At 65.7% G+C, this 96,921-nt stretch carries 95 protein-coding genes and 3 pseudogenes; 38 read left to right on the plus strand and 60 right to left on the minus strand.

What is annotated here, in order from left to right:
• Positions 1-258: 258 nt before the first annotated feature.
• The gene (locus AC5RVB_RS08350; RefSeq protein ID WP_227902367.1) at positions 259-750 is read left to right on the plus strand and encodes a YajQ family cyclic di-GMP-binding protein; all 492 of its coding nucleotides are present in this window, start codon (positions 259-261) and stop codon (positions 748-750) included.
• Positions 751-781: 31 nt separating this feature from the next.
• On the opposite strand, the gene AC5RVB_RS08355 is transcribed toward AC5RVB_RS08350, so the two are convergent.
• The 3 genes and pseudogenes from AC5RVB_RS08355 to AC5RVB_RS08365 all read right to left on the minus strand — a co-directional run bounded on the left by AC5RVB_RS08355 (position 782) and on the right by AC5RVB_RS08365 (position 2,439).
• Entirely contained in the window at positions 782-1,783 is a 1,002-nt protein-coding gene (locus AC5RVB_RS08355) for a tyrosine-type recombinase/integrase (RefSeq protein WP_494142502.1), read from the minus strand.
• Positions 1,784-1,831: 48 nt separating this feature from the next.
• Positions 1,832-1,903: pseudogene (locus AC5RVB_RS08360) on the minus strand (hypothetical protein); the annotation flags it as partial.
• The gene (locus tag AC5RVB_RS08365) at positions 1,903-2,439 is read right to left on the minus strand and encodes a helix-turn-helix domain-containing protein (protein ID WP_494142461.1); all 537 of its coding nucleotides are present in this window, start codon (positions 2,437-2,439) and stop codon (positions 1,903-1,905) included. The pseudogene AC5RVB_RS08360 and the gene AC5RVB_RS08365, both read right to left, overlap by 1 nt.
• A gap of 98 nt (positions 2,440-2,537) precedes the next feature.
• Between AC5RVB_RS08365 and AC5RVB_RS08370 the strand changes: the two genes are divergently transcribed.
• From AC5RVB_RS08370 to AC5RVB_RS08420, 11 genes are all read left to right on the plus strand, one after another.
• Complete coding sequence (locus AC5RVB_RS08370; protein ID WP_494142462.1) at positions 2,538-2,741, plus strand: helix-turn-helix transcriptional regulator; 204 nt, start codon at positions 2,538-2,540, stop codon at positions 2,739-2,741.
• A gap of 115 nt (positions 2,742-2,856) precedes the next feature.
• On the plus strand, positions 2,857-3,129 hold the full coding sequence (locus AC5RVB_RS08375; protein ID WP_494142463.1) for a hypothetical protein: 273 nt from the start codon (positions 2,857-2,859) through the stop codon (positions 3,127-3,129).
• Positions 3,116-4,264 carry an AAA family ATPase gene (locus AC5RVB_RS08380; RefSeq protein ID WP_494142464.1) on the plus strand — a complete coding sequence of 383 codons (1,149 nt, stop codon included), beginning with the start codon at positions 3,116-3,118 and terminating at the stop codon, positions 4,262-4,264. Before AC5RVB_RS08375 ends, AC5RVB_RS08380 begins: the two co-directional genes overlap by 14 nt.
• 484 nt (positions 4,265-4,748) lie before the next feature.
• Positions 4,749-6,209 (plus strand): terminase large subunit domain-containing protein, encoded by a 1,461-nt coding sequence (locus AC5RVB_RS08385; protein ID WP_494142465.1) that lies wholly within the window; start codon positions 4,749-4,751, stop codon positions 6,207-6,209.
• Positions 6,209-7,537 carry a phage portal protein gene (locus AC5RVB_RS08390; RefSeq protein WP_494142466.1) on the plus strand — a complete coding sequence of 443 codons (1,329 nt, stop codon included), beginning with the start codon at positions 6,209-6,211 and terminating at the stop codon, positions 7,535-7,537. The genes AC5RVB_RS08385 and AC5RVB_RS08390 overlap by 1 nt, the downstream gene beginning before the upstream one ends.
• Positions 7,534-8,067: a VG15 protein gene (locus AC5RVB_RS08395; protein WP_494142467.1), complete on the plus strand. Its 534-nt coding sequence runs from the start codon at positions 7,534-7,536 to the stop codon at positions 8,065-8,067. Before AC5RVB_RS08390 ends, AC5RVB_RS08395 begins: the two co-directional genes overlap by 4 nt.
• Before the next feature lie 3 nt (positions 8,068-8,070).
• A complete protein-coding gene (locus tag AC5RVB_RS08400; RefSeq protein ID WP_493991917.1) occupies positions 8,071-8,508 on the plus strand; it encodes a hypothetical protein in 438 nt (145 codons plus the stop codon).
• Between the two features lie 9 nt (positions 8,509-8,517).
• Positions 8,518-8,703 carry a hypothetical protein gene (locus AC5RVB_RS08405; RefSeq protein ID WP_493991916.1) on the plus strand — a complete coding sequence of 62 codons (186 nt, stop codon included), beginning with the start codon at positions 8,518-8,520 and terminating at the stop codon, positions 8,701-8,703.
• A gap of 118 nt (positions 8,704-8,821) precedes the next feature.
• Positions 8,822-9,697, plus strand: a complete 876-nt coding sequence (locus tag AC5RVB_RS08410) for a phage major capsid protein (RefSeq protein WP_494142468.1) — start codon at positions 8,822-8,824, stop codon at positions 9,695-9,697.
• Between the two features lie 67 nt (positions 9,698-9,764).
• Positions 9,765-10,382 (plus strand): hypothetical protein, encoded by a 618-nt coding sequence (locus AC5RVB_RS08415; protein WP_494142469.1) that lies wholly within the window; start codon positions 9,765-9,767, stop codon positions 10,380-10,382.
• Positions 10,379-10,699 (plus strand): hypothetical protein, encoded by a 321-nt coding sequence (locus AC5RVB_RS08420; RefSeq protein WP_493991913.1) that lies wholly within the window; start codon positions 10,379-10,381, stop codon positions 10,697-10,699. The genes AC5RVB_RS08415 and AC5RVB_RS08420 overlap by 4 nt, the downstream gene beginning before the upstream one ends.
• A 248-nt stretch (positions 10,700-10,947) precedes the next feature.
• On the opposite strand, the gene AC5RVB_RS08425 is transcribed toward AC5RVB_RS08420, so the two are convergent.
• The 3 genes from AC5RVB_RS08425 to AC5RVB_RS08435 form a co-directional block, all read right to left on the minus strand.
• On the minus strand, positions 10,948-11,625 hold the full coding sequence (locus AC5RVB_RS08425) for a histidine phosphatase family protein (RefSeq protein WP_494142470.1): 678 nt from the start codon (positions 11,623-11,625) through the stop codon (positions 10,948-10,950).
• A gap of 41 nt (positions 11,626-11,666) precedes the next feature.
• Positions 11,667-12,539: a zinc metalloprotease HtpX gene (gene htpX / locus AC5RVB_RS08430; protein WP_227902369.1), complete on the minus strand. Its 873-nt coding sequence runs from the start codon at positions 12,537-12,539 to the stop codon at positions 11,667-11,669.
• Between the two features lie 163 nt (positions 12,540-12,702).
• Positions 12,703-13,974, minus strand: coding sequence for an MFS transporter (locus AC5RVB_RS08435; protein WP_494142471.1), 1,272 nt, complete (start codon positions 13,972-13,974; stop codon positions 12,703-12,705).
• 134 nt (positions 13,975-14,108) lie between these two features.
• Between AC5RVB_RS08435 and AC5RVB_RS08440 the strand changes: the two genes are divergently transcribed.
• On the plus strand, positions 14,109-14,861 hold the full coding sequence (locus AC5RVB_RS08440; protein ID WP_356881133.1) for an MBL fold metallo-hydrolase: 753 nt from the start codon (positions 14,109-14,111) through the stop codon (positions 14,859-14,861).
• Positions 14,862-14,901: 40 nt separating this feature from the next.
• Here the strand turns inward: AC5RVB_RS08440 and AC5RVB_RS08445 are convergent, their stop codons facing one another.
• Both AC5RVB_RS08445 and AC5RVB_RS08450 read right to left on the minus strand, forming a co-directional pair.
• Positions 14,902-15,591, minus strand: a complete 690-nt coding sequence (locus AC5RVB_RS08445) for an esterase/lipase family protein (RefSeq protein WP_494142472.1) — start codon at positions 15,589-15,591, stop codon at positions 14,902-14,904.
• A 65-nt stretch (positions 15,592-15,656) separates the two neighbouring features.
• Positions 15,657-16,463, minus strand: a complete 807-nt coding sequence (locus AC5RVB_RS08450; RefSeq protein ID WP_227928719.1) for an alpha/beta fold hydrolase — start codon at positions 16,461-16,463, stop codon at positions 15,657-15,659.
• A gap of 141 nt (positions 16,464-16,604) precedes the next feature.
• Between AC5RVB_RS08450 and AC5RVB_RS08455 the strand changes: the two genes are divergently transcribed.
• Both AC5RVB_RS08455 and AC5RVB_RS08460 read left to right on the plus strand, forming a co-directional pair.
• Positions 16,605-17,060, plus strand: coding sequence for a Fur family transcriptional regulator (locus tag AC5RVB_RS08455; protein WP_227902374.1), 456 nt, complete (start codon positions 16,605-16,607; stop codon positions 17,058-17,060).
• A 53-nt stretch (positions 17,061-17,113) separates the two neighbouring features.
• Positions 17,114-18,604 carry a catalase gene (locus AC5RVB_RS08460; RefSeq protein ID WP_227902375.1) on the plus strand — a complete coding sequence of 497 codons (1,491 nt, stop codon included), beginning with the start codon at positions 17,114-17,116 and terminating at the stop codon, positions 18,602-18,604.
• Positions 18,605-18,726: 122 nt separating this feature from the next.
• Here the strand turns inward: AC5RVB_RS08460 and AC5RVB_RS08465 are convergent, their stop codons facing one another.
• Genes AC5RVB_RS08465 through AC5RVB_RS08490 form a run of 6 tightly spaced genes read right to left on the minus strand, consistent with a single transcriptional unit; the run spans position 18,727 to position 23,933 of the window.
• Positions 18,727-19,575: a prenyltransferase gene (locus tag AC5RVB_RS08465; RefSeq protein ID WP_231709953.1), complete on the minus strand. Its 849-nt coding sequence runs from the start codon at positions 19,573-19,575 to the stop codon at positions 18,727-18,729.
• A gap of 38 nt (positions 19,576-19,613) precedes the next feature.
• Entirely contained in the window at positions 19,614-19,979 is a 366-nt protein-coding gene (locus AC5RVB_RS08470; protein WP_227928712.1) for a lycopene cyclase domain-containing protein, read from the minus strand.
• Complete coding sequence (locus AC5RVB_RS08475) at positions 19,976-20,314, minus strand: lycopene cyclase domain-containing protein (protein WP_227902378.1); 339 nt, start codon at positions 20,312-20,314, stop codon at positions 19,976-19,978. The genes AC5RVB_RS08470 and AC5RVB_RS08475 overlap by 4 nt, the downstream gene beginning before the upstream one ends.
• Entirely contained in the window at positions 20,314-21,987 is a 1,674-nt protein-coding gene (gene crtI / locus AC5RVB_RS08480; protein WP_494142473.1) for a phytoene desaturase family protein, read from the minus strand. Before crtI ends, AC5RVB_RS08475 begins: the two co-directional genes overlap by 1 nt.
• Entirely contained in the window at positions 21,984-22,904 is a 921-nt protein-coding gene (locus AC5RVB_RS08485; protein WP_227928708.1) for a phytoene/squalene synthase family protein, read from the minus strand. The genes crtI and AC5RVB_RS08485 overlap by 4 nt, the downstream gene beginning before the upstream one ends.
• Before the next feature lie 3 nt (positions 22,905-22,907).
• Positions 22,908-23,933 carry a polyprenyl synthetase family protein gene (locus AC5RVB_RS08490; protein ID WP_494142474.1) on the minus strand — a complete coding sequence of 342 codons (1,026 nt, stop codon included), beginning with the start codon at positions 23,931-23,933 and terminating at the stop codon, positions 22,908-22,910.
• Between the two features lie 77 nt (positions 23,934-24,010).
• Between AC5RVB_RS08490 and idi the strand changes: the two genes are divergently transcribed.
• Complete coding sequence (idi, locus tag AC5RVB_RS08495; RefSeq protein WP_494142475.1) at positions 24,011-24,532, plus strand: isopentenyl-diphosphate Delta-isomerase; 522 nt, start codon at positions 24,011-24,013, stop codon at positions 24,530-24,532.
• Here the strand turns inward: idi and AC5RVB_RS08500 are convergent.
• On the minus strand, positions 24,523-25,308 hold the full coding sequence (locus AC5RVB_RS08500) for a glycosyltransferase family A protein (RefSeq protein ID WP_227902383.1): 786 nt from the start codon (positions 25,306-25,308) through the stop codon (positions 24,523-24,525). The genes idi and AC5RVB_RS08500 overlap by 10 nt on opposite strands.
• Positions 25,309-25,397: 89 nt before the next feature.
• Between AC5RVB_RS08500 and AC5RVB_RS08505 the strand changes: the two genes are divergently transcribed.
• Complete coding sequence (locus AC5RVB_RS08505; protein WP_227902384.1) at positions 25,398-26,039, plus strand: DUF2238 domain-containing protein; 642 nt, start codon at positions 25,398-25,400, stop codon at positions 26,037-26,039.
• 123 nt (positions 26,040-26,162) lie between these two features.
• Here the strand turns inward: AC5RVB_RS08505 and AC5RVB_RS08510 are convergent, their stop codons facing one another.
• The 7 genes from AC5RVB_RS08510 to adh all read right to left on the minus strand — a co-directional run bounded on the left by AC5RVB_RS08510 (position 26,163) and on the right by adh (position 32,281).
• Positions 26,163-27,353, minus strand: a complete 1,191-nt coding sequence (locus AC5RVB_RS08510) for a TerC family protein (RefSeq protein WP_494142476.1) — start codon at positions 27,351-27,353, stop codon at positions 26,163-26,165.
• 143 nt (positions 27,354-27,496) lie between these two features.
• The gene (locus tag AC5RVB_RS08515; protein WP_290244259.1) at positions 27,497-28,111 is read right to left on the minus strand and encodes a nucleotidyltransferase family protein; all 615 of its coding nucleotides are present in this window, start codon (positions 28,109-28,111) and stop codon (positions 27,497-27,499) included.
• A gap of 118 nt (positions 28,112-28,229) precedes the next feature.
• Positions 28,230-28,529 carry a DUF4193 domain-containing protein gene (locus AC5RVB_RS08520; protein WP_227902387.1) on the minus strand — a complete coding sequence of 100 codons (300 nt, stop codon included), beginning with the start codon at positions 28,527-28,529 and terminating at the stop codon, positions 28,230-28,232.
• A 289-nt stretch (positions 28,530-28,818) separates the two neighbouring features.
• A complete protein-coding gene (locus AC5RVB_RS08525) occupies positions 28,819-29,169 on the minus strand; it encodes a hypothetical protein (RefSeq protein ID WP_227902388.1) in 351 nt (116 codons plus the stop codon).
• A 96-nt stretch (positions 29,170-29,265) separates the two neighbouring features.
• On the minus strand, positions 29,266-29,679 hold the full coding sequence (locus AC5RVB_RS08530) for a DUF779 domain-containing protein (protein ID WP_227902389.1): 414 nt from the start codon (positions 29,677-29,679) through the stop codon (positions 29,266-29,268).
• Positions 29,679-30,689: an alcohol dehydrogenase AdhP gene (adhP, locus tag AC5RVB_RS08535; protein WP_494142477.1), complete on the minus strand. Its 1,011-nt coding sequence runs from the start codon at positions 30,687-30,689 to the stop codon at positions 29,679-29,681. Before adhP ends, AC5RVB_RS08530 begins: the two co-directional genes overlap by 1 nt.
• Before the next feature lie 68 nt (positions 30,690-30,757).
• On the minus strand, positions 30,758-32,281 hold the full coding sequence (gene adh / locus AC5RVB_RS08540; protein WP_227902391.1) for an aldehyde dehydrogenase: 1,524 nt from the start codon (positions 32,279-32,281) through the stop codon (positions 30,758-30,760).
• Between the two features lie 171 nt (positions 32,282-32,452).
• On the opposite strand from adh, the gene AC5RVB_RS08545 reads away from it, so the two are divergent.
• The gene (locus AC5RVB_RS08545; protein ID WP_227902392.1) at positions 32,453-34,123 is read left to right on the plus strand and encodes a DHA2 family efflux MFS transporter permease subunit; all 1,671 of its coding nucleotides are present in this window, start codon (positions 32,453-32,455) and stop codon (positions 34,121-34,123) included.
• A 41-nt stretch (positions 34,124-34,164) separates the two neighbouring features.
• Here the strand turns inward: AC5RVB_RS08545 and AC5RVB_RS08550 are convergent, their stop codons facing one another.
• Together AC5RVB_RS08550 and AC5RVB_RS08555 are read right to left on the minus strand one after the other, a co-directional pair.
• Complete coding sequence (locus AC5RVB_RS08550) at positions 34,165-35,646, minus strand: GAF domain-containing protein (RefSeq protein WP_494142478.1); 1,482 nt, start codon at positions 35,644-35,646, stop codon at positions 34,165-34,167.
• A 120-nt stretch (positions 35,647-35,766) separates the two neighbouring features.
• On the minus strand, positions 35,767-37,188 hold the full coding sequence (locus AC5RVB_RS08555; protein WP_227902393.1) for an FAD-dependent oxidoreductase: 1,422 nt from the start codon (positions 37,186-37,188) through the stop codon (positions 35,767-35,769).
• A gap of 216 nt (positions 37,189-37,404) precedes the next feature.
• Between AC5RVB_RS08555 and rarD the strand changes: the two genes are divergently transcribed.
• Together rarD and AC5RVB_RS08565 are read left to right on the plus strand one after the other, a co-directional pair.
• On the plus strand, positions 37,405-38,445 hold the full coding sequence (rarD, locus tag AC5RVB_RS08560; RefSeq protein ID WP_494142503.1) for an EamA family transporter RarD: 1,041 nt from the start codon (positions 37,405-37,407) through the stop codon (positions 38,443-38,445).
• A 157-nt stretch (positions 38,446-38,602) separates the two neighbouring features.
• The gene (locus AC5RVB_RS08565; RefSeq protein ID WP_494142479.1) at positions 38,603-40,417 is read left to right on the plus strand and encodes an HNH endonuclease signature motif containing protein; all 1,815 of its coding nucleotides are present in this window, start codon (positions 38,603-38,605) and stop codon (positions 40,415-40,417) included.
• A 135-nt stretch (positions 40,418-40,552) separates the two neighbouring features.
• On the opposite strand, the gene AC5RVB_RS08570 is transcribed toward AC5RVB_RS08565, so the two are convergent.
• The 3 genes from AC5RVB_RS08570 to AC5RVB_RS08580 form a co-directional block, all read right to left on the minus strand.
• Positions 40,553-42,238 carry a CAP domain-containing protein gene (locus AC5RVB_RS08570; RefSeq protein ID WP_494142480.1) on the minus strand — a complete coding sequence of 562 codons (1,686 nt, stop codon included), beginning with the start codon at positions 42,236-42,238 and terminating at the stop codon, positions 40,553-40,555.
• A gap of 179 nt (positions 42,239-42,417) precedes the next feature.
• The gene (gabT, locus tag AC5RVB_RS08575) at positions 42,418-43,773 is read right to left on the minus strand and encodes a 4-aminobutyrate--2-oxoglutarate transaminase (protein WP_494142481.1); all 1,356 of its coding nucleotides are present in this window, start codon (positions 43,771-43,773) and stop codon (positions 42,418-42,420) included.
• 48 nt (positions 43,774-43,821) lie between these two features.
• The gene (locus tag AC5RVB_RS08580) at positions 43,822-45,252 is read right to left on the minus strand and encodes a gamma-aminobutyraldehyde dehydrogenase (protein WP_227928690.1); all 1,431 of its coding nucleotides are present in this window, start codon (positions 45,250-45,252) and stop codon (positions 43,822-43,824) included.
• Between the two features lie 146 nt (positions 45,253-45,398).
• Between AC5RVB_RS08580 and AC5RVB_RS08585 the strand changes: the two genes are divergently transcribed.
• The 4 genes from AC5RVB_RS08585 (at position 45,399) to AC5RVB_RS08600 (ending at position 48,476) form a co-directional block, all read left to right on the plus strand.
• The gene (locus tag AC5RVB_RS08585) at positions 45,399-46,808 is read left to right on the plus strand and encodes a PucR family transcriptional regulator (protein WP_494142482.1); all 1,410 of its coding nucleotides are present in this window, start codon (positions 45,399-45,401) and stop codon (positions 46,806-46,808) included.
• Between the two features lie 22 nt (positions 46,809-46,830).
• Positions 46,831-47,460, plus strand: a complete 630-nt coding sequence (locus AC5RVB_RS08590; RefSeq protein ID WP_227928687.1) for a putative glycolipid-binding domain-containing protein — start codon at positions 46,831-46,833, stop codon at positions 47,458-47,460.
• Positions 47,461-47,554: 94 nt separating this feature from the next.
• Positions 47,555-47,983, plus strand: a complete 429-nt coding sequence (locus AC5RVB_RS08595; RefSeq protein ID WP_227902401.1) for a hypothetical protein — start codon at positions 47,555-47,557, stop codon at positions 47,981-47,983.
• 7 nt (positions 47,984-47,990) lie between these two features.
• Positions 47,991-48,476: an HIT family protein gene (locus AC5RVB_RS08600; protein WP_227902402.1), complete on the plus strand. Its 486-nt coding sequence runs from the start codon at positions 47,991-47,993 to the stop codon at positions 48,474-48,476.
• On the opposite strand, the gene AC5RVB_RS08605 is transcribed toward AC5RVB_RS08600, so the two are convergent.
• The 4 genes from AC5RVB_RS08605 to AC5RVB_RS08620 all read right to left on the minus strand — a co-directional run bounded on the left by AC5RVB_RS08605 (position 48,473) and on the right by AC5RVB_RS08620 (position 52,743).
• Positions 48,473-49,447 (minus strand): hypothetical protein, encoded by a 975-nt coding sequence (locus AC5RVB_RS08605; protein ID WP_494142483.1) that lies wholly within the window; start codon positions 49,445-49,447, stop codon positions 48,473-48,475. The two genes, AC5RVB_RS08600 and AC5RVB_RS08605, sit on opposite strands and share 4 nt — an antisense overlap.
• Positions 49,448-49,602: 155 nt before the next feature.
• On the minus strand, positions 49,603-50,658 hold the full coding sequence (locus AC5RVB_RS08610; protein WP_494142484.1) for a polyprenyl synthetase family protein: 1,056 nt from the start codon (positions 50,656-50,658) through the stop codon (positions 49,603-49,605).
• A 49-nt stretch (positions 50,659-50,707) separates the two neighbouring features.
• Positions 50,708-52,036, minus strand: coding sequence for a geranylgeranyl reductase family protein (locus AC5RVB_RS08615; RefSeq protein ID WP_227928683.1), 1,329 nt, complete (start codon positions 52,034-52,036; stop codon positions 50,708-50,710).
• A gap of 8 nt (positions 52,037-52,044) precedes the next feature.
• Positions 52,045-52,743 carry a demethylmenaquinone methyltransferase gene (locus AC5RVB_RS08620; protein ID WP_227902406.1) on the minus strand — a complete coding sequence of 233 codons (699 nt, stop codon included), beginning with the start codon at positions 52,741-52,743 and terminating at the stop codon, positions 52,045-52,047.
• 120 nt (positions 52,744-52,863) lie between these two features.
• On the opposite strand from AC5RVB_RS08620, the gene AC5RVB_RS08625 reads away from it, so the two are divergent.
• From AC5RVB_RS08625 to AC5RVB_RS08645, 5 genes are all read left to right on the plus strand, one after another.
• The gene (locus AC5RVB_RS08625) at positions 52,864-54,213 is read left to right on the plus strand and encodes an isochorismate synthase (RefSeq protein WP_227902407.1); all 1,350 of its coding nucleotides are present in this window, start codon (positions 52,864-52,866) and stop codon (positions 54,211-54,213) included.
• A 186-nt stretch (positions 54,214-54,399) separates the two neighbouring features.
• Positions 54,400-55,182, plus strand: coding sequence for a transporter substrate-binding domain-containing protein (locus AC5RVB_RS08630; protein WP_494142485.1), 783 nt, complete (start codon positions 54,400-54,402; stop codon positions 55,180-55,182).
• Between the two features lie 154 nt (positions 55,183-55,336).
• The gene (locus AC5RVB_RS08635) at positions 55,337-56,125 is read left to right on the plus strand and encodes a transporter substrate-binding domain-containing protein (protein ID WP_494142486.1); all 789 of its coding nucleotides are present in this window, start codon (positions 55,337-55,339) and stop codon (positions 56,123-56,125) included.
• Positions 56,126-56,197: 72 nt separating this feature from the next.
• Complete coding sequence (locus tag AC5RVB_RS08640; RefSeq protein WP_227928667.1) at positions 56,198-56,983, plus strand: amino acid ABC transporter permease; 786 nt, start codon at positions 56,198-56,200, stop codon at positions 56,981-56,983.
• Positions 56,984-56,988: 5 nt separating this feature from the next.
• A complete protein-coding gene (locus AC5RVB_RS08645; RefSeq protein WP_227902411.1) occupies positions 56,989-57,738 on the plus strand; it encodes an amino acid ABC transporter ATP-binding protein in 750 nt (249 codons plus the stop codon).
• Between the two features lie 64 nt (positions 57,739-57,802).
• Here AC5RVB_RS08645 and menD read toward each other — a convergent pair whose 3' ends face one another.
• The 3 genes from menD to AC5RVB_RS08660 all read right to left on the minus strand — a co-directional run bounded on the left by menD (position 57,803) and on the right by AC5RVB_RS08660 (position 62,492).
• A complete protein-coding gene (menD, locus tag AC5RVB_RS08650) occupies positions 57,803-59,473 on the minus strand; it encodes a 2-succinyl-5-enolpyruvyl-6-hydroxy-3-cyclohexene-1-carboxylic-acid synthase (RefSeq protein WP_494142487.1) in 1,671 nt (556 codons plus the stop codon).
• 64 nt (positions 59,474-59,537) lie between these two features.
• Positions 59,538-61,118, minus strand: a complete 1,581-nt coding sequence (locus AC5RVB_RS08655; protein ID WP_494142488.1) for a nucleobase:cation symporter-2 family protein — start codon at positions 61,116-61,118, stop codon at positions 59,538-59,540.
• Positions 61,119-61,154: 36 nt separating this feature from the next.
• A complete protein-coding gene (locus tag AC5RVB_RS08660; RefSeq protein WP_494142489.1) occupies positions 61,155-62,492 on the minus strand; it encodes an amidohydrolase family protein in 1,338 nt (445 codons plus the stop codon).
• 262 nt (positions 62,493-62,754) lie between these two features.
• On the opposite strand from AC5RVB_RS08660, the gene AC5RVB_RS08665 reads away from it, so the two are divergent.
• Positions 62,755-63,201 (plus strand): ACT domain-containing protein, encoded by a 447-nt coding sequence (locus AC5RVB_RS08665; RefSeq protein ID WP_227928661.1) that lies wholly within the window; start codon positions 62,755-62,757, stop codon positions 63,199-63,201.
• Between the two features lie 155 nt (positions 63,202-63,356).
• On the opposite strand, the gene AC5RVB_RS08670 is transcribed toward AC5RVB_RS08665, so the two are convergent.
• Positions 63,357-64,382, minus strand: coding sequence for an o-succinylbenzoate synthase (locus tag AC5RVB_RS08670; RefSeq protein ID WP_494142490.1), 1,026 nt, complete (start codon positions 64,380-64,382; stop codon positions 63,357-63,359).
• Between the two features lie 86 nt (positions 64,383-64,468).
• Here AC5RVB_RS08670 and AC5RVB_RS08675 point away from each other — a divergent pair, with 86 nt between their 5' ends.
• Positions 64,469-65,377 carry a phosphatase PAP2 family protein gene (locus AC5RVB_RS08675; RefSeq protein ID WP_227928658.1) on the plus strand — a complete coding sequence of 303 codons (909 nt, stop codon included), beginning with the start codon at positions 64,469-64,471 and terminating at the stop codon, positions 65,375-65,377.
• On the opposite strand, the gene AC5RVB_RS08680 is transcribed toward AC5RVB_RS08675, so the two are convergent.
• The 5 genes from AC5RVB_RS08680 to pdhA all read right to left on the minus strand — a co-directional run bounded on the left by AC5RVB_RS08680 (position 65,343) and on the right by pdhA (position 71,535).
• Positions 65,343-66,602, minus strand: a complete 1,260-nt coding sequence (locus tag AC5RVB_RS08680) for an MFS transporter (RefSeq protein WP_494142491.1) — start codon at positions 66,600-66,602, stop codon at positions 65,343-65,345. The genes AC5RVB_RS08675 and AC5RVB_RS08680 overlap by 35 nt on opposite strands.
• 41 nt (positions 66,603-66,643) lie before the next feature.
• The gene (locus tag AC5RVB_RS08685) at positions 66,644-67,504 is read right to left on the minus strand and encodes an MBL fold metallo-hydrolase (RefSeq protein ID WP_227902419.1); all 861 of its coding nucleotides are present in this window, start codon (positions 67,502-67,504) and stop codon (positions 66,644-66,646) included.
• A gap of 61 nt (positions 67,505-67,565) precedes the next feature.
• Positions 67,566-69,134: a dihydrolipoamide acetyltransferase family protein gene (locus AC5RVB_RS08690; RefSeq protein WP_494142504.1), complete on the minus strand. Its 1,569-nt coding sequence runs from the start codon at positions 69,132-69,134 to the stop codon at positions 67,566-67,568.
• Positions 69,135-69,136: 2 nt separating this feature from the next.
• Positions 69,137-70,339: an alpha-ketoacid dehydrogenase subunit beta gene (locus tag AC5RVB_RS08695; RefSeq protein WP_494142492.1), complete on the minus strand. Its 1,203-nt coding sequence runs from the start codon at positions 70,337-70,339 to the stop codon at positions 69,137-69,139.
• A 23-nt stretch (positions 70,340-70,362) separates the two neighbouring features.
• Complete coding sequence (pdhA, locus tag AC5RVB_RS08700) at positions 70,363-71,535, minus strand: pyruvate dehydrogenase (acetyl-transferring) E1 component subunit alpha (RefSeq protein WP_494142493.1); 1,173 nt, start codon at positions 71,533-71,535, stop codon at positions 70,363-70,365.
• Positions 71,536-71,723: 188 nt separating this feature from the next.
• Here pdhA and AC5RVB_RS08705 point away from each other — a divergent pair, with 188 nt between their 5' ends.
• The gene (locus AC5RVB_RS08705) at positions 71,724-72,173 is read left to right on the plus strand and encodes an Lrp/AsnC family transcriptional regulator (protein ID WP_227902423.1); all 450 of its coding nucleotides are present in this window, start codon (positions 71,724-71,726) and stop codon (positions 72,171-72,173) included.
• 6 nt (positions 72,174-72,179) lie between these two features.
• On the opposite strand, the gene AC5RVB_RS08710 is transcribed toward AC5RVB_RS08705, so the two are convergent.
• The 4 genes from AC5RVB_RS08710 to AC5RVB_RS08725 form a co-directional block, all read right to left on the minus strand.
• Positions 72,180-73,502, minus strand: coding sequence for a Dyp-type peroxidase (locus tag AC5RVB_RS08710; protein WP_494142494.1), 1,323 nt, complete (start codon positions 73,500-73,502; stop codon positions 72,180-72,182).
• Positions 73,499-74,053 carry a copper chaperone PCu(A)C gene (locus tag AC5RVB_RS08715; RefSeq protein ID WP_227928653.1) on the minus strand — a complete coding sequence of 185 codons (555 nt, stop codon included), beginning with the start codon at positions 74,051-74,053 and terminating at the stop codon, positions 73,499-73,501. The genes AC5RVB_RS08710 and AC5RVB_RS08715 overlap by 4 nt, the downstream gene beginning before the upstream one ends.
• Before the next feature lie 375 nt (positions 74,054-74,428).
• On the minus strand, positions 74,429-75,226 hold the full coding sequence (locus AC5RVB_RS08720; protein ID WP_227928645.1) for a copper resistance CopC family protein: 798 nt from the start codon (positions 75,224-75,226) through the stop codon (positions 74,429-74,431).
• Positions 75,227-75,335: 109 nt separating this feature from the next.
• On the minus strand, positions 75,336-75,998 hold the full coding sequence (locus tag AC5RVB_RS08725; RefSeq protein ID WP_227928643.1) for a hypothetical protein: 663 nt from the start codon (positions 75,996-75,998) through the stop codon (positions 75,336-75,338).
• A 137-nt stretch (positions 75,999-76,135) separates the two neighbouring features.
• Here AC5RVB_RS08725 and AC5RVB_RS08730 point away from each other — a divergent pair, with 137 nt between their 5' ends.
• On the plus strand, positions 76,136-76,954 hold the full coding sequence (locus tag AC5RVB_RS08730) for an SDR family oxidoreductase (RefSeq protein ID WP_227902424.1): 819 nt from the start codon (positions 76,136-76,138) through the stop codon (positions 76,952-76,954).
• A 90-nt stretch (positions 76,955-77,044) separates the two neighbouring features.
• Here AC5RVB_RS08730 and AC5RVB_RS08735 read toward each other — a convergent pair whose 3' ends face one another.
• The 7 genes from AC5RVB_RS08735 to paaA all read right to left on the minus strand — a co-directional run bounded on the left by AC5RVB_RS08735 (position 77,045) and on the right by paaA (position 81,995).
• Positions 77,045-77,293 (minus strand): DUF6480 family protein, encoded by a 249-nt coding sequence (locus AC5RVB_RS08735; RefSeq protein ID WP_227902425.1) that lies wholly within the window; start codon positions 77,291-77,293, stop codon positions 77,045-77,047.
• A gap of 154 nt (positions 77,294-77,447) precedes the next feature.
• Positions 77,448-78,215 carry an enoyl-CoA hydratase/isomerase family protein gene (locus AC5RVB_RS08740; protein ID WP_494142495.1) on the minus strand — a complete coding sequence of 256 codons (768 nt, stop codon included), beginning with the start codon at positions 78,213-78,215 and terminating at the stop codon, positions 77,448-77,450.
• Positions 78,216-78,224: 9 nt separating this feature from the next.
• Positions 78,225-79,355 carry a 1,2-phenylacetyl-CoA epoxidase subunit PaaE gene (gene paaE / locus AC5RVB_RS08745; protein ID WP_494142496.1) on the minus strand — a complete coding sequence of 377 codons (1,131 nt, stop codon included), beginning with the start codon at positions 79,353-79,355 and terminating at the stop codon, positions 78,225-78,227.
• Between the two features lie 3 nt (positions 79,356-79,358).
• Positions 79,359-79,862, minus strand: coding sequence for a 1,2-phenylacetyl-CoA epoxidase subunit PaaD (paaD, locus tag AC5RVB_RS08750; RefSeq protein WP_227928638.1), 504 nt, complete (start codon positions 79,860-79,862; stop codon positions 79,359-79,361).
• 5 nt (positions 79,863-79,867) lie between these two features.
• Positions 79,868-80,686: a 1,2-phenylacetyl-CoA epoxidase subunit PaaC gene (gene paaC, locus AC5RVB_RS08755; protein ID WP_290244204.1), complete on the minus strand. Its 819-nt coding sequence runs from the start codon at positions 80,684-80,686 to the stop codon at positions 79,868-79,870.
• A complete protein-coding gene (paaB, locus tag AC5RVB_RS08760; protein WP_494142505.1) occupies positions 80,683-80,979 on the minus strand; it encodes a 1,2-phenylacetyl-CoA epoxidase subunit PaaB in 297 nt (98 codons plus the stop codon). The genes paaC and paaB overlap by 4 nt, the downstream gene beginning before the upstream one ends.
• A gap of 86 nt (positions 80,980-81,065) precedes the next feature.
• Complete coding sequence (gene paaA, locus AC5RVB_RS08765) at positions 81,066-81,995, minus strand: 1,2-phenylacetyl-CoA epoxidase subunit PaaA (RefSeq protein WP_290244200.1); 930 nt, start codon at positions 81,993-81,995, stop codon at positions 81,066-81,068.
• Between the two features lie 147 nt (positions 81,996-82,142).
• Here paaA and AC5RVB_RS08770 point away from each other — a divergent pair, with 147 nt between their 5' ends.
• Positions 82,143-82,748 (plus strand): hypothetical protein, encoded by a 606-nt coding sequence (locus AC5RVB_RS08770; protein WP_227928633.1) that lies wholly within the window; start codon positions 82,143-82,145, stop codon positions 82,746-82,748.
• Between the two features lie 4 nt (positions 82,749-82,752).
• Here AC5RVB_RS08770 and AC5RVB_RS08775 read toward each other — a convergent pair whose 3' ends face one another.
• A complete protein-coding gene (locus AC5RVB_RS08775) occupies positions 82,753-82,956 on the minus strand; it encodes a helix-turn-helix transcriptional regulator (RefSeq protein ID WP_494142497.1) in 204 nt (67 codons plus the stop codon).
• A 2-nt stretch (positions 82,957-82,958) separates the two neighbouring features.
• On the minus strand, positions 82,959-83,333 hold the full coding sequence (locus AC5RVB_RS08780) for a hypothetical protein (protein ID WP_494142498.1): 375 nt from the start codon (positions 83,331-83,333) through the stop codon (positions 82,959-82,961).
• Between the two features lie 196 nt (positions 83,334-83,529).
• On the opposite strand from AC5RVB_RS08780, the gene AC5RVB_RS08785 reads away from it, so the two are divergent.
• Positions 83,530-85,707 (plus strand): S9 family peptidase, encoded by a 2,178-nt coding sequence (locus tag AC5RVB_RS08785; protein WP_494142499.1) that lies wholly within the window; start codon positions 83,530-83,532, stop codon positions 85,705-85,707.
• A gap of 82 nt (positions 85,708-85,789) precedes the next feature.
• Here AC5RVB_RS08785 and AC5RVB_RS08790 read toward each other — a convergent pair whose 3' ends face one another.
• The 6 genes and pseudogenes from AC5RVB_RS08790 to AC5RVB_RS08815 all read right to left on the minus strand — a co-directional run.
• Entirely contained in the window at positions 85,790-86,842 is a 1,053-nt protein-coding gene (locus AC5RVB_RS08790) for a LacI family DNA-binding transcriptional regulator (RefSeq protein WP_494142500.1), read from the minus strand.
• Positions 86,839-88,299: a GH1 family beta-glucosidase gene (locus AC5RVB_RS08795; RefSeq protein ID WP_227902436.1), complete on the minus strand. Its 1,461-nt coding sequence runs from the start codon at positions 88,297-88,299 to the stop codon at positions 86,839-86,841. Before AC5RVB_RS08795 ends, AC5RVB_RS08790 begins: the two co-directional genes overlap by 4 nt.
• Positions 88,296-89,243, minus strand: coding sequence for a carbohydrate ABC transporter permease (locus tag AC5RVB_RS08800; RefSeq protein ID WP_227902437.1), 948 nt, complete (start codon positions 89,241-89,243; stop codon positions 88,296-88,298). The genes AC5RVB_RS08795 and AC5RVB_RS08800 overlap by 4 nt, the downstream gene beginning before the upstream one ends.
• On the minus strand, positions 89,240-90,199 hold the full coding sequence (locus AC5RVB_RS08805; RefSeq protein ID WP_227902438.1) for a carbohydrate ABC transporter permease: 960 nt from the start codon (positions 90,197-90,199) through the stop codon (positions 89,240-89,242). The genes AC5RVB_RS08800 and AC5RVB_RS08805 overlap by 4 nt, the downstream gene beginning before the upstream one ends.
• Positions 90,200-90,307: 108 nt before the next feature.
• Positions 90,308-91,609 carry an extracellular solute-binding protein gene (locus AC5RVB_RS08810; protein WP_227928625.1) on the minus strand — a complete coding sequence of 434 codons (1,302 nt, stop codon included), beginning with the start codon at positions 91,607-91,609 and terminating at the stop codon, positions 90,308-90,310.
• Positions 91,610-92,635: 1,026 nt separating this feature from the next.
• Positions 92,636-93,316, minus strand: a pseudogene (locus AC5RVB_RS08815) (VTT domain-containing protein); the annotation flags it as partial.
• Between the two features lie 253 nt (positions 93,317-93,569).
• On the opposite strand from AC5RVB_RS08815, the gene AC5RVB_RS08820 reads away from it, so the two are divergent.
• Positions 93,570-94,202: a TetR/AcrR family transcriptional regulator gene (locus AC5RVB_RS08820; RefSeq protein WP_227928624.1), complete on the plus strand. Its 633-nt coding sequence runs from the start codon at positions 93,570-93,572 to the stop codon at positions 94,200-94,202.
• Positions 94,199-94,339 (plus strand): hypothetical protein, encoded by a 141-nt coding sequence (locus tag AC5RVB_RS08825; RefSeq protein ID WP_227902441.1) that lies wholly within the window; start codon positions 94,199-94,201, stop codon positions 94,337-94,339. The genes AC5RVB_RS08820 and AC5RVB_RS08825 overlap by 4 nt, the downstream gene beginning before the upstream one ends.
• 1 nt (position 94,340) lies before the next feature.
• Here the strand turns inward: AC5RVB_RS08825 and paaZ are convergent, their stop codons facing one another.
• Positions 94,341-96,413: a phenylacetic acid degradation bifunctional protein PaaZ gene (paaZ, locus tag AC5RVB_RS08830; RefSeq protein WP_494142501.1), complete on the minus strand. Its 2,073-nt coding sequence runs from the start codon at positions 96,411-96,413 to the stop codon at positions 94,341-94,343.
• A gap of 299 nt (positions 96,414-96,712) precedes the next feature.
• Between paaZ and AC5RVB_RS08835 the strand changes: the two are divergent.
• Positions 96,713-96,921 (plus strand): annotated as a pseudogene (locus tag AC5RVB_RS08835) (hypothetical protein); the annotation flags it as partial.

Here is a 96,921-nt window from a genome sequence, read left to right on the forward strand (position 1 = left end):
GCCGCGGCCCCCAGTCCGGCCGCAGAGGCTGCCGCAAGGAATGACCCGGCGGCGGCTGTGCGGAACCGCAGCGCGGCGGGACGGCGGGGTGAAGGGCGGGGAGTTGGTAACTGCTGGTTTTCCACCCCCTTAGCCTGTCCCATGTCCATGTGACATCACCGGGCGTTTACTGGATACAGGCTGGGAACCGGGCACATCCGTGCGGAGAACCTACTACGCTAAGTACCAGGAAAAGCCACCAACCCGAGGAGTCCAGAGATGGCCAGCGAGTCCACGTTCGACGTAGTCAGCAAGATCGACAAACAGGAAGTAGCCAACGCCCTGAACCAGGCGCAGAAGGAAATTGCCCAGCGGTATGACTTCAAGGGCGTTGGAGCCGAGGTGGACTTCAGCGGCGAGAAGATCCTGATGAAGGCCAACTCCGAGGACCGGGTCAAGGCGGTCCTGGACGTACTGCAGTCCAAGCTGGTCAAGCGCGGAATCTCGCTGAAGTCCCTGGATGCGGGCGAGCCTTTCGCTTCCGGCAAGGAATACCGGATCGAAGCCTCCATGAAGGAGGGCATCGCGCAGGACCAGGCGAAGAAGATCAACAAGCTGATCCGCGACGAAGGCCCCAAGGGCGTCAAGTCCCAGATCCAGGGCGATGAGCTGCGCGTCAGCTCCAAGTCCCGCGATGATCTGCAGGCCACCATGGCACTGCTGAAGGGTGCAGACCTGGAAGTGGACCTGCAGTTCATCAACTTCCGCTAGGCAGTATGTATACGGCCTAGTCAGACGCGAACTACTGGGCCTTAGTCCGCATAGAGTCCGCAGGATTACCGAGGACCGCAGCCATGAGACTATCGGCTGCGGTCCTTGTCTTGTCCTCAGCCGTCGGCCAGAGGTGGCTGTAAGTGTTCAGCGTGATCGTTGCCTGGGCATGGCCCAGCGCCCGCTGCACGGTCACGACGTCGCAACCAGAGGCGATCAGAGCTGACGCGTAGAAGTGCCGGAGGTCATGCAGGGTGAAGTCCTCCAGTCCGCAGGCCTCCCGGACCTCGCGCCAGTAGTACCCGGCCATCCCCCGGTTCCATAGGTGTCCACCGGTGGAGAACAGCCACCCCTCATCGCCATGGACGCCGACCTGCTCTACATGCCGCGCAATCATCTCCGTGAGGCGTGCCGGGATGTACACGACGCGCTCGGAGCCGTGCTTGGGTCCGACGACTTCTGCGTTCTTCCGATTCTCGCCCTGCACCTGCCTGTTGATCGTCAGGGTTCTGCGCAGGAAGTCGATATCCCCCACCTGCAGGCCAGCCGCTTCACCGAGCCTGAGGCCCGCGAAGGCGCAGACGCCAATGTAGGCCTCGAACCACTCCGGAGCTGCCTCGAGTGCGGCCGCGACCTGGGCAGTGCTCGGGATGGTCATGGCCGCTTCGCTGCGGCGCTCCCTGGGCAGCTTGATGTTGTCGGAGGGATCAAGAGGGATAACCCGGTCCGCCACAGCGGCCTTGAAAGCGGAGCGCACGAGGTTGTAGCGGACCTTCACGGTCGCAGGAGCGAGGCCGGACTTACGTGTCTCCGCCGGAAGCGTCATGGCCTTGACCCATGCCTGCAGGTGCGAAGGCATGATCCGCTTCATCTGAACGTCAGCGAACGTCGTGGACTGCAGCGCCTGGGCGGCTGACAACTTCGTCCCACGCGACCAGATCTGACGTTCTTCCCATTGGGTGAACCATTGGGCGAAGGTGATTGTCCCTGCTTTAGGGTCAACGTAGGTGCCCGTCACGACAGACGCCGTCACTTCATCGAGCCAGCGCTGAGCGTCGATCTTCCTGGGGAAGTGCTTGGCATGCTCCTTGCCTGCATCATCACGGTATCGGGCACGCCAGCGGCCATCAGGGCGCTTCTGAATGCTCGCCATCAGATCCGGAATTCCAAGTCCGCCTTATAGAGCTCCTGCAGTTCCTCCGGGGTCTTTTCCCGGAGCACCGAAAGCCAGTATTCAAGGCGGTCCTGCTGCATTTGCTCCTCTGCGCGCCGGCACGTATCGATGACTTCAGCGACGTGCTCGCCCAGCACCTTGCCGTTGTCCAGGTCAGTCTTCAGAAGTCGAAGCTCGGCATCCACCTGCCCCTTCCAGAACTCGAGGGTGTTGAGAAGGCGAGCCGCTTTCTTGCTCATATGTTCCACTGCATCCACGGCGTGTTCGAGGGCACCATCCCCCGCAATCGGCTCAACAACGAGGTCATTGAGGCTTGAGCCGAGCACCTGAGCAATAATCACCGCCTCATTCAAGCGGACGGGTCGCTCCCCTCGCTCCATTCGACCCACGGTCGTTGGATGAAAGTTGGAGAGTCCAGCAGCGGCAAGCTTCGCCGCAAACTCGGTCATCGACCAGCCCCGGTCTTCTCGCTGTGCCTGGACTTCAAGGCCAAATAGTTCATCAGAGGTTCGCATGCACCCAATACTCTCAACACAAGGTGTTTGACGTCAACACAGAGCGTGCTCTACAGTTACGTGCTGTAACGGCGAACACATCCTGAAAGGGTAGGGCAATGACCACTCCAACCATCCAGCACAAGCTCCTGACGATCCAAGAGGTCTCTGAAGCGACTCGCATCCCTGTGAACACTCTCCGTTTTTACCGCCACAAGGGAGCCGGCCCACGGTTCGCGAAGCTTGGCGGAAAACTCGTGGCACGACGTGAAGACGTCGATCGCTGGATCGAAGAAGCCTTCGAGACAGGCGAATCGGAATGAGCAGGAACAACACAATAGACACAAAAAACCCTCACCGGAACGGCAATTCCAGTGAGGGCAAAGACAACTACTTGGGAGCAGGTCTCAACATGAAGACTACAGGGCAGGGCCACAAATGATCCAGACCGTCCTTGAACTCGACCTAGCCGACTACCCCGGCGACCGTGCCGGCTGGTACGACGCCTACCAGTTCGAGCGCCACGAGTACTGTCAGATCGCCGAACTCGCCCCCGGAACCTACGTCCGGCTAAACATCCACCGCTACCGACCATTGTCCACTTCGGGTTTCTTCCGTAAGGACTTGATCTGGCAGGTCATCGGGAGGGACGCCCAGGCGCTCATGGAGTGGCGCAACCTTTTGGAGGGAGCCCCCGTTGCTGAACTCTGAAACCACTGTCCCGGACTACTTTGCCGCTGAGAGCTACAGCGATGTTCCTGTTCCTGCACCCCATGTGTCAGGAACGAGGAACACCAACATCCAGTACGGCGACGTCGCTGCCCTCCTCCGCGGAGACCTGCCCCCTGCTCCCGTTCCTGAAGTCCTCCAGAGGACCGATGGAATCGGTTTGTTCTACAGCGGCCAGGTGAACATCATCTTTGGTGAGCCTGAATCGGGCAAAACGTTTGTTGCTCTCGCCGGGATCGTGGAATGCCTGAGCGTCGGAGGCCGCGCCGTGTTCCTGGATATGGACCACAACGGGATGCAGTCGGTGATCGTGCGCCTACTGGATCTGGGAGCCGATGCCTCAGTACTGGCCGACACTGAGCGCTTCCGGTACAAGGAGCCTGAAGACCGCCAAGACCTCATGGAGACCATCTGGGATCTAAAACGCTGGAGGCCTGACATCGCTGTCCTGGACAGTATCGGAGAACTCATGCCAACCATGGGCCTCAGCTCCAACAGCCCGGATGATTTCACCCTGGCTCACACATCCGTGATGAAACCCCTAGCCATGGTGGGATCCGCCGTCGTGGCGATTGACCATGTAGCCAAGAACACTGATTCCAAGGCGCAAGGCCCAACAGGAACGGCTGCGAAATCCCGAGCCGTGGGCGGAACCATGCTGCGTGTGACGATCAAGGACGCTTTCACTCCTGGTCACGGCGGAGCCTGCTACCTAAACGTCAAGAAGGACCGGCACGGCGGTCTACGGGCCTCCTCGCCACGAGGGGACAAAGAACCTCTAGGCGGAACGTTCAAGCTGTTCCCGGACAACCACTTCTCCATCTACCCAGCAACCGACGGTGAACGCGCACCCGAAGCAGTCCCAGCAATCGACCTAGCCGAGCTGCAGCGACTTGCCCCTCCTCCTTCCAGTGTTCGAGATGTGAAAGACCGTCTCAAGTGGAGCAGCGACCGCGCCAGCGCAGCCCTGAGGGTATTCCGTCAGCAGGGATCGCCTGTTCCTGTTCCTGTTCCTCACACAGAGGGTGGAGGAACAGGAACAGCGCCAACGCGGCACATGGTCCCTGTTCCTGAACTGTTCCCGGAGTACGAGGAACGCACAGGACTGGCGTCATGATGAAGCCCTGCGAAGTATGCGACGAGCTGAGCGAGCAGTCGCGTTGCCCCGAGCATCGGCCGACGCCCAAGCCCAAACCCAAGGCCAAGGCCAACCAGGCAGCCTACGACTCCCAGTGGAACCGCATCAGCAAGCAGGCACGCAAGGAACAGCCCTTCTGCCTCTGGTGCAACGCCACCACAGACCTGCAGGCAGACCACACCCCCGAAGCATGGGAACGCCGCGCCAAAGGACTGGCAATCCGCCTACAGGATCTGCGCGTGCTTTGCGGCCCATGCAATAGAGCAGCAGGACAAGCACGCCCCGGACCCGGACAACGGACCTCAGAGGACCGTCCCGAGCCCGTACAGATTCGCGCCCGACCAACAGGCCGGCTGCTGCGCCCAGGGGGGAAGGGGTCAACCGCACAGTCTTTGATCCCCGGGGCAAGGCAAAGTTTAAGTAACTCTCCTGGCACGCCCGCTGACCCTGCTCTGAGCAGCACTTGGTAGCCGGTCCTAAGGCCTCTATTAAGGCTGAGCCCCTGGACTTCACGGACTATCCTGCGGACCCCGCAGAGCGCCGTATCCGGTTCATCCATGACTATCTGATCGTGCCCCGCGGTCATGGTCAGGGTGAGCCGGTAGAGCTGCAGGACTTCCAGCAGGAAATCATCCGGGGCAGCTTCGCACCCGGTATCCGTAACGCTCTTGCTTCCATGAGCAGGGGTAATGGAAAAACGTCCCTGGCGGCCATGCTGGCGGTGGCTGAGATGTTTGTTGGCCAGTTCTCCGCTGAGGTGCTGGTGGTGGCCTCAGATCAGCGTCAGGCGGCGGTGACGGTCAAGCAGGCTGAGCGCATGATCAAGCTGAACCCCCTGCTCAGTGAGCGTGTTCAGGTGTTCAGCGATCGGATCTATGTCCCGCATACGGACTCCACACTGACGCCCCTGCCGGCGGAACCGGACGCCCTGAACTCGTGGGACGCAACCCTGATCATCGTGGATGAGCTGCACGTGGTGACCCGCGCTGTCTGGGAAGCGATCACGTCCGCATCGGGCAAGCGTCCGCAGTCCCTGACCCTGGCTATCTCAACGCCGGGAACCTCTGAGGACAGCATCATGTGGGATCTGGTGAAGCTGGGCCGCTCAGGTGAGGATCCTGCTTTCTTCCTGATCGAGTTTGCCGCCCCTGAGGATGCCAGCAGCGACGACCGGGAAGCGTGGAAGCAGGCCAACCCTGCTATGACCTGCGCTAAGCCGTTCCTGAGCCCTGACGGGCTGCTGGCGGCGCGTAAGACGCTGCGCGAGCCGGCCTTTCGCCAGCTAAGAATGGGCCTGTGGGCCAAGCAGGTGGATTCCTGGTTGGAGTTTGGTCAGTTCGAGGCGCTGGCGGACCCTATGCGCTCGGTTCCTGACCGGATGAAAGTCACGCTCGGTTTCGACGGTTCCAGCTCCGGGGACTCCACAGCCCTCATTGCCTGCACCGTGGAGCCTGACCCGCACATCTTCGTGATCGGCATCTGGGAGAACCCCGGCACGCCCGGTTGGAGGGTGCCGCGGGAGGAAGTTACCGCCCACGTAGAGATGGCCTTCGACCAGTTCGACGTGGTGGACATGGCCTGCGATCCCTGGGGCTGGCGCTCCGAGATGGAGCAGTGGGCCAGTAAGCACGGCAGCAAACGGATCCTCGAGTGGGACACCAGCCGCCGGACACGTATGGCACCGGCAACTGACCGCCTCTATCAGTTGATTGCCTCCAAGCAGATCACCCATGACGGGGATCCGGCCCTGGTAAAGCACTTCTCGAATTGCGTGGCTCAGTCGACCCCTCAGGGGACCGTCGTGACCAAGGACAAGCGCATGAGCAAGAAGAAGATCGATGCCGCCGTGGCAACCATTGCCGCCGTGGACCGGGCACAGCACCACTCCAACACCTCAAAAAAGAAACGGGTAATGGCCTTCTAATGACTGAATCTAACCTGCACAAGCTGCATACCAAACTGACCGGGGAGCAGCCCCGCCTCAACCTCCTGGACTCCTATTGGAAGGGTGAGCAGGCTGCAGCCTTCCTGAGCCCCAAGTCCGCCCAGGCTATTGGTGGCCGGCTGCGGTCCCTTTGCGTGAACTATCCCCGCCTTGCCGTCACGTCCATCGTGGACCGGCTGCGGCTGACCGGCTTCATCCTGGACGGCGGCACGCAGGCAGACCCGGCGCTCTGGAAGCTCTGGCGCATGAACGGGATGCTCGAGGGGCAGAACGAGGCAATCAAGGACGCACTCGTTTACGGGCGCGGCTACGTGGTGGTTTGGGCCGGCCCCCGCGGCGTACAGATCACCGTGGAATCCCCCCGGCAGATGACCGTCCGCCGTGACCCGGCAACCCGTGAAATCGTGGACGGGATCAAGCGCTGGAAGGCTGACGGCTACGGCTGGTGCACCCTTTACACCGGCACGGAAATCACTACCTACCGCACCGCCAACAAGGTCACGGACGACTGGGAGAGCGTGGGCGCCGGGGACTGGCAGCAGCACGGCGAACCGCTCCCCAATCCTCTGGGAGTCCCGCCCATCGGGCAGATCCTGAACCGTGACCGGCTGCTCGACTTCGACGGCATCAGCGAAATGTCCGGCATCCTGGACCTGACCGACGCGCTGAACAAGATCCTTGCCGATGCAATGGTCACCAGTGAGGACTACGCCCGCCCGCGCCGCTGGGCCACTGGGCTGGAAATCATGGAGGACGAGGACGGGAATCCGGTGGATCCGTTCGGTGACGGCCCCCGGAAGGTTTGGACCAACGAGGCCACCGAGGGCAAGTTCGGTCAGTTCGCCCAGGCGGATATGTCCGGCTTCGAGACAATGGCAAACCTGATCATCTGCCAGATCGGCGCGATCAAGGGACTTCCTTCCCACTACATCGGACTGCAGACCGATCAGCCCCCGAGCGCTGACGCGATCCGCTCCGCTGAGGCCTCCTTGGTCAGCCACGCACACGCCCTGATCCGCATGTTCGGTGCTGACTTCGCATGGATCGCCGCCCTGGCAATCGCGGTCAGGGATGGAGTGGACCCCTACACCGTGGACATACAGAGTGTGTTCGCCAACCCGGAAACCCGCACCCAGGCGCAGGCATCGGACAGTGCCGCCAAGCTGGCCGGCATCGGCGTCCCGCTGGAATCCCTGCTGAGCGAGGAACTGGGATACGACCCGGACAAGGTCAAGGACATCATGGACAAGCGCCGCGCTGAGCAGCTCACCACGGCTGCAGCGGACCTGGGGCGGCTGGTGGCATGACCTACGAGGACAACGTCACGGCGCTGGCAGAGCAGACAGCCAGCGCCGTGGGAGCCCTGTTCGAGGCACTGGCCGCAGACCGGCTGGACGAGGACGACTTCAGCACCGCCGCATCCACCCTGATCAACACGGCCAAGGCCAAAGGCGTGACGTTGGCAGAGCTGACCTTGGGCGGCTATCTGGAAAAGGCTCTGGGATACGTGCCAGCCTTTGCAGGGATCGCCCCGGAAGATGCCGCGTCCCGGCTGGTTAAGGCGCTGGCCACCATCACGGCATCGGACCTGGATACCGGGATGCAGTTGGACCGGCTGGCCCGCTCGGAAGTCCTGGACGCTGCGGCCACCGGCTTCGAGGAAGCTGTCAGGCGCAGTCCGCACGTGGACAGGTACACCCGCGGACTGGAATCCAACGCGTGCGAGCTTTGCGTCTGGCTCTACAAAGACGGTTACGAATACCCCGCCACCAAACCTATGCACCGGCATCCCGGCTGCACCTGTCACCCCGTTCCCGTAGTCAATCGAAAGGTATAACCCATGACTGATCAGATCACCGAGCAGACCGAAGAAACCGCCCCGGAAAGCACTGAGGAAACCGCCCCCGCCGCTGAGGAAACGGAAGCCACGCCGGAACCTGCACCGGAGCCCAAGACCTATGACGAGAGCTACGTCAAAGCGCTGCGGAAGGAATCAGCCGGCTACCGGGAAAAGGCCAAGCGCGTGGACGAGTTGGGAGCCCGGTTGCACACTGCCCTGGTCAAGACGGACGGACGGCTGCAGGATCCCTCAGACCTGCCCTACGAGCTGGAACACCTGGACGATCCCGAAGCCCTCACAGCGGCCATTGACGCCCTGCTGGCAGCGAAGCCCCACCTTGCCAGCCGCCGCCCTTCCGGCTTCATCCATCAGGGAGCGACACCGGAGGCTGGCGCTACTGTTGGTCTTGCTGGGCTACTCAGGGCCCACGCGAGCTAAGGGGAACCAGTGGCAAGCTACGAGAAAATCTACGAAGTGCTGAACGGCGGTCCGAGTAGTTCGTGGATCGGTGAAAGGCTCGACGGATTGACTGTCGACCAAAGGATTGCCGCCGCGAACGTGATCGCACTGGCTGCCATCGCCGAGGAGCTGAGTTTGATCGCTCAGCACGGCATAGGCCAGTCAGAGCAGTAGTTGTGAACGTATACCCCTAGGGGTATCATGAAAGGGACGGGCCCGGTGCCTGTCCCTTTCGCTTGTCCCGGTGGCCAGCGTGAAAACCCAAACCCCTTTTCACGTTAGGAACACCCTCATGGCACTTGACTCCACTACCGACGCTGCGGAACTGACCCAGGAAACGGTCATCAAGCAGCTTGTCCAGCCGCTCTCGGCTTCCTCGCAGTTCCTCGCCGCCGGCCCCCGCATCATCGACACGTCCGGCCCCGTCCGCATCCCCAAGCTGGGAAGCTCCACAGTCTCCACCCCGTGGATCGCGCAGAACGAACTCATCCCCGACTCCGACATCGATTTCGATGAGATCCAGCTCCTGCCCTCCACAATGAAGTCCCTCAAGACGCTGACGAAGTTCAGCAACGAACTCAGCCGGCAGTCGGTGATCGCCCTGGATGCTGCCATTCAGCAGAAGCTGGTTTCCGACGTCGCTGCGGCGATGGATACCCAGCTCTTCTCCGCTTCGGGTGATGGCATCACGACTCCCAAGGGCCTCTTTGCCTACACGGGAACCCAGGCCCTCGCTGTCGGTGGAGCCCTCACGCTGGACCACCTCCTCGACGCCCAGGGCCTCTTCATGGGAGCCAACGCGAACGTGGACGCCGCCAAGTGGGTATTCACCTCGGGCGACTTCATCAAGCTGCGAAAACTGAAGGACACCCAGGGCCACTACCTCGTGCAGCCCGACGTCGCACGCGGCGCAGGCTTTACCCTCTTCGGAGTCCCGGTCATCATCTCCAACCGCGTCCCGAACACGACCGGAGCGACCCCGACCGGCCGCGCCGCGCTGGTGGACTTCTCACAGATCACCGTGGCCCGCGACGTCGCCCCGGCCGTGAAGCTCCTCGACCAGACGTTCGGGGACTACGACCAGCAGGCCATCCGAGTTGTCTACCGCCTGGACGCCGCCCCAGTGAACCCTGAGGCAATCGTCACGTTCTCCGGGATCAGCCGCTAGAGACCCGCCGCGGGAAGGGTCGCGTTTGAAACGCGACCCTTCCTCTGGTTCCGGGAAAGGGGACCATATGGAACTCATCATCAACACGCCGGCGACCCTCACCGCCGCCCAGGCTGCAGCAGCTCTAGGGAAAACAGGGACCGGCTACACCTTCGAAACGGCCTATGGCGACGTTCCTGAGATTCCGGGAATGTGGCTCACCTCTGAAATGCTCACCGGCACGCCGACGCAGGCCGGATCCTGGACGCTCCCCCTCGCAGACCGCTACGGCAACCCCGTCGACTTCCCCCTCACAGTGGTGGACCCGACGCCCGCCCCTGAACCGGAACCGCCCATGGAAGACCCCGCGCCGTCAGACCCTGCACCGGGCGACCTTCCGCCCACGGTCCTGGCCTTTATGGGAATCCCGGCAACACCGGAAACGCTCGCACTGGCACGGCAACACGTCCGCGTGGTGACCACATTTGTCCGGGCGTACACCAGAGGCAAGGGCTTCGATCTGGACGGGCTTCCCGGCGTGGATCTGGCGGACGTGATCGTTTCCGCTGCAGCCCGCTACCTCGTGAACCCGCAGCAGCTCACCCGGCAGACACTGGGAAACCAGTCCGTAAGCTACGCCGCACTGGAAGGCTTCACACTGGCCGAGAAAGCTGTCCTGAACCAGTACCGCAGGCGGGCATCATGATCGGGGCACCGTACCTGTTCGCAGAAACGATTACCCGCAAGGCCCGGAACGCTATGGACACGGACCAGACCATTCCGGGCTGCTCAATACAGCAGGGAGTCAGCACCGAGCCCACAGAGCCGGGACGCCCGCACCTGGTCATAACGGAAATGGTGGTCTTCGTGCCGGCCCAGTATGCGGACCAGCTCACCCCTGAGGACAAGCTGATCCTCCGCGGTCAGGAATACAGCATCGAGGGCCAGCCGATGCCGGAAACCAGTGTCCTCACCGGATCCCGAGCCATGACGCCCGTGGCCGTCCGCCGGGCTCAGGGATGATCCCCTAGTCCGCAGAAAGTCCGCAACAGGTCCACAAACACACCTATTCAGGCATGCACGGCCAACCATATGAAGCCCGGAAACTAGCGGTAAAACGACTCAGACAGTCACGCCCAATAATGGGCTAGAGGTTCATCAACTTCCGCTAAAGCGGGTTTTCCGGGGCGTTCCCAGTCCCGGGTCAACGACGACGGCGCCGCCTCCGGTTCACTGGAGACGGCGCCGTTCGAGTGTGAAGACCTGTGGTTTTACAGGGCGACGTTGTCCGCCGCCGGGCCGTCCTCACCGAAGTCCTGCAGTGCCTCCCCGCCCACGGGCTCGCCCATCCAGGTAAGCAGCTGCCACGGGCCCATTCCCCCGCCGGGCAGCTCCGGAGCCTCCATGACAGCCACCCCGGTGTTGCTCAGTGCGTTCTGCACAATAAAGTCCGCCCCCACGTTCTCCGCACGGGCGGTGGCCCAGGCCCGGATGATGGCGCCGTGGCTGAAGATCGCCGGCGTCTTCAGGCCGGCTCCGGCCAGTTCCCGGACCACCGCGTCGAAGCGGGCCAGCGTGGCAGCCCCGTCGGGACCGCCGGGCATCCTCGCACCGGTATCGCCCTGCACCCACCGGTACACCGTTTTCAGGTAGGTGATGATCGAGTCGCGGTCATTGCGCATTTCCAGCGTCCCGGCCGAGACTTCGCGCAGGCCGTCCCGGATCTGCACCGGCAGGCCCAGGGCAGCCGCCAGGGGCGCGGCGGTCAGCTGCGTGCGGGTCAGGTTGGAGGCGAAGATCCCGTCGATGGGTTCGGCGCCCAGGGCGTCAGGCAGGGCGGCTGCCTGCTCCAGTCCCAGTTCGGTCAGCCCGGGTCCCGGGACACCGGTGTCCAGGAAGTGCCCGATGTTTGACGGGGTCTGGCCGTGCCGGATGAGTAAAAGGCGCATTCCCGAAGCCTACTTCCTCCCCTGCATTCCGGCAGGCCGGCCTAGGAGCCCAGCGCCCGGCCGGCCATCCGCTCCAGCCGCTGGATGCGGTCAGCCATCGGCGGGTGGGTGGCCAGGAGGCCGCGCACGCCGGAGCGGAACGGGTTGGCAATCATCAGGTGGGCGGCATTGGCAAGCTTCTGGTCAGTGTCCGGCAGCGGTGCACGCTGGGTTCCGCTTTCCAGCTTTCGCAGGGCCGATGCCAGCGCCAGCGGATCGTCGGTGAGCCTGGCACCGTCTTCATCGGCGTCGTACTCACGCGTGCGGCCGATGGCCATCTGGATCAGCGACGCTGCCAGCGGGGCCAGGAGGGCCATGGCGATAGTGGCCAGCGGGTTGGAGTTCCGCCGGTCACCGCCGCCGAAGAACAGCAGGAACTGGCCCAGCGAGGTAATGACGCCGGCAATGGCAGCAGCCACCGAGGAGGTCAGGATGTCACGGTTGTACACGTGCATCAGCTCATGGCCGAGCACGCCGCGCAGTTCCCGCTCATTGAGCAGGGCAAGGATTCCCTGGGTGCAGCACACCGCTGCATGCTGCGGGTTGCGCCCGGTGGCGAAGGCATTGGGAGCCATGGTGGGAGAGACATACAGCCGCGGCATGGGCTGGCCGGCCTTGGCAGAGAGTTCCCGGACAATCCGGTACATTTCCGGAGCCTGCGCTTCCGTGACAGGCACCGCACGCATGGCGCGGATGGCGAGCTTGTCGCTGTTCCAGTAGCTGTACGCCGTGGTGGCCAGGCCGATGAGCAGGAAAATCCAGATATATGCGGGGCTGCCCGTTCCGCTGGAAAGGAGGGCGCCAATACCCAGCAGCACGGCGAAGAGCACACCGAACAGCGCCGCAGTCTTGAGGCCGTTGTAATGGTGATGCACGAGGGTCCTTTCAGGCAGGCCACACTGGGCCTGCATCAGTATGGTGAGTCCATACACTTCAACGTTCAACCCGGCCGGGGTGTTCCTGATGCGCCCGGGCCTCATTCCCTCAGGGTTCGGGACCTTGTTCGCTCGAGGCGCCCCCTCCCGGAGGCCCAGGGGCTCAGGGCTCGGGATGCAGTGCGTCGTAGCGGGCGAACCGCGGCTGGGTGCGGGCCAGCACGGCCACAAGTGCCAGGCAGATCAGCCCGCCGAGGATTGCGGCCCACCCCTCGCCCGCGAAGGAGGCATTCACGCCGGCAACCAGGTCTCCCAGCCGCGGTCCCCCTGCAACCACCACCACAAAAACGCCCTGCAGCCTGCCGCGCATGGCGTCCGGCGTAGCCGACTGCAAAATAGTGGAGCGGAACACCCCGCTAATCGAGTCGGCAATCCCCGCGCATGCCATCGCCACCGCCGCCGGCACCAGCCAGGCCGAGGGGACCTCGCCGTCGTTGTGCCCGGCCAGCACCACAACCACACCGAACGCCGTGACGGAAAGCGCCCAGGCCGCCACGGACCAGAGCACCGCCAGCCCCTGCCGGCGGACCAGGCCAAGGGGGCCGGAAAAGAGGCCCGCGAGGAACGCCCCCACAGCGGTGGCTGCCAGCAGCACCCCGACCGTGGTGGCGCCGCCTCCCAGCATCAGCGCACCGATGGCCGGCAGCAGTGCCCGCGGCTGGGAAAACACCATGGCGCACAGGTCCACCACAAACGTCATGCGGATATTCGGCCGGGTGCCCAGGAAGCGGAACCCCTCCAGCACCGAGCCCAGCCCCGCCTTCTGCATCTGGCCGACCGGGGGCATCGGGGGAAGCCGGTACAGCGCCCACATGGCGGCCGTGAACGTGACGACGTCGATCGTGTAGGTCCAGCCGTACCCCACGCGGGCCACCAGCACGCCTGCCAGCAGCGGGCCTGCGGTCATGGCCAGCCCGAAGGTCATCATGTTCAGCGCATTGGCGGCGGGCAGGAGCTCCGGGCGGACCAGCCGCGGGATGATGGCGCTGCGGGCCGGCTGGTTGAGGCCGCCCGCACCGGCATTCACCGCCACCAGCACGTAGAGCAGCCAGACGTTGCCCACGCCCGCCCACGCCTGCGCGGCAATACCAATGGTGCTGGCCCACAGCAGCACGGAGGAAAACAGTGCCACCTTGCGCCGGTCATAGGCATCCACAACGGAACCGCCATAGAGCCCTGCGAGCACCAGCGGCACCAGGCCCACCAGTCCGAGCAGCCCCACATAGAGGCTGGACTGCGTCAGTTCGTAGACCTCCAGGCTCACAGCCACGAGGGTGAGCTGGGTGCCGACTGCAGAGAGTGCCGTTCCCGTCCATAGCCGGCGATAGTCCGGGCTTTCGCGCAGCGGCGTGAGGTCGGCGAGCAGTCTTGGCACCCGAGCAGTCTAGGGCCGCGGACTGCCGGATTCGGGGCACCACGCGCGCAACGGAATCGGAAGCATGCTTAGGATGGGATGAACGGCCGGCTCTTCGCTGCCGTCCCGATCCGCACGCCGTTCCGCCTCAAGGAGTGATCACCGTGTTTACCCGCAACGTAGCCGATGGAATCCACCGCATTGAGCACGCCTACGTCAACGTCTATCTGGTGGAGGACGGCGACGGCGTGGCGGTGATCGATGCCGGCCTCCCCGGCATGTGGCCGCATTTGACCGGCGCCCTGGATGAACTGGGGTATGGCCCCGGGGATATCCGGGCGCTTGTGCTCACTCATGCCCACTTTGACCATGTGGGCACTGCTGCCCGGCTGCGCCAGGAGTACCGCACGCCCATCCTCGTCCACGATGCGGACCGCTACATTGCCGCGCATCCCTACCGCTACGAGCATGAGAACAACCGCTTCCTGTATCCGCTGCGGTACCCCAAGTCGATTCCGGTCCTGGGCACCATGACCGGGGCCGGGGCCCTGAACGTCCGCGGCGTGACGGACGTCCACAGCCTGACCACTGATTCCGGGGACGCCCTTCCCGGCAGGCCCCGGATCCTGCACACCCCCGGACACACTGCCGGGCATGTGGCCCTGCACTTCCCGGACCGGGGAGTGCTGATCTGCGGCGATTCACTGGTGACACTGAACCCCTACACCGGCACCACCGGGCCCCAGATCGTCTCCGGGGCAGCAACGGCCAACAGCCCCGAGGCGCTCGACTCGCTCTCTCTGTTGGCTGAAACAGCCGCGCCGCTGCTCCTCACCGGGCACGGCGAGCCGTGGCGGGACGGCGCAGCCGCCGCCGTGGAACAGGCACTGGCACGCGGAGCCTCCTGACCAGGCCCTCCCGACAAAAGCCTCCTCTGATGCCGGACAGCTACCCGTCGGCGTCCAGCAGCTCCTGTTCGAGTACCACCAGCAGCCGGGAGTCGCCGATGGGCCGGAAGTGTCCCATGGTTTCCAACTGGATGTTCCGTGCGCCGGCAAGGTGGCTGCCGGCGGGAATATGCGGATCAAAACTGCTGTAGACCGAGGTGATCCGGGCGTTGACGCCCTCATTGCGCAACAGCTGCTGCAGGAACAGGTTCCGGGGCGAGAACGCCCGGATGCTGGCCAGCGGAAACAGGTTGGCGTAGACGGAACCGGAAAACGGGGTGTTGACGGCGATCATCCGATCCACCCGGCTGCCGCCATCCGGCAGGGTCATCAGCTGCTTGCCAATCAGCCCTCCCTTGCTGTGCGCCACCACCACTACTCCGTGGAGATCCTTCTCCACCAGGTAGCGCTCCACCAGCACGGCTGCGTCGCCGATGCCGCCGCGGTTGTAGCCCAGCGGGGCCACGGTGTGGACCGGATGCCCGCGTTCAAACAGATAATCGGCCAGCGGGCGCAGGAACTGCCAGTTCTCATAAACACCGGGGATCAGTACCACCGGGGCCCGCTCCGGTTCCCCGGGATGCAGATAGACAGACGGGTCGCGGCGGAGGAAAAAGTTGCGCAGCTGCCAGTAGGCCACGTAGGCATAGTCCGAGGCCCAGGCGCCGGCTTCCCGGGCCCATCGGGACATCCGGCCGCTCCGCCGCGGGCGGACACCGGGCGGCGTTTCACGGACCCGGCTCTCCGGTTTCCGCGTCACCGTGCCGGAACCGCCGAGCGCAGCACGGCGGCGGTTTCCACGGGACGGGTATACATCATGACGTGCGGCTGGCCGGGCAGCTCCACCGTTTGGGTGCCCGGCCGGGCCGCTGCCAGACGGGTTACCCAGTCTGCACGGACCACCGGATCCCTGCCGCCGCGCACCAGCAGCACCGGGGCCTGCACGTCCCGGATTCGCTCCTCGATCGGGTGCCGGATCATGGTCGGAAGGGTGGAGAGATACCAGCGCGGCCCGGCCCGCAGGTAGTCCCTGACCAGCATGGCGTTAACCGCGGCCGGCTCGCCCAGGGAGTCCTGCAGCAGCCGCAAAGCCTGCAGCGGTGCTGAGCGTTCGGCATTGTTGATGGTGGGGGCCAGCAGCACCACGGAGGACACTGCCCCGGGAGCGGCGAGCGCCATTTCCACCACCACCTGGCAGCCCATGGAATGCCCTACCCATTGGGCGCCCTGGATGCCGGCCGACTCCAGGGCGCGCACGGCGATCCGTCCGAAATCCTGCATCTGCAGCTGCCTTGCCGGTTTCGGGGCGCTGCCGAAACCGGGCAGCTCAAGGGTGTGGACTGTGGAAGTGTGCACCAGTTCGCGGATCAGCCGGCCAAAGTACCGCTCCGATGCCCCGATTCCGTGCACCAGAACCACCTCTGATCCCGCATCGGGCCGCTCCGGCGTCCCGGCGTCGTCGTAGGTGCGCAGGTCCACCTGTGTATCCCCCACCGCCACGCGCTGGAATTGAGTTTGTGTAACTGCCGGCACTGCTTCCCTGCCTTCCCTGTGTTGCTTCATCGCTGTGCTGCTTCAACACCGTGCTGCCCTGCTGTCTCCCCGCGGCGGATCTTTCCCGGGACCAACGCCCAGCGTACCGGCACGGCAGGTAAGGCGAGACTTATTATGAGTAACTCAGATTAAGCATGTATGGTGGATGCCATGACCGGGACAACAGCAGCAACTGAGGAAACCACCGCCAGGTGGTCCGCTGAGCTGCGCACGCACGGCCGCCGGGTCACCAAGCAGCGCCTGGCCGTGCTTCGCGCCGTCGATACCGCACCGCACACGGTGGCGGACGACGTCGTGGCGGCCGTCCGGACGGACCTGCCGGACATCACCCTGCAGTCTGTCTACGTCATCCTCGCGGACCTGGTGGAAACCGGATTGGTGCGGAAGATTGAACCGCCCAACTCCCCTGCCCGGTATGAAACCCGCGTGAATGACAATCACCACCACGCGGTGTGCACCGGCTGCGGGCGGATCGAGGACGTGGACTGCGCCGTCGGCCACGCCCCGTGCCTCACCCCGGGCAACACCCACGGCATGACAATCCAGATTGCCGATGTGCTCTACCGCGGGCTCTGCACCGACTGCGCCGAAGCAGCAGCCTCCTAGCCCGCCCGAAGACTTTCCTCGACCCTTTTGTCAGCACCAGAGAAAGAACAAGTATGTCCAACTTCACCACCACGCAGACCGGTACCCCGGTTGCCAGCGACGCACACTCGCTGAGCGCCGGCGCCGACGGCGCCATTGCCCTTCACGACCGTTACCTGGTCGAGAAGCTGGCCCAGTTCAACCGGGAGCGGATTCCGGAGCGCATCGTGCACGCCAAGGGCGGCGGCGCATTCGGTGAGTTCGTAGTCACCGAGGATGTCTCCAAGTACACCCGTGCAGCCGTCTTCCAGCCCGGCGCCGTCACCGAGACCGTCCAGCGGTTCTCCTCCGTGGCCGGTGAAATGGGTTCCCCCGACACCTGGCGCGATGTCCGCGGTTTCGCTCTGCGTTTCTACACCACCGAGGGCAACTACGACATCGTCGGCAACAACACCCCGGTGTTCTTCATCCGCGACGGCATCAAGTTCCCTGACTTCATCCACTCGCAGAAGCGCCTGCCGGGCTCCGGCCTGCGCGATGCGGACATGCAGTGGGACTTCTGGACCAACTCCCCCGAGTCCGCCCACCAGGTCACCTACCTCATGGGCGACCGCGGCATCCCGCGCTCCTGGCGTGAAATGCCCGGCTTCGGCTCGCACACCTACCAGTGGATCAACGCCGCGGGCGAGCGCTTCTGGGTGAAGTACCACTTCACGTCCAACCAGGGCAACCACGAAATCACCGGTGCCGAGGCCGAACGCATTGCCGGTGCGGATGCGGACTACTACCGCCGCGACCTGTACGAGAACATTGCCGAGGGCAACTTCCCGTCCTGGGACCTGCACGTTCAGGTCATGCCGTACGAAGATGCCAAGACCTACCGGTTCAACCCGTTTGACCTGACCAAGGTCTGGCCGCACGCGGACTACCCGCTGATCAAGGTGGGTACCCACACCCTGAACCGCAACCCGGAGAACTTCTTCGCGCAGATCGAGCAGGTTGCCCTCTCCCCCGCGAACCTGGTTCCCGGCATTGATGCCAGCCCGGACAAGATGCTGATGGCCCGTATCTTCTCCTACCCGGACGCCCAGCGTTACCGCGTAGGCGCCAACTACAACCAGCTGCCGGTCAACGCACCGAAGGCTCCGGTGAACAACTACTCCCAGGACGGCGCCATGCGCTTCTCCTACAACTCCCCGGAGACCCCGGTCTACGCTCCGAACACGCTCGGCGGCCCTGTGGCCGACGCCGCGTTGGCCGGCGCAGGCAGCTGGGAGAGCGACGGTGCCCTGGTGCGTTCCGCGCAGACCCTGCACTCCGAGGACAGCGACTTCGTCCAGGCCGGTACCCTGTACCGCGAGGTCTACGACGACGCCGCCAAGGAGCGTTTCCTGGAGACCATCACCGGTGCCATCTCCGGTGTGCAGCGCCCGCACATCCGCGAAGCGGCGATCCAGTACTGGACCAACGTTGACGCGACCCTCGGCGAGAAGCTGCGCCTCTCCCTGGCCCAGGGCGAGACCACGGCCAACGAAAAGGCCGAGTTCGTGGGCGTTGCGGAGTAATTTCTCCGTTTACGCTGACGCCGGTTTCCGGTAGTTCCGCATAACAGCAGCGGCCGGCCCCTTCGGGGGTCGGCCGCTGCTGTTATATTCACGCTGCTGTTTATGCACGCTGCCCGCTGCAGCTATCGGTTGGGCCAGTAGGCAATGATCAGCAGTGTCACCAGGAAACCGGTGAGGAAGTTCAGTTTCAGGAACCGTTTCCAGCCGGCATTCGCAGCTCCGGACCCCGCGTCGGTAATCCGAAGGAACGGTACGAGGTTGAGGATGTAGGGCAGGGCCAGCAGCCCGCCCAGTGTTGCCGGCCACGGGGTCAGCAGCATCAGCAGGCCGCCGGCCAGGTACGCGGCTGCGGCCACCCACACCACCGTCCGGGCGCCGAGCACCGTAGCGATGGACCCGATGCCGCCCTCGCGGTCCGGCACCACGTCCTGCACCGCGCCGAAGGCCTGGCTTGCCATGCCCCACAGGAAGAACGCCCCCAGCACGGCCCACAGGCCCGGGGTGAACTCCGCGCCGGCGAGAACCAGCCCGTAAACGGCGGGACTGACAAAGTGCGTGCTGGACGTCATCGAATCCAGGAACGGACGCTCCTTGAACCGCAGTTTGGGTGCACTGTAGGCAATCACCGCAAAAACGCTCACGGCCAGCACCAGCACGGACAGAGCATTGCCCAGCGCCACCAGGACCACCAGGAAGGGAACGTTTGTCGCCAGCGCTGCCCACAGCGTGGTGCGGTGGAAGCTGCGGTCCAGGACGGCACCTTCCACACCACCCTTGCGCGGGTTGTGCAGGTCCGACTCATAGTCGAAGACGTCGTTGATGCCGTACATCGCCAGGTTGTAGGGAATCAGGAAGAACAGCGTTCCGATGACCCATGCGGCGTCGATCCGGCCGGCGGTCAGCAGGTACGCCGCTGCGAAGGGATAGGCGGTGTTGACCCAGGACAACGGACGGGATGAAACCAGCAGCATCCGCAGGGTGGTGCCGGCCGTACGGGTGGCGGTGCCGCTCACTGGTTCTCCTTGGTATTCGGTGTACTTTGTGCAGCCCGCCTGGCAGCAGCTGGTTCAGGCGCCCGACCGGGCAACAGCACCCAGAGCGCCGGCAGCAGCAGCACGGCGGCGACGGGATAGGCGAAATCCTCCAGCGGAGCCGTTCCGATGAAGGCTCCCGAAATGCGGTCCTCGTTGTACCAGAACAGGCCAACCCGGATCATCAGGTTGTCAAAAACGGCGGTGAGTCCGAGCAGGACCGCCGCGGTGACGGCGGCTGCGGATCGGAAGAACACGGGCGTGCGGCGCCGGGCCAGCAGCGCCGCTCCAAACACCAGCGCGGCCGGGACCAGGAAAAAGGCGTTGAGGGTCCAATAGGTCACTGCTTCACCCTGTCCCTTGCTGCAGCTTTCCCGGCCGCCAGGCGCACCAGCCCGAAGACCACCATCGTCAGATAGCAGAGGAAAGCAAGGAAGAAGATTTCCTCCACGGGCAGGTGCGGAGCCAGGGTCAGGCCGAGCATAAACGGGGTCTCACCTCGGTAGAAGATGTCCGCGCCGATCCCGCCGAGGTCCCAGCCGGTGAAGAACAGCACGCCGATCAGCAACACCAGGGCAGCCCGGCGGGCATCTGCGAAAAAGAACAGCCGAAACCTGTGGTCCAACAGGGCCATGCACCCCAGCGAGAGCAGCAGGAAAAGCAGATACAGCACGCCCATCAGGCGCCGTCCCCGGAGGAAGGCTCTGCGGGCAGGGGCTTCGCATCCCCGCCCGCGGCGCGGCCGGCACTTTCCGGCCGACTGTCCGCCGTGGCGGACCACGGGGCGGGTTCTGGCAGCGCCTCGGTGCCGGTGTCACCGCGCAGCCGCTTGAGTATCAGTTCGGCACTGATCAGGCACATGGGCAGGCCGATGCCAGGCAGCGTGGACCCGCCGGCGTACAGCAGGCCGTCCACCTTGCGGCTGGCGTTCGAGCCGCGGAAGAACGCGCTCTGCTTCAGGATATGTGCCGGGCCCAGCAGGGTACCGCGCCACGAATTGAGGTCGGTGACAAAATCCTGCGGACCGACAGTGCGGCGGATAATGATGCGCTCGGCCAGATCCGGGATACCGGCCCAGGACGAGATCTGGGCGATCACTGCATCCGCCATCTTCTCGATGCGCGGATCCCCGGCGCCGTCGATCCCGCCTGCACCCAGGGACGGATCTGAGGGCACGGGAACCAGCACAAAAAGGTTTTCATGGCCCTCCGGTGCAGCGTCCGGGTCCGTGGCGCTGGGCCGGCAGACATACAGCGACGCGGGATCCGGCACCGAAGTGTCCTTGCCGAAAATCTTCTCGAAGTTCGCTTTCCAGTCTTCGGTAAAGAGCAGGGTGTGGTGCTGCAGCTGCGGCAACGTCCCCTGTACGCCCAAGTGGAGCAACAGCCCGCCCGGACCCGGAACCCGTCGCTGCCAGTACTTTTCCGGATAGGTCTGCAGTTCCAGTGGCAGGAGCTCGGTTTCAGTGTGGTGCAGGTCCGCGGCGGAGACCACCAGGTCCGCATCCAGTGACTCCAGGGTGCCGTCCGGGCTGCGGTACTGCACACCGGTGGCCCGGGTTTTGCGGCCGGAGACCTCCGTACGGATCGAGGTGACTTCCGCGCCGGTAACCACCCGGGCGCCCTCGGCCTGCGCCAGGTCCCCGATCACGGAAACGATCCGATGGAAACCGCCCATGGGGTACAGCACACCGTCGGCGAGGTCCAGCCGGCTCATCAGGTGGTACATGCTGGGCGTAGTAAACGGCGAGGAGCCAAGGAATACCGCCGGATATCCCAGGATCTGCCGGATCCTTGGGTCAGTGAAGCGCTTGGCCACGAAGCTGCTCAGCGGTTCCAGCAGCAGGCGGGCCAGACGGGGTCCGCGCCGCAGCACGTCCGGACGCAGCAGCGGCAGGAAGGACGCGAAGGTCGAGTACAGGAACCGCTTCTTCGCCATGGCGTAGACCTCTTCTGAGGACTCCAGGTACTCCTCCAGGCGTTGCCCGGCACCGGGTTCCAGGGAGTCGAAGAGGGCTATGTTTTCCTCCCGGGTCGCGGCGATGTCCACGGGACCGGTCTGCCCTTCGAACAGCACCCGGTACCCCGGATCGAGTTTGACCAGCTGCAGCTGCTCAGCCGCGGAGGTCCCCAGCAGACGGAAGAAGTGGTCAAATACCTCGGGCATCAGGTACCAGGACGGACCGGTGTCAAAGCGGAACCCGCCGGTTTCCCAGCTGCCGGCGCGGCCGCCTGTTTCCGGCTGCTTCTCCAGCACCGTGACTTCCAGGCCTTCGCGGGCCAGCAGGGCCGCGGTGGCCAGTCCGGTAATCCCGCCCCCGATAACGACGGCGGTACGCGGCTGGGTGTTCATGGATGCGGTCCGTTCGGTTCGGTGTTGATGGGGGCTGCGGCCGGGACGGTGGCCCGCCTCGTCAAGACCGCGCGGGCAGCGATGCGGGCCTTGACTGGATTCGGGACACGGACGCGGGTGGTGCGCAGCCGGGCGGCAGGAGTAGCGCGCAGCCGGCGGGCCAATTCGGTAAAGAGCTCCTGGGCCAGGACGACGGCGGCACGGCATCCGGCCGGAAGCTCGGCCGCAGCAGCCCCCGAGACCAGCAGATCCGCGTCAATGCTGTCCAGGATCCTGTTTTTGTCCGTCTCCGTGAAGGCATCGACCGTGACGCCGGGGAAGTAGCTGCGGCCGAGGGTCTCAAAGTCCTGGGCAAGATCGCGCAGGAAATTGACCTTCTGGAACGCTGACCCCAGCCGCTGGGCGCCCTCGCGCAGCCGCTTGGACTGGTCTTCCGGGATGGCGAGATCCTGCAGGAAACACTGCAGGCACATCAGCCCCACCACTTCGGCTGATCCGTAGACGTACTCATTGAAACTGGCTTCGGTGTGTTCGGCCTGTTCCAGGTCCGCGCGCATGGATGCGAAGAAGGGCCGGGTCAGTTCAGGCCCGATGCCGGTGGCCCTGGCGGTCAGCGCAAACGCGTGCACCACGAGGTTCACGCTGTACCCGGTGCGCAGCGCGCGCTCCGTGTCCGCTTCCAGTTCGTCCAGGAGCGCGCCGATGTCCCCGCGCGGTATCTTTGCCGCAAGGGCCACGCCGTCCACGATCTCGTCGGCCAGCCGCACCAGTGCGTAGATGGTTTCGATTTGCCTGCGGGTCCGCGCCGGGAGCAGGCGTGAGGCCAGGCCGAAGGATGTGGAATAGGACCGGATCAGCACCGCTGAGGTCTCTCCGGCCACGGTGTTGTAGAGGGCGAGACCCTGTTCTGCCGCCATGTCTTAGCGTCCCCTGTTCACGGCGTCGTCGACCACCGCGGACAAGGCTGCCCGCAGGCCCGGCGTCACGGCAGGGCAGTCCAGGCGCTGGCGGGCACGGTCAGCATATTCGCGCACCAGTTCCCGGGCGTGGTCCCGCGCTCCGGAGGAAACCAGCAACTCCCGTGCCCGGGCCGCCCCACGGGCGGTGAGCGAGGGGCTGCCGATCAAATCCGAAAGTTCGACCCACTCGGGTTTGTCCGAGGCATAGGAAATCAGGACGGTGCGCTTGCCTTCGCGCAGGTCCGAGAACGTGGACTTGCCGGTGGCGGTTTCCGATCCGAAAACGCCCAACAGGTCATCAACCACCTGGTAGGCAATGCCGATATCCCGCCCGTAGAGGCCCAGGGTCGACACAACCTCGTCAGGCGCCCCGGCCAGCACGGCACCTGCCTGCAACGGGGCCTCAAAGGAGTAGACGGCTGTCTTCAGCCGTTCCATGTGCAGTATTTCGTCGATGGGCGGCGCCCCGGGGTGGAACGAGAAATCGACGTCAATAAGTTCCCCGCCGGCGGACGCAAACACTGCGTCGTCCAGGATTTCGGCAAGTCGCAACCGTGTCTCCGGGGATACGGGAGAGCGGTCAAGCAGGCGGAAAGCACCGGTGAGCGCCAGGTCGCCGGCGATAACGCCTGCTGAGAGTCCGCGGTGCCGGGCGGCACCGGTTTCGGCCCCGGCGGAGGAGGCCAGGTCACGGTACACGCCGGAGACGTTCTCCTGGCCGCGCCGGGTGAAATCCAGGTCGATAACGTCGTCATGGACAATCAGCGCCGTGTGCAGAAGTTCAAACGCGGCGCCGACGCCGGCCGCTGCAGCGGTATCGGTGCCCCCGAGATTCAAATAGGCGGTCAGCAGGATCCGCGGCCGCACCCTTTTGCCTCCGGCGGTGGAATCCTCGAGGGTCTGCCACAGGGACAGGTAGCTGGGTCCGAGCTTCGCGGCCCGGGCCTTGGCTCGTTCAAAGAACCGGTCGAGGACATCCTCAACCATGCCTTGGCCGGCAGATAGATCGAGCGGGGGGTGCGTCTCCATAGGTAAAGTAAACACGTATGCGACAAAGGGAAGAAATGACAGGCCGCCCGGAGCAGGTTGTTCTGGTTGACATCGATGGCAGCCCGCTGGGTACCCATGACAAAGCCACCGTGCACACCACCGACACGCCGCTGCATCTGGCGTTCTCCACGCACGTGTACAACCCCGACGGCCGCCTGCTGGTGACCCGACGGGCGCTGTCCAAACTGACCTGGCCTGGCGTCTGGACGAATTCCTTCTGCGGGCACCCCGGGCCCGGCGAGGCAACAGAGGACGCCGTCCGCCGCCGCGCACAGCGCGAGCTTGGGTCGGAGATCCGGGATCTGACGCTGCATCTTCCCGATTTCCGCTACCGCGCAGTAGATGCGTCCGGGATTGTCGAACACGAGATCTGCCCGGTCTATACGGCTGTAGCGGACGCCGACCCGGTGCCCGCCGCGGACGAGGTTATGGACTGGGAGTGGGCTGATCCGGCGCAACTGGTCCCCGCTGTGCGGCTGACGCCCTGGGCATTCAGCCCGTGGCTGGTCCTTCAACTGCCGCTGCTCTACCCCTGACCATCACCGACCGGGCGAAACCGCTGCTCCCATCGCCGCCACGGGTACTCCTGCGGCCAATGGCCGGCGAGGGTGTGGAAGGCCCGGCGGAAGCGCAGGCTTAGGCTGGCCCCGGTCTGCACCGCCCTCGGTGCCATTCCCACCACCAGCTCCCGGTCCAGCCGGCAGCGCCGCCGGGGACCGAGGTGAAAGCTTAGGCAAACGTCGTCGTGCATCTGCGCATCATCCCGGTGCACCTCGTTGCTGATGTCCTGCCAGGTGCCTGCCCGCATGGCCATATTCGAGCCGAAAACCGGCCAACGGGCCAGCGCGGAACCCATCGCCAGAAAGTAGGCGCCCAGGTACAGGCCCGCGAGCAGCCTGCCGGCCCATGGCGGCATCCCGTAGAACACTCCCGGACCGCTGAGGACCTCCAGCTGAGGATTAGCCGCGAAGTTTTCAGCTATGCGCGCAATCCAATCCGGCGGCAGGACACAGTCCGCGTCGCATCGGGCAATGATGAGATCCGCTGCGTCCGCGCCAAAGGCAACGGCATCGTAACCCGCGCCGGCCGCGGCGGGGATCCCGGGGACGGGTTCAAACACCACACGGGCACCGTAGCGGCGGGCAACGTCCGCGCTGGCATCGGTGCTGTTGTTGTCCACCACCACGATTTCCGCTGGTGGGACGCTCTGCTGCGCCAGGGACTGCAGGCAGGCCTCAAGCAGGGCGGCGTCGTCGCGGCACGGAATGACTACGGACACCGCAGGAAGCGCTGCGGTACGCGGTGATGGCATGGGCTGAGTTTAGCGTGGGAGGGCCGAAGGAGCCCCCGGGGTTTCCGCCGCCTCTCCTGCCCGCCGCCTTCCCGGGCTACCGTATGAGGATGATCGATGCACTGCTCCGCGCCCCGGAGAGCCGGAAGGAACTGCTCGCAGACGTCGTACGGGTGCTGGGCCTGCTGAGTATCCTGGCGGCGGTGGTACTGCTCGGGCCGGTGGAAACCTCGCTGTTCCTGCTGGTGATGCTGGGCATGCTGGTGGCCCGGGCCCTGACCGTGCTGCCGGGCTTTGATGCCGTCTACGGACTGGTGCTGCTGCTGGCGGCCTGGAGCAGCGTTGCGGACCTGTACGCCCGTATCTCCTGGTGGGACCTGGTGATCCACTGCGCCACAACCGGAGTCCTGGCCGTGATGACCTATTTCCTCCTGGTGCAATTCGGTGCGGTCCCCGGGGTCCGGCGCCCGCACCGCTCCTCCCGGTCCCTGCCGCTGGTGGTTCCGGTGTTGGTTCTGGCACTTGGCCTGGGCCTGAGTGTGTTGTGGGAAATGGCTGAATGGTGGGGCCACACCTTCGTGGACGCGACTATCAACGTGGGCTACGAAGACACCATGGCCGATTTGGCTGCGGGGGGACTTGGCGCCCTGGCCGCCGGGATATTCCTGGGCGCCGCGGTCCGGCGTTCCGGGGCAGGCGCGGACGGCCGGCTGGCACAGAAGTCTGATCCGCGGCAGAACACTGACCACTGATCCCGCGGCCGCTGACGGACCCGCGGACAGCGGGGAAAAAGCAAAGAGGCATCCCGGGCAGCTGCCCGGGATGCCTCTTTTTTAGGTACGTATCTTTAGGTACGTGAGTGCAGGTATTTGCCCCTAGAGGGAAAGGTAACGCTCGTGCTCGCTATGTGCGCGGGCCACGGTCTCACGGATCTCTTCGATGTCCTTGACCTTGTCGCGGTACTTGATGTCCATCTTCATGATGTCCTGCTCCTCGTCGCACAGAGCCTTGTAGACGCGCTCGCGCTCACCCGGGTCGGCCGTGTAGGACAGGTCCAGGTATGCGTCGGCGTGGCGGCGTGCGTTGTTGACGGCGGCCATGGCCTTGCCTGCGGGGCTGACCAGGGAAGCAATCACGGTGACCGCGAGGACGCCCACAATGACGGAGAGGGAAAGGCCGGTGCTGATTTCAAAGACCGGAACATGCTCACCGCCGTTGATGAACGGCAGGGTGTTTTCATGCAGGGCGTGCAGGACAAGCTTGACGCCGATGAAGGCCAGGATGGTGGCGAGGCCGTAGCTGAGGTAGATGAGGCGGTCCAGCAGCCCGTCGATCAGGAAGTAGAGCTGGCGCAGGCCCATCAGGGAGAAGGCCGTGGCCGTAAAGACGATGAAGACGTTCTGCGTCAGCCCGAAGATGGCGGGAATGGAGTCGAGGGCGAAGAGGATGTCGGTACCGCCAATGGCCACCATGACCAGCAGCATCGGGGTGAGAACGCGCTTGCCGTTCTCGATGGTGAACATCTTGTCGCCGTCGTACTTATCCGACGTGTGGAAGATCTTGCGTGCCAGGCGAATGACGAAGTTGTTCGCTTCGTCGTCGCCTTCGGTGCTCTCGGGCTTGAGCAGATTGCCGGCCGTGATCAGCAGGATCAGGCCGAAGAGGTAGAAGACCCAGGAGAAGGAGTTGATCAGCGCGGCGCCAAGAAGGATGAACCCGGTGCGGGCAATCAAGGCGAAGACAATGCCGAAAAGCAGTACCTTCTGCTGGTCCTCACGCGGTACCCGGAAGCTGGCCATGATGATCAGAAAGACAAACAGGTTGTCTACCGACAGGGCCTTCTCGGTGATGTAGCCGGCGAAGTATTCGGTGCCCATCTGGGTGCCGCCCAGAACCCAGACAACAACGCCGAACAGGATGGCCAGGCCCACGTAAATGGCGGACCAGATGGCCGCTTCCTTCAGGGTGGGGATGTGGGCCTTGCGGATATGGAAGAAGTAGTCGAAGGCCAGAAGGCCCAGAATGACAACAATGGTCACTCCCCAGACTAGGGGGGAAACAGTCATGAAGGTCTGCTTTCGTAGGGTACGCCAAAGGAGCATAGGTCTCTCCCGCCAGCAAAATGATGCTGGCCGCTGAACCCGGCGGAGCGTCGGTGCTCCACGTGTTGACGGATATCGGCGTTTCGGGATACTCCCCTACGAAGTTTTCAGTCTAACAGGACCAAATCCGCTTTTGTGTCCACGTCACGTCCGTCGGCGAGGTCGGAGCAGTCGGTCACGTCCACGAGCTCGGGGTGGGACGCCAGAAATGCCCGCGCGCCGGTGTCCTGCCCTCCCGTCACGCCGGATTCCAGGCTTCGGACGGCGAGCGATCTATCAAAGAGCACGGGATGGCCCCGCCGCAGCCTGCCATCACCGTCCCGGTATCCGGCGGCGTTAATCCGTCCGGACCGCCAGGACGATCGGAGCCGGGAAACCGCCGCCGCGGTCAGGCCGGGCTGGTCCACCAGTGCCACGAGCACCGCCGAGGGCCGCAGCTGAACGGCGGCAGCCATACCCTGCCGGTAGCTGGTGCCCATGCCGTGCTGCCAGTCCGGGTTCAGCACCGGACTGGCACCCGCCAGATCGGCTTCCGCCAGGATCCGGGTGCTGCCGGCCCCCAGCACCACCAGTACGTCCCTGCATCCCCCGGCCAGCAGGACCCTGATTTGGTGTTCCACCAAGGGCCGGCCATGGAAGGGCAGCAATGCCTTCGGCCCGCGGCCCAGGCGGGTGCCGGCCCCAGCAGCCAGCAGTACCGCCGTCGTCGCCGGCTCACCCATCGGCTTCCCTTTCCGTAGCCGCCCTCAGCGGCCGGACGGACCCGGGATTCCTACGCTTAAAACGCTGCAGCCGCCACGCAGGCTGGAGCGGGGCGGCTGCACGGTGCGGCAAGGCTGATCAGCCCTCGCAATCCTTGCAGTAAGCGACGCCGTCTTTTTCCACGGCCAGCTGGGAGCGGTGGCGGACGAGGAAGCAGGAGTTGCAGGTGAACTCGTCTTCCTGGGGCGGCACCACGCGTACGAGCAGTTCTTCGCCGGAGAGGTCGGCGCCGGGAAGTTCAAATCCTTCGGCTGCTTCGGCTTCATCGACGTCAACTACGGCAGACTGCTTGTCGCTGCGCCGGGCCTGGAGTTCCTCGATGGAGGCGGTGCCGGCTTCTTCCTCAGTCTTGCGCGGTGCGTCGTAATCTGTAGCCATGTTCTCGGCTCACACTCCAAATCCGTAGTTGTGTTCTTTCCGGGCACTCGATACTAGCCGAACATAACTGCTGTTCCGCTGCATGGTATTCCCATCATCTGCTCCGGCAGTCATTTTTCGTCAGGTTCCGCACGCAGGCCCCCAAAAATACCTCCGCCTTCCCAACGTGCCTGTACCCGTACAGGTTCCGTTGTTCACTGTTCCTTTTTGGCGCCTCATGCAGAAGGAGCGGACGGGCCGGGCCCGTCCGCTCCTTCTGCATGAATTTTTGCTGCGCAGTGCCGTGCGGTTATGACTCCGGCTGCGGCTCAGCGGGAGACATCTTGTGGTCTCCCCCGGAGGTGTAGCCGCCGGAGGCACCGGCGGAGCTTCCTGCAGCAGACGAGCCGGAGCCCGCCGTCGCCGAAGCTGAATCGGATCCTGAGGATGACCCGGTGACCTTGGAGGCAGCGTCCTTGGCTGCGCCGGTGACCTTGTCCTGCAGGCCCGGAGCCTTCTCCTTGGCCCAATCAGTGCCCTGGGACACCGTGTCCTGGACCTTCGGGTCCTTCCAGAGCTGCATCAGTTTTTCGCGGCCGCCCTTGGAGCCCACCAGGTAGCCCACGCCCATGCCGGCCAGAAATACAAACTTCTTTACCATGGTCTTCCTCTTCTCCTGCCCTCACAGGGCCTCGATAAGTTCCGTCCACTTGCACCCTACCGCCGGAACGGCAGGTTCAACAGCCAGCTTACTATTTCAGGACGGATCCGCATCTTGGCCAAACAGGCGGGAGCGGATCAGGAAGCGTTTGCCTTCGGGTGCCTCGACGGAAAACCCGCTTCCCCGTCCGGCTACAACATCCACGGTGAGATGGGTGTGTTTCCAGTAGGCAAACTGTTCCCGGGACATCCAGAATTCCAGGTCCTCGCCGTCCAGGTTGAACACCCCCAGCAGGACATCCGCGTCCCCGGTAAGGAACTCGCCTTTCGGATAGCACATGGGCGAGGAACCGTCGCAGCAGCCGCCGGACTGATGGAACATCAGCGGGCCGTGTTGCCTGACCAGGCTCCGCAGCAGTTCCTGCGCAGCGGGGCTGAGCGCCACCCGGGAGAAATCCTCCCCGGGCAGCGCCGCACCGGCGTCGAGCGTTGAAACAGGGGCAGTATCCATCAGTACCCGATCACCACCCGGCCGTCGACGTGGCCGCCGCGCAACTCATCCATCACCGTATTGATCTCCTCCAGGCTGCGGATACTCACATTGGGATGGATCAGGCCCCTATCGTAGAAATCGATCGCCTCAGCCAGATCCTGGCGGGTGCCCACAATGGAACCGCGGATGGTCAGGCCCTTGAGCACGATGTCAAAAATCGGGGCAGGGAAATCCCCCGGCGGCAGCCCGACAAAAACGATGGTTCCGCCGCGGCGGGCCATACCGATTGCCTGCCCGAAAGCGGCCGGATGCACCGCGGTGACCAACACCGCGTGTGCGCCGCCCACCTTTTCCTGGATTGCTTCCGCCGGATCCTCGGTGCTGGCGTTGACAGTCACCTCGGCTCCGTATTTCTTCGCAAGCTCCAGCTTGTCATCGCTGATATCGACGGCGGCCACGCGCAGGCCCATAGCTTTGGCATACTGCACTGCGACGTGGCCGAGGCCGCCGATCCCCGAAATGACCACCCATTGTCCGGGGCGCGCCTCGCTGACTTTTAATCCCTTGTAGACCGTGACACCGGCGCAGAGGACGGGTGCTATTTCCTGCGGGTCCGCCCCCTCCGGAATGCGCGCGGCGAACCGGGCATCCACCAGCATGTACTGGCCAAAGGACCCGTCCACCGAATAGCCGCTGTTCGTCTGGTCCTCGCAGAGCGTCTCCCAGCCCGTCCTGCAGTATTCGCAGACTCCGCAGGCGGAGGCCAGCCACGCGTTGCCGACCATGTCGCCGGGTTTCAGATCCGTGACCCCTTCGCCCACCTTCACCACTTCCCCCACGCCCTCATGCCCGGGAATGAACGGTGGTGTCGGTTTAACGGGCCAGTCTCCGTCCGCTGCGTGCAGATCGGTGTGGCACACACCGGTCGCAACGAGCTTGACCAGCGCCTGTCCCGGTCCGGGTTCAAGGACCGCCACATCCTCAACGGAAATCCCTTTGCCCAACTCGTTCACAACTGCTGCTTTCATGCCGGCCATTCGATCCTCAATTCGATCGGTGGTACGTGGTAGTCCAGCGTAGGCGCGTCCCTTGCTGCTTAGAAGAAGCCCTGTTTGTTTTCGGCGTAGCTGACCAGGAGGTTCTTGGTCTGCTGGTAGTGGTCCAGCATCATGGCGTGGTTCTCCCGCCCGATGCCGGAGGACTTGTACCCGCCGAACGCGGCGTGGGCCGGGTAGGCGTGGTAGTTATTCACCCAGACCCGGCCGGCCTGGATGTCACGGCCTGCCCGGTAGGCGGTGTTGCCGTCACGGGACCAGACACCGGCGCCCAAGCCGTACAGCGAGTCATTGGCGATGGCCAGGGCCTCGCCGTAGTCCGAGAATCGGGTCACGGAGACGACGGGTCCGAAGATTTCCTCCTGGAAGATGCGCATGTTGTTGCTGCCTTCGAAGACGGTCGGCTGCACGTAGAAGCCCTCCGACAGGTCGCCGTCGAGATGTGCGCGCTCACCGCCGGTGAGAACCTTGGCTCCCTCCTGCCGGCCGATGTCCAGGTAGGAGAGGATCTTCTCCAACTGGTCGTTGGAGGCCTGGGCACCGACCATGGTGTTGGTGTCCAGCGGGTTCCCCTGCACCATCTGTGCGGTGCGGGCCAGGGCATCGGACATAAAGGAGTCGTACATCGAGTCCTGTACCAGTGCCCGGGAGGGGCAGGTGCAGACTTCGCCCTGGTTCAGGGCGAACATATTAAAGCCTTCCAGCGCCTTGTCGTAGAACGCATCGTTTTCCCGGGCAACGTCAGCGAAGAAGATATTCGGGCTCTTGCCGCCCAGTTCCAGCGTGACCGGAATGAGGTTCTGGCTGGCGTACTGCATGATCAGCCGGCCGGTTGTGGTCTCTCCGGTGAATGCGATTTTGCGGATCCGGTTCGAGGATGCCAGAGGCTTACCTGCCTCCACGCCGAAGCCGTTGACCACGTTCAGGACGCCTGCCGGCAGCAGGTCCGCGATGAGTTCCATCAGCACCAGGATGGAGGCCGGGGTCTGTTCGGCGGGCTTGAGCACAATGGCGTTGCCGGCAGCCAGTGCGGGTGCCAGCTTCCAGGTGGCCATAAGGATGGGGAAGTTCCAGGGGATGATCTGCCCCACCACACCGAGCGGCTCGTGGAAATGGTAGGCCGTGGTGTTGTCGTCAATCTGGGAGAGGGATCCTTCCTGTGCGCGGATGGCTCCGGCGAAGTAGCGGAAGTGGTCCACCGCCAGGGGAAGGTCCGCTGCGAGGGTTTCGCGGATCGGCTTGCCGTTGTCCCAGGTTTCGGCGACGGCGAGCATCTCGAGGTTCTCCTCAATCCGGTCCGCGATGCGGTTGAGGATCAGTGCACGCTCGGCCACAGCTGTTTTACCCCAGGCGCCTGCAGCCTTATGCGCCGCGTCCAGTGCCAGGTCAATATCCTCGGAGGTTCCCCGGGCCACCTCGCAGAACACGCGGCCGGTGACGGGAGTGACGTTCTCGAAATACTGGCCCTTGACGGGGGCTACCCATTCGCCGCCAATCCAGTTCTCATAGCGTGGCTTGAAACTGACCTTGGATCCCTCGGTACCGGGCTGCGCGTAAACACTCATTTCCGCTCCTTCTGTGATCGACATCGGTGTCGGTGCTGATAGTGAGAGAGTAGGCAGCGCAACGTTGCATGTACGTTGCATCACACAGGCCCTACTATGGCCACGCGGGACAGTCGGATCCGGACGGCCCGCCCTCAGCCGCAGGCCGTGCGGCCCGGTGGAAGGACGTCCGTGGGCACACCCGAGCAGAGCCGCTATGTCAGGTATCGATGGTGGGGGCTGCTGGCGATCAGCCTTGGGGTAGCGACCATCATCATGGACGCCACGATTGTGTCCGTGGCCATTCCCTCCGTGGTGGGCGACCTGGGCATTTCCAGCACGCAGATTCAGTGGGTGCAGGAAATCTATACGCTCCTTTTTGCAGCCCTGTTGCTGACCTGGGGGCGGATTGCGGACCGGGTGGGACGGCGGCGCATCATGCTCCTCGGCGTCGTCATTTTCGTGGGCGCGAGCCTGATGTGTGCGCTCGCCGGTTCCGGCGGGCTGCTGATCCTGGGCCGTGCCCTGCAGGGCCTGGGCGGTTCCATGATCCTGCCCACCACGCTGGCGCTGCTGAATGCCAACTTCCAGGGACGTGAACGCGGCATCGCGTTCGCCGTATGGGGCTCCACCATCGGGGGCATGGCCGCGGTGGGACCGCTGCTGGGCGGCTGGCTGATTGAAAATGCCAGCTGGCGGTGGGCCTTCGGCATCAATCTGCCGGTCGGGGCACTGGTCATCGCGGGACTGCTGCTTTTTGTGGCTGAATCCTCGGAATCCACGGTCGGCCGTGACCAGCGGCTCGACGTCGGCGGGGCACTGCTTTCGATTCTGGGTTTCGGTGCCTTGGTGTTCGGCCTGATCGAAGGCCGCAGCTACGGCTGGTGGTCCCCCACCGAAGACGCGCCCTTCACGGTCGCCTCCCTCTCCCCTGTTCCGTGGGTGTTCCTGATCGCAGCACTCTCCCTTACCGCCTTTGTGCTCGCGCAGCGGCGGCGGACACTTGCCGGACAGGGAGTCATCCTTGACCTGTCCCTGTTCCGCATCCGGTCCTTTGCCAACGGAAACCTCACCGCGCTGATCGTCAGCTTCGGCGAGTTCGGGCTGATCCTCTCCCTGCCGCTGTGGTTCCAGAACGTCCTGGGCTATACCGCGTTCCAGGCCGGGCTGGCCCTCCTTCCCCTGGCGGCGGGCTCCTTCCTGGCCTCCGGTGCGGTTGCGGGACTCTCCCGGCGGTACAGCCCGATTATTGTGGTGCGCATCGGGCTAAGCCTGGAAGTGCTGGGCATTGCCGTGCTGGCGCTGCTGATCCGTCCCGACAGCACGGCATGGCTTACCTCACCGCTGCTCTTTGTGTACGGTCTTGGCGTGGGTCTTGCCACGGCCCAGCTGACTTCGGTGATCCTCGCCGAAGTGCCGGTCGAACGCAGCGGGCAGGGCTCAGCGACCCAAAGCACCGCCCGGCAGACCGGCTCCGCCCTGGGCATCGCCGTCCTTGGCACCGCGTTTTTCACCACCCTGCGCGACGGCACCCGGGACGGCACCGCCGACGCAGTGGCGGCCTCACCGGCTCTGGCCCCGGCAGTGGACTCCGTTGATGCCTCCTCCGGCGGCACCATCAGCGCGCTCGCAGAGAACCCGGCCACGGCATTCATTGCCGACGCCGCCCGCGACGCCATGACCAACGGAGCCTCGCTGGCCGGTTGGATTGCCGCCGGGGCGCTGGTTATCGGGCTGCTCACCAGCCTGAGGATCCATCCGGTTCCGGCCGAAGACGAGGGCGTTGGGAAGGACGATTCCGGGCACCCTGAGGCCCCGCCTGCCGCCGGTGGAACCGCTGCGGAGCCGGGCCGGAAACCGTAAACCACGCGTCGGCCGATTCAGCCGCAACCGGGCAGGGATCGTTAGGCGAGGTCCCGCTCGATCCGTTCCAGAGCAGTGACGACGGCGGAGCGGCGGGGCGAGCGCGGGGGCAGCAGACGCAGCGCAAGCTGCCAGGCCCCGACGTCATTCGCGGCCTCGGGCAGCTGCAGATACTGCAACAGGGTATCCGCACCGGCGTCCGAGAGCATCGCTTCGCGCAGCACCGCCGAGACCTCGGTGCGGAGTCCGACGGCGGCCGGGGATTCCGAGCGGGGAAGCACCGGGCCCCGGTACATCCGCAGGGCAACCCGGTACGCTCCCCGCTCCAGGAAGCGCAGAACCTGCGCAGCGTCCACCACCAGTGGGCGGGACAGCCGGTACGGACGCGAGAGCGGAACCAGCACGTCAGCGGCGGGCGTCGGTGCCAGGGACTCCATAAGATTGCGCAGGCGCAGTATTTCGGCACGGACTGTCCCCGCCGGACACCCTTCGGGGTACGCCAGCACCGCTAGGTCCCCGGCCGTCAACCCCTCGGGGTGCAGGGCCAGCACCGTCAGCAGCTCGCCGTGGCGGGAGCTGAGTTCCACGGAGCGGCCGCCGGTATGCAGGATGGCGTGATCCCGGCCCAGCACTTCCAAGGTGTCCGTAAAAAGGTGGTCCGCTCCGGTTCCCGCCGGCGGGCCGGATGCGGTGCGGCGTGAAGCGGTGCGATTGGGACCGTTTCGGCTTGGGGCGGTGCGGCTTGGGGCGGTGCGGTTGGGATCGGTTCCGTTCGGGGCGGTACCCGGTACGGGGGCCGTCCGGAGCGGGCCCTGCCGTAACTGCAGCCGCTGGATCTGAAGCTGCGCCTCAGCTGCGGCCACAGCTGCCCGCACCAGGGCCAGCGTCTGCGGCGCCACCGCGTCCGGCCCGCCCGTGATGTCCACGACGCCCAGCACCACTCCGGTGTCCGGGTCCCGGACAGGCACGGCGGTGCAGTTCCATGAGTGGGCCAGGCGGCTGAAGTGCTCCGGCCCGGCTATCTGCACGTCTGCGGCCGTGGCCAATGCCGTGCCAGGTGCGGAGGTACCCACTGTCCTTTCGGACCAGTCCGCTCCGGCGACGAACAGCATCCCCTCCGCCCGGCGGCGCAGGCCGGCGTCGCCGTCCACCCACATCAGCCGGCCCAGCTCATCGCCTACGGCCACCAAAAGTCCGGCATCCTGTCCCGGCTCCACCAGCAGGCGGCGGATCACCGGCATCACGGCAGCGAGCGGGTGGGCGGCACGGTAGCCAAGGAGGGCGTCGTCGTCGAACACCAATTCCGCACCGGAAACGTCGGGGTCCGGAATGTGCAGCAGGGACCGCTGCCAGGACTCACGGACCGAGGGCCTCAGCCGCTCCAGCCAGCCGGTTCCCGATCCGAGCGATTCATGGGCCCTGATGGCGTTGTGGCGCAGGGTATCCGCGGGCGTTGTCGGCAGGACACCGGAGTGCCTGGTGTCCTGCCTGCCCGGTTTCTCGTCTTGCGCTGCAATGCGCACGGCCCCCGCCTATCCACGCTGATAAACAGACACCGTCCATGACGGACGCTGTCAGGGAACACAACTCTTGGATGTCATGCTCCCATGCGCGGACGGGCGGGGGCCAGAGTAGCCGCGCCTTTACTCTCCCCGGGAAATCCGGGTCATTTCCTCACGGTCTACTACCTTCACGCGCTCACGTACGAGTTCACCGGTAGTCGGGTCCGGGTGGATGTAGGAGGCGCCGAGGCTGCGCTCGTAGGCGTCCAGCTTCAGCCAGCCTTCCCAGGTGGTGTAGGGAACGCCGCGTTCCTCCAGCAGTTCGATGATGGAGGAGGGATCCGGGTGCGAGGCCGCGGGCAGGTTCAACCGGTCCTCCAACAGGAACCCGATGGTCTCCAGGGCATCACCCTTGGTGTGCCCGATCAGGCCCACGGGGCCGCGCTTGATCCAGCCCGTGGTGTAGATGCCCGGTACCGGGGTGCCGTCTTCGTTGATCACGCGGCCGCCCTCGTTCGGGATCACGCCGCGGCGCTCGTCGTAGCCCACCTCGGGAAGTTCGGACCCGAAGTAGCCGATGGCCCGGTACACGGCCTGGACGGGGTAGTCCACGATTTCGCCGGTGCCGCGGACGTTGCCGGTGCCGTCGAGTTCGGTGCGCTCAAACTTCATGCCCGCGACCTTGCCCGGATGTTCGGCGTCGTCGTAAATCTCCACCGGGCTGTGCAGGAAGTGCAGGTGCAGGCGGCGGGAGGCACCGGTGTCCTGTTCTTCCACCAGCCAGTTGGTCAGCGTGTTGACCATGGTCTTGGTCTGGTTGTTGGTGCGGATCGCTTCGTCGGAGCCTTCGTCGAACTCGAAGTCCTCCGGGTAAAGCACAATGTCGACGTCGCGCGAATGCGAGAGCTCGCGCAGTTCCAGCGGAGTGAACTTCACCTGCGCCGGACCGCGGCGGCCGAAGATGTGCACGTCCGTGACCGGAGACTTCTTCAGGCCTTCGTAGACGTTGGCGGGGATTTCGGTGGTGAGCAGATCGTCTGCGTGCTTGGAGAGGATGCGGGCGACGTCGAGGGCCACGTTGCCGTTGCCGATCACCGCTACTTCCTTGGCGTCCAGCGGCCATTCGCGCGGGACGTCCGGGTGTCCGTCATACCAGGAGACGAAGTCCGCGCCGCCGAAGGAACCCTCCAGCTCTACGCCGGGTACGTTCAGCGGAGCGTCCTTGATGGCACCGGTGGCGAAGATGATGGCGTCGTAGAAGTGCCGGAAGTCCGTCAGCGTCAGGTCGCGGCCGTAATTGACGTTGCCAAGGAAGCGGATGTCACCGCGGTCCAGGACCTTGTGCAGGGCATTGACGATGCCCTTGATCCGCGGATGGTCGGGCGCGACACCGTACCGGATCAGGCCGTAGGGCGCCGGGTACTGGTCGAAGAGGTCGATGCTGACCTCGAAGTCCCGCTCGGCCTTGGTAAGGATGTCGGCGGCGTAAACACCGGCGGGGCCTGCACCGATAATGGCGACCCTCAAGGGACGCTGGGCGCTCTCCGCGGCTGGGTTAGTCACTGATAGTCCTTCTTCTCTTCGAAAGGTCCGTAGGTGCGCAATTAACACACAGTTATTTATTCTAAATGCCCGCTTCCCCGCCGTCTAAACGGTCCCGCGAACGGACGCGGGAATAGGGTCCGGGGATTGTGTGTTAACGAGCACGTGCCATTCTCAAAGCCTGTCCCCGCCCTCCGCGGCGTGCGTAATGCCGAGCCCGACGCCGCTGCCGCCCGCATGGGCGGCTCTGCCGGGTCCGGGGGTTCTGCCGGGCCCGGGGGTTCTGCCGGGCCCGGCGGGGGGACCGCCGGCTCCGCGGGTGCCGGGCCCGCGGGTGCCGGGTCTGCAGCTGCCCCGGCGACCGGCCGCGAGAACCTTCCCGGCATTCTGTTTGGTGTCGGCGCCTACGGCCTGTGGGGCATGATGCCCCTGTACTTCATGGTTCTGGAACCGGCCGGACCGGTGGAGATCGTGGCCAACCGGGTGGTGTGGTCCCTGGCGTTCTGCGCCATTCTCCTGACAGTCATGCGTGCTTGGAAGCCAATGCTCGCTGCCGGCCGCAATCCCCGCACAGTAGGTACCCTGACCGGGGCAGCCGTGCTGATTGCCCTGAACTGGCTCACCTATTCCTGGGCCGTCCTGAACGGGCACGCGGTGGAAGCGGCCCTTGGCTACTTCATCAATCCGCTCGTTTCCGTGCTGCTGGGTGTCCTTGTGCTCAAGGAGAAGCTGCGCCCTCTCCAGTGGGCCGCGATGGGCGTGGGATTCACAGCTGTTCTCGTCCTTGCCCTGGCCTACGGCAACATGCCCTGGATTGCCCTGGCGCTGGCGTTCAGCTTCGGCTTCTACGGACTGGTGAAGAAGGGTATCGGCTCCCGAGTCGACGCCGTGTCCAGCCTGACCATTGAAACCGCTGTACTGACTCCCATTGCCGCCGGTGTGATGATCTGGCTGTCGGTGACCGGCGCGGCCACGCTTACCTCCAACGGGCCCGGACACTTCTGGCTGCTCGCTGCCTCCGGTGTCATCACCGCCGTCCCGCTCATTTTCTTCGGTGCTGCGGCCCGCCGTCTTCCGCTCTCGACGGTGGGGTTGCTGCAGTACCTGGCACCCACGCTGCAGTTCATCATCGCCCTCGCCGTATTCAAGGAAGCCATGCCTCCCGAGCGCTGGGCCGGTTTCGGGCTGGTCTGGCTGGCACTGGTGCTCCTGACCGTCGACATGATCGGCGGACCACGGCGCAACCGCCGGCTGCGTGCCGCTGCTGCCGCTGCTTAGGTACAGACCGTTTTTCGGGGGCTCGACTGTCCAGGGACGAGGGATCCCGCCTCACTCTGCCTCCACAGCGGATAAATCTTCGCAGCGGCTCGCGGGTTATGCCCAGACTGGGTACATTCTCCTTCCGGCCTGAGCGGCTGCCGGGCAGACTGCTCCCATGACGGCAGACCTATTGGCCCAGGTGGAGCAGGTGAACCCCTGCGCGGCTCCAGCCGGAGCTGACGCGGTTGGCGATGTGGCCGCTCTGCTCGCTGCGGCACGGGGGCTTGCTGAGTCCATGTCCGGGGAATGGCGCCTTCTGAATCTTGCTGAGGCGGCCGAAGCAGCTTCCCTGGTCGAAGACCTGTCCCGTATCACCGGGTACCTGCAACTGCTTCTGGCGGGCGCTATTGAACGGCATCGCCCCGCAGAGACTCTGGGCACAACGCCCGCTCCGCCGGGCACCGCAGCCTCGGAACTCCGGGCCACGGATACGGATAGTCATTCCGGTGCCTCGGCTGCCGTAGGCGCAGCAGGCACCGCGTCGCGAGGCCGGTCCCGTGAGTTGCGGGAGTTTCGGAGCACGGCAGATTTTCTGCGGGCCCGCCTGCGGATATCCCGGGGCGAAGCAAAACGGCGTCTTGGCCTCGCCGCTGCCATCCTGCCGGGGAGCAGCATCACCGGCCATTCTCTGCCGCCGTCCTTTCCCCTGCTGGCGGATACGTGTTCCCGCGGTCTGCTGTCCATATCGGGGGCCGAGCTCATCGTCCAGTCCTTGGAGCAGGCAGAGCCGCGCCTGGAGGCTGATGCCCTGGAATCCATGGAGGAGCAGCTGGCTGCGGTGGGGGCCAGGCAGGACCATGATTTCCTGTTCCGTACCGCGCAGCACTGGCTCGCCCTTTTGGACCAGGAAACCCCTCCCGACGAAAAGGAGCTCACCCGATTCCAAGGGATTTTCCCCGGCCGCCGCAGGAACGGACTGAACCACCTGCATATTTATTGCACCGGCGAACAGCATGAGGCGCTCACAACGGCCATGAATAGCGGAGCAAATCCGCGTGCTGAGGCAGCCCGTATGATCCCCTCCAACGACGCCGCCGACTGCAGCAGAGGAAATCTCGCCACCTCTGATACCGGCCCGGCCGTGCCTGGACCACCGGAACCGCAGGGAGCACCGGATCCACAGGGAGCATCGGATCCGCAGGGAGCATCGGAAAACAACTCCAATCCAGCCGGGACTGTCCTGGGTTCCGCTTCAGCGCCGGTGTCGGGGCCAACCCGGCCGCAGCAACTGCTGAACGGCCTTCTCGGGGCAGTTCGTGCCGGTCTCGCTTCGGGCGGGGTACCCGCCGCGGGCGGTCTGCGCCCGCAGGTGATGGTGAATATCAGTCACGAGGCTCTACTCGCAGGAATCACCAACCAGGGTAGAGCCTCTGTAGAAGACACACCCGTCGCCGGCAACCGGGAGGGAAGCGGCGGGAAGTTGGAGGAACGCGGCGGGGTCCGGGCCGGGGACGGCGAGGTGGGTTTCCCCGGGACCCCAGAGGCACGGCCGGAGAGGCACTCTCAACGTCCGGGAACAGCCGCCTTCTCGGGACCTTTACCGGTTGAGGACATACGCAGACTGGCCTGCGATGCCGATCTGATTCCGGCAGTGCTGGGAACATCGGGACAGGTGTTGGAGATGGGAAGGTCTGCGCGGTTGTTTCCGCCGCATATTCGTAAGGCACTGTTCGCACGCGACCATGGCTGCACCTTTCCGGGCTGCACTATTCCGGGGCCATGGACGGAAGCGCACCACGTCACCTTCTGGGAACACGGAGGCGGAACCGGGATAGCGAATGGAGCACTGCTGTGCTCGTTCCACCATCATCTGGTGCATCAGGGGAACTGGCAGGTGACCATGCAGTCCGGCATTCCGTGGTTCCGGCCTCCGGATTATGTCGATCCTGACCGGCGGCTCCTGCGGAACACCTACTTCCAACCGGGCTAGGAGTCTGGAAGGTCCATATTTCGCGGCAGCCTAATGCGCATTCCGCGGCTGAGACACGAAATGCCCCACCCCGCCGAAGAAAACCGGAGGGTGGGGCATTCCAGGAGCCTAAGTTATTTAGGCCGGGCCTATGGCCTATGCCTGAACGGTCCGCCTGCGGACGGCCACGACGGCGGCGGTACCTGCCACGACGAGCAGCGCACCAAGCAGAGCCGTCATCAGCTGCCAGGAATTCAGGCCGGTGGCGGCCAGCTGGCCTTCTGCGTCGCCCGCGCCCGCGGCGGCAGCCGTGCCGTGCGGCTGACCCTGTGTATCCGCGGTGGCAGCCGTGGCGGCTGAACCCAGGACAGTAACAGGAGATTCAACGGAGAATGCCTGCCAGCCGGCGAACTCACCGTTGCTGGACAGGGCCACCCGGTGGTTACCGGCGGGGAGCTCGGCAGGAATCTCCAACGCAATCATGCCCTGGGAGTCCGCGGTCATCAGGCCCAGGTCCACGGGGGTGGAGTGTAGGACAACACGGTAGGAAGCGTTCGGGGTCAGGCCCTTGAGCGTCAACAGGCTTCCATGTGCCGCGGCGGCAAAGCTGCCGCGGGCAGAGTCGCTAAGCACTGCCGGGTCCATGGGATCGGCGGCCGGCGCTGCTTCCACAACCGGCTCCTTGCCGCTTTGCTCGACTTCGGGCTGCGTGGCAGCCGCGGGTTGATTATTGGCCGGAGACTCCGACGGTGCTGCAGGCGTTGTCGCAGGTACAGGCGAAGTAGCCTGCCGTTCCTTCTCTGCGGTGGCCTGCTCCGCGGCGACGCGGTCAGCCTCGGCTTTGGCCGCTGCTTTGTCTGCTGCGGCCTTCTCGGCGGCAACTCGCTCGGCCTTGTCCGCCGTGGCCTTCTCGGCGGCAATCCGCTCAGCCGCAGCCTTCTCGGCGGCAGCCTTCTCTGCTGCTGCCTTGTCTACCTCAGAATTCTGTGCAGCTTTGCCGGCCGCAGCTTTGTCTGCCGCAGCCTTCTCCGCCGCTGCCTTGTCCGCAGCAGCCTTGGCAACTCGGTCAGCCTCAGCCTTGGCAACTCGGTCAGCCTCAGCCTTGTCGGCCGCAGCCTTCTCCGCTGCTGCCTTGTCCGCAGCAGCCTTGGCAACTCGGTCAGCCTCCGCCTTGTCGGCCGCAGCCTTCTCTGCCGCAGCCTTGGCAACTCGGTCAGCCTCAGCCTTGTCAGCCGCAGCCTTGTCCGCTGCAGCTTTCGCAGCCTTCTCAGCAGCAGCCTTCTCGGCGGCAATCCGCTCAGCTTCTGCCTTTTCGGCATCGCTGACTATCGGCAGCCCGCCGCCGGAACCGGCCGGGTACGCTCCGAAGTCGGCGGTGATCAGGTAGGAACCGCTGTTAGGGCCGGCCGTCAGACGGACAGCGCCGATGCCAACATCTGTAAAGGAAGGATTCAGCATGTTGGCGTTGTGCGCCGGGGAACCAACCCACCAGGAAAATGCCTGGTCCACGTTATTGTTCCAGACGATGTTCTCTGACCAGCCCTGCGTACCCGCAGGATAGCCAGCAGGCAGCCTGCCATTGTGGTCGAAGGTGTACGCGCCGGCCAGCTCCGCAGTGACCGCGGATCCCGCAGTCCAGTCCTGCGCCACAGCGCTGATCTGCGGATTCCAGGCCAGCGGTGCCAGTCCCGAATCGGCACGGTGGCTGTTGATCAAGCTGTATATCCGGTTGGCCGCTTGTGTTTCCGTGGTCGCTGCCAATGCCGAGGGAAGCGCCACCAGGGCGCTCACTACGGCGATCAGGGCAACTGCCAGGGCACTGACAGATTTCCTTACACGCACTACGAGTCCTCTGAGTCCGGACCCGCAGGGTCCTGGTTAAGTACGCGGGGCCCTAACGGACGACCCGCGGAACACCCCTTCCGTTCCAAGGGGTGCCCAGCGAATCTACACCAGTCAGGCCTCACCAACAACACCAGCAACTCCTGTAACAGAAGCAGCCGAACGGATCCCCGCAGTTCTCAGGCGACGGTACGCACCGCTCCCGCCAACACGTCCAGGGCGTCCAGCAGCAGGTCCTCCCCAATAGTCAAAGGCGGCAGCAGCCGGATGACATTGCCGTAGGTGCCGCAGGTCAGCACAATGACGCCGGCCTGCAGACAGGCCGCCGCTATTGCTTTCGCTGCACCGGCGTCGGGCTCCTTGGAACCGGGCACCACAAGCTCCATGGCGAGCATCGCACCGCGCCCGCGGACATCCCCGATGATCCCGGTCTCTTCCGCCAGGCCGGCAAGTCGCGGAAGGACAAGGTCCTGGATCCGCCGTGCCCTGCCGGCAAGATCCTGGGACGCCATGGTGTCCATCGCGGCCAGGGCAGCGGCACATGCCACAGGGTTGCCGCCGTAGGTACCGCCAAGCCCTCCGGGATGCACGGCATCGAGCAGCTCGGCACGCCCGGTGACCGCCGAAAGAGGCAGCCCGCCGGCAATCCCCTTGGCCATGGTGATCAGGTCCGGCACCACCCCTTCATGCTGCACGGCGAACCATTCGCCCGTGCGGCAAAAGCCGGATTGCACTTCATCGGCAATAAACACCACGCCGTTGGCCCGAGCCCACTCTGCCAGCCGCGGCAGGAACCCTTCGGCAGGGACAATGAAGCCGCCTTCACCCTGAATAGGTTCAATCAGCAGTGCCGCCAGCCGGTCGGCTCCGATCTGCTTCTCGATGGCGAGGATGGCGCGGTCGGCAGCCTCTGTCCCGGTGATCTCCGGGTTTTCCTCGCGGTACGGATAACTCATGGGCATCCGGTAGATTTCCGGCGCAAACGGACCAAAACCGGTTTTGTAGGGCATGGCCTTGGCCGTCAGCCCCATGGTGAGGTTGGTCCGCCCGTGGTAGGCGTGGTCGAAAGCCACCACGGCGTCGCGGCCTGTGGCCGAACGGGCAATCTTCACCGCGTTCTCCACCGCTTCCGCGCCGGAGTTGAACAGCACGGTCCGCTTATCGAAGTCCCCCGGCGTCAGCGCCGCCAGACGCTCCGCGACAGCCACGTAACCTTCGTACGGAGTCACCATAAAGCAGGTGTGGGTGAAGTGCGCCGCCTGCTCCTGCACGGCGGAGACGACGGCGGGGTCCGAGGCGCCCACGCTGGTCACGGCAATGCCGGACCCCAGATCGATAAAGGCATTGCCGTCAACGTCGACAACAATCCCGCCGTCAGCGTCGGCAGCATAGACGGGAACGGTGGAAGCGACTCCCCGGGCCACGACGGCCGCACGGCGCGCCTCGAGCGCGGCGGATTTCGGACCCGGAAAGGAACCGCTGATCCGGCGCTTCTGCTCGATGCGGTAAGTCGGGGTGATGATGGGCGTGGTCATGGCGCGGCCTCTCAGGAAAGTGCTGTGAACATCAAAAGGGTGTGGGACTCAGGCATCCAGGGCGGTCATCACGTGCTTGATCCGGGTGTAGTCCTCCACGCCGTACATCGAGAGATCCTTGCCGTAGCCGGAATTCTTGAAACCTCCATGCGGCATCTCGGCGGTCAGGAGGATGTGCGTGTTGATCCAGACCGCTCCAAAGTCCAGGTCGCGGGACAGACGCATGGCCCTGCCGTGGTTAGTGGTCCAGACGCTGGAGGCCAGAGCGTATTCCACCCCGTTGGCCATCTCCACGGCTTCTTCCTCACTGCCGAACCTCTGCACGGTGATGACCGGCCCGAAGGTTTCCTTCTGCACAATGTCATCCTCCTGACGGGCACCGGTGATGACGGTTGGTTCGAAGAAGAAGCCCTTGGAACCGGCCCGCTTGCCGCCGGTTTCCACCGTGCAGTGCGCCGGGAGTGCTTCAATAACCGCATTGACGGCATTGAAGTGGTTGATGTTGTTCAACGGGCCGAAATAGTTGTCTTCGTCGTTGTCGCTTCCGGTCTTCAGCTCCCGCGCAGCAGCAACGAGCTTTTCCACCAGAGCATCATGGGCAGCGTCTTCCACCAGCACCCGGGTGATGGCGGTGCAGTCCTGGCCGGCGTTGAAGAACGCGAACTCGGCCACTGCCTGTGCGGTGCGGTCCAGGTCAGCATCGGCAAAGACCACGGCCGGAGCCTTGCCGCCCAGTTCCAGATGGGCACGCTTCAGCCCCTTGGCGGCACCGGAGGCAACGGCGATGCCGGCCCGCACCGACCCGGTGATGGAGACCAGCCCGGGTACGGGGTGCTCCACCATCAGCGCACCGGTCTCCCCGGTCCCCAGCACCACGTTAAGCACGCCGGCGGGGAAGATGTCCCCGGCCAGACGGGCAAGCACCAGCGTGGATTCGGGCGTTGTATCCGAAGGTTTGAGCACCACGGTGTTGCCCGCGGCGAGCGCCGGACCGATCTTCCAGACGGCCATCAGCAGCGGATAGTTCCACGGTGCAACCTGGGCGACGACGCCGATTGGCTCGCGACGGACAAAGGAGGTGTGCCCTTCAAGGTATTCGCCGGCGGACTTGCCCTCCAGCAGCCGGGCGGCACCGGCGAAGAACCGCAGCTGATCGGCACCAACGGCAACCTCCTCGGCAGCGATCACCGAACGGACCTGGCCCGTATTGCGATGCTGGGCCTCCACCAGCTCCTCCGAGTTGGCTTCCAAGGCGTCGGCCAGACGGAGCAGCATCAGCTGGCGCTCGCTGGGCGTTGTCCGCTTCCAGGCCGTGAACGCATCAGCGGCGGCGCTCATGGCGGCATCGACGTCGGCCTGGACGGACACCGGGGACACGGCCACAACTTCTCCGTTGGTCGGGTTGACGATGTCCACCACGTCCGTGCCCCGGGAGGGGACGAACTCGCCATTGATGAAGTTCTGCAGAGTCTGTGCCATGCCGGAGGTCCTTTCACACGCGGTCCGGGCGTGCCCCGGAGTATGCCCAACCTACTGTGCGGCTCAGGTCACATCCAGAGACATCCGCACAGGGGCATGGCGGCCATTCGGTGCAGTTGCCCAAACTTCACTCTTATAGTTGGGTTATGTCCATCACACTTCCGGATCTGCTGACTGCCGGTGGATTGCACCTGGTCCGCCACGGCTCGGCCCCGCTTCCCCGGGAGCCCATCCAATGGGTAGCAGTGACGGAGCTGGAGGATCCTTCTCCCTTCCTGAGTGGCGGTGAGGTGGTGCTGACTACGGGAGTGCGGCACACCAGCGGGAACGTCCAGCGCAGTTTCGTGCAGAACGTGGCGAAAGCAGGCGCGCTGGGCATTGGATTCGGCACCGGACTGGGCCACAGTGCGGTACCCGCCGGCCTGCTCCGGGAAGCGGACCGGCTGGGCATCCCCGTTTTCGAAGTCCCCTACAACACCCCGTTTATGGCACTGGGGAAGCTTGTCGCGGATTCCCTTTCCTCGGACCATGTGTCCCAGCTGCACCGGCTGCTTTCCGGGCACCAGGTCCTGGCCGGTGCATTGCTCAGCGGCAAGGGACTGTCCCGCCTGCTCGAGGAACTCGCGCTGCTGGTCTCCGCTGATGTGGCACTCTTCCAATACGGAGCGTGCGTTTTTGCCACCGCTGAGCCGGACGCCAGCTGGCGGCGTTTCCCCGTGGCCACCGGACGGCGGGACCGCTGCACCCTGGCCATAGCCGAGCCCTTTGTGCAGCCGGACATCGTGGAGTATGCCCGGAGCCTGGTCGGCGTGGAGCTGAATAACCGGGCGGTCCACCGCGCCAGCGAACGGGAAGTCACCGGCCGGCTTCTGAACGATGTAGTGGACGGCCGGCTGTCCGGACCTGACGCAGCGGCACGGCTGCGTCCGGCCGGCATTGATACCGACCGGCGGCACGCCGTGCTGCTGGTAGCCGTTGCATCGGGGCAGTTGCGCGAGCTTCCCGCCCTGCCGCTGCCTACCGGTTTCGAGGCCACCCCATCCGCCATTCATGACCAGCAGCTGGCCGTGGTGGTGCCGGCCGGGGAAACAGTGTCCCTGGCAGAGGCGCTGAGCACCTATCTTTTCGCCGCGGGACTGACGGCCACAGTGGGGATAGGCGGGGCCTATACGGGACCCGCCGGACTGCGCTGGAGTTACTACGAGGCCCGTGAGGCGCTGCAGCGCGGGGCCGCCGTCAACGAACCCGAACGCCTGAGCCTGACGTCCCTGCTGATGTCCAGCCGTGATGTTCCGCTGGCGGACCTGGCTGCCGAAGCCCTGGACCCGTTGGAAGCGTTTGACAGCACACACGGTGCACAGCTGATTCCCACTTTGGAGGCGTACCTGCTGCATAACGGCTCAGTGGCTGCCGTGGCGGCGGATCTGGGGCTGCACCGCAACACGGTCCGGTACCGGCTGTCACAGGTTGCCGAACTCACGGGGCATGACCCGGCGGTTACTGCGGACCGGGTCCATCTGTACCTTGCGCTGAACGTTCGCCGCCTCGGCAGTTGAGACTTGCCGTTAGCCTAAAGGAATGACGAGCACCGCACTGGCCAGGACCATCCGCTGGCAGGGACAGGATGATCCGGACCGAACGGACACTGCTGTCCTGTCTTTCCGCGACCGGGAGCTCGCCGCCGCGGGGACGTCCGTCAGCGCGGAGTACACAGCATCCTGGACGCTGTCCACCATTCCGGGCTGGGTCACCAGCCAGCTTTCCGTATCCGTCACCGGAGACGGCTGGTCCCGCACCCTGCGCCTCGAACGCAGCATTGAGGGACGCTGGTCAGCGGAGACAACACAGAACGGCACCGTCGATCTGCCGGCACCGGGCATCAGCGATCCACGCAGCCTCGATGAGGCGCAGGACTGCGACGTTGCACTGTGCCCCGCCACAAACACCATGCCCATCCTGCGGCTGGACCTGCTCAATGAGTCCGCTCCCCCGGACGAGACGCAGCTGACCATGGCGTGGGTGGAAATGCCCAGCCTGCGGGTGGTGCCGAGCCGCCAGGTCTACTCCCAGGTCCGGGCATATTCCCCCGAGGCCGGACACGCCGTCGTGCTCTACAGCTCGGAAAGCCACGGATTTACCGCCGAGCTGAAAGTCGACTCCGACGGCACCGTCATCGACTACCCGGGGATGGCGACCCGCCTGCCCTAGGCATCACCTCCGTGGCAGTGCAGTTTCGGCTCAGCTTGTCCCCCGGCACGGCTAGGATTGGAATACACCCACTCACCGCACGCTTGGAGACCACATGAGTGAAATTTTCCTGGATCGATTCCGCGCCTTGGTCCCCAAGTACCTTGAGGACAACTGGCGCGAGGAAGACGGCATCCCCGAGCCGGAGCTCGATGCGATGCTGGCTGAGCACGATTTCCGTATCCCGCTGGTCCTGCGTGAGTTCTACCTGGCGCTGGGCGGTTGCGAAGACCTGATGGAGGCCTTCCACTTCTTCTGGGATCCGGATGAGCTCGAAATTGAAGACGGCTACCTGCTTTTCCTCGAGGACGAGGATGAGAAGTTTGTCTGGGGTATCCGCGAGGACCAGCTGGATGTGCCGGATCCGATTGTGTGGCGCCGCAACAATGCCCGCGGCGACTGGCAAAGCGAGGAAGGCACGCTCAGCGAGTACGTGCTGGACATGTTCGAGTGGATTTTCGAAGAGGATGAGGACGAGGACTGAGCATTCGATGAGGGAAGCGAGTGAAACCGTCTGGAAGAGCCACGCTCCGCAGGGCTATGAATGCCCGTTCTGCGATCTCGCGTCCGGAGAGTTTCGCTTCGCCGGGAACCTCTGCGAGCCCGGAGACCTGATCTATTCGGATGACCTGGTGCTCGCCTTCATTGCATCCCACGGCTTCGATCCGGAGCCGGGCCACGTGCTGGTCACGCCGCGGGCCCACTATGAACTGCTCTACGAACTGCCCGACGACGTCGCCGCCCGGATCATGGTGGTGACGCGGGATATGGCAGTGGCGATCAAGAAGGCGTGGTCCCCCGATGGCGTAACCACCCGCCAGCACAACGAGCCGGCGGGCAGCCAGCATGTCTGGCACTACCACCAGCACATCCTGCCGCGCTGGACCGATGACGGGCTCTACTTCACGCCAAAACGGCCCATCGTGCCGCCGGCGGTGCGTGCCCGCAAGGCCGCTGAACTGCGCGCCGTCCTCTAACCGCGGGGCAGCCCGGGCTCCAGCTCCTTGCTCCAGGCATGTGCGTGGAGGCCGAGTACTGCTTCCTCCGTGGGGGAAATACCAAAGCGGTTGAGCAGCTGCCGGCTCTGGTACACGGCCAGGAACTGCGCACTGCGGCTGATCCGTGCCCTGTCCGCCCGGTACAAATAGGTATCGATGGCACGGGCCCACCGCTGGCGCCAGGCGTCCACGGACGGCTCCGAGGCGATCGCGGCCATCTGCCGGTGTGCCGGGACAATCCGGGGAACCGTCCGGGCCTTCAGAGCAATCCGTGCACGTTCCGCCAGGGGACCAAAGGACACGGTGCAGCTGTTCAGGTGGGTGGTCCAGTAGTAGCCCCAGCTCGGAGCCCGGCGGTCCGGCCACAGGGAGGACCGCGGTCCGTGCATCATGGCGTGCGCGGTGTCGAAAAGCAGCAGCGCGGCGAACGGTGAACGGGAATCTACAGTGGTAAAGCGGCCGAGCGCCCACGCACCAAGGTCGGAGGAAAGCTCCTCCACATCACAGGTCAGGGCGATGCCTTCCGGGCCGCCGAACAGTGCCAGCGCCTCTTCGACGGCAGGCGACGCCGGTTCGGCCCGGCGGGGCGGATACGCACCGGCATTCTGCTCCGAGATCCGCACCTCGCCCAGCTCCGGTGCGCACTGCGCGGCAAGCGCCTGGGCGAAGGGCTTCAGCCGGCCGGCAACGCCGTTACGGACCAGGAAATGCACCTGGACGTGCGGGGAGACATTGTCGAGGCACCGGTAGAAGCAGCGTTCCGCCCCCCACACCCGGGCCTGGCCGATCAGCGGCGTGACGATCTGCCGCACCACGGCATCGCAGATCTCCGGACGAACCGGCTGCACCGTGAGCACCCACCACAGGGTATGTTCCGTACCGGTTGGCACGGCCGCGCCGCCCGTATGTCCGTTCGATGCTTTCCGGTGCGTCGACATAATCTGGGACATTTTGTTCCCCCTCCGGATTTCAGCCACGCCTCCCATAGGTGCCGAGAATCGCACGGAACGCGGAAAACCAGCCATTGCGGCGGAAAAATACCCCCTAACCGGGGATAACGGTTGCCAGAAACTGCTGGAGGGACTAAGCGGCAGACGCCGGGAAGCTACACCTCGCGGTTAACTACGGCCCGTGCGAAGGATGCCAGGGCTTCCTTCACCACGGAGTCAGGCAGCGGGGCGAGAGCCTGCACGGCTTCCTCAGACCAGCCCCGGGCAACGGCCCAGGCTTCGTCCGTGACCGGACTGGCCCGCAGCGCAGCAACGGCTTCGGCCAGCGCCTCATCCGAGGACAGGTCCCGTTCCACCAGTTCCAGCACGGCGGCGGCGTCCGCGTCCCCGCCCGCAGCCGAGCGGCGCAGCAGCAGGACCGGCAACGTCGGTACCCCTTCGCGCAGGTCGGTACCGGGCGTCTTGCCGGACTTTTCCTGCAGCCCGGTCACGTCAATAACGTCGTCCGCGAGCTGGAAGGCAATACCTACCTTCTCGCCGTATTCGACCATGATGTCGATGACGTCCTGACCGGCTCCGGAGAACAGGGCACCAAACTGGCCCGAGGCGGCAATCAGCGAACCGGTTTTGTCTGCGATGACGGAGAGGTAGTGCTCCAACGGGTCCTGGCCCTCGGCCGGACCCACGGTTTCATGCAGCTGGCCCAGGCACAGCCGCTCGAAGGTGCGTGCCTGGATGGCCAGTGCCGGACCGCCAAGAGCCGAGACCAGGCTCGAAGCCCGGGCGAAGATCAGGTCTCCGGTCAGCACGGCCACTGAGTTGCCCCAGATCTCATGCGCCGTCGGTGCACCGCGGCGGTAGGGCGCCTCATCCATCACATCGTCGTGGTACAGCGTGGCCAGGTGCGTCAGTTCCACGACAACGGCGGACTGAATGACCTTCTCCCCGGCTTCCTCCGGACCAAGATGGGAGGCCAGCAGCGTCAGGAGCGGGCGGATACGTTTACCGCCGGCCTCCACCAGATGCCGCGACGTGGTGTCGGCAAAGGGATCGGAGTTGGCAACGGCCTCGCGCAGCTGCACCTCAACCTGCTCCAGGGACGAGACCATGGACGGGCCAAGCCTGGGGTCCTCTGCCAGCAGGGCGAACCCCGGAGGCAGTACGAAAGTGCTTGACCCGGCGTCCGGGCTGGTGTTGGTGGATTCAGTCACTGTTCAAGACTAACTATTTGTCGGAACGGGTGGGCAAACGGCATCGTCGTCATGCGTGCGGCGGGGATTTCCGGGAGCTTACCGGTGTCCCCTGGTTGCTTGCCGCCGGGACCAGCATTTCCAGTAAGGCAATCACTCTATCCTCAATACCCTTGGAGTTCCGGTCCGTCAGGTTGGCCAGCATGCGCACAACAAACCGCATCAGCACGGGAATGGGCATTCCGGTGCGCAGTGCCAGCTTCATTACGGCCGGGCGTCCGATCATGGCGGCGAAAATGCGGCCCAGGGTGAAGTGGCTGCCCCACTCCCCGCGCACCTGCTCCGCGTAGGCCTGCAGCTCGACGTCGAACGCTGCCTGCGCGGAGAGCAGCCCCGGCCTGAGCGCGGCGCCGGCACCTTCAATGATGTGTTCGGCGGCGAACCGTGCCGATTCCATGGCGTAGGAGATTCCCTCGCCATTGAAGGGGCTGACCATGCCTCCGGCATCACCAAGCAGCAGCAGGCCGGGTGAATAGTGCGGGGTGCGGTTGAAGCCCATCGGCAGCGCTGCACCGCGGATTTCGCCTACCTGGTTTTCGGGAGTGAAGCCCCATTCGGCGGGCATGCCCGCGGTCCAGTCGCGCAGCACCTTCCGGTAGTCCAGCTTGCCGAATTCCTTGGAGGAGTTCAGGATGCCCAGGCCCACGTTGGAGGTGCCGTCCCCCACGCCGAAGACCCAGCCGTAACCGGGCAGCGGGTTTCCGGACGCGTCGGGAAGCTCGAGCCAGCCTTCCATCCACTCATCGTTGGTGCGGGGGCTTTCGAAATACGTGCGGACGGCCACGCCCATGGGGCGGTCGTCGCGCTTTTCAATGCCGAGGCTCAGAGCGGTGCGGGTGGAGTTGCCGTCCGCAGCGAGCACGACGTCGGCCAGGAACGTCCGCTGGTCACCGGTCCGGCGCCCGTTTTCGTCCAGGATGTTGGCGACGACGCCTTCCACCCGGCCGTCGGCAGCCCGGAGTGCGGAGACCACGGTGTGGCGCTCGAGGATCTTTGCTCCGGCGGCCTGGGCATGGCGGGCCAGCGCTTCATCGAAGCCCAGCCGGGTGCGGATCAAGCCGTAGTCGGGGAAGTCCGAAAGCACGGGCCAGGGCAGTTCCAGTGTCCGGCCGCCGGCAATCAGGCGCAGCCCCTTGTTCCGGCGCCAGCCCTCGGATTCATCGTGCGGCAGGCCCAGCAGCTGGACCTCACGCACGGCCCGGGGTGTGAGCCCGTCGCCGCAGACCTTTTCGCGGGGGAAAGCGGTTTTCTCCAGGACGGTGACATCCACGCCCGCCGAGGCGAGGTAGTAGGCGGCAGTGGAACCCGCGGGACCGGCTCCGACAATGAGGACCTTCACGCTGCCGGTTACCTCCCGGGCTTTACGGCGCGGTGAACGGCAACAATGCCGCCGGTCAGGTTCCGGTAGGCCACATCGGACCATCCGGTCTCGGCAATCCAGGCTGCGAGGCTGTCCTGGTTCGGCCAGGCACGGATGGATTCGGCCAGGTAGACATATGCGTCAGGGTTGGACGCCACCTTGCGGGCGATGGGGGGAAGGGCGCGCATCAGGTACTCGGTGTACATGGTTCGCCACACCGGAATCACCGGCGAGGAGAACTCGGCAATGACCAGCCGTCCGCCGGGCTTGGTCACCCGGAGCATCTCGGCCAGCGCCTTCTTCGGCTCGTTGACGTTGCGCAGGCCAAAGGAAATGGTGGAGGCATCGAAGGAGTTGTCGGCGAACGGCAGGTTCGTGGCGTCACCGGCAACAAAATCGATGTCCGGCCGGCGGCGTTTGCCCACCTTAAGCATTCCGAGGGAGAAGTCGCACGCCACGACGTCGATGCCCGCGTCGGCATAGGGCTCACTGGAGGTACCCGTACCGGCGGCCAGGTCCAGGACCCGCTGTCCGGGAACGGCCCCTACGGCGTCCACCACGATGCGGCGCCAACGGCGTGTCTGCCCCAGGGACAGCACGTCATTAACGACGTCGTATTTAGGTGCCACGTCATCAAACATGGCAGCAACTTCATCCGGGCGTTTTTCCAACGATGCGCGGTTCACCCAGTCATTGTCTCAAACAATGCAGTTGCGGCCGAACCGGCCCCCGTCCTGTCGTGTTGCTCTCAGGTTGAGGCGTGTGGTGGCGGGCCCGTGCCGGGGGCGGAGTAGTGTGGAATCACTATGACCACCCTGCGTTCTGTAACAGTGCCGGTCGGTGAGCGATCCGCCACCATCGGCCTCTTGGAGTATCTGGTTCTTGATGAACAACTGTGCTGGATCCGGCGGCAGGAGGGATTGGTGGGCTTCGGCGAAGCAGCCCGCTTCACCTCCAGCGGTCCGGAGCGTTTCGCCCTCGCACAGCAGTGGTGGCGTGCCGCCCTGGCCGGAGCCGACGTCGAGAATCCCCTCACCCAGCCCGGCACCGGACTGGTTGCCTTCGGTTCCTTTGCCTTCTCCAAGCGGTCGCCCTTTGAATCCCGCCTGGTGATTCCGGAGATTGTGGTGGGCCTGCGCGACGGCGAGGCATGGGTGACCTATACAACCTCCGATCCCGAGGCAGAGGTCACGGCCGAAACAGCCGTGGACACCCTCGCCCGCTATCTGGATGATCTGCCGCTGTACCGCCAGAGCGACCCCGCGGACCGGATCCTGCCCGGGATGCTCAGTGAATCGGAATGGAAGAATGCGGTGGCACGCTCGGTGGCCCACATTGCCGCCGGGGACCTGAGCAAGATTGTGCTGGCCCGGGACATCGCCGTGGAACTCGGCAGTCCGCTGGTCGCTTCCCAGGTGCTGCGCGAGCTGGCCGTCCGGTACCGCGACTGCTGGACCTACTCCGTTGACGGCCTGATTGGTTCCACACCCGAGATGCTGATCCGGGTGGAAAGCGGCACGGCCGAAGCGCGCGTCCTGGCCGGCACCCTGGACCGCGCCACGGCACCGGACGACGAGCCCGACTACGCCAAGCGGGTGCTCGCCGGGTCCGCGAAACAGCAGCATGAGCACCAGATCGCCATCGATTCGCTGACCCGTGCCCTGGAACCGTTCACCTCCTCCATGACCTCGCATTCGGAGCCCTTTGTCCTGGAACTGCCCAACGTCTGGCATCTGGCCTCCGATGTCAGAGCTGAGCTTGCGGCGGATGAAACCGGAGCGGTCCCCACGCCGCTGACCCTCATCGAGGCGCTTCATCCCACTGCCGCTGTCTGCGGCTTCCCGACCAGCGTGGCAGGCGAACTTATCAGTGAGCTTGAACACATGGACCGCGGCCCTTATGCCGGTCCGGTGGGCTGGATGGATGGCGCCGGAAACGGGGAATGGGGCATTGCCCTGCGCGGCGCAGTGGTTGAAACCCCTACTGAAGTGCGGCTTTATGCAGGCTGCGGGATCGTCGCCGGATCCAATCCTGCCGCGGAACTAGAGGAAACCTGGAGCAAATTCCGGCCCATGCTGGAGGCCCTGGGATTGGACCGGCCCCGCGCGGTTCCGCGCCGCCCGTCGGAGTTTGCCTCTGCGCCCGCCGCGTCCTGACCAGCCGGTCACCGGCGCCGCCGGATGTCACTGCATAGCCGTTTGGTCCTTTGCATAAATTTACATTAGGTAGAATAGAAACTCGGAAGCGGGTTGGGGCCCGTTTCTATTAGCTGCCGCCTGGAGACGGATTGGTTTCCGCCTGCGGCCGAACCCTTTCCTACCGACCTAAGGTTCTGAATCGCCATGCTCCATAAAGCCCGCACCGCCGTTGTCGCCGCCCTGGCCGCCGGCGCGCTGTCCCTGACCGCCTGCGGCGGGGGAACCGATGCCGATGAATCCGGTCTGGCACTGGTCAATGACGGCACCCTCACCGTCTGCTCCAACATCCCCTTTGAACCGTTTGAATACGAAGTGGACGGCGAATTCACCGGCTTCGACGTTGAACTCACCCGCGAAATCGCCACAGGGATGGGACTTGACCACGAAATGCAGAACGTCGGCTTTGACGGCCTGCAGAGCGGCACCGTACTGGCAGCACGCCAGTGCGACATGATTGCCGCGGCCATGACCGTGACGGATGAACGTGCCGAAAAGCTCGCCTTCTCCGACCCGTACTACGATTCCCTGCAGTCCATCCTGGCCCCCGCCGGTTCCTCCATCGCCTCCCTGGCCGACCTGGACGGCAAGAAGATTGGTGTCCAGCAGGGCACCACCGGTGAGAGCTACGCCCGGGACAACGCCCCTGAGGGTGCAGAGATCATGTCCTTCCAGACCGACGCGGAACTCTTCCAGTCCCTGCAGGCCGGCGGCATCGACGCCGTGCTGCAGGACCTGCCGGTCAACCAGGACCACACCGAGGACGGCAAGTACGCCGTCACCGCCACCTTCGAAACCGGCGAGGTATACGCCTTCGCCATGAAGAAGGACAGCAGCACCGAACTGGCCGCCAAGGTGAACGAACAGCTTGCCAGCCTGCGGGAGAACGGTAAGTACCAGGAGCTCTACGACAAGTACTTCACGGAGTAGCACCCGCACCGAGGGCAGGCACCTTTGCGGCGGGCAGCGGACATGTTACCGAAATATGCGGTGCGTACGCTCTAGACTGCATCCCAATACCAGTAAAGGGTGAGCCGGGTCACAACGACCCGGCTCACACCGTCCGACGTAAGGTTGTAAAACAATGCCGCACAAAGCCCGTACCGCCGCCTTTGCCTTCCTGGCCATCGGCGCACTTTCGCTGACCGCTTGCGGCGGCGACGATTCCGCCGCCTCTGACGATGCAGGCTCAGAATTCAATCTGGTCTCCGAAGGGACCCTGACGGTCTGCTCCGACATCCCGTACGTGCCGTTCGAGTACGAAGAGAACGGTGAATACACCGGCTTCGACATGGACATCGTCAAGGAGATTGCCTCGGGGCTAGGCCTGGAACTTGCGGTCCAGGATGCCGGCTTCGAGGGCATTGCCAGCGGCACGGTGCTGGCGGCAAACCAGTGCGACCTTTCGGCCAGTGCCATCACCATCACGGAGGAACGCCAGGAAGCCATGGGCTTCGCCGAGCCGTACTACGACTCCCTGCAGTCGCTGCTGGTCCCCGCTGATTCGGATATCAAGAGCATTGAGGACCTGGACGGCAAGAAGCTCGGCGTCCAGGGCAATACCACCGGCGAGACCTATGCCCGGGACAATGCCACCGGCGCGGAGATCTTCGCCTACCCGAGCGATGCCGAACTGTTCCCGGCCATCCAGTCCGGCAACGTTGACGCCGTGCTTCAGGACCTGCCGGTTAACATTGGACACACCGAAGACGGCGATTTCACGATCGCCGAGGAATACGAGACCGACGAGTCCTACGGCTTCGCCATGGACAAGGACAACACCGCACTCGTCTCCGCCGTCAACGAGCAGCTCACTGAGATGCGGGACAACGGCAAGTACCAGGAGATCTACGACAAGTACTTCACCGAATAACGCCTAGACAATCGAGTCGTCCCGGGCCGGGTGCCCGGGACGACCCCTTTTCTTCCCCCGGAAGGCCCCATTTTGAAACCCTCCACCCGCAGACGCCTCTTCCAAGGTGTCCTGTATGCCATCTTTGTCCTTGCCCTGGCAGCCGTTGCACTGCTTGCCGATTGGGAAGCCATCGGCGAGAACTTCTTCGACCCCGAGGTGGCCCGCGAGGCGTTCCCGACCATCATCACGGTGGCCGTCAAAAACACCATCATCTACACGGTGATCGCCTTTGCCGGCGGCCTGTTGCTCGGTTTGGTGCTGGCCCTGATGAAGCTCTCCCCGGTGGCACCGTACCGCTGGGCTGCCACGGCATACATTGAACTGTTCCGCGGGCTTCCGGCCCTGTTGGTGATTTTCGGTTTCGCCTTCGCCGTCCCCATTGCCTTCAACTGGCGTCCGCCGGGCGGCAGCGCCGGTGCCGGCCTGCTGGCCCTGATCATCGTGTCCGGCGCGTACATTGCCGAGACCATCCGTGCAGGCATCCAGGCGGTTCCCGCCGGCCAGGCCGAAGCGGCCCGTTCGCTGGGCATGAGCCCGATGTGGACCATGATCTCGGTAACCCTCCCCCAGGCCTTCCGGATCATCACTCCCCCGCTGACCAACGAGCTGGTGATCCTGATCAAGGACACCTCGCTGCTCTTCATCGCCGGCATGGCACTGCAGGACCGCGAACTGACCACGTTTGCCCGCGACTCCGTCTCCCAGACGGCCAACGCCACCCCGCTGGTCCTTGCCGCGCTGATGTACCTGATCATTACGCTGCCGCTGACCCAGCTGGTGGCCAAGCTTGAACGACACAACCAGAGAGGCAGGTAGCAGTCATGAGCGTCGAGAAGAACGCCGCCCCTGCCATCGAGGTCCGCAACCTTCACAAGTCCTTCGGCAGCAACGAAGTCCTCAAGGGCATCGACTTCCACGTTGACCAGGGCGAAGTGGTCTGCGTGATCGGGCCGTCCGGCTCGGGCAAATCCACCCTGCTGCGGTGCGTCAACCGACTGGAGGATCCCACCAGCGGAACCATCATGGTTGAAGGCGTGGACATTACTGACCCGGAGACGGATCTGGACAAGGTCCGCACCCGGATCGGCATGGTGTTCCAGCAGTTCAACCTGTTCCCGCACCTGAACGTGCTGCGGAACCTGACCCTGGCCCAGCGCCGGGCCAAGCGCCGCGGCAAGGCCGAAGCGGAGGAAACCGCCCGCCGGAACCTGGCCAAGGTGGGCCTGGCGGACCGCGCCGAGGCATTCCCCGCCCAGCTTTCCGGCGGCCAGCAGCAGCGCGTGGCCATTGCCCGTGCCCTGTCCATGGATCCGGACATGATGCTCTTTGACGAGCCCACCAGTGCCCTGGACCCCGAGTTGGTGGGCGATGTGCTCGAAGTAATGCGCCAGCTCGCCGAAGAGGGAATGACCATGATGGTGGTCACCCACGAAATGGGCTTTGCCCGCGAGGTGGGAGACCGCGTTGTCTTTATGGACGGCGGCGTTGTGGTGGAGCAGGGACGCCCCGAGGATGTCCTGGGCAACCCCCAGCATGAACGCACCCGTGCGTTCCTCTCCAAGGTCCTTTAGAGCAGCAGAGCTAAAAAGCGCGGTCCGCACCAGCAGGTGCGGACCCCGCTTTTTTGTTGCTTTGTTAACCCCGAAGTGAAGCGGCCACCGCGGCCTGCACCCGGGCGTGTAGGCCGCGAAGGGCATCCCGTGCCACGGGTACTTCCAGTACGGAACGGCCCTGCACCGGAGCTGCCAGGGCACTTTCCAGTTCGGCAGCCGAGCGGATGAGCTGGTGCCGCACCCCGTAACCCCGGCACAACGCGGCGAGGTCCGCGTTGTGCGGGGTACCGAAGAACCGTTCCACCAGTGCGGTGTATTTCGGGTCTTCGCCCAGGGCGCCGTGTTCCAGTACCGAGAAAATGCCGCCGCCGGAATCGTTCAGCACCACTATCTGCAGATCCGGTTCGGTTTCCCCCGGGCCCAGGAGCAGCGCGCCGACGTCGTGCAGGAACGTCAGGTCCCCCAACAGCAGCCGGGTCGGAATCCCGTTGGCGAGGGCGATGCCGGCAGCTGTGGAAATGGTCCCGTCAATGCCGGCGAGTCCGCGGTTGGCGTACACGTCCAACGGATGCCAGTCGGGGGAAGCCACCAGGTCCATATCGCGGATGACGTTGGAGGAGCCAAGCACCAGATTGGTGTCGGAGGCATCCCAGAGAAGGTCTGCCACCTGCAGTCCGGTCAGCTCCGTCTGTGTCTCCAGCAGGTTGGTGAGCGCGCTCTGCGCCGCCTCGGAGGCGGTCTGCCAGCGGTCCAGCCAGCCCGGGGCGCCTGTACCGGCAAAGGCCAGGAGTCCGGGGATGTCAGTGATGATGGTTTCGCTCCGACGCCCGGGGGTAAACCAGTTCACCGGCCGGGGAAGGTACAGTGCCTTCTCGACGTCGCTGCGTGCCAGCAGCGCCGCTACCGGACGGGAGAGCGTGGGCCGCCCGAAGACCACCACGCGTTCAATGTCCGGGCCCAGTTCCGGCAGCAGCAGCCGGTACGCGTTGACAGCGTTCGGGCCGAACCGGGCGTTTGAGGACGGCTCGGCCAGCAACGGCAGCCCGGTCCGTAGCGCGAAGAGAGCTGCCAGTTCCCCCGCCCCGTCACCGGCCACAACGACCGTACGGTGGGTACCGCGGGCGGGGGCGGCTTCAGCGGGGACCCGGTCCGCCGGCGAAGCTTCGGCGGGAAGGGCGGCCCGGGCATCCGGGGCATCGAGGAAGAGCGGATCGCCGGAATCGGGCGTGAGCGGATCGCGGAACTGCAGGTTCACGTGCACCGGGCCGATGGGAACACCGCTGCCCAGCTGGGCCAGGGCCGCGGAAATGACCCCTGCCGGATCCGTGCCCGCTTCGACGTCCACGGCGGCGGCGGGGAAGCCGGAAAATATGCCCGGCTGCACGGTGGTCTGGTTCGCCCCGGTGCCATGCAGCTCGGCGGGCCGGTCCGCGGAGAGGACCACCAGCGGAACTCCGGCATGGTGGGCTTCCATCACTGCCGGGAGCAGTTCTCCCACGGCCGTGCCCGACGTCGTCACTACGGCGGACGGCCGGCGTCCGCCGCGGGCCAGGCCCAGAGCGGTGAATCCGGCGACCCGTTCATCAATGCGCACGTGCACGCGGATCCGATCCTGCAGTTCTGCCTCCGCCAGTGCGTAGGCCAGCGGGGCGCTGCGGGAGCCGGGGGCAATCACGACGTCGCGTACTCCGGCCTCCGCAAGTGCGGCGACGGCGGAGCGGGCGGCCTGCAGGGAACTCAGGGATCCAGTCACCCTTCCATCCTAGGGGCCGGCGGACGCACCATCCGGTCCGCCGGCCCCATCCTGCCGCTGCGGGTCAGGCAGGCTCCCCTACGGACCGCGCCGGTTGCGCCACGGGTTGGGCAGGCCTGCCCAACGGCTGAGCGGGTCCACCCGCCGGTTGCGCCACGGGTTGGGCAGGCCTGCCCGACGGCTGAGCGGGTCCAGCCGGTTGCCCCACCGGCTGTACCGACGTACCCGCCGGCTGGAGCAGCTCTCCCACCGGCTGAACGGACGTCGGCGCAGGCATAGTCCCGGTGCTCAAAACAGGCCCCTCTGCCGGCGCCGTTCCGGTGTCCGGAGCGTCCCCGCCCCGCCCGGCCTTGTTCCTGCCCGCAACGTTGAAGATCAGGTTGAGCACAATGGCGGACAGGCAGGCCAGGACAATGCTGTTCTCCACAACTATCTGCAGTGACGCCGGGAAGCCGCTGAATATCCCCGGTTTGCTCACCGGGACCATGGCCAGGCCGATGCTGACGCTGACAATCAGGATGTTGCGGGAATCGTTCAGGTTCACCCGGCCCAGGATGCCGATACCCACTGCGGCCACGCCGCCGAAGAGCACCATCGCGGCACCGCCCAGCACCGGCATGGGAATGGCTGCCACAACCGCGGAAATCTGCGGGAAAAGCCCCATCAGAACCAGCAACACCCCGGCGGCGGTGATGGCCCACCGGCTCTTCACTCCGGAGAGCCGGATGAGGCCAACGTTCTGGGCGTAGGCGGTAAACGGGAAGGAGTTGAACACTCCGCCCAGCATCGTGGACAGGCCGTCCGCCCGCAGGGTGGCGGCAACGCGTTTTTCGTCCACCTTCTCCCCCGTAATGTCTCCGATGGCCAGCGCATCACTGGTGGTTTCCACCATGGTGATCAGCATAACGATGATCATCGCGAGGACGGCGGAGAAGTGGAAGGTCGGCAGGCCGAAGGCGAAGGGGGCGGGGAACTCGAAAACAGATGCGGTGCCGACGCCGGAGAAGTCCACCAGCCCGAATGGGATGGCAATCAAGGTTCCGAGGACCAGACCCACCAGCACGGCAATCCGCCCCAGGAAACCGGAGAAGATGCGTGACACGGCAAGGATGATGACCAGGGTGGAGACCGCCAGCAACAGGTTCGGACCTGAGATGGCAGTGACTGACTGGTCCCCTCCCACCATCCAGTTGGCAGCGATCGGGATCAGCGAAATGCCGATCGCGGCAATGGTGGTCCCGGTGACCACCGGTGGAAAGAGGAAGAGCACCCTGCTGAAGAACGGGGCGGCAATAAAAGTGAACAGACCGGCTGCAATCACCGAGCCGAAGATCGCCGGCAGCCCCCACTCCCCGCCGATCAGGATCATGGGTGCCACCGCGGTGAACGTGGTGCCCTGGACAATCGGCAGCCGGGCTCCGATGTTCCAGATGCCCACGGACTGCAGGATGGTCGCCACCCCGCTGGTCAGGGCGGTGACGGCCAGCAGGTAAATGACCTGTTCCTGCGGAAGCTGCAGGGCCACGGCAAGCACCAGCGGCGCCGCCGCGATACTCGCATACATGGCGAGCAGGTGCTGGGCCCCTGACAGTACCAGCTTGGCCGGCGGGAGCTTTTCATCGACTCCGGTTAGCGCTGCGGACATGTCCGTTCCTTTCACTGGATTGGTCTTCTTCATGGTTCAGGCCCCGCTCCGTGCCCGGAGTGCGAGGGCGCTTTCGCGGAAGCGGCGGCGGACCTCGGTTTCGTCCACGCCGGGAATCTGTTTGTCATCAAGCAGGACCTCCCCCGCCACGATGGTGAAGCGGACATCGTCTGCACGGCTGGCATACGCGAGTGTGGATTCCGGATCGTAAACGGGCATGGTGTGGGCGGTATCGAAGTCCACCACCACAATGTCCGCAGGATGCCCGGGCGCCAGCCGGCCAAGCTCGGGCCGGTGCATGGCCGCCGCCGATCCGGTGGTGGCAAGGTTGAGCAGCTGCCGGGTCGGCAGGAACAGCGGGTCCTGCGTGCGGTCCTTGTGGATGAGGCCGGCGAACTTCATTTCCTGGAACAGATCCATGGTGTTGTGGCTGGCCGGACCGTCCGTTGCCAGGCCCACAGTGATTCCCGCATCCGTGACCGCCCCCAGGTCCAGGGTGCCGGAGACCAGTTTCGCGTTGCTGACCGGACAGTGGGCAATCTTCACGCCGCGTTCGGCCATGATCCGCCGGTCGACGTCGTTCAGCCGGGTGCAGTGCGCGGCCGTGACGTCGGGGCCGAGGAAGCCCATGGACTCCAGCCACTGCACGCTGGTGGTGCCATAGGTGTCCTGCATATACCGCACTTCATTCATGCCCTCGGCCAGGTGGGTGTGGATGGAGACCCCGTGGTCGTCCGCCACTTTCCGGGTGAGTTTCCACATTTCCGCTCCCACCGAATAGGGGGCATGCGGAGACAGGGCCACCTGGATCCGGCCGTTGGCGCTCATGTGGTGCCGAGCGACCTTCTCGCCGAAGTTCTCCAAAGCCGTCCAGGACCATTCCGAGATGGGTTCGTAGATACCGCGGTCCGCAAACCCGTAGCCGAGGGTGGCGCGGAGCGGAATAACTTTCAGCGCCTCGACCTCCGGTTCCACGGCGTAGGCGTCAAAGTGCTCGTTGAAGCAGGTGATTCCGGAGCGGACCATTTCAATGAGGCCGCAGAGACTCGCCCAGTAAAGCGTTTCCGGGTCGAAGTTCTGCTTCAGCTTCCACATGGACTCCAGCCAGGACCACAGCTCGGCGTCTTCGTCCAGGCCGCGCAGGAGCATGTTGGAGGCATTGTGCGTGTGCGAATTGATGAAGCCTGGCATGATCGCTCCGCCGCGGGCATCTATGATCCGGCCGGCGCCGCTGACATCAACGGATCCCGCAGTGCCGATCCGGTCAATGACCCCGCCGCTGAAGGTGACGACGCCGTCCGGTATGGGGGCCTGGTTGTTCATCGGCAGGACATAGCCGTTTATTACTGCGACATCTTCTGGACCCAAAATCACGGATAGCGCCTTCCATCTCGATCAATCCGGCGTTCCGGACGCCGTTGGACAGAGATTCGCAGACACATGTTTCCGGTGCGTGTTGTTTTGTTTCGACTGTGTTCCCCGCCCCGGCGGGATCCGGCCGACGGCCGTCATGACGCTTCATCCGGCGGCTGTCCCGCCGCTTCATCCGTTGACGGAAGCTTCTGGCATGATGGCGGGGTGCGATGAGCGCGGCCCTGCTGCACGGGCCTTCCGCACGGACAAACCAGGACATGCCATGACCCTTTCAACCCCCGCACCCACCGTGGAGCTGCACGCCCTTGCCGGTGACTACGTGATCGCACGGCTTCCCGTGACAGCAGAGGTTCCTGCGGCATTTACGGCGCCGGGCACAGGGGCCGGATTCATATCGGTCACCCGCACCCCGCAGGAACTTTCGCTGGTCTGCCCTGCCGCGCTGGCCCCGGCCGACGCCGAGACCGACGGCCCCTGGACGGCCCTCTACGCAGCGGGTCCCATGCCTTTCGGCCTGACCGGTGTGGTCACGTCGCTGGTGGCGCCGCTGTCCGCCGCAGGCTGCCCGGTATTTGTGGTTTCCACCTTTGACGGAGACATCCTGCTGGTTCCGTCAACGGATTACGCCCGGGCCTGCGACCTGCTGCTCGCGGCAGGCCACATACTCCGCCGGAACCTGGAGGCCGGGACGTCCGGGGCGGCGGGGTAACTAACCGGTAACTAAGCCCGGGAACCGGGGCACCCGGGAACCGGGGCCACCGGGGTAACCGGGGCACCGGGGCACTGGGGCACCGGGGCACCCGGGTAACCGGGGCACTGGGGCACTGGGGCACCGGGGCACCGGGTAACCGGAAGTGACGGCGGTCAGGCCGGCCCGTCTGCCGGGCCGGCCTGTCCCGACACCAGCAGCGCACGGACCCGGTCCAGGCGGTCCAACCACCACCGGGTGCGTTCCGGTGACGCGGCGAAACGTTCCAGCAGGTCTCCGGAAACCGGAACATCCCGCACGGCCAGGGCCCCGCCGTCGGGCAGCAGCGGTTCATTGGTCACATCACCGGCCATCAGGGACAGGGTGCCCAGCCCGCACGCGTAGGGCAGTTCCGGCAGCGCGGCGGCCAGAGCGACGCCGGTGCGGATGCCCACGGAGGTGTCAATGGCCGAGCTCACCACTGCCGGCAGCCCGGCCTGCTTCACTATTTCCACTGCCCGGCGCACTCCGCCCAGCGGGGCGGCCTTGATGACAATCAGGTCCGCGGCGTCTTCCCGCGCAACCTTCAGCGGATCCGTTTCCTTGCGTACACTTTCATCCGCTGCGATCAGGACCGGTACACCGCGGCGGCGCAGCTCTGTGCGCACCGCGCGCAGCCCGTTTATGCCGGCCACCGGCTGTTCCGCGTACTCCAGGCCGGCCTCGGCCAGCCGGCTCAGCGTATCGACGGCGGTGGGAATGTCCCAGCCTGCGTTGGCATCCACGCGGATCCCGGCCCCGGGCAGTAACCTGCGCACTTCCGCCACCCGGGCGAGATCCTCCGCCGGGGACTGTCCGGCTTCGGCCACCTTCACCTTGACGGCGGACACTGACCCGAACCGGGCCAGCACTGCTTCGACCTGGCCCACATCCACCGCCGGGACGGTCCCGTTGACCGGAATGGAGGTTCTGCACGGCTCCGGGTACCCCTGCTGCGCGGCTTCGAGGGCGGATGCCAGCCAGGGAACAGCTTCGGCGTCCGCGTATTCCGGGAACGGGGAGAACTCGCCCCATCCGGCCGGTCCGTGCAGCAGCAGGGCCTCTCGGTTCAGGATGCCGCGGAATTTCACCCGCATGGGAATGGAAACCACACGGGCGCTTTCACGCAGGACGGAGGGCTCCGGATTTATCCAAGTCGACACCCTGCCAGCCTACGCTTTGCCGCCCTGCACCCGCCCTGGCCGGGCCGCTCAGGCAACCACCAAGATGATGTGGCAATCTGGAACCAATGGATACTCGCAATTTGCTGGCACAGCGCTCCCGGGCACAACGCCCGGCTGCGCATAATCCGGCGCTCTTCCTCTTTGCCGCTCTGTGCTGCGCTGCAGGCGTAGCCGTGACGTATTGGTTTTTTGTCCGGACCACCACCGGGCAGCTGGCCGACGAGTCGGCGTTTCAGGAAGCCGAACTGATCGCTGCCGGCAATCATCTGCCGGTGATCAGCTTCCTGGACAATCTGCCCCTGATCTCGGTGTTCATCGCCGGAATAGTGGTGGTGTTCGTGTCCATCCTGCGGCAGCGCCTTTCCCCGGCGGTCATTGCGCTGGGCACATTCGCGGCGGCAAACATCAGCAGCCAGCTGCTCAAGCGGCTGGTTCTGGACCGCCCGGACCGCGGCGTCCTGACGCTGGACTTTAATTCCCTGCCTTCCGGGCACACCACGCTGGCTGCATCGGCAGCAGCGGCGGTCTTCCTGCTGGCCGCCCCGCGCTGGCGGCCGCTGGCAGCGTTCTGGGGCGGTTGTTACGCGATCCTCGCGGGCGCCGCCACGTTCCTCAACAGCTGGCACCGGCCGGCCGACGTCGTCGCCTCGCTCCTGGTGGTCTCGGCCTGGACCCTGATCGGGGGCCTGGTCATGATGCGGACCAACCCGGAGTGGAACCTGTGGCCCGCGTCCGGTCGGGGACAGGGCACGGCACGGGCGGTTACGCTGCTTTGCGCCATTCCCGGGACCCTCGCCGCCCTGGCCAGCCTTGGCCTGTATTTCTACGCCCGCTGGGATGCCGCGCCCATTGCCACCGCCGCACCCCTGTACTTCTGGGCGGGCCTGGCCCTGATAGCGGGCGTAGGCCTGCTGATCAGCGCCCTTGCCTGCTGGCTCTTCAGCCAGCAGGCCGGCGATCCGGCGCGGCGCTAGCGGACCTGCCGGGTTTTCCCTTGGGAACCCAGCACCAGAGGACGACGGCGCCGGCCAGTCCCAGCAGTGCGGTGGCCGCAATGCCGGCGGAGAGGGAGACCAGTGCTGTCACACCGGCGAGGATTCCCGGCCCGCCCATGTTGCCCAGATCGGCCAGCAGCCGCCAGATGCCCAGGAACTGCGGACGCCCCGGCGAGGGTGAAAAGTCCGCTCCGAGGGTCATGACAATCCCCGAGCCGATACCGTTGCCGAAGCCGATCAACAGGGCTGCCAGCAGCAGGCCGGTGGCGTCGGTGGCCAGTGGCAGCAGTCCCAGCCCCACACCCATAACGAGCATGCATGGCACGGCCACCGAACGCCTCCCCCAGGTGTCCATGGCTTTGCCTGCGGGGTAGAAGATCAGCATGTCGATGGCGCCGGACAGCCCGTAGATCAGCGCCGTCTGGGTGGGGTCCAGGCCAATGTGCTGGCCCCAGAGCGGAATGACTGCCTGGCGGGTGGCCCGCACCGCGGCGATCAGCAGTATGCCAATGCCGATGGTTCGGAACACCCGGGCATGGCTGCGCAGGATCGCCCGGACGGTGGGAGTGGGCGCTGACGCGGCCGCCGCGGCGGTGCCGGGGCCGGGCCGGGTGCCGTTTCGCTTGGCGGACCCACGAACGGACAGGTCCGGCACGGTGAGGCTGAGGAGCCCGGCACCGACGGCGGCGGCTGCCCCCACCCAGTAGGCGCCCGCGGTACCGAGGAAGTGGATGGCTCCGGCACCTGCGAAGGGACCGATGAAGACCCCGATCCGGTTCACCCCGCCCAGGGTGGACAGCGCCCGTGCACGGAAATGCAGCGGTACGGCCTCCGTCAGGTAGCTCTGGCGGGCAAGCCCGAAGACCGATCCGGCCATACCGGTCATAAAAACGGCGAGTGCGAAGACCCAGAGGACGGGAACCGATGCCGCCAGGATCATGGCGAGGGCGCACCACGCCGCTGCGGCCGCCAGGGCCCACTTTTCCCCGAACCGCGTGGTGACCACCGTGGCCGGGACGTTGGTCAGGAGCGATCCCACGCCGGTGAGGGTAATGACCAGGGCGGCCAGGGCTACGGTGGCGCCGAGGCCCCGGGCGCTGAGTGCCACTACGGGCAGGATGGCTCCGGTTGCCAGTCCGTAGAGCAGGGTAGGCCCGTAGGCCGGAACGGCAATACGTCGAAGGCTGAAATCATCCGCTGGCACGGCCTCAGACTATCCCCCGCACCGGCAGTGTCCTGTCCGGACTACCGTTTCAGCCATTTCCATTTCGCCAGGGTCCGCAGCCGGGTGAGCAGCGCGCGGGACTGTTCGGGGCCGTACGGCAGGATGGGAATGGCCTTGGTCATGTCCACTGACGCCTGGTCCATGGCGCTGCGGGTCACGGCGACGGCGGTGCGCATTTTGTTCATCTGCGTGGACACGAAATCCACGGTGACGGGTTTGCCGTGGCCCGGCACGAAGACCGTATACAGGTCCTCCAGCGCGGTGACCTTGCCCAGGGTGCGGATCCATTCCTTCGGGAAGGAATCCTCGAACTGCGGATCGGCGCCCTGCTCCACCAGGTCCCCGGTGAAGAGCACGTCGCCCGCCCCCACCAGCAGGTCGTGGTCCGTGTGCCCGCGTCCCAGATGGAAAAGCGTCACCGAAATGCCACCCAGGTCCAGATCCACCGGGGCGTTTTCCACCAGCTTGGTAGGCCCGGTGATGGCAGTGTGCTCGCCCATGGCCGAGGCCATTTCCGGTTCCGTGTCGGCGGCCTGCGGACGATGGTCCTCACCGTTTTCAAGGATGCTTGCGGCGCACCCGGCGGTGCCCCAGATATCCTCGACGCCGCGGGCCAGCATCAGCGTGTTTCCGAAGTAGTGGTCGAAGTGGGCATGCGTGTTCACTGCGGACAGCGGCAGATCCGTCAGCTGCCGTGCTGCCGCGTGGATTTCCTCTGCCATCACCGGGCCGGCACCGGTATCGATCAGCAGGGCACGCTCGTCGCCGATCACCAGGCCGGTGTTCACGGCGTACGCCTCGTTGCGCCGCACCCAGATGCGGGGGGCAATTTCCATCCAGCCCGCGGTGCTCACTGCGGGCTGGTGCGGTGTTTCGGTCATGTCAGCTTTCCCTTTCGCCGGCCTTCTCCAACCTACCGCGGGTAGGGATTCGGGGCACGTATTACAGGTCTGCGAGGACCCTGCCCGGGTTTTCAACCGCGTCCGCCACGTACCGCAGGAAGCCTCCGGCCGTACCGCCGTCGCACACCCGGTGGTCGAAGACCAGGGTCAGCTCCGTCATCTTGCGCACGGCCAGTTCGCCCCGGACCACCCACGGTTTATCGATGATGCGGCCGACGCCGAGAATGGCGGATTCCGGGTAGTTGATGATTGCTGCGCTGCCGTCCACACCGAACACTCCGTAGTTGTTGAGGGTGAACGTGCCCGAGGTCAGCTCGGCAGCGGTGGCCCGGCCCGCCTGCGCCGCTGCGGTGAGCCTGCGGATTTCGGTGTCCAGGTCGCGGGTGGACAGGCTGTCCGCGCGACGGACTGCGGGGACCATCAGTCCCCGGCCGGCCTGGACAGCAATGCCCAGGTTGATGCCCTCGAAGGCCTCTATGGCGGCGTCGGGGGCATCGGCGGAAAGGCCGTCTGTGCCCGTTCCACCGGGAACGTATCGGGTGTTGAGTTCCGGGAATCTGCGCAGGCCGGCCAGGGTGAAGCGGGCTAGGAAGGCCAGCAGCGAGGGGACCTCGCCGCCGCCGCGTCCGAGGTCGCTGCGCAGCTCCATCAGCGCCGTCGCGTCCACGTCCACCCAGACGGTGGCCTCCGGGATCAGGGCACGGCTGCGGGTGAGGTTCGCAGCCACCGTTCGGCGCACGCCGCGCACGGGGGTGCGGGCAGCGACCTGCAGCCCGGTCCGCGGGTCAAGGGGTGCGGCGCTGCCGTCCGGGCCGGAGACCTTGGTCCCGGCCGCGGATGCCGTGGTGTCGACCGGGCCGGATGCCGTGGTGTCGGCCGGCCCGGAGACGGCGCCGACCAGCGCGGTCGTGGAAACCCCCGCCGGCGTCCGGAATGACGACTCACCCTGGACGGGTACCGTGCGCAGTGCTGCCTGGACGTCGCGGCGCAGGATCAGTCCGTCCGGGCCGCTGCCGCTGAGATCGGCCAGCCGCAGGCCTGACTCACGTGCCATCCTCCGGACCAGCGGCGAGATGCAGCGCGGTGCAGCGGATCGGGGCGGATTCATCTGGAGGGCAGGCCGCACGGGGCTTTTCGGAGGCCTGGTACGGCGTGCCGTCTTCGCAGTTTCCGGAGTTCCGTAGCCGATCAGCACGTTCCCGGAACCTGCCTTCTCCTCCTGCCGGTAAGCCTCCCCTGCCGATGACACCGCCGCTTCCACGGTTCCCACGGCAGCGGCGGTTTCCAACCCGGCGGCCGGTACAGCACCGCCCGGCGCAGTGTCCGCCGGTGCAGCACCGCCCGGCGCAGTGTCCGCCGGGGCAGTGTCCACCGGGGCAGTGTCCACCGAAATAAGCGGCCGCCCAACGTCCATGCTTTCGCCGGCATTGCCGTGCAGCTGCGCCACGCGGCCGGCATACGGCGACGGGACCTCGACCAGGGATTTGGCCGTCTCCACTTCAGCCACGGGCTGGTCCACGGCGACGGAGTCCCCCACCGCAACAAGCCAGCTGACCAGCTCGGCTTCGGTCAGCCCCTCGCCCAGATCCGGCAGCAGGAAGGTTCGCACGCTCACAGGTGGCCCTCCGAACCGGAATCCGCAGCCGCGGTACCCCCAGTAAGGGAACCCCCGCCAAGGGAACCCCCGCCAAGGGAATCCCCGGCAGGCACATCCGCGCCGTCGCCCGGTTCATCCCACTGCAGCTCATCCACCGCGTCCAGAATCCGGTCCACGCCGGGCAGGAACCAGTGTTCAAGTTTGGGAGCCGGGTACGGCACGTCGAATCCGGTCACGCGCCGCACCGGGGCGGCCAGGGAATGGAAGCAGCGTTCGGAGACACGGGCTGCGATCTCGGAGGCAACGGAGGCAAAACCCGGCGCTTCGGCAATCACCACGGCCCGGCCAGTGCGGCGGACCGAGGCGTCCACGGTGGCGTCGTCATACGGAACAATCGAGCGCAGGTCGATCACTTCCAGGGACCGGCCTTCAACCTCGGCAGCAGCCGCTGCCGCCAGGGCTGTGGATACGGAGGGTCCGTAGGCAATCAGTGTGGCATCGGTACCCGGCCGGGCCACCGCCGCGGTACCGATGCCGCCGGCAGCGCTCCGGCCCGTCTGCACCGCGTCATCCGCCGCACGGCGCAGGCCGGCAAGATCCACTCTCTCCTTGGTCCAGTACAGCTTTTTGGGCTCCAGAAAAATGACCGGGTCATCGAGGCGGATGGCTTCGCGCAGCAGTGAATAGGCATCCGCCACGGTGGCGGGGGCCACCACGGTGAGGCCCGGGGTGTGGGCGTAGTAGGACTCGGAGGAATCACAGTGATGTTCCACCCCGCCGATCCCGCCGGCATAGGGAATCCGGATCACCATCGGAAGCTTGATCCGGGCCTTGGTCCGGTTCGGCATTTTGGCCACGTGGCTGACGATCTGCTCAAACGCGGGATAGGCAAAAGCATCGAACTGCATCTCCACCACCGGGCGCAACCCGTTCATGGCCATTCCCACGGCCATGCCCACAATGCCCGATTCAGCCAGCGGGGTATCGAAACAGCGCTCGGCCCCGAACCGCGCCGTCAGGGAATCCGTGATCCGGAAGACCCCGCCCAGCGGCCCCACATCCTCGCCGAACATCACCACCGTGGAATCGGCAGCCATCTCATCAGCGAGGGCGGTATTGAGTGCCTTCGCGAACGTCAGGGGCGCGTTGTCGGTGCTGTCCGCGGTGTCGGCGGCCTGCCGGGTGCCCGGCCGCGCCTCCGTGGTTGTTGCTGCCATGATGTGTGCCCTTCCGTGGGGAGTCAGCGCGTGGCGCCGGTGTCGCGGGTGTCCGGCTCCACGGCTGCGGCGTCGCGTTCCAGTTCGCTGCGCAGCAGCTCGGCCTGTTCCGTCAGCTGGGGAGTCCGGCGGCTGTAAACGTGCTCGAACAGGGCCATCGGTTCCGGCTCGACGTCGGCATTCAGCCCGTCGCGCATGGCCGTCGCGACGGTCTCGGCGTCGGCTGCCAGCCCGGCCTCGGCGGCGTCGTCGAGCAGACCCGACGAGCGCAGAAAGGTCCGGATCCGCAGCAGCGGGTCCAGGGGTTCCCACCGCTGCACCTCGTCGGCCGTGCGGTACCTGGTGGCGTCATCGGCGTTTGTGTGGGGCTGCATCCGGTAGGTGTGGGCCTCCACCAGCGACGGACCGCCGCCTTCGCGTGCCCGCTGCACTGCAGCGCCCAGCACGGCCAGGAGGGCGGCGACGTCGTTCCCGTCCACCCGCTCTCCCGGCATGCCGTACCCCACTGCCTTATGTGCAAGAGAGGGGGCAACGGTCTGGCTGCGCAGCGGCACGGAAATCGCGTACTCGTTGTTCTGGACAAAAAACACCACGGGCACGTGGAAGACCGCGGCAAAGTTCAGCGCCTCGTGGAAGTCGCCCTCGCTGGTGGCACCGTCACCGCACAGGGCCAGCACCACGGTGTCTTCACCCTTCAGTTTCGCTGCGTGGGCAACGCCGACGGCGTGGAGCAGCTGGGTGGCCAGCGGCGTCGCCTGCGGGGCCACCCTGTGTTCGTAGGGGTCATACCCGCTGTGCCAGTCCCCGCGGAGCAGGGTCAGCACCTGCAGGGGATCCACGCCGCGGGACATCACGGCCACGGAATCCCGGTAGGTGGGGAAAAGCCAGTCCCGGGCCTGCAGCACGGCGGCGGCTGCCACTTGGCATGCCTCCTGCCCGTGCGAGGACGGGTACACGGCCAGCCGGCCCTGCCGGACCAGGGCGTTGGCCTGGTCGTTGACCCGCCGCCCGGCCACCAGCCGCGCGTAGGCGTCCAGCAAGCTGTCGCCGGAGGGCAGCGGATAGCGTTCATCGCTGTGCTCCGCCCCGTCGGCATCAATCAGCCGGACGGGAACCGGGGACGGAAGAAGTCCGGTGTCTGCGGCGAATCCCGGGGATGGGGGAAACCCGGTGTGCCGCGGCGTCGAGATGGTCATCAGAGAGCCTCCGTCCGTGAGTGCCTGCGGCACCTTTGCACGCGGGTACTACTGTCTAGCCAGTATGCTGACCGGCGCTCATCAGGGGCCAGCATTCCCGGAAATCTTGGACGGAAAGCTCCGCTGCGGGTACTCTGATGGACACCTTGCAAATGTGACGCAGATTACTTGGGGAAAGCGTGGACACTATGACAGCAGCTCCGGCGGTACTGGATGAAACAGACCGGAAAATCCTGGCAGTGCTGCGCTCCGACGGGAGGGCATCCTTTACGGCCGTTGCGCAGGCGGTACACATTTCTCGGGCGCATGCCTATTCGCGGATTGCCCGGCTGACCGAATCGGGCGTACTCAGCCGCTTCACCGCATTGGTGGATCCGGAAAAGGCAGGATTGGGCTCCTCGGCCTATGTGACGCTGAAAGTCCGCCAGCACGCCTGGCGGGAGTTGAAGGACCGCCTCAGCGAGGTGCCGGAAATCCACCACATCGCCCTGGTGGGAGGGTCCTTCGACGTCATTGTGCTGGTACGGGCCGAGGACAACGTCCACCTGCGCCGGGTTATTTTCGACCAGCTGCAGTCCATGCCCGGAGTGCTGGACACCCAGACGTTCCTGGTCTTCGAGGAACGCGACACCCGCTGAGGGCTGTCAGTCGAAAAGTTCCGCGCCGACAAAGCTCCCTTCCCGTGCGCCCGGCGGAACCGCGAACACGGCGGAGCCCACCGGCGTCGTCCATTCGTTGAGGATGTCCAGCTCGTCCAGCCGCCGCTGGATCGGCACGAACTGCCGGTCGACGTCGGCCTGGTAGGACACAAAGATCTGGCCCGAGTTGGAGACGCCGCTTTCCGCGCCGCCCGTGACAGGCGCGTCGTCATAGTTGTAGGGACGGCGGAATATCCGCTGCCGTTCATCCTCCGGACGGGCCCGGCGCATGTGCGCGGATTCGGCAATCACCGGAAAACCGAGACTGTTGCGTGCCGAGAAGTCCGGCTCGTCATGTTCGGTTCCGCCCGTCAGCGGAGCCCCGTCACTGAGCCGCCGGCCCACGGTTTCCTCCCGTCCCCTTCGGTCCAGTTCATCCCATGTATCCAGGTTCATGGCGATGCGCCGGATCACCACGGAGGTCCCGTCCTTCAGCCACGGTTCGATGCCCTCCCCGCCCCACACCACACGTTCGAAGGCGCCGCCTCGGGGGTTGGCGGTACCGTCCAGCTGGCCGAACAGATTCCGTGGTGTCTCCTCTGCGGGGTTGGAACGGGCGGCGCGCAGAAACCCCGTCTGGGTCCATCGAAGGGTCGCAAAGGAGCGGCTGTCCTTGAGCAGCATGCGCCGTGCGTGGGCCACCGTCAGCGGGTCATCGGCGCACACCTGCAGCAGCAGATCTCCCCCGCTGTAGGCAGGCTCCAGCCGGTCAATTCCGAAGGCAGGCAGCGGTCGGAGCCAGGCGGGTGCCAGCCCCGGAGAAGCCAGCGCCACCAGCGCCGGACCGAACCCGAACGTCACCGTCAGCCGGGCCGGGCCTGCCGCCAGCTCAGGTTCCGTGTCAGCCAGCGCCGGCCGGCCCTGTGTCAGGGCGGCGGCGTCCTCGGACAGCAGCCGCAGCCAGGCGGCAAGCCGCTGCCGGGTTAGGCCCGGTTTCAGGTCCAGGCCCAGGAAGACGGCGTGGGTCTGGGCCGGCGTTTCGATGCCCGCCTGCCGCGGTCCGTAAAAGGGCACGACGTCGGAAGCGCCGGCTGAAGGGGCCGCGCCGGTCTCCGTGTTCTGCCCTTTCCGGCCGGCGGCATCCGGTTTGGTCCCGGCGGCGATCCCGGCTGCCGCCAGCGCTCCCAACCCAGCCGCTGCACCGCCGAATAACAGGTGCCGCCGCCTGACACCGCCGGAGGCCTCCTGTTCCGGCTTCTGCCCGTCTCCGCTGCGCTCGCTATGTTCGGGCTCGCCGTGGTCGGGCGCCACGCCCTCCGTGATGCTCATTCCCCGTGGTAGCTCTCATTGGCGCCGGAGAAGTCCTTAACGGTGGCGGTGAATTCCACAACGGTTCCGTCTTCCAGTTCCAGGTTGAGGATGACCTCGTCCCCGGCAAGGAGCGGTTCCGCCAGCCCCATCAGCATCAGGTGGTTTGCTCCGGGTTCCAGCGCAAAGTCCGCGCCAGCGGGGATGGTGAATCCGTCAGTGGTTTCGGCCATGGTGAACGTGCCGTCGGGACCCGCGACGGTCTCGTGCAGTTCAACCTTCTTGGCGGACGGCGACGTTGCCGCGACCACCCGGATATCTTCGGTGCCGTTGTTTGTGAGGACACCGAATGCCCCCGTCATACGGGATTCGGCAGCCTTCACCCACGGCTGGTGCACGGACAGCGGAGAAGCGGATGCCGTCGCGGATTCCGTGGCGGATTGCGGACCGGATGCTGGAGCTGCTTCCGTGGCGGACGGAGCCTGGGTCTGCGCCCCTGCTGCTGGCCCCTCGGGTGCGGGGTCAGCGGCACAACCGCCCAACAGCAGTCCGGCCAGGATGGTGGCAGCCACGGCCGGGAGCGCCTTTTTGCGGATGGGACGGGCGGGGAATGGGGCGGGCACCGGGGCGGAGCCACAAGCGGGCGCCACGGCCGGAGAGTGGTCGGGGCCCGCAGCGGGCAACCTGGTCGGAGAGTGGTCAGGGCCCATGGCGGGCAACCCGGTCGGAGACTGCCCGGGAACGGAAGTGTGGGCGGGGGTAGGCGGACGAGACGTCATGGTGGTGTAGCTCCTAAGTGTGAGAGGCGCTGTCGTGATGGAGCGCTGAAAGTTTTGCGCGCGCTGCCGTGGGGGCACTGAAATGAGGGACGCGCTGGAGTTGTGGGAGGTGCGCGGCCGGAAGCCGACTGGCCCACTCTGTGAGGTTGTTGCCGTTGCCGGGCAGCGCTAGTCCGAACTGCTGCGCTGCCGGCGGCGGGAGAACACTGCGTAGCCGGCATAGATCAGCAGCCCGGCTGCCGCGCCGCAGATCCCGGGAAGCACCCAGTCAGGCAGGCCCTCGTTGGCCTCGGCACCAGCATGGGCGGCGGCCTCAGCGGTGTCAGGTTCAGCGGCGTCGGTTTCAACGGCGTCGGTTTCAAGGGCGTCGGCCTGAGTGTCCCCGGCGGCGCCGGTTCCGTTTGCAGGCGTTTCGGCGCTTCCCTTCGCCGGCATGCCCGCGGCGTTGTCACTCCCGGCTGCATCCGTGCCCGGAACAGCGTCGACGGCAGATCCGGCCACGGCGTCCGCACCCACCAGGAATTCGAACCGGCCGGCGATCGGATGCCCGTCGGAGGACACCACACGCCAGCGCACCGAATACTCCCCGCGGGGCAGCTCCTCCGGCAGCGGCTGGACCAGGGTTTCCCGGTTCAGCCGGGGGTCGGCTCCCGCCCAGTCGCGGCCGTCAGCATCCAGAACCAGGACCTGATGGCCCACATCCATCAGCACCGAACTGAAGGTAAGTTCCAGCTGCTCGGGAGCCGCATCGAGGCGCTCGCCGGCTGCGGGTGCAGTGCCCACGAGCTGGTCGTGGGCCGCGGCCGGGGCAGCCGATGCCAACGCTGCAATAAGGCAGCCCACGGCCAAGCCCATAGCCAGGACCGCAGCGAGCACGGCACGGTAGGGGCCGGACCTGCGCGGCCGCGCCGGAACGGCAGCGGAAAAGGGCATGGGAAACGGAGGGGACAGGTTGATCGAAGGCATGACTGCTTTCCGCCGCCGGACGAGCGTCCGCGGCTGCTGGGGGATAGGTGTCCGCTGACGCGGTCAACCGGGGCATCCGCACGTTTGTGCGGATGCCCGAAAGCGCTCCTTAGCGGAACGCGGCAGCAGCTGGCGGGCCCCGGTGCCGCATCACCAGCAGTGGGATGCCGAGACGGGGTGCAGGTTCAATCCGCGCCATGTGCGCGGGCTTGGGCGCTTCCGGGCCCAGCGGCGCCGGCAGCGGCAACCGCGGAAATATGGCAACGATGCGCAGGCGGACGGCGCCCGCGAGGCGGAGCAGCGCGGCTTCACCGTGGCCGATGATCAGCATGGTAGCCGCCGCGGCCAGCAGATGCCCGAACCACATGCCTGCCGAAGGATGCCCCGAGGCCGTCACGCCTGCGCCAGCCACCACCTGGTCGGCGAGGGCCCCGGGATCAACGTGCCCCGCGTGGCCGGCATGCCCGGCTGCGGCACCCGCCGTCGAGAGTCCCGTGAAACCGCCTGCAGGGGAAGGCATACCGGCACCGCCGGCGGTAAACATCCAGTGGAAGAGGCCTTGGCTCACAAGAACGGCTCCCGCCGTACGCACGTGCGACAGGGCACGGCCTGCCAGAGCGCAGGAGACCATGGCGGACAGCGCAAGGCAGAGGACCAGGATGGACGGGTGAGGAATACTGCCGCCGGCCAGGATGTGCGCCGCAGCGGCAACCCCCGTGGCCGAGAGGGCGACAGCCCAGCCACGCAACTGACGTGCCGCGCGCGTGCCCATGCTTCCTCCCGAAGGGAATCCCGACCGGACGGATCGTCCGTCTGGTGCCAATTCTTCCCGGATTTCTACACGTTGTCGAATACGCGCGGCATCCGTGACACGCGCTGCAGCAGCCGTGCCGCGCTTACCATGGGCGGATGCACACGCACCCTCCCCTCCCCCTGTCCGGACGCACGGCTGTTATTACCGGGGTGAGCCGCCGCCAGGGAATCGGCTTCGCCATCGCCCGGCGGCTGGGCGGAATGGGAGCCAACCTTTTCCTGCAGCATCATGTGCCCCACGACGAGGCGCAGCCCTGGGGTGCCGATTCCATTCCGGACCTGGTCCGGGACCTGCAGACTTCCCTGCCCGACGGCATCCGGGTGGAACACGCCGGGATCGACCTCGCGCCGGCGGCCGGTGCTGCCGAACTCATTCAGCGCGCACAATCCGCACTGGGCCACCTGGACATCCTCTGCTGCAACCATGCCAAAAGCGGCAGCGACGGCGGACTGCTGGACATGACACCGGAAAACCTGGATGCCCACTGGCAGGTCAACACGCGCTCCACCCTGCTGGCCACCCGCTATTTCGCGGAGCAGCACGACGGCCGGGAGGGCGGGCGCGTGGTGTGGATGACGTCGGGCCAGTCCCAGGGCCCCATGCCGGGCGAAATAGCCTATGCAACGTCGAAGGCCGCACTGGCCGGCGTGACGGCTTCAGTGGCGGACGGCCTGATGAGTCAGGGCATCATCCTCAATACCGTCAACCCGGGCCCGGTCAACACCGGCTACCTGAATGAGGAAACGGCGGACCGGCCGTCGGCGGAACTAAAGAGCGTGCTGGCGCATTTCCCGGGCGGACGGTTCGGCGAGCCCGACGACCCCGCCAGGCTCATCGCCTGGCTGGTCAGTGACGAAGGCCGCTGGATGGTAGGACAGGTCCTCAATACCGAGGGCGGTTTCCGCCGCTGGTAACCGTTCCTGCCCGGCAACGCCCGGCAACCCCCGCAAATGCAGACAGCACCCGCAGCAGTTGCTGCGGGTGCTGTCCGGTTGTGCGGCGATTCAGTTCTCGTCGTGGCCCTGGTCGCTGCTCATCTGGCCTTCGGCGGGCGGGGTCTCTCCCGGGGGAACTCCGCCGCCCGGCTCCAGTCCGGTGATGTTCCCCTCGGCGGGGTCCGGGTTGGGGCTGTCCGCCTTCGCCTCGCTGTGCGCGTGGTTGCCCGTCCCCTCCTGCGTGCCGGCACCCTTTTGCGCGTCCTTGGGCTTATCCGGATTTGCCGGGTCATTGTTCGGGTTGTAGCTCTCGGCCATGTTCTGCCTCCTCGGCATCTCTGCGCGTTCACCAGCCTTGGCAAGCATCGTACTAAGCATGCTTACGAGTTGCCTTCCAACCTAGTCCCCGTCCGGGCACATCTCAAGCCGGAGTCTTCAGGTTTCACCCGCGCAGAAGCTGCCCGGACGGAGATCAGCCGCGGAAAACAGGCTTCCGCTTGGCCAGGAAGGCGGTAAATCCTTCGGCGTAATCCGGTGTTTTACTCAGCTGCACCTGTACCTCGTTTTCGGCATCCAGGGCATCCCAATAGCCCATACGGTGGTCCCTGATCTGCCCCACGAGCTCCTTGGAGGCCGCGAACGCCTGGGTAGGGCCGGACGCTGCTTTGGCGACGGCGGCGCGCGTCTTCGCGAGCAGCTCCGTCGGGGCAACCGCCCGGCTGAACAGTCCCCCCGCCACGGCGTCCGCACCGCTCATCAGTTCGGCGGTGTAGATCAGGTCCAAGGTCCGCTGCGGTCCAAGCCGTTCAGTGAACAGCCAGTGCCCGCCCGAATCCAGGGCGGCACCCAGATTGGCGAAGGGCGAGCCGATCTTCGCGTCGTCGGCAACATAAACGACGTCGGTGACAGCCAGCAGGCCGAGCCCCACCCCCAGGCACGCACCGTGCGCGGCCGCGAAGGTGGGCACGGGAAAGTCAGCCATTTTCTTCAGCAGGGGCCGCAGGGCATCCACCAGATAGGTCCGGGCATCATCATTTTCCGGTGACACACCCGTCAGATCCCTACCGGCGCAGAAAGCGCGGCCCTCGCCGCGAAGCAGCAGGGCCCGCACGCCGGCGGCCCCGGCGTCATCGTAGGCCTGTGAAAGCTCCCCGAGTGCCTCTTCGCTGAGCGCATTGAGTTTCGCCGGGGCGTTCAGCACCACTTCGGCGATGCCGTCCCGTATGTCCAAATCAATCATGGCGTGCTCCTAGGCGTCGTAGTCCACGGTGACTGACGGACTGGTGGGCCTGCTCTGGCAGGTCAGGATGTAGCCGCGCTCCAGCTCCTCCGGTTCCAGTGCGTAGTTCTCCTCCATCTCCACGGTCCCGGTGACGAGCTTGGCCCGGCAGGTGCCGCAGACCCCGCCGGCGCAGGCGAAGGGAACATCCGGACGCACACGCAGGGCGGCGTTCAGCACTGATTCCCGGGCATGCACCGGGCTGGAAACTTTTCCCTGCAGCCCGTCGAGGCGGAAGGCAATGTCGTAGCTGGCACCCGCACTGTCCGGAACCACCGGCCGTCCGGCGGAGCCCTCCGGCCGGTCCGGCCTGCCGGTGGTGAACAGCTCAAACCGGACCCTGGCCGGATCAATGCCGCGTTCCGCGAGCGCATCGCGGCAAAGCTGGACCAGGTCAAACGGACCGCAGAGAAACCATTCATCCACCGCGTCTGCCGGAAGGACGGTGTCAATGAAGCTGGTGATTTTCTCTGCGTTGAGCCGCCCGCTGAGCAGCGGCGAGATCCGCTGCTCACGGGAAAGCACATGGTGCACGGCAAACCGCGAAGGGTAACGGTCCTTCAGGTCTGCCAGTTCCTCCAGGAACATCACGTCCATGGCTGCCTTGTTGGCGTACACCAGGTCAAAGCGGGTGTGCTCCGAGGAGGCCAGGACAGACCGGGCAATGGCGATCACCGGGGTGATCCCCGATCCGGCTGCAACGGCAGCGAAGACCTGGCCGCGTGCCTGTTCAGCTGCCATCCCCGGCACCGGGCGCACGGTAAAGCTGCCGGCGGGCGACATCACGTCCAGCACGTCTCCGGCCTTCAGATGCTCGTTGACCCAGGAGGAAAACAGGCCCCCGAGGTCACGCTTGACGGCCACCTTCAGTTCTCCGGGACGGGGTTCGGCACAGATGGAATAGCTGCGCCGCAGTTCGGTGCCTTCCAGCACCGTGCGGAGGGCAACGTATTGCCCGGGCAGGTAGCCATAGGCGTCCGCCAGTTCGGGAGGAACCGCGAAGGTGACCTCCACGGCGTCTTCGGTCAGCCGGCGCACTGCCGCCACGGTCAGGGAATGGAAAGCGGCGCGCCGTGCAGGCGCGGCGGGAAGAACGGTCATGGATCAGAGCACCTTGAAGTAGTCGAACGGTTCCAGGCAGTCCCGGCAGACCCAGAGCGCCTTGCACGAGGTAGAGCCGAACCGGGTCAGCTCCCGGGTGTTGAGCGAGGAGCACTGCGGGCATTTCACGCTCAGCCCCACGCGGACAGGACCGGCGGCGGCACTGCCCGACGGCGGGGCGATGCCGTAGGCGTCCAGCTTCGCCTTCCCGTCAGCGGTCAGCCAGTCAGTGGTCCAGGCCGGAGCCAGTTCCAGGGCAACCTGCACCTCGGCATACCCCGCCCCGTGCAGGGCAGCCGTGACATCCTGGCGGATGGCGTCCATGGCCGGGCAGCCGGAGTAGGTGGGGGTGATGGCCACCTGCACGCCGGCGTCGGAAACCTCCACCCGTCGCAGCACCCCCAGGTCCTCGATGCTCAGTACGGGGATCTCCGGATCACACACCGTCGCGGCCACATCCCAGGCGGCGGCCGCCGCAGGATCTGCCGGCCGCAGGGAGGATGCCATCAGGCTCACCACGTGGCACCGGGATGTTCGCGGGCCAGGACCTGCAGTTCCGCCAGCAGATAGCCCAGATGCTCGCTGTGCCGTCCCTGCCTGCCGCCGCCGGGAGCCGGCTGAACCGCAGGTACCTGAAGCCCAGCCTCCTGCAATACGGCGGTGATGCTCCGCTCAAACTCCGGCTTCAGGCTGGACGAAAGGACCGCGCGGTCCCCCATTGCCACCGCCGCGTCGTCGTCCTCGAAGAGCTCACCGACGTACGGCCAGGTCAGCTCCAGCGCGCGGATCATCCGCCGGCGGGATTCATCAGTGCCAAGGCCCAGCCGCAGCACCCACTGGACGCTGTGGTCCCGGTGGTAGTCCACTTCCTTGACCGCCTTCGCCGCGATGGCCGCCAGCGTGGGGTCCGCACAGTGCTGCAGCGCGCTGTACAGCCCGAACTGATAGAAGGAGACCGCCAGCTGGCGGGCTATGGTGCGGGCAAAATCGCCGTTCGGCTGCTCCATCAGGTGGGCGGAACGGAACTCCGATTCGCTCCGCCAGTAAGCCAGGTCATCCTCGGTGCGGCCGTCGGCACTGCCGGCGTAGGTGAGGAAGGACCGGGCGTGGCCGATCAGGTCCAGGGCAATGTTGCCCAGCGCCACGTCCTCTTCGAGTTCCGGCGCGCGGGAAATCCACCAGCCCAGCCGCTGGGCCAGGACCAGGGCGTCGTCGCCCAGGCGGAGGGCATATGCCGCGGCGTCGGCCGGTGCCCGGGTGCCCGCTGCGGCAATGTCCTCGGGCCGCAGCGCATTGCCGGGGGTGATGCGGGTGGCGCTGTCCGAACTCACAGGTGCCTCACTCCCTCGGACTTTGTGTAATAGGTCGCGTGCCGGTAATCCTTGCCCTGCGGAGACTCGAAGAGGCGCCCCCTGGCATCCGGGTCACTGGCGATGATGGCCGACGCCGGAACCACCCAGAGCGAGATGCCCTCGTTCCGGCGGGTGTACAGATCACGGGCGTTACGCACCGCCATGTCGGCATCCGGGGCGTGCAGGGACCCGGCGTGCACGTGGGAAAGGCCGCGGGAGGAACGCACAAAAACTTCCCACAATGGCCACACCGCGGACGGCACTGCGGGCATGTCCGGCACGGGGGCAGCAGGGGCGGAAACCGCAGGCGCGGGTGCCAGGGCGCCGTCGTCGCCGGTTGTTGATCCACCTGTCATGGCTAGGCCACCTCCGTGGCGTTCTGCCGGCGCGCATAGGCCGCTGCGGCCTCACGGACCCAGGCACCGTCCTCATGGGCTTCGCGGCGCCGGGCCAGCCGCTGCGAATTGCAGGGCCCCCGCCCGGCCAGGACCTCGCGGAACTCCTCCCAGTCAAGCGGCCCGTGCTCCCACCGTCCGGTTTCCGCGTTGAAGCGGATGGCCGGGTCAGGCAGGGTCAGGCCAAGGACCTGCACCTGCTCAACGATCATTCCGACGAACCGCGAACGCAGTTCATCGTTGGAAAACCGCTTGATGTTCCAGGCCATGGACTGGCGCGAGTTCGGTGAATCATCATCGGGCGGGCCGAACATCATCAGGGACGGGGCGTACCAGCGGTTGATGGCATCCTGCGCCATCTCCTTCTGTGCGTCAGTGCCCCGGGCGAGTTCAAGCAGGATTTCAAACCCCTGCCGCTGGTGAAAGGACTCTTCCTTGCAGATCCGCACCATCGCCCGGCCGTAGGGTCCGTAGGAAGCGCGGCACAGCGGGACCTGGTTGCAGATAGCCGCACCGTCCACGAGCCAGCCGATGGCGCCCATGTCCGCCCAGGACAGTGCGGGATAGTTGAAGATCGAGGAATAGCGGGCCTTGCCGGCAATCAGGTCCTCGGTCATCCGGTCCCGAGGGGTGCCCAGGGTTTCTGCGGCGGAGTAGAGGTACAGCCCGTGCCCGGCTTCGTCCTGGACCTTGGCCATCAGAATGGCTTTGCGCTTGAGCGAGGGGGCACGGGAGATCCAGTTTCCCTCCGGCTGCATCCCGATGATTTCCGAGTGCGCATGCTGGGAGATCTGCCGGACCAGGGTCTTCCGGTATCCCTCCGGCATCCAGTCCCGCGGTTCCACCCGGGCATCAGCTGCGATCAATGCCTCGAACTGCTCTTGCCCGTCCATGCCTAACCCCGTTCAATAATTACCGACCGTTCGTTCAGGATATGGACGCGGGATGGGACCGTCAAGGGATCCGCTGCCGCCCGTCCGGCGCCCGCGGTTATGGAAAACTAGTGGTCTGGATAGTTTCCTCAGCGCAGAAGGAGTCATATGGGTATCCCCGAGCCCGACGCCGGACCGCCGGCCGTGGACGCCCTTGCCGCACGCCCCGCGGAGGACCCGGTTGAAAAGGACGGCGTTGATACCGCCACCGCTCCCCACTCCGGCTCCGCAGCGGCACTGATTGTTCCAACGCTCCTGGGCCTGCTTGGGTTTGTTGCCGTTGCAGCCGCCGTAACCTCGGAAGCGGCCACGGTTGCCGTCACCGCCCCGGGGCTGATGCTGGCCTTTACCGCGCTGGTGGTGGCCGGAATCAGTCCGCTGTACCTGCGGCGTCCAACGCTGCGCTCGCTGCGGCGCCCGGCCATCCTGCTGGCCGCCTGCCTGCTGGTGGAAGCGGCACTGTTCCTGGCGGCGTCGCATCTGGTCCTTTTCTCACTGCCTGCCCTGCCGCTGGCCCTGTGCGGCGGTGCCGTCCTGCTGGGCACCAGCCTGTGGGGCCAGTTCCGCAAGGGCCCGGCTCCGGACCCGGTGCTGCGCCCTCGCAGCGAACTGCCGCCCCGGCCCTTCGCTTCCACCCTGCTGGCCGTGGCAGTGAACTGGCTGCTCTTCCTGACGGCTGGCGCCGTCTGTGCCTGGTTGCTGCTGGGCGACTAACCCTCTAGCCGTCTAACTGTTCCGGCAGGAACAGTTCCTCGATCCGCCGGCCCAGCACGCGGGCCAGGCCAAAAGCCAGGGGCAGCGAGGGATCAAACCTGCCCTTTTCAATGGAAATGACCGTCTGCCGTGAGACCCCCAGGCGTTCCGCGAGCTGCACCTGCGACAATCCCAGCCGCACCCGCTCCTGCGCCACGCGGTTCTCCATTCCTAGGCGTTTCGGCGTCGGGCCGCGGCGTAGCGCAGCGCCCAGGCCGCCAGGCCGGCCGCGCAGAAGAGCGGAAGCGGGACGGTCCAGCCCGCCACAGCCTGCAGCACAACCCCCAAGGACACCACCACCATCACATCGGTGAAGGCGGCGGCAGCCGCATCCCGGGACCAGGAACGTTCGACGTCGGCAGCACCTGCGGCCTCGATCCGGCGGGTTTCCGCCGAATTCAGGACCAGCATCCAGAAGGCAACCCCCACCATGGGCCCCACTGCCGCGGCAAACACCGGCACGTACAGCGCCGGGTCCCCTCCGTTGCGCAGCGCCACCGCCCAGCCCAGGGCCGCTCCCGCTGCGGCGCCCCCGGCCGTGCTCAATCCAATCCTGAGTCCGCGGGTCCGCCTGCCCGCTGTTTCCGTCGCCATGGCCGAAAGCCTGCCACCGACCCCGCCGATTGTAAAGGGTGCTTTACATTCCGGAGTGCCCGCTACAGGACACCCGCCGGCTAAGCCGCGAGCATAAGCCCGGCGCGCGGCCCTTCGACACCGCCCCGCGGATGGATATATTCGAATCATGACTACTCCCCAGCCCCCGGTTGCCAAGAAAGTCCCTACTGAACGCACCCACCACGGCGATACGTTTGTGGATAACTATGAGTGGCTGCGGGAGAAGGAAAGCCCCGAGGTGGTGGCGCACCTGACCGCAGAGAACGAGTACACCGCCGCGGTCACCGCAGACCAGGAAGAGCTGCGCAACCGAATCTTCGAGGAGATCAGGAACCGTACCGAAGAGACTGACCTCTCCGTCCCCGCCCGGAAAAAGGGCTGGTGGTATTACACCCGCACCGAGGAGGGCAAGCAGTACGCGATCCACTGCCGCACCGCCGCCCGGGACACCGGTGACCTGGCCGCCGACTGGACTCCGCCGTCGGTCCTGCCCGGAGTACCGGTGGCGGGCGAACAAATCCTGATCGACGGCAATGCGGAAGCGGAGGGCAAGCCTTTCTTCTCCCTCGGCGGCCTGGCCGTAACCGAGGACGGTCACCTGCTGGCCTACTCCGAGGACAACGCCGGTGATGAACGCTTCACCCTGCGGATCAAGGACCTGCGCACAGGCGACCTGCTGCCGGACAGCATCCCCAATGTCTTCTACTCGCTTGCGTTCTCCCCCGATGGCAACCGCGTGTTCTACACCGTGGTGGATGACTCCTGGCGCCCCTACCAGGTCAAGGCCCATACCCTCGGCACCCCGGTGGAAGACGACGTCGTCATCTACCAGGAGGACGACATTGCCATGTGGACCGGCTTTGACCTTTCCGCAGACCGCCGGCAGCTGCTCATCGGCATCAGCAGCTCCGAGTACAGCGAGTACCGGGTGCTGGACTTTGATGATCCCGCGGACACCGTCCGCGTGCTGATTCCGCGCAGTGAACGGATTCTTTACGAAGCCGAACCGCTCACTGTGGACGGGCGCCGTCAGTACCTGCTCACGCACAACCACGGGGCCCTGAACTCAATGCTTTCCCTGGTTGCGGAGGAGGAATTCGCTAAGCCGCTGGCCGATCAGCACTGGCAGACCGTCATTGCCCACGACGACACCGTGCGGGTCAACGGCGCCGCCGTAACCCGGACCCATGTGCTCGTCTCCGTCCGCAAGGACACAACGGAACGCGTTCAGATCCTCCCCTTGGAAGGCCTCGGCACTCCCGCCCAGGCGCCTGCGGTGGAACCGGCCTTCGACGAGGAGCTGTACACCGCCAACCTAGCGAACGCGGAATTCGATTCCCCGATCATCCGGCTCAGCTACACCTCCTTCCTCACCCCGCCGCGGGTTTACGACTACGTCCTGTCCACCGGTGACCTGGAACTGCGGAAGCAGACGCCGGTCAAGGGCGGCTACCGTTCCGAGGACTACGTGGCCGAACGTGAATGGGCGACGGCGGCGGACGGCACCCGCATTCCGCTCTCGGTCATCCGCCGGGCGGATCTGCGCCGGGACGGCAGCAACCCGGCACTGGTTTACGCCTACGGAAGCTATGAAGTGAGCATGGATCCCGGCTTCAATGTTGCCCGGTTGTCCCTGCTGGACCGCGGCGTGGTCTACGTGGTGGCCCACATCCGCGGCGGCGGCGAGATGGGCCGGGCCTGGTACGACGACGGCAAGAAGCTGAACAAAAAGAACACCTTCACGGACTTCGTGGATGCCACGGACTGGGTCGCGGCGTCGGGCTGGGCGGATCCGGGCCGGATCGCCGCCATGGGCGGCTCGGCCGGCGGGCTGCTGATGGGCGCAGTAGCGAACCTGGCACCGGAGAAATACCGGGCCATTGTGGCGCAGGTGCCGTTTGTGGATGCCCTGACCTCCATCCTGGATCCGGACCTGCCGCTCTCGGCTCTCGAGTGGGAGGAATGGGGCAACCCCATCACCGACCCCGAGGTGTACCGGTACATGAAGGAATACACCCCCTACGAAAACATCCGCGCCGTGGACTATCCGAAGATCGCAGCTGTCACCAGCTTTAATGACACCCGCGTCCTGTACGTGGAGCCGGCCAAATGGGTGGCGCAGCTGCGGGAAACCTCCACCGGGTCAGAACCCATCGTGCTCAAGATCGAAATGGACGGCGGCCACGGCGGGGCCTCCGGCCGGTACGAGGCATGGAAGGACCGGGCGTGGGACTACGCCTTCATCCTCGCCGCCCTCGGTGCGCGGGACCTGCTGCCGGCGGCCGCGCGGGAGGACGCCGCGTAGGCGAACGGGACATTCTGCGTAGCCCGCATCGCCGAGCGAGGAACGAGCGAGGTGTCTAAGGGCGGCGGAATGTCCCGGTAGCCTAGGCGGAGTGCCGGATCACCAGTTCCGGCGGGTACACCGCCGGTTCCAGCCGGGAGCCGGGCTCCTCGATTTCCTGCAGCAGCATCTCGGAGGCACGCCGGGCCATTTCGATCATGGGGTTTATGACGGTGGTCAGGCCCGGGGTGCTGGACGCGGCAAGCTGGTGGTTGTCATAGCCCACCAGCGCCACATCGCCGGGCACGGAAAGACCCCGCTCGCGCAGCACGTTCAGCACACCCAGGGCCATAAGATCCGACGCCGCGAAGATGGCGTCGATGTCCGGATTAGTGTCCAGCAGCCTGGCCGCTGCGGCCGCACCGCCCTCGGTGGTGAACTGGCCGCTTTCCATTCCCGCCGGTGCCAGGCCCGCTTCTGCCAGCCCTGCCCGCCATCCTTCGGTCCGGTCCTGGGCCGCGGTCATGTCCGCCGGTCCCGTGACAGTGGCAATGCGGCGGTAGCCCCGCTCCACCAGGTGCCGGGCAGCAAGCAGTCCTCCGGTGCGGTTGTCCGTGTCCACGAACACCAATCCGTCCCGGTCCTGCCAGGGGCGTCCGATAAAAACGGCCGGCAGGGGCGCATCCGCCAGCTGGGTTTCCAAGGCGTCCGCCTTGTGGTGGGAGACCACAATGGCTCCGTCCACGTGTCCGCTGCGCAGGTAGCGGATGATCTGCCCTTCCTTCTCGCCCTGCCGGGCAATCAGCAGCACCAGCTGGACTTCCGTGTCCTTCAGCGACTCCGTGATGCCGTTCAGCGTCATGGCGAAGAAGGGGTCCACCAGCACCCGGCCGTCCGGTTCCGGAATGACGAGGGCAATGGAATCGGCGCGGCTGGTGGCGAGGGACCGGGCCGCACGGTTGGGGGTGAACCCCAACTCACCAATGGCCGCATCAATGGCGGCCTGAGTCTGGGCGCTCACCCGTGCCCCGCCGTTAATCGCCCGCGAAACAGTGGAGCGGGAGACACCGGAAAGCGCCGCCACGTCCTCCAGCGTAGGGCTGGCCCTGCGGGGTTTGACCGGCGCGGTGCGGGTGCCGGGGTCCAAGCTGCTCACCCTACCGACGATACGACATGGGACCCCGCTCCGGAGGACCGTTCCGGCAACTCGTTGGCACGGGCAACTTCGGCGAACCACCGGCCGCTGGCCTTTGGCGTTCGCTGCTGCGTGGCATAGTCCACATGGACTATGCCGAACCGTTTCGCGTAGCCCCAGGCCCATTCGAAGTTGTCCATCAGTGACCAGGCAAAGTAGCCGCGGACATCCACACCGTCCGCTGCCGCCTGTTGGACCGCGGCCAGGTGCGCTTCGATAAACCCCAGCCGGTCCTCGTCCCGGACCACGCCGTCCACCACCTCGTCGTCGTCGAACGCCGCACCGTTTTCCGTGATGTACAGCTTCACGCCGGCCGGGCCGGTGTATTCGCGCTGCAGCCGCATCAGCAGCCGATGCAGGCCCTCAGGCTGGATTTCCCAGCCCATGTTGGTCACCGGCAGCCCGCGCGGCACGGTGTATACACCGTCCGCGGCGGGATACGGGCTGGCCGTGGGCCGTGCAGAGGGAGCGGCAGTGGTAATGGCCACCGCCGGTTCGGTTTTGGTCACCGCCTCACCGTGGTAATAATTCACACCGAGGAAGTCGATGGGGGTGCTGATCGCGGCCAGGTCGCCGTCGCGAATATGGCCCTGGAGCCCGTAGGGCGCCAGATCCGCCAGCACATCCTCGGGATACTGGCCACGGAACACCGGGTCGGCAAAGACCCGGTTGAACTGACCGTCAATGCGGCGGGCAGCGTCCACGTCATCCGGGTTCTGCGGATCCAGCGGATCAGCAACCGTGAAGTTCAGGGTCAGCCCCAGCTCCAGCGCTGCATCCCGTGCCCGCAGTTCCTGCGCGGCCAGCCCGTGGGCGAGCAGGAGGTGGTGGTTGGCGGCAACGGCCTGCGACCGGTCCTGCAGCCCCGGCGCATGTTCCCCGCTGGCATAGCCCACGTAGGCCGAGCACCACGGCTCGTTCAGGGTGGTCCAGGCCTGCACCCTGTCCCCCAGGACATCGTGGACGCTGAGCGCATACTCGGCAAAGCGGTAGGCGGTGTCGCGGTTGGCCCAGCCGCCGGCGTCCTGCAGTGCCTGCGGCAGGTCCCAGTGGTAGAGCGTCAGCCAGGGTTTGATTCCGGCGTCCAGCAGTTTGTCGGTGAGCCGGCTGTAGAAGTCCAGGCCCGCGGGGTTCACGGCACCGCCGTCGGGCCGGATCCGCGCCCAGGAGGTCGAGAACCGGTAGGAGGCCAGATTCAGGGACTGCATGAGCGCTACGTCCTCGTCGAGTCGGTGGTAATGGTCGCAGGCAACGTCTCCGTTGTCGCCGTTGGCCACGGCACCGGGAACCCGGGCGAAGGTGTCCCAGATGGAGTCCTTCCTGCCGTCCTCGGAGGCTGCCCCCTCCACCTGGTAGGCAGCGGTGGCCGCGCCCCACAGGAACCCCGGGGGGAACTGGCCGTTGTTGTTCTGCGTCATCCTTTGACCGCTCCCTGCATGATTCCTGCAACCAGGTGCCGTCCGGCGACGGCGAAGACAATAAACAGCGGAATGGTGGAAAGCACCACACCGGCAAGCACCACCGAGTAATCCACGAAGCGCGCCGACTGAAGCTGGGACAGCGCCACGGGCAGGGTGGGGTTTTGGGCGTTGAGCACAATGAACGGCCAGAAGAAGTTGGTCCATGTGGCCACGAAGGTAAACAGCGCCAGCATGGCGGCTGCCGGACGGCCCGCCGGCAGGGCTACATGCCAGAACGCCTGCCACATGTTCGCGCCGTCCATCCGGACGGCTTCGATGAGCTCATCGGGCAGCGCGTCCCGCAGATACTGCGTCATCCAGAACACTCCGAACGCGGTGACGAGGCCCGGAACAATAACCGCCCCCATGGTGCCGGTCCAACCCAGCTTCGACATCACGATGAACAGGGGAACCACACCCAGCTGTGTGGGCACGGCCATGGTGGCGACGACGAACACCAGCAGCACCTTGCTGCCCCGGAACCGCAGCTTGGCGAAGGCGAAACCTGCCAGCGAGGAGAAGATCACCACGGACGCTGCCGTCACCGTGGACACCAGGACGCTGTTGCCCAGCGCCTTCCAGAACGGAATGCTGTCCAGCACGGTGGCGGCGTTGATAAAGAAGTTGCCGCCCGGCAGCAGGGTCATGCCCGAGGCCAGGGCGTCGCTGTCGTGGCTGGCCACCAGGACGGACCAGAGAATGGGAAGCGCCGAACCGAGGATCACCGCTCCCAGCAGCCCGTAGGTCAGGAACCCGGGCCGCCGGTTGTAGCCGCCGGTTTTCCGGCCGCGTCCCGGGCGCCCGGGCCGCGGCGGGCGTGCCCCGGTCCGTTCCCGGCGTCGTTTGGCCGCGTCGGCGGCCTTCCGGCCGGCGGTTTGTTCAACCATGGGTACGGAAGTCATCTGCGTCCTCCCTGAGTGGCGATCCGTCTGGTGATGAGGAAATTGAGGGCGGCGATGATGACGATGATGACGAACAGCAGCCAGGCGACCGCCGAGGCGCGTCCGAAGCTGCGCTGGCCCCAGCCCATTTCCCAGATGTACATGGTCAGGGTCTGCCATTGCCGGTCCGCCCCGCCGAGTCCGGTGATGTCAAAGACCCGCGGCTCGTCGAAGATCTGAAGACCGCCGATGGTGGCGGTGATGACCACGAAAATGATGGTGGGCCGCAGCATCGGCACGGTCACCGAGATGAACTGGCGCCAGCGGCTGGCGCCGTCAATGATGGCGGCCTCGTACATGTCCCGGGGAACCGCCTGCATGGCGGCGAGGAAGATCAGGGCGTTGTATCCGGTCCAGCGGAAGTTCACCATGGTGGCAATGGCTGCGTGGCTGGCCAGCTGGTTGGAGTGCCATCCCACCGGGTCCAGGCCCACGGCCAGGAGCAGGGCGTTGATGGTGCCGGAATCATCGGCGAAGAGCCGGTTGAAGATCAGGCCCACGGCCACCGGGGCCACGATGTAGGGCACCAGCACGCCCATCCGCCAGAAGGTCTTGGCGCGCAGGTTCGCGTCCAGGACCGCTGCGATGGCGATGGCGATGATGATCTGCGGAACGGCGGAGATCAGGAAGATGCTGAAGGTGTTGCCCACGGCATTCCAGAAATAAGGCTGCGACAGGATAAACGTGTAGTTCTCCGCGCCCACGAAACCCTGGTTGCCGCCGATGAGGCTCCAGTTGTGCAGTGAAACCCAGCCCGTGTAAATGAGCGGGAAAAGGCCCACAATGCCAAAAAGGATGAAGAACGGCGAGATGTAGAGGTAGGGGGAGACTTTCACGTCCCAGCGGGCGAGCTTGCTGCGGAACCCGATCCTGCGGACCGGCGTGCGCACCGGCGGCGGCTTGACGGCGACAGCCATGGCTATCTTCCTAACGTTCAAGGGGAAAGAAGTTGGTTCCGGTGCCTGTGGCGCCCTTCCCGCGGGACTACGCGCGGGCGGCGGCCACAGGCACCGGAGGTTTGGGGGCTACTGCAGGGCGTTGACCCCGGTCACGAACTTCTCCCAGGAGGAGGCCGCGTCATCGGTCTTGACCACGTCTACGCGGTTCAGTGCCTGCTGCATGGCGTCATTGATGGGGAAGTACTTCTCGCCCTTGAAGGGCGTCACGGTGACGGCCTCCGCACGTTCGGCCAGGATTTCTCCCACCGGCGCATCGTTGAAGAACTCGTTGGTGGAGCTCAGCAGGGTTTCGGATTCCAGCGCTTCGGTCTGGCTGGGGAAGGTGCCCTTGGCTTCGAAGGCCTTGATCTGCTGCTCGGGGGCGGTCAGCCACTGTGCCAGCTTGATGGCTTCTTCCTGGTTCTTGCCCTGTGTGGGCACGGTCAGGTAGGAGCCGCCCCAGTTGCCGCCGCCGCCCGGGAAGACGTTGGCGATGTCCCAGCCTTCGACGCCGGCGGCGTTGCCTTCAATGCTGCCCAGCATCCAGCCCGGGCAGAAGGTGGTGGCAAAGGCGCCGCTCTGGAAGCCTGCCTTGTAGTCATCCGACCAGAGTTCCAGGTGGGCGGAGAGGCCCTTGTCCACGGAATTCTCCAGGACCTGGTTGTAAATGTCTTTTACTTCCTGGTTCTCGGTGGCGATGACGGTTCCGTCATTTTCCTCGTAGGCGTTCTCCACCTGGTTGATCATGGCCTGGTAGGTGGCCATGGCCGAGTCATACCAGGCGACGTCGGAGGCCGCGGTGAACTTCTCGCCCACCTCGAAGTAGTGGTCCCAGTCGCCTTCCAGCAGGGCTGCGACTTCCTCGCGGTCGGTCGGCAGTCCGGCAGCGGCGAAGAGATCCGAGCGGTAGCAGATGGCTTCCGGACCGATGTCGGTGCCGTAGCCGATGAGTTTGCCGTCCTCGGTGGTTGCGCCTTCGGTTTTCCACTCCAGCCAGCGGTCTTCCACCTCGGGGCTGGCCAGATCAGCGAATTGGTCCGGGTACTGCTTGAGCTCGGGCAGCCAGTCCACCTCGATACCCTCGATGTCCGAAAGGCCCGAGCCGGCAGCGAGCTTGGTGCTCAGGTTGTCGCGGGCAATGTTGGACGTGGCCTTTTTGTCATGAACGATCTTCACGTCGGGGTTGGCGTCCATGTACTCCTCGAACAGGTCCTCGTACCCGAACTCGTTGAAGGTACTGACGCTGAGCGTCACCTGGCCGTCTTCTCCGGCTGCTCCGTCATCTCCGCCGCCGCAGGCGGTCAGGAGAAGGGCTGCAGCTGCAACAGATGCGGCAACTGCGGGACCGCGGCGGCGCGCACGGGCGGCCAATGTCGGTTTGGTACTCATTGCTGACTCCTTTGTCTGTGACGAGTGCACGAGTGCGTCCGCGGCTTTCCGCGCCTGCCGTGCCGATGCCTAACGGATGCGCCCTGTGTGCCCGGATCGGCGGTGACGCCTGGTGGTGGGAGCGCTCCCACAAGCAATGCCTAAATGCTGGTGTGTGACAGATCACAAGTCAAGTGGGAGCGCTCCCATAACGACGGTCAAAAAAGCGCATTGGTATACGTGCAGGTCAGACGGCATATTGGCGTCCAGCCTGTTATCCAATCGTTACCGGCAAACACGCCGGAAGAGCGGTTGGCTGGCACTGGGGGCACCGACCATGACTGGAGAAGCGGGCGCCGGCCACGGTGCATCCAGAGGTATGCCGAACCTTGCGGCGGGGGTGGGGTGGGGAGATACAGGGCGTTCCGGTCGGTGTCCAAGCGGGCCCGAAGGCGACGCTCCACGCAGCCAGGCAGGAAAAGGGCCCCGGGGACCACAACCGAGAACCTGCCTCGAGCCCGAGACCGATGAAGGCCCGCACCAAAAGGGCAGTGAGCCGGCCCGAATGGCAGCGAAACCGGTAGGTGTGGAGGGAACCGGGCCGGGCTTCAGGCTTCAGGCTTCAGGCTTCAGGCTTCAGGCTTCAGGCTTCAGGCTTCAGGCTCAGGCTCAGGCTCAGGCTCAGGCTCAGGCTTCGGGCTTCGGGCTTCGGGCTTCGGGCTTCGGGCTTCGGGCTCAGTCTGCCGAACCGGCGCCTTCGACCTTCGGTTTGGGCCCGGCGAACCGGCGGCCATCAGTGGCCGCTGCATGCCGGGCCGGACGCCCTGCGGACTCTCCTGCGGATCCTGCAGAACCGGCGGACCCGCGCACGGCCTGACCGGAAGCAGTAGTGGGAGCGGAGGTTTCGGCTGCGTTGAGAGCGGTGGGAGCGGCAGCATCAGGTGCCTGTCCGCTACCGGCAGCGGACCCGGCGGGAGCGACCGACTCGGCGGGAGCGACGGACCCGGCGGGCTCGCCGTCGTCCTTGGTGGCGGCCTTATGGGACTGGCGCAGCACCTCGAACACGATCGGGATCACGGATAGCACCACTACGCCCACGAAGATCAGATCCAGGTTTTCCCGGACAAAGGGCACGCGGTCCCCCAGTACGTACCCGAGCATGGTGACTCCCACGCCCCAGAGGAAGGCACCAATGACGTTGAATGCCACGAAGGTGCGGTAGTTCATCCGCGCGACACCAGCCACCACCGGGGTGAACGTACGCACCACGGGCACAAAGCGGGCCAGGATCACGGCCTTGCCGCCGTGCCGCTCGAAGAACACCTCGGCACGGCGCACGTTCTCCTGTTTGAACAGCCTGCTGTTGGGGCGTTTGAAAATGGCCGGGCCGGTCTTTTTGCCGATGTAATAGCCGGTCTGGTCGCCCACGAAGGCACTGATGAAAATCAGCAGGGCGAGCAGCCACACGTTGATGTTGATGGTGCCGGTGGCCACCAGCAGTCCGGCCGTGAACAGCAGGGAATCACCGGGCAGGAAAAAGCCAATGAGGAGCCCGGTTTCGGCGAATACAATGCCGCAGACCAGCAGCACCACCCACGGACCAAGCGCAGGATCAGCCAGGAAAACCTGCGGATCCAGCCACTCCGGGAGGAGGGAAGAAGTGGGAGGCCGCACGGGACCGAAGGCGGCTGCGGCCGCAGAAAGAATCACTTCCTCAGGGTACGCCATGCCCCGCGGCGTCCTCTGGGAAATCCTGTATCTCCTCCGGGCTTCCCCTGCCTGGTCTTGACCTGCCTGTTCCGTGCCCGGGCATGAGGGCTGAGCATGAGCCTGCGGGCCGCTGCTGCGGCACCGGGATGTCCCCGGCGGGGTTGCGGTCCGGTGTCACGGGGATCCGCTGACCATAAGCACTGTGGGACACTGCACAGGAACCGGGCACCGCGTAGCGGGGAAGCGGGTGCGGACGTGGGAAAATGGCGCCATGCCAGATGCCGACGCCACTCCCCCTGCCGCAGCGCCCCGCCGGGGCCGCCCGGGATATGACCAGCAGACGGTGCTGAACATGGCGGTGGATGTGTTCAACCGGCACGGCTACGAGGCCACGTCCATGGGGATCCTGGCCGAGAACCTGGGGCTGTCGAAGTCGGCGATCTACCATCATGTGCCATCCAAGGGCGATCTGCTCCGCCTGGCCCTGGACCATGCGCTGGATGGCTTGGAGGCGGTTCTGGATGATCCGCAGGCGTCCACGGGCGCCGCCGATGCACGGCTGGAATTCGTCCTGCGCGGCACCATCGAGGTGCTTACGCAGCGCCTGCCCTTCGTGACCCTGCTGCTGCGCCTGCGCGGCAACACGGAAATTGAACGCAATGCCCTGACCCGCCGCCGCGAGTTCGACCACCGTGTGGCCGATCTGGTGGACGCGGCCCGGCGCGAAGGCTCAGTGCGCCGCGACATTGACCCGCGCACCACCACCCGGCTGCTCTTCGGCACCATCAACTCGATTGTGGAATGGTACCGGCCCGGCGGCCCGCTGCCCGCGGACAAGCTGGCGGACAACATCATCACCATGGTCTTTGACGGACTGCATACCCGCGGGACTTCCGGCTCATGAGACACCGGCGCCGCTGGCTGTGGGCCGTAGTGGCAGTCGCCAGCGTCGCCCTGGCCGCTTACGGCGTGGTGTGGGTCAGCGACGTGCTGAGCCCGGAAACGGCCTGCGGCTGGGTGGTACGTGCCGGAGACTGCTAGGTCACTTCTCCACCAGCGTCAGGACGTCGTAGGTGGCGACCAGCTCGTCGTTCCGGTTGGTGATCACGGCGTCCCAAGCCACTTCGCCGTACTCGTCCGTTTCCCGCGGCGTGATCTTTTTGGCCGTGAGCGTGACCCGGATGGCATCCCCGGCAGCCACCGGGGTGATGAACCGCAGGTTCTCCAGCCCGTAGTTGGCCAGCACCGGCCCCGGCGCCGGATCCACGAACAGCCCGGCAGCCCAGGAGAGCAGCAGGTAGCCGTGCGCCACGATGCCGGGGAAAAACGGATTGGCCTCAGCTGCAGCGGAGTCGGTATGCGCATAGAAGGTGTCGCCCGTGGTTTCCGCAAAGGCTGCAATATCCTCAAGGGCGACGGTCCGCAGGTCGGAGCGCACCGCATCGCCGACCCGCAGTTCACTGAGCGGCTTGCGGAACGGATGTCCGGCGTCGAACCGCTGGTCTGCGCCGGAGTGCCAGATCCCGGTGAGGGCGGTGAGCATGTTGGGTGAGCCCTGCACGGCTGTGCGCTGCATGTAGTGCAGCACCGCCCGGATGCCGCCGAGCTCTTCTCCCCCGCCGGCACGTCCGGGACCCCCGTGGACCAGGTGCGGCACGGGTGATCCGTGGCCGGTGGAACTCGCGGCGTCCTCCCGGTTGAGGATGAGCACCCGGCCGTGGTGGCCGGCAATGCCGGTGAGCACCTCGGCCGCCACCTGCGGGTCATTGGTGCACACCGTTGCCACCAGCGATCCGCCGCCGCGGGCTGCCAGCCGCACGGCGTCGGCCACGCTGTCATATCCCACTACCGAGGCGACGGGTCCGAACGCCTCGACCGTGTGCAACGCATCCGCGTCGGCATCGGGCCAGGTCAGCAGCATCGGTGCCATAAATGCCCCGTCCGGCGCGGAACCGGTACGGCCGTCCGCGAGTACGACGTCGGGCGCGTCCAGCGTGCCCAGCGCCAGTTCACCGCCGGCCTCCAGCAGGGAACGTACGGCGGCGCGGACCGCCTCCAGCTGCTCCAGGGAAGCCAGCGCACCCATGGTCACCTCTGCGGCGCGCGGATCACCCAGCACCACGCGCTGCCGGATGCGCTCCGCGGCGGCGGCCACGACGTCGTCCACCAGGGCACGGGGCACCAGTGCGCGGCGGATGCTGGTGCACTTCTGCCCTGCTTTGACGGTCACTTCGGTCACCAGCGACTTGATGTAGGCCTCGAACTCCGGAGTTCCGGGAACGGCATCCGGGCCCAGGATCGCCGCGTTGAGGGAATCCGTCTCCGCCGTGAAGCGAACTCCGCCCACCGCGACGTTCGGGTGGGCGCGGAGCTTGTCCGCAGTGGACGCCGAGCCGGTAAAGGAAACCATGTCGCGGTAGTCCAAATGGTCCAGCAGGTCCCGCGCGGAACCGGAAATCAGCTGCAGCGATCCGGCGGGCAGGATGCCGGACTCCATGATCAGGCGCACGACGGCGGCGGCGAGGTACCCGGTGGGAGTGGCCGGCTTGGCGATGGTGGGGACGCCGGCGAGGAATGCCGGGGCAAGCTTTTCCAGCATGCCCCAGACCGGGAAGTTGAAGGCGTTGATCTGCACGGCCGCCCCGGGGCGCCGGGTGTAGAGGTGCTCCCCGAGAAAGGAACCGTCCCTGGACAGCGTTTCCACGGCACCGTCGGTGATTACGGTGGCATTGGGCAGCTCGCGCCGGCCCTTGGACCCGTAGGCGAAGAGCACGCCGATCCCGCCGTCGATATCCACCAGCGAGTCCCTGCGCGTGGCACCGGAGCGCGCGGACACCTCATAGAGCTCCTCCCGGTGTCCGTTGAGGAAGGTGGCAAGGTCCTTCAGCAGCAGGGCACGCTGGTGGAAGGTGTACTTTCCCAGCTCGTCCTGGCCGGTGGTCCGGGCATGCTCGACGGCAGCGGCCGTATCCGGTCCGTCACTGCTGACGAGGGCGAGCAGCTCCCCGGTGCTGGCATCCCGCACCTCGGTGCCGGGGGCGCTGCCGCCGGGTGTCCACCAGGCGTCTCGGACATAGCTGGGCACGTACTCGACGTCGAGGGCCGTTGCCGTCATCTCGGAACCTTTCGCGGGGAACAGCGTTCCGGCGGCATTGCCGGGGCTGCACATCATGGATTACTGAACAGGCGGTCGGTATATCGCCAGCGTAGCGCAGCGCAGCCGTCCCGGCACCCCTCCCGACACCCCCGCCGGCCACAGGAAGGGGTCCGGGGCAAACGGCAGGCGGAGCGTGAAGCTGCAGGAAAACCGCCCGCCCACAGGACGGATGTGGGGTTTTGGATTGCTGCCGGGCCGGCGGTGCGACAGACTGCTCCCCTTGGTGTGACCGTCCCCTGTCCCGAAGGAGCGCAAAGATGAGCCCCGTCCAACACCCCTCCCGCCGAACATCACGTCGCGGAAGCCTTGCCGTCCTGACCCTGGCTGTATCCGCCCTGCTGATCGGCGGTGTGGCGCCTGCCGCCGCAGACAGTCCGGCCCACCGCGGCGCGGGGAACGGCCATTCCCCCGAACACCGGGGCGGGCACGGCGCGGGCAACGGGCACGGCGCGGGCAACGGGCACGG

The sequence above is a fragment of the Arthrobacter sp. Y3225209 genome (assembly GCF_059090685.1).

What these genes read in the sequence shown, in the direction of transcription:
- AC5RVB_RS08350 (WP_227902367.1), top strand. Translation starts at nt 259, where the DNA reads ATGGCCAGCGAGTCCACGTTCGACGTAGTCAGCAAGATCGACAAACAG.
- AC5RVB_RS08365 (WP_494142461.1), bottom strand. Translation starts at nt 2,439, where the DNA reads ATGCGAACCTCTGATGAACTATTTGGCCTTGAAGTCCAGGCACAGCGA.
- AC5RVB_RS08370 (WP_494142462.1), top strand. Translation starts at nt 2,538, where the DNA reads ATGACCACTCCAACCATCCAGCACAAGCTCCTGACGATCCAAGAGGTC.
- AC5RVB_RS08375 (WP_494142463.1), top strand. Translation starts at nt 2,857, where the DNA reads ATGATCCAGACCGTCCTTGAACTCGACCTAGCCGACTACCCCGGCGAC.
- AC5RVB_RS08390 (WP_494142466.1), top strand. Translation starts at nt 6,209, where the DNA reads ATGACTGAATCTAACCTGCACAAGCTGCATACCAAACTGACCGGGGAG.
- AC5RVB_RS08395 (WP_494142467.1), top strand. Translation starts at nt 7,534, where the DNA reads ATGACCTACGAGGACAACGTCACGGCGCTGGCAGAGCAGACAGCCAGC.
- AC5RVB_RS08400 (WP_493991917.1), top strand. Translation starts at nt 8,071, where the DNA reads ATGACTGATCAGATCACCGAGCAGACCGAAGAAACCGCCCCGGAAAGC.
- AC5RVB_RS08410 (WP_494142468.1), top strand. Translation starts at nt 8,822, where the DNA reads ATGGCACTTGACTCCACTACCGACGCTGCGGAACTGACCCAGGAAACG.
- AC5RVB_RS08415 (WP_494142469.1), top strand. Translation starts at nt 9,765, where the DNA reads ATGGAACTCATCATCAACACGCCGGCGACCCTCACCGCCGCCCAGGCT.
- AC5RVB_RS08420 (WP_493991913.1), top strand. Translation starts at nt 10,379, where the DNA reads ATGATCGGGGCACCGTACCTGTTCGCAGAAACGATTACCCGCAAGGCC.
- AC5RVB_RS08425 (WP_494142470.1), bottom strand. Translation starts at nt 11,625, where the DNA reads ATGCGCCTTTTACTCATCCGGCACGGCCAGACCCCGTCAAACATCGGG.
- AC5RVB_RS08445 (WP_494142472.1), bottom strand. Translation starts at nt 15,591, where the DNA reads ATGTCCCGATGGGCCCGGGAAGCCGGCGCCTGGGCCTCGGACTATGCC.
- AC5RVB_RS08450 (WP_227928719.1), bottom strand. Translation starts at nt 16,463, where the DNA reads ATGAAGCAACACAGGGAAGGCAGGGAAGCAGTGCCGGCAGTTACACAA.
- AC5RVB_RS08455 (WP_227902374.1), top strand. Translation starts at nt 16,605, where the DNA reads ATGACCGGGACAACAGCAGCAACTGAGGAAACCACCGCCAGGTGGTCC.
- AC5RVB_RS08460 (WP_227902375.1), top strand. Translation starts at nt 17,114, where the DNA reads ATGTCCAACTTCACCACCACGCAGACCGGTACCCCGGTTGCCAGCGAC.
- AC5RVB_RS08465 (WP_231709953.1), bottom strand. Translation starts at nt 19,575, where the DNA reads ATGCTGCTGGTTTCATCCCGTCCGTTGTCCTGGGTCAACACCGCCTAT.
- AC5RVB_RS08475 (WP_227902378.1), bottom strand. Translation starts at nt 20,314, where the DNA reads ATGGGCGTGCTGTATCTGCTTTTCCTGCTGCTCTCGCTGGGGTGCATG.
- crtI (WP_494142473.1), bottom strand. Translation starts at nt 21,987, where the DNA reads ATGAACACCCAGCCGCGTACCGCCGTCGTTATCGGGGGCGGGATTACC.
- AC5RVB_RS08485 (WP_227928708.1), bottom strand. Translation starts at nt 22,904, where the DNA reads ATGGCGGCAGAACAGGGTCTCGCCCTCTACAACACCGTGGCCGGAGAG.
- AC5RVB_RS08490 (WP_494142474.1), bottom strand. Translation starts at nt 23,933, where the DNA reads ATGGTTGAGGATGTCCTCGACCGGTTCTTTGAACGAGCCAAGGCCCGG.
- idi (WP_494142475.1), top strand. Translation starts at nt 24,011, where the DNA reads ATGACAGGCCGCCCGGAGCAGGTTGTTCTGGTTGACATCGATGGCAGC.
- AC5RVB_RS08500 (WP_227902383.1), bottom strand. Translation starts at nt 25,308, where the DNA reads ATGCCATCACCGCGTACCGCAGCGCTTCCTGCGGTGTCCGTAGTCATT.
- AC5RVB_RS08505 (WP_227902384.1), top strand. Translation starts at nt 25,398, where the DNA reads ATGATCGATGCACTGCTCCGCGCCCCGGAGAGCCGGAAGGAACTGCTC.
- AC5RVB_RS08510 (WP_494142476.1), bottom strand. Translation starts at nt 27,353, where the DNA reads ATGACTGTTTCCCCCCTAGTCTGGGGAGTGACCATTGTTGTCATTCTG.
- AC5RVB_RS08515 (WP_290244259.1), bottom strand. Translation starts at nt 28,111, where the DNA reads ATGGGTGAGCCGGCGACGACGGCGGTACTGCTGGCTGCTGGGGCCGGC.
- AC5RVB_RS08520 (WP_227902387.1), bottom strand. Translation starts at nt 28,529, where the DNA reads ATGGCTACAGATTACGACGCACCGCGCAAGACTGAGGAAGAAGCCGGC.
- AC5RVB_RS08525 (WP_227902388.1), bottom strand. Translation starts at nt 29,169, where the DNA reads ATGGTAAAGAAGTTTGTATTTCTGGCCGGCATGGGCGTGGGCTACCTG.
- AC5RVB_RS08530 (WP_227902389.1), bottom strand. Translation starts at nt 29,679, where the DNA reads ATGGATACTGCCCCTGTTTCAACGCTCGACGCCGGTGCGGCGCTGCCC.
- adhP (WP_494142477.1), bottom strand. Translation starts at nt 30,689, where the DNA reads ATGAAAGCAGCAGTTGTGAACGAGTTGGGCAAAGGGATTTCCGTTGAG.
- adh (WP_227902391.1), bottom strand. Translation starts at nt 32,281, where the DNA reads ATGAGTGTTTACGCGCAGCCCGGTACCGAGGGATCCAAGGTCAGTTTC.
- rarD (WP_494142503.1), top strand. Translation starts at nt 37,405, where the DNA reads ATGGGCGGCTCTGCCGGGTCCGGGGGTTCTGCCGGGCCCGGGGGTTCT.
- AC5RVB_RS08565 (WP_494142479.1), top strand. Translation starts at nt 38,603, where the DNA reads ATGACGGCAGACCTATTGGCCCAGGTGGAGCAGGTGAACCCCTGCGCG.
- gabT (WP_494142481.1), bottom strand. Translation starts at nt 43,773, where the DNA reads ATGACCACGCCCATCATCACCCCGACTTACCGCATCGAGCAGAAGCGC.
- AC5RVB_RS08580 (WP_227928690.1), bottom strand. Translation starts at nt 45,252, where the DNA reads ATGGCACAGACTCTGCAGAACTTCATCAATGGCGAGTTCGTCCCCTCC.
- AC5RVB_RS08585 (WP_494142482.1), top strand. Translation starts at nt 45,399, where the DNA reads ATGTCCATCACACTTCCGGATCTGCTGACTGCCGGTGGATTGCACCTG.
- AC5RVB_RS08590 (WP_227928687.1), top strand. Translation starts at nt 46,831, where the DNA reads ATGACGAGCACCGCACTGGCCAGGACCATCCGCTGGCAGGGACAGGAT.
- AC5RVB_RS08595 (WP_227902401.1), top strand. Translation starts at nt 47,555, where the DNA reads ATGAGTGAAATTTTCCTGGATCGATTCCGCGCCTTGGTCCCCAAGTAC.
- AC5RVB_RS08600 (WP_227902402.1), top strand. Translation starts at nt 47,991, where the DNA reads ATGAGGGAAGCGAGTGAAACCGTCTGGAAGAGCCACGCTCCGCAGGGC.
- AC5RVB_RS08605 (WP_494142483.1), bottom strand. Translation starts at nt 49,447, where the DNA reads ATGTCCCAGATTATGTCGACGCACCGGAAAGCATCGAACGGACATACG.
- AC5RVB_RS08625 (WP_227902407.1), top strand. Translation starts at nt 52,864, where the DNA reads ATGACCACCCTGCGTTCTGTAACAGTGCCGGTCGGTGAGCGATCCGCC.
- AC5RVB_RS08630 (WP_494142485.1), top strand. Translation starts at nt 54,400, where the DNA reads ATGCTCCATAAAGCCCGCACCGCCGTTGTCGCCGCCCTGGCCGCCGGC.
- AC5RVB_RS08635 (WP_494142486.1), top strand. Translation starts at nt 55,337, where the DNA reads ATGCCGCACAAAGCCCGTACCGCCGCCTTTGCCTTCCTGGCCATCGGC.
- AC5RVB_RS08645 (WP_227902411.1), top strand. Translation starts at nt 56,989, where the DNA reads ATGAGCGTCGAGAAGAACGCCGCCCCTGCCATCGAGGTCCGCAACCTT.
- AC5RVB_RS08655 (WP_494142488.1), bottom strand. Translation starts at nt 61,118, where the DNA reads ATGTCCGCAGCGCTAACCGGAGTCGATGAAAAGCTCCCGCCGGCCAAG.
- AC5RVB_RS08665 (WP_227928661.1), top strand. Translation starts at nt 62,755, where the DNA reads ATGACCCTTTCAACCCCCGCACCCACCGTGGAGCTGCACGCCCTTGCC.
- AC5RVB_RS08675 (WP_227928658.1), top strand. Translation starts at nt 64,469, where the DNA reads ATGGATACTCGCAATTTGCTGGCACAGCGCTCCCGGGCACAACGCCCG.
- AC5RVB_RS08685 (WP_227902419.1), bottom strand. Translation starts at nt 67,504, where the DNA reads ATGACCGAAACACCGCACCAGCCCGCAGTGAGCACCGCGGGCTGGATG.
- AC5RVB_RS08695 (WP_494142492.1), bottom strand. Translation starts at nt 70,339, where the DNA reads ATGGCAGCAACAACCACGGAGGCGCGGCCGGGCACCCGGCAGGCCGCC.
- pdhA (WP_494142493.1), bottom strand. Translation starts at nt 71,535, where the DNA reads ATGACCATCTCGACGCCGCGGCACACCGGGTTTCCCCCATCCCCGGGA.
- AC5RVB_RS08705 (WP_227902423.1), top strand. Translation starts at nt 71,724, where the DNA reads ATGACAGCAGCTCCGGCGGTACTGGATGAAACAGACCGGAAAATCCTG.
- AC5RVB_RS08710 (WP_494142494.1), bottom strand. Translation starts at nt 73,502, where the DNA reads ATGAGCATCACGGAGGGCGTGGCGCCCGACCACGGCGAGCCCGAACAT.
- AC5RVB_RS08720 (WP_227928645.1), bottom strand. Translation starts at nt 75,226, where the DNA reads ATGCCTTCGATCAACCTGTCCCCTCCGTTTCCCATGCCCTTTTCCGCT.
- AC5RVB_RS08725 (WP_227928643.1), bottom strand. Translation starts at nt 75,998, where the DNA reads ATGGGCACGCGCGCGGCACGTCAGTTGCGTGGCTGGGCTGTCGCCCTC.
- AC5RVB_RS08730 (WP_227902424.1), top strand. Translation starts at nt 76,136, where the DNA reads ATGCACACGCACCCTCCCCTCCCCCTGTCCGGACGCACGGCTGTTATT.
- AC5RVB_RS08735 (WP_227902425.1), bottom strand. Translation starts at nt 77,293, where the DNA reads ATGGCCGAGAGCTACAACCCGAACAATGACCCGGCAAATCCGGATAAG.
- AC5RVB_RS08740 (WP_494142495.1), bottom strand. Translation starts at nt 78,215, where the DNA reads ATGATTGATTTGGACATACGGGACGGCATCGCCGAAGTGGTGCTGAAC.
- paaE (WP_494142496.1), bottom strand. Translation starts at nt 79,355, where the DNA reads ATGACCGTTCTTCCCGCCGCGCCTGCACGGCGCGCCGCTTTCCATTCC.
- paaD (WP_227928638.1), bottom strand. Translation starts at nt 79,862, where the DNA reads ATGGCATCCTCCCTGCGGCCGGCAGATCCTGCGGCGGCCGCCGCCTGG.
- paaB (WP_494142505.1), bottom strand. Translation starts at nt 80,979, where the DNA reads ATGCCCGCAGTGCCGTCCGCGGTGTGGCCATTGTGGGAAGTTTTTGTG.
- paaA (WP_290244200.1), bottom strand. Translation starts at nt 81,995, where the DNA reads ATGGACGGGCAAGAGCAGTTCGAGGCATTGATCGCAGCTGATGCCCGG.
- AC5RVB_RS08770 (WP_227928633.1), top strand. Translation starts at nt 82,143, where the DNA reads ATGGGTATCCCCGAGCCCGACGCCGGACCGCCGGCCGTGGACGCCCTT.
- AC5RVB_RS08775 (WP_494142497.1), bottom strand. Translation starts at nt 82,956, where the DNA reads ATGGAGAACCGCGTGGCGCAGGAGCGGGTGCGGCTGGGATTGTCGCAG.
- AC5RVB_RS08785 (WP_494142499.1), top strand. Translation starts at nt 83,530, where the DNA reads ATGACTACTCCCCAGCCCCCGGTTGCCAAGAAAGTCCCTACTGAACGC.
- AC5RVB_RS08795 (WP_227902436.1), bottom strand. Translation starts at nt 88,299, where the DNA reads ATGACGCAGAACAACAACGGCCAGTTCCCCCCGGGGTTCCTGTGGGGC.
- AC5RVB_RS08800 (WP_227902437.1), bottom strand. Translation starts at nt 89,243, where the DNA reads ATGACTTCCGTACCCATGGTTGAACAAACCGCCGGCCGGAAGGCCGCC.
- AC5RVB_RS08805 (WP_227902438.1), bottom strand. Translation starts at nt 90,199, where the DNA reads ATGGCTGTCGCCGTCAAGCCGCCGCCGGTGCGCACGCCGGTCCGCAGG.
- AC5RVB_RS08810 (WP_227928625.1), bottom strand. Translation starts at nt 91,609, where the DNA reads ATGAGTACCAAACCGACATTGGCCGCCCGTGCGCGCCGCCGCGGTCCC.
- AC5RVB_RS08820 (WP_227928624.1), top strand. Translation starts at nt 93,570, where the DNA reads ATGCCAGATGCCGACGCCACTCCCCCTGCCGCAGCGCCCCGCCGGGGC.
- AC5RVB_RS08825 (WP_227902441.1), top strand. Translation starts at nt 94,199, where the DNA reads ATGAGACACCGGCGCCGCTGGCTGTGGGCCGTAGTGGCAGTCGCCAGC.
- paaZ (WP_494142501.1), bottom strand. Translation starts at nt 96,413, where the DNA reads ATGACGGCAACGGCCCTCGACGTCGAGTACGTGCCCAGCTATGTCCGA.